Consider the following 112,118-nt stretch of genomic DNA (forward strand, 5'->3'; position numbering starts at 1 on the left):
CAAGCACCTGTTCTTTGGATCTGGATGATTTCACGCTGGATCGGCCGAAAATCTGAATCCGGATCCAAATCAAAAAATCCAACATGATGTCGCCCGAAAAACCGCTCACACTTCTCGGCATCATGCTTTAGCTGAATCAGGCAAAACTCTTGCGCTTGCGCAAGACGGCCTGAGCCTCCTCGACGGCCGGCAGGCTCTGGAGCACGCGCTTGGCAGGCAGGATGGCGATGACCTCGGTGCCCTCGCGCAGCTTCGATTTCAGCAGGAACTGCCCATCATGCTTGGCAAGGATCGCCTGGACGATCGGCAGGCCGAGGCCGGTACCCTGTTCGGCGCTCTTGATGGCGATTGAGCCCTGGCCAAAGGCCGACAGGACGACGGGAATCTCTTCTTCCGGAATGCCGGGGCCGTTGTCCTTGATCGAGATGTACTGTCCGCCACCAGCTGTCCAGCCGACCTTGACGTGGATCTCGCCGCCCTGCGGCGTGAACTTGACGGCATTGGAGAGAAGGTTGAGCACCACCTGGCGCATCGACTTCTCGTCGGCCCAGATGGCCGGCAGCTGCCGCTCGAACTGGTCCGAAATGGCAATGTTCTTGGCGCGGGCGCGCAACTGGACCATGCCGATGCAATCTTCGGTGATATCGAGCAGCGAAATCGCCTCCTCGCTCAGCTCGTATTTGCCGGCCTCGATGCGTGACAGGTCGAGGATCTCGTTGATGAGATCGAGCAGATGCTGGCCGGAGCGGTGGATATCGCCGGCGTATTCCTTGTAGGTCGGATTGGCGAGCGGCCCCATGACTTCGGCCGACATCACCTCAGAAAAGCCGAGGATGGCGTTGAGCGGGGTTCTGAGCTCATGCGACATGGAGGCAAGGAAGCGGGACTTGGCGAGGTTTGCCTCTTCGGCGCGGCGGCGAGCTTCGTCCGACATCGATTTCGCCACTTCCAACTCGGCGATCAGGTCGTCCTTCTCCGACTGGTATGAGAGAATTCTGAGGTTCGACTTGAAGAGCCGGTCGCTGATATAATTGAAGAAGACCAGGGTGGTGGTGAAGGCCCCCGTCAGGCTGATTTCGAGGAGGTCCCGCGACAGGCCGCTCTTGGCGGCGAGCGCCAGGACCGCGGGCGAGAAGGCGGTGAGCACGGCGGGCGTCAGCATGAAGTTCGACATCGCCGTGACGGAGAGCGCGATCAGCAGCGTCGCGCCCTTATAGAGAATGAAGCTCGACGGCTCGCAGGTGTCGCAGCCTTGCAGCGCGAAGACGGCCCAGCAGCAGCCGAGCAGGAACTGGCCGAGCAGCAGCAGGCGGCGCCATTTGCGGGCGCTCTCGGAGGTGATTTCCTGCCGGCGCGCGCGCCGCGCCAGCAGGATATTGCCGGTGTGACAGGTGAGTGTCAGCAGCGCCCAGAAGAGCAATTGCGTATTCTGGGTGAAATAAACGCCAAGCGCGGTGATGATGACGACGAAGAGCGGCATGATCGTCGCGCCCTGCAGCACCGATGCCACATACATGTTGAGCACGTCACGATCGAAGGAGGAATTTGACGCATGACCGGACTGAAGACGTTCGCGCGTCTGCCGCACGGCCTTGGAAACGGCCTTGTTGCGGTGGCTGCGCGACCTGTCGACGATGATCTTGTCGGTCGATGTGCTTACGCCGGTACTCATGTGCACGTTGAAACTTCATCCCAGGGTGGATAAGAGCTTAATCGACAATTCTTAAGAAGATGTTTGCCATCTTTGCCAAGGATTTGTTTTTTAAGGAGGCGAAAGCGTGACACGGGGCCTGCGCCTGATTCGCGACGGCGTGACCGCTTTTGCCCTGCTGGCGCTCGTGGCGCTGATCGCCGCCAAGCTCAATGATGCGGCAAAAATCGAGCATATGGGTGCTTTCCATGCCGCCGACGGCGACAGTCTGACATTGGGAGCCGAACGTTTGCGCCTCGAAGGCATCGATGCGCCGGAGCTCAACCAGAGCTGCGAGCGGGAAGGGAAGGCCTGGGCCTGTGGCCGCGCGGCGCGCGAGGCGCTGCAGGGCATGGTGCTGGCATCTGGAACACTTTGTCAGGGCAGCCGGCACGACCGCTACGACAGGCTGCTCGTCATCTGCCGGAGCGGGGCGGGCGGCGACATCAATGCCGCCATGGTGCGCCAGGGCATGGCCATCTCCTATGGCGGTTATGCCAAGGAGGAGGCCGACGCGAAGGCTCAAAAGGCGGGCCTCTGGGCCGGGACTTTCGAGCGGCCACGCGATGTGCGCGACCATGCGCGCCAGAGTTCCGGTTTCGACGGCGCCCTGCACTTCATCGGGCGGATCGTCGGATGGGAGTAAAGTCATGACCGACGAAGCCATGCTGGAGACGCTGCGGCGGGAGATCGCCTCCTGCCGCATCTGTCGCGACGCGCCGGCAAAAGGCATCGAGCACCGGCTGCCGCACGAGCCGCGCCCGGTGGCCGTGATCTCGTCGAGCGCACGCATCCTGATCGCCGGGCAGGCGCCCGGGCTTCGGGTGCATGAGAGCGGGCTGCCTTTCGACGATGCCTCAGGCGACCGGCTGCGGTCATGGCTTGGCGTTGACAGGGCAAGCTTCTACGACCGCGACCGATTCGCCATTGTCCCGATGGGCTTCTGCTTTCCTGGCTACGACGGCAAGGGCGCGGATCTGCCGCCGCGGCGCGAATGCGCGCCCCTCTGGCGGCAAAGGGTGATCTCGGCCATGCCACAGATCGAACTGGTACTGGTCATCGGCCAATATGCGCAGGCCTGGCATATGGCCGGTGAAAGGCGGGGCAATATGACCGAGACGGTGCGGGCATGGCGTGACTGTCTTCTGTCCAACCGATCGCCGGCGGTGCTGCCGCTGCCGCATCCGAGCTGGCGCAATAGCGGCTGGCTGAAGCGCAATCCCTGGTTCGAGAAAGAATTGCTCCCGGTCTTGCAGGAACGGACGAAAATGCTGCTTTCCTGAAACAAAATTCTTTTAGTTGCGCGGAATCGAGTTATACAAAGAAAATAATTCGAAAGGACTGTTGTGCGCATGGACCGCCTCGACCGAAAAATACTGCGTCTTCTGCAAGAAGATTCGACGCTTGCCGTTGCCGATCTCGCCAAGAAAGTGGGGCTCTCGACGACGCCGTGCTGGCGGCGCATCCAGAAGATGGAAGAAGACGGCGTCATCAAGCGCCGAGTCGCCATCCTCGATCCGGAGAAGGTCAACACCAAGGTCACCGTCTTCGTGTCGATTCGCACTGCCACTCATTCGATCGAATGGCTGCGCCGCTTTTCCGAGGTGGTCGCCGAATTCCCCGAAGTGGTCGAATTCTACCGGATGAGCGGGGATGTCGATTATCTCCTGCGAGTCGTCGTGCCCGATATTGCCGCCTATGACGCCTTTTATAAGCGGATGATCGCCAAGATCGAGATTCGCGACGTTTCCTCCGCCTTTGCGATGGAGCAGATCAAGTATTCGACGCAGTTGCCGCTCGACTACATGATTCTCGACAATGCCAAATCAAACGAGGATTGAGGTCAAGCGTGCGGCCGTGACCGCACGCGATAATGCAAAATCCAATGAGGACTGAGACCGGGCGTGAGTCTGCGACCTCAGATATGCCCTTAGGAGGCGGCGTGTGCACTCCGGCTGCACGTGGGATTGCCGGTTCGGCAAAGGCCGGGTTTAAGTATGTGCGATCTGCTATTGCAAAAAAAAGCCTCAAAAATAGCGAAAAAACGCTCAAATCGACCGAATTTCCTGGAAAAGTGAATAGCCTGGTAAGGATTCCCGGGTTATGTTCGATGAAACCAGTGGGCGATATGTCATAATTTTGTCTCATTGGTATCGAATTCAGGACACTATGTTCTAAACCGCCACCTTGTTTGTGCTCATTAGCCGGCGGTAGAATTTATGCGCTTCACCAGTATGTTCGACGGGGGTCGGACGGTGGAGAATTTGACAAAGGGGTTTAGGGTTTGCGGCTTGCGATGGAAGATTTCCGTCGCGGAGCCGTTTGGCGTGTCTTTCGTATAAATATTTGAAATTGTTGTATAAAAATCACGTTGTCGGGGAAAGTTGCCCGTGAGAACCCATCTGGCGTGTATCGAGAATTGCTTGATAGGGCCTTGTATGTGATGACGGTTTGGCGGTTCGATCGATCCGCACGCCGAGATGGCTGTTCAAACTGGGCCGGCTTCAAATCGACTACCCGATCTGAAGCCAGCCCCGATCGACAAAGGAATGGATTGGTAAATGAACATCAGAATGGTTTTGCTTGCATCAGCAGCAGCATTTGCTGCATCGACGCCGGTTCTTGCAGCTGACGCTATTGTTGCTGCTGAGCCGGAACCGGTTGAATATGTTCGCGTCTGCGACGCTTACGGCACCGGCTACTTCTACATCCCGGGCACCGAAACCTGCCTCAAGATCGAAGGCTACATCCGTTTCCAGGTTAACGTTGGCGAAGACGTCGGCGGCGATTCGGACTGGGATGCCGTCACCCGCGGTCAGGTTCAGTTCACGGCCAAGAGCGACACCGAATATGGTCCGCTGACCGGCGTCATCGTCATGCAGTTCAATGCTGACAACGCCACGGCTCAGGACGCCATTCTCGATTCCGCTTACCTCGACATCGCGGGCTTCCGCGCTGGTCTGTTCTACAGCTGGTGGGACGATGGTCTCTCTGGCGAAACCGACGACATCGGCTCGGTCGTAACGCTGCACAACTCCATCCGCTATCAGTATGAAAGCGGCACCTTCTACGCTGGTATCAGCGTCGATGAACTGGAAGACGGCGTTTATCAGGGTGACGTGGATCCCGTCACCGGCCTCCTTGTTCCGAACGATGGTCCGAACAATGTCGGCGTTGCCTTCGGCATCGGCGGCACTGCCGGCGCGTTCAGCTACCAGGTCACTGGCGGCTGGGACGTCGACAACGAAGACGGCGCTGTCCGTGCAATGGGTACGGTTGACATCGGTCCCGGTACGCTCGGCCTCGCTGCTGTGTACTCTTCCGGCCCGAACTCCTACTACTCGACGGCTGAATGGGCAGTTGCTGCCGAATACGCCATCAAGGCAACCGACAAGCTGAAAATCACCCCGGGTGTTCAGTACTACGGCAACTACATCGGCGGTGCCAGCGCGTTTGACACCGTTCCTAGCGATTACGACGGTGCCGGTGATGCATGGAAGGTCGGTCTGACCGTTGATTACCAGATCGTCGACAACTTCTACGCCAAGGCTTCGGTTCAGTACCTCGATCCGGATGATGGCGACGACTCCACGACGGGCTACTTCCGTCTGCAGCGTTCGTTCTAATCCACTTGGTGGATATGCTCCCGGTCTTCGGACCGGGAGCACTTAAATCAGTTTCTGATCCGAGTGACCTCCGATCAGCTACGGGGACGGGTCCGGTCTTCCCTGCCGGACCGTCCTTGCAGCATTTTTGACGCATAGTCTTCAAGGCAGTCTTTCAGGATCGTCTTTTCAGGTGAGCCGAACAGGTACGTTGCGTATCGCACGTCGGCATCTGCCCGCCTCGTTTCTTGAGGCACCCCGTTTTCAATCTTTCAAACGAGCTGGATCCACCGATCGATTTATCGCGCGGACGGCTGTTGGTCTGTCTTCCTATGCGGTGTTGGCTGGCTTTGTCGCAACAGGTCGCGAAAAGAAAATCCAATGCCGACAATGTGATCACCGCTTTTTGGGAGAGAGGATACAACCCTTGCTGGGGGCCGGCATTCATTCCTACTCGCGGATAGCTTGTTCTTATGGACGATCTCAACGACTACTATTATTTCGCCGCTGTCGTCTCCAGCGGCGGTTTCGCTTCTGCAAGTCGCGATCTCAAAATACCACGTTCGAAACTCAGCAGGCGGGTCAGCCGGCTTGAGGAAGGGCTTGGTGCAAGGCTCATAGAACGCTCGACCCGTCACTTCCGGGTGACTGAGATCGGCCAAGCTTTCTACGAAAGATGCCAGACCATCCTGCAGGAGGCCGATCGCGCCAAGTCGATCGTCAGCGAGGCTCAGTCCGACCCGCAAGGTGTGGTGCGCATGGGCTGCCCGCTTGGCCTCGTCGACATCTCGGTCGGGGGAATCCTGCCCGAATTCCTGGAACGTTATCCGAAGATCAAGCTGCAGATCATCGGCTCCGACCGGCGCGCCGACCTCATCAACGAACGAATCGACCTTGAAGTGAGAGCGACCAACGAGCCGGAGACGCAGACGAGTCTGACGATGCGCAAGCTCGACCGTATCAGGCGTATCCTGGTTGCAAGTCCATCGCTCGTCGAGCGCACTGGCACCTTGAGTTGCGTGGACGAACTCGCCGACCTGCCGACGCTGGCAATGACGTCATGGGTATCGTTCCATACCTGGGAACTGGTCGGTCCGAATGACGCCAAGCGGGTGATTCGGCATCAGCCACGGCTCACGTGCCGCAGCATGACCGCTATCCTCGACGCGGCCCGTGCCGGCCTCGGCTTCGGGCTTTTGCTCGAAAGTGCCTGCGAGGCCGATCTCCAGGCCGGCAAGCTGGTGCGGGTGCTGCCAGAATGGCAGTCGGAGGAGAGCCAGTTCTATATCGTCTTCACGACAGCCAAGGGCATGCCGCCGGCGGTGCGGGTCCTGATCGATTTCCTGGTCGAAAAATCCAAACAGCATTGACCTACAGCGCCACGCGAGCCGGCATTCGCCTTATATCAACCGTGCCAATAGCTTTTCGCCGGCCAACTCCCTGACGGCATCCTTGCCGATCCAGCGGGCAGTTTTGTCAGGGCTTTCCGCCAGGGCCTTTGCGAGCGTCAGTGCCGGCGCATGGCAGGTGAGATTGCGCTTACCGATGCTGCGCAGCGCCCAGTTGACCGCCTTGCGCACGAAGTTTCGCGGGTCGCCGGCATGGGCCTCGATCAGCGGCAACCAGGCAAGGATGGTCGCATCAGGTTCCTTTTTTAAGTGAACCGCGGCACCGGCAATCATGGCGAAGGCGGTGCGCCTGATAAATTCACGCTCGTCTGCGGCGAAGTCTGAGATGAGCTCGTCCAGCTGGGCTTCAACGAAGAGATCGGCGGCGCAATCGACGATCTCCCACGAGTTGAAATCATTGGCCCAACTTCGAGCCTCTTCCATGGTCAACCGCTTCGGCTCGGCGGTGTAGAGGGCGAGCAGGCGGGCTTCGCGGATATCGCTTCGCCAGAGCTGCATTGCCCTGGCGTGATCCTTCTTCGCCAGTCCGGCGGCCGCCCTGATATCGGGATTGGAGATACCGAGGGCGCGATCGGTGACGATGCCAAAGCGCGCCATGCCGGCAACATTCTCCTCCGAGCGCAGCGTTTCGAGATGCGCGATCAATTCGGCCGCATCGGAGGAGGGGCCGATCATTTTTCGAGGCGGGCGAGCAGCGAGGATGTGTCCCAGCGATTGCCGCCCATTGCCTGCACGTCGCCATAGAACTGGTCGACGACGGCGGTGACCGGCAGCTTGGCGCCGTTGCGGCGGGCTTCGGTGAGCACGATGCCGAGATCCTTGCGCATCCAGTCGACCGCGAAGCCGAAATCATACTTGCCTGCGTTCATGGTCTTGTGGCGGTTTTCCATCTGCCAGGAGCCGGCTGCCCCCTTGGAGATCACCTCGACCACCTTTTCGATATCGAGGCCAGCACGCTTGCCGAAATGCAGCGCTTCGGCAAGTCCCTGGACGAGGCCGGCAATGCAGATCTGGTTGACCATCTTGGTCAACTGGCCCGAGCCTGCCGGTCCCATCAAACCAACCATGCGGGCATAGGCGTCGATGACAGGTCTGGCGCGTTCGAAGACGGCCTCGTCGCCGCCGCACATGACGGTCAGGACAGCGTTTTCAGCGCCGGCCTGGCCGCCGGAGACAGGAGCGTCGATGAAATCGACACCTTTTTCCTTTGCCGCGGCATAAAGTTCGCGGGCGACTTCAGCGCTGGCGGTGGTGTTGTCTATCAGCACCGAACCTGGCTTCATGCCGTGCAGGGCGCCGTTCTCGCCCAATGTCACCGACCGGAGATCTTCGTCATTGCCGACGCAGACGAAGACGAAATCGGCACCGGCGGCGGCCTCGGCCGGGGCGGAGGCGGATTTGCCGGAGAATTTCTCGGCCCAGGCGGCGGCTTTTTCGGCGGTACGGTTGTAGACGGTAACATCGTGGCCGCCCTTCGTCTTCAGATGGCCCGCCATGGGGAAACCCATGACGCCGAGACCGATGAACGCGACTTTAGCCATATGTCCTATCCTTTTCCTCAAGTGCGGGTCCGAGGATTAACCGAAACGGCGGGAGCAGAAAAGCCCGTGAAGACGGACTTCCTTCCGATTGACGCACATGGGGCTGGCCACCGTTCGGAGCAGCCCTAGATCGGGGAGAGAGGGCACAATGTTTCCGGAGGGTGACATGAGCGAAATTCCGACGATCAAGCCGCGGCGCAAAGGCCGCAGCGGAATACAGGCTATGCTCATTCCATCGCTGCAGATGGTCGCAGAGCAGATTCGATCAGCACCGGAAGGTGTCCTTACCGACGTCGGCGTTCTCCGCCGTCGTCTCGCTGACCAATATCGGGCGGATGCCTGTTGCCCGGTAACCGTGCAGCGGCATTTGCGCGCGATCGCCGAACTGTCCTTCGGCGCATTGGAGAAGGGTGAGCCGGTTTCGACGGTCACGCCCTATTGGCGCGTCGTCGATCCCGCAAGCCTGCTTGCGAACCGTCTTGCCGGCGGCCCCACCTTTATCCGGGAGCGTCTGGCCGCCGAAGGTTGGGAAGGAATCGGAATAGTAGCCGGCATAGCGGACGCGCGAAAAAAATCCGCTTAAGGGCGATTTCCGGGCCGCAAAATTTCAGCAAAGGCCGAATCTCGCAAATAAAATTGTCGATATAAATTATAGATTTCATCATCATGGCATTCATCACTGACAGGTCGACCAGCCGAAAACAGGCTTGGCACCATGAAAAAGGGGAAAGTCATGATTTCACGTCGACAAACGCTCGGGCTTTTCGCAGCGACCGCGGCTACGGCAATCCTGCCGGCTGTCAGGCCGGCACGCGCTGCTGCCAGCGAGTTCCGTATCGGTTGGCAGAAGAACGGCGTGCTGGCGCTCGCCAAACGTCGCAGCGCACTTGAGAAGCGGCTTGCCGATCGCGGCATTACCGTCAGCTGGTCGGAATTCACCTCCGGCCCGCCGCTTCTCGAAGCATTGGGCGCCGGCGCTCTCGATTTCGGCGCGACCGGCGATGTGCCGCCGCTCTTTGCCCAGGCGGCCGGCGGGCAGCTCTATTATGTCGGTCTCTACAAGGGTAGCCCGGCAGCCTCGGCCATCCTCGTGCGCAAGGATTCGCCCATCAAGACGCTTGAAGACCTCAAAGGTAAAAAGGTCGCTTTCAAGCGCGGCTCCAGCGCGCATAATGTAACCGTCAAGGTTCTGCGCAAGGCAGGCCTGAAGCCCGAAGATGTCGAGCAGGTCGATCTTTCGCCGCCGGATGCTGCCGCCGCGTTCAAGAATGGCAGCATCGACGCCTGGTCGATCTGGGATCCTTATCTGGCGATTGCCGAAGCTGATCCGGAGACACGTATCCTGACGACCGCCGAAGGCATCGTCGACTCCTACAGTTTCTTCCTCGCCAACCGTGATTTCACCGATGCCAACGGGCAAGTGGTCGTCGACGTGATCGATGAGCTTGCCAAGGTCGGAAAGTCGGCACAGAGCAATCTCGACGAAACGGTGAAGGAGCTTTCCGAAATCACCGGCGTGCCGGCTGACGTGACGCGCGTGACATTGACGCGCAAGGGCGCCGATCTCGGCAGCGTCTCGACGATCACCGATGCCGCCGCCGCCTATCAGCAGGCGCTCGCAGACGAGTTCTATGGACTCGGTATCCTGCCGAAGAAGCTTACGACCGGCGACATCGTCTGGCGTCCCAAGGCGAGCTGATTTTTCGACCAGGGCTGAGATTTCCGCGAGGCGGCATGGAGAGGGTCTTCATGCCGCCGAACCGGAAAAATATTCTCCAAAACGGATTATAATAGCAAATTGATATTGTCGATCTAATTAGTGGTCTATGTCAATATCCTGACGATCGACGCGGACACTGAAAGGCGTCGGCCCAGCCACCATCCGATCGACAGGGATATTTCAGATGCTCACGCATAGATGGACAGCCGGCCTTACTACAGCCTCCGCCGCCACCGCGATCCTCCCAAGCATTCGCGCGGCGGCGGCGCCGAGTGGGCAGACAGTCTGCTTGTTGCCGCTTGCCAGCGGCCATCTCCACCGCGCGAGTTGATTTTCGAATTTCGCAGCTAAAGGACCGTCTTCCATGACCACCACCTCCCATACAGGTACATCCAAACCTATCAATTTCCTCTGGTTCATCCCGACATCGGGCGACGGCACCTATCTCGGCTCCTCCGAGCTCAACCGTGCGCCAGAGATTGGTTATCTCACGCAAATCGCCCAGGCTGTCGACCGGCTCGGCTATTCCGGCGTACTGCTGCCGACCGGGGTTGCCTGCGAGGAATCCTTCGTGACCGCCGCCGCCCTTGCCGCAAAGACCGAGAAGCTGCAGTTCCTGGTGGCGATCCGCCCCGGCACGGCATCGCCTGCATATTACGCGCGTCTTGCGACGACGCTCGACCGCATCTCCAACGGCCGGCTGCTGCTCAACATCGTCGTCGGCGGCAGCCCGGCGGAGCTTGCCGGCGATGGCATCCATCTCGAGCATGACGAGCGCTACGCCCATGCCGAGGAGTTCTTCACCGTCTTTGAGGAACTGCTGGAAAAGGGAACGGCAAGCTTCGACGGCAAATATATCAAGGCGACCAATGCGCGCCTTGGCTTCCCCTCGGTGCAGAACCCGCGCCCGCCGCTCTATTTCGGCGGCTCGTCGGATGCCGGTATCGATTTCTCCGTCGGCCGCGTCGACAAGTACCTGACCTGGGGCGAGCCGCCGGCACAGGTTGCCGAGAAGATCACCAAGGTGCGCAAGGCCGCCGGCGAACGCGGCCGCGAGGTGAGCTTCGGCATTCGTCTGCACTTCATTGTGCGCGAAACCGATGATGAGGCGTGGGAGGCAGCCGAGCGGCTGATCCGTCATCTCGACGACGATACGATCCGCGAGGCGCAGGAGCGCTTTGTCCACGAGTCCGACTCGGTCGGCCAGAAGCGCATGGCCGCCCTTCATGGCGGACGCCGCGACAAGCTCGAAGTCTCTCCGAACCTCTGGGCCGGCGTCGGCCTGGTGCGCGCCGGTGCGGGCACGGCGCTGGTTGGCTCGCCGAAGACGGTGGCCGCGCGCCTTCGCGAATATCAGGAGATCGGCATCGATACGGTGATCGGCTCCGGCTATCCGCATCTCGAAGAGGCCTATCGCGTCGCCGAGCTGCTTTTCCCCGAGCTTGGCATCACTCGCGAGCAGCAGCGCCTGGGCTTCAACAACGAGTTCGGCCGCAAGCAGATCTTCGCAGGCGGCAGCCATGGCGGCAATCTGAAAGTCGTCTCCGGCTCCTGAGTTCGAACGAAGACGCAGAGCGTGACACCGCCGCAAGCCGCTTACGGCTTGCGGCATCCTGCTTTCGATAAGCGCGAGGACAATGCATGTCGACTTTCGATACTCCGTTCGTACGGTCGGTCGCTTCCGAAAAGGTTGGAAAGGCGGGTTTGCGCCTGCCGCTGCCCGGCCTGGACAAGCTGACGCCCTATCTGGTGCCGGTGGCGATTGTGGCGTTCTGGCAGCTTGCCTCCTCGGCCGGCTGGATCTCATCGCGCATCATGCCGTCGCCAGCCGATGTCGGCCTGGCCTTCTGGTCGACGACGGTTTCCGGCCAGTTGCCGAATGACGTGCTGGTGAGCGCCGGCCGCGCCTTTGCCGGCCTTCTCGTCGGCGGCTCGATCGGTTTCCTGCTCGGCATCGCCAACGGTGTATCGCGCATTTCGGAACAACTGACCGATACGACGCTGCAGATGCTGCGCACCATTCCGCATCTGGCGATGATCCCGCTCGTCATCCTGTGGTTCGGGATCGGGGAGGAATCGAAGCTGTTTCTCACCTCGCTCGGCGTGCTCTTCCCCGTTTATCTCAACACCTATCACGGGGTGCGCAATGTCGATCGCGATCTGATCGAGATGGGCAAGGTCTATGGCATGGGCAACTGGACGCTGTTCCGCAAGGTGATCTTTCCAGGCGCGCTGCCGTCGATCTTCGTCGGCCTCAGATATGCACTCGGCATCATGTGGCTGACGCTGATCGTATCGGAATCGATCGCCGCATCCTCGGGCATCGGCCATATGGCCAACAATGCCCGCGAATTCATGATGACCGACGTCGTCGTGCTCGCCCTCGTCATCTATGCCGTGCTCGGCAAACTTGCCGATGTCATCGCCCGAGTGCTGGAGAGGCGGCTGCTCGCCTGGAACCCGGTCTATCAGAAATAGGAGAGACGCCATGACATCGATCGCGCATGAGCGTTTTCACGCCGTCGCCGAAGAGCCAGCCTATACACCTGCGCCGGAGCGCAATGCGCCTGCGGGGGCAGCGGCGATCAGCCTGACGGGGCTTGAAAAGAGTTTCGGGGCCAACCGCGTACTGCGCGGCATCAATCTGCATATTCCGGCCGGCCAGTTCGTTGCCGTGATCGGAAAGAGCGGCTGCGGCAAGAGCACGCTGCTGCGCATCCTGATGGGCCTTGACGCGCCGAGTGCCGGCGAGCTGCATTTCGAGGATGCCGACGGCGTACAGGCCAGCCCCAATGCGCGCATCGTCTTTCAGGAGCCAAGGCTGCTCCCCTGGCTCAGTGTCGCCGACAATGTCGTCGTCGGGCTCGGCGACGGCATCGATAGACGGGCGGCGCTGAAGGCGGCCGACGCCGTGCTTGCCGAAGTCCAGCTTGGCGAGAAGGCCGGAGAATGGCCGGCGCGCCTTTCCGGCGGTCAGCGGCAGCGCGTGGCACTGGCGCGGGCGCTGGTGAGCCGGCCGGGCGTGCTGGCGCTTGATGAACCGCTCGGCGCTCTCGATGCGCTGACGCGGATCAGCATGCAGGAACTCATCAACCGCGTCTGGCGCGAACTCGGTTTCACCGCCGTGCTCGTCACCCATGATGTCAGCGAGGCGGTGCATCTCGCCGACCGGGTCATCGTGCTCGACGAGGGGCGGATCGCGCTCGATCTTCCCATTCCTTATCCACATCCGCGCCGGCACGGCCATCCCGGCCTCGCCGAGCTCGAAGGCCGGCTGCTTGCCGCGATCCTCGGCACCGACGGCGGGCATTGATCCCAGCGCCGTTTGCGAAGCTGCATGATCAATGGCGGAAATGCATAGGCGCCTGGGTATGAGACATTCACCCGTCTCTGCCGAGGCGCGCTCGTGCGCTAAAATCAGCAACAACAGTTTCCCTAAGTCGTCTCACGTCCAGCTTGACTCACCTATACCTCTATGGCTATACGTTAATCCATAGTCAGTGGGGTATGGATTGTAGATGTCAAACGCTCAAGACTTGCTCTTCAGAACGCTCGCCGATCCGACGCGGCGGGCTCTTTTCGAACGGCTGTGCCGCGAAGGAGAGAAGACGGTCGGGGCTTTGACGGCACGCGCTGGGGTCTCGCAACCGGTCGTCTCGAAACATCTCGGAATCCTGAAGCAGGCCGGATTGGTGCGTGACCGTCACGAAGGTCGCCAGACGCACTATAGCGCGCAGCTCGGTGCGCTGGCGCCGCTGGTCGACTGGACAAGTGAGATGGCTGGTTTTTGGCAAAATCGGTTCGACCAGCTGGAAGATCTACTGAAAAGGATGGACCAATGACCGAAACATCGACTGAAACCCGTTCCGTCGTCGTCGAGCGAGAGATCCCTTTTCCGCCGGAAAAGATCTGGCGCGCGCTCACCCAGCCGCATCTGATCGCGGACTGGCTGATGAAGAATGACTTCGTGCCGGTCGTGGATCACCGTTTTAAGCTCAGCGCGGATTGGGGATCCGTCGATTGCCAGGTCCTGGAAGTCGAGCCGAACAAAACCCTGTCTTACACGTGGGCTGCCTATGATCTGGCAAGCGTCGTCACCTGGACTCTCACGCCTACGGGCGCGGGCACGCACCTGCGTATGGAGCAATCGGGCTTCCGGCCGGATCAGCGGCAGGCTTACGGGGGCGCCAGGAGCGGCTGGCAACAATTCTTCGCAAAGCTGGAGCAGGTGCTGGCGCGGATCGAGTGAGACAGATGCCAACGGATACGCCATCCGCTTCGGCTCGTTTTCGCAGGAGGTTCCCGTGAATTGGAATAACTGGTGTCGGCAGATCCACCGTTGGCTGTCCATTGCCTTTACGCTGGCCGTCATAATTAATATCATCGCCATGGTGCAGGAGAGATCCTCCGTCGGGGTGGGGCTTTTGGCGCTTCTTCCGCTCGCCTTGCTCCTGCTCACCGGTCTGTACTTGTTCGTCCTGCCTCATGCCACCAGATGGCGCAGCGCGAGGCGCAGCAGCGGATGGGGGTGAACAGAATGGCCGGCAAGACGTCCAAGACCGCAGCGAAGGTCACGAGGAAGACAGCCGCCAAGCCTGAGAGCGCGGGTCCGACCCTTCTTTCGGGGGGCAACCCTCAGATTGCCAAGGGTTACGGTGACGCTCCCGTGCAAGCCTACATCGCCGCCATGCCCGGCTGGAAAAGCGATGTCGGGCATCGCCTCGATGCGCTCATCACGCACACGGTGCCTGGGGTGTACAAGGCCGTGAAATGGAACTCGCCCCTCTATGGCATCGAAGGGCAGGGCTGGTTCCTCGGTGTCCATTGCTTCGCGAACTACATCAAACTCGCTTTCTTCCGCGGCATGTCGCTCAGTCCCATCCCGCCCGGCGAGTCCAAACAAAAGGAAGTGCGTTACTTCCACATCCATGAGGCAGACCAACTCGACGAGGCTCAGCTCGCCGCCTGGGTGGAGCAAGCCAGCAAATTGCCCGGTGAACGAATGTGAGCGGACGCCAGGTCATCAGCACTTAAGGGATGGAGGAGCGATATCGATGAAGAAAGCCACGGCAACCATGAAGAAGAGCGGCTCGAGCGAAGAGAAGGACGGAGACTCTCCTTCTCGTTTGATCGATGCGAGAATCGAGGAGTTGAGCGATTGGCGAGGCCAGACGCTCGCTCGGGTCCGAACTCTGATCAGGCAGGCCGAGCCCGATGTGGTCGAGGAATGGAAGTGGAGAGGGGTTCCCGTGTGGGAGCGCGCCGGCATCATCTGCACCGGCGAAACCTACAAGAGCGTGGTGAAGCTGACCTTCGCCAAAGGCGCTTCGCTGGAGGACCCTTCAGGCCTTTTCAACTCCAGCCTTGACGGCAATACCAGGCGCGCCATCGATTTCCACGAAGGCGATGAAATTGACGAGCAGGCGTTGAAGACGCTCGTTCGCGCCGCCGCAGCACTCAACACGTCAACGCGAGCTGCTGCTCGCCCCGCCAGCTCCCGACAAAAACCAAGCAGCGCTTGATGCTTGGCAACATCGCCTGAAACGCGTCGCATCGAACTTGATTTGGCGACATGTGTCAGTGAATGGGGCTTTCCTCGCGCTCGAGGAAGAGCTCCAGATTGTCGAGGCCGATTTCGGTACCCTGGAGGCGGGCGCCGTTGTCGGCGTAGCCGTCGAGGAAGACCACCTGTTCGGTGAAAACCATTTTGGTCCCGCCGGGTTCGGCTTCGAAGGCGACGGTTGTGAGGGAGGCGGAGATGCGGGTTTCGCCGAGCTTCATCTCATAGGCATAGATGATGCGGGCATTGGGCACGATATCGATGTAGTGGGCATCATAGGCGTGCAGAAGGCCGTCGGTATCGGCGACGTAGTTCCTCTCCGTGCCGCCGGGGCGGAAATCGAGACCATAGTCCAGCGCCTGCCACTCGCCGTGGCAGGCGAACCATTGGCGTTTGGCCTCCGGTGCCGACCAGGCGCGGAAGACGCGAGCGACTGGCGCCTTCAGGTGACGCTCGATGACGAGAGTGGCGTGTTCGGCGGATGGCGTCGTCATTCGGGAAGGCTCTCCGTTTCATTGCCGAGAAATTGATCCAGCCTGTCGAAGGTGCTCGTCCAGCGGATCTTTCGCTGTTCTACCCAGCGCTCGACGGCAGCAAGCGCATCCTGTTGCAGGCGGTAGGTTCGCACCCGGCCGGTTTTTTCGGAGAGCACGAGGCCGCTCTCCTCCAACACTTGCAGATGTTTCATCACCGTCGGCAAGGCAACGGCGAGCGGCGCGGCCAGTTCGGTGACGGAGGCCGGGCCGCGGCCGAGACGATCGATCATGCCGCGGCGGCTGCGATCGGAAAGCGCATGAAACATGCGGTCGAGATCCGCTTGGCTTTCGATCATCCCGCCGCATCCCGGAAGCGGGCGGGCAGCCTCTCTTTGTAGGGATAGAACTTGAAGTAGGGGCGGGCCTCGTCCAGCGCCCTTGCAAAGGACGGGCGCGCCAGCAGCCGATCGTAATAGGTGCGAAGGTTCGGCTGTTCCGGAGTGAAGGGGATCAGCGTCTCGGCATAGAAGAGCGCGGGGGCGGCGGCGCAATCGGCCATGGTGAAGCTGTCACCGGATATCCAGGGTTTGTCGGCGAGCTGCTTTTCGATCATCGAGTAAGCGGTGGCAAGCGTCGCCTTGGCGGCCGTGACCTCGATTTCGTCCGCCGTGCCCTCAGGACGCCGGTGATTGCTAACCAGCGTCTGCATCGGCGCCTGGACATAATGATCGAAGAAGCGATCCCAAAGGCGGACTTGCAGCGCCCGGTCGATCTCCAGCGGCAGCAGCCGAAGAGGCCCCGGATAATATTGCTCAAGATATTCGATGATGATCGATGTCTCGGGAATGGTGCTGTCGCGCGCCTCGTCCCGCAGCAGTGGCATCTTGCCGATCGGCCAGAAGCGGAAGAGATCGGCGCACGAGCTTTCGTCGGAAAGATCGACGATGCGATTTTCGAAAGGGGTACCGTTTTCATAAAGCGCGATCAGCACTTTGTGGCAGAAGGAGGCGAGCGGATGCCCATAAAGCACGAGCGACATGCGGCGACCTTTCCTATCGTTGCGGTAAACTTTACCGATCGACTAACTATCAGGTCATGGCGCATCATGCAACAGATACTTCGCCAACTGCGAAACTATTCCGTCAGGCGAATATCAGGTGCATTAGCTTCAGCCGATATATCGGGCGATCACCAGATGGCCTGGTGTCGGCTGGCCGTCTTCCATGCGCACATTGATATCCGATATCTCGACGAGTTCGAAACCGGTGGCCGTCAGGCGTTCTCTCACATAGGCGTCGGCATGGGCGAAGCGCTGGTGCGGGCCGACCATATAGGCACGGCCGGCGAGTATTTCCTCGGGCAGGGTTTCCGAGGAGAAGATGAACAGGCCGCCCGGTGTCAGGTTCTCGGCGGCGCCGAAGAATAGCGGTTCGAGCGCGCCGAGATAGGGCAGCACGTCGGTGGCGGAGATGATGTCGAAGGCTTCCTCGTCGTTGTCGTCGAGAAAATCCTCGACCTCGGCGACGAAGAGCGTTTCGTAGAGGTCCTTCTCATGGGCGATCTCGACCATCTTCTCCGATATGTCGATGCCGGTCATATCGGCGCAGAGGTCGCGCAGCGCGCCGCCGGTGAGGCCTGTGCCACAGCCGAGATCGAGCAGCCGCTTGAACGGTCCGAGCTTCAGCGCCTGCAGGCGCTGGCGCACCAGCATCGGCACGTGATAGCCGAGCTGCTCGACGAGCACGTCCTCGAAAACCTCGGCATGCTGGTCGAACAAGGTCTCGACATAGGCGTCGGGCGCCTTGACCGGCGTTTCGCCGCGGCCCATCGCGGCAATGCGCACGGCCGCACCGCCGTGATCGTCGGGATCGATTGCCAGGACTTCCTGATAGGCTGCAACGGCCGCGTCGACATCACCGGCCTTTTCCAGCGCCAGCGCGCGGTTATAGGCCTCGCCAAGGGCTTCTTCGTCGATCTTCTTTGCCATCGCAGTCCATCGTCCTTTTGTTTCAGGCATGCGTCTAAGGCGGCTTTCGATGTTTTGCAATGGTGCGCTTGCGGGCGCAGAATGGCCGAAAAGAAGACGAAGGGAGGAACGAGCCATGAAAATGCAGGAAGACAGGACGTCATTGGTACGGGAAGGAGAGGACGCACGGCCTTTGCTGCCAAGTACTCCAAGCGAGGTTACCAACACGCTCATTCATTATTACCGCGGTGAACTCGGACGGATGACAAGTTGGCGCGACCGCATCGACCGGACCTCCAACTGGGCGATCACCGTGGTCGCAGCACTGCTTTCGGTCTCGCTGTCGACGCCGACTTCGCATCACGGAGTGCTGCTGTTCGGGATGATGCTGGTGACGCTGCTGCTGATGATCGAGGCGCGGCGCTACCGCTTCTTCGATATCTACCGCGCCCGCATTCGCCAGATCGAGCGCTGCTATTTCGCCGAGATTCTGGCGCCGGAGGCCGGGGCCGGCGGCGAATGGGCGATGGTGGTCGCCCGCAGCCTGCGCAAACCGCGCTTCCTGCTCAGCTATCAGGAGGCGATGCACCGCCGGCTCAAACGCAATTACGGCTGGATGTATTTCATCCTGTTGCTCGCCTGGTGCCTGAAGATCTCGACGCCGAAACTGCAGACGGAGGGCATGCCGGCGCTGCAGGCGCAGTCATGGGCCTATGTCATCGACAATGCCGTGCTCGGGCCGGTTCCCGGCCTTGCGGTCATTGCCATTGTCGTCGCCTTCTATCTCGGCATGCTCGGTTTCGCGCTTCGCCCGGATCGCGACGAAGGCGAATTCGGCCATGGCGAGGCGCATGTCTGACGCGGTCAGAACATGCCGCCCGAACCGCTCACACTTTTCGGCATCCTGCTGCAGAGCCGATCAGTGCAGGATGAACTCGCCCTTCAGCGCCCGCCACTCGGTTGCCGAGATCAGCTTGCGGTGGATGTAGCGCACCGAATGCAGCGGCCCGTCGAGCTTCTCTTCCCAGAATTTCAGGAAGCCGCGCATTTCGGGAAAATCGGGGGCGAGGTCGTAGTCCTGCCAGACATAGGTCTGCAGGATCGCCGGGTGGTCCGGCAGGTGGTAGAGGATCTGGGCGGTCGTCAGACCGTAGCCCTGCAATTGTTTTTCCATGTCCTTGTGCATCGCATTCCACTTCTTCTTGTTCCCACTCGCGCGCTTATTAGCGCTACGTGATATGGAAACATGCGAGTGGTTAATGAAATCTTTACAGATACTTTATAAAAGGACAATTTATTTTTTATATCAATGACTTGGCAGCATCGTGCCGAGAGTGCTGCCAAGTCGGCTTTGTCTCATGCATGCCGTTATCCCAAAGCTGCGACACGCGTTTCGTCGTCACGCATCAGCGCTTGAGATGCCGGGTCAGGCGGCGTTCGATCCAGGCCCAGAGATGGCGTAAGGCCTCGACGATGACGAGATAAAAGATCGCCGCCCAGAGATAGGTCTGGTAGTCGAAGGTGCGGGAGAAGGCGTAGCGGGTCTCGCCCATCAGGTCGAGCACAGTGATGATGGCGACGACCGCCGAGCCCTTGATCAGAAGGATGATCTCGTTGCCATAAGGACGAAGCGCGACGATGAGAGCCTGTGGCAGGATGATTTTGCGGAAAGCGATAAACTTGTGGATGCCGAGTGCGGCGGCCGCCTCGTGCTGGCCATGCGACACGCTTTCGATCGCGCCGCGCAGAATTTCGGCCTGATAGGCCGCGGTATTGATGGTCATGGCAAAGAGGCCGCAATACCAGGCATCGCGGAAGAACCACCAGATGCCGACGGCCTCAAGCTGCGGCCGGAATATGCCGAGGCCGTAATAGACCAGGAACAGTTGGGCAAGCAGCGGCGTGCCGCGGAAGAAATAGATGTAGCCGTAGGCCAGCGCATTCAGTATCCGGTTCTTCGACATGCGCGCCACGGCAAGCGGCAGCGACAGGATGGCGCCGCAGATGACGGAAATGAAAACGAGGCTCAGCGTTATCCAGAGACCATGGAGGTAGCGCGGCCCGTAACGGGTGAATTTTTCCGGATCCCAGCCATTGACGACGGAAAAGACAAGAAGCGCTGCGAGCAGAGCCCAGACGGCGACGAAGATATAGCCGGCCATGCGCGCCGGCGTCATCGGCTTCATCACCTCGCGGGGCGCGGGCTGCGGTGGGATCAGCGTTTCGGCATAGCTCATCGACTGATCTCCGAACGCTTGGCCCAACGCTCGACATAGACGAGCAGGAAGGAAGAGAGGATGGCGAGCACCAGATAGAGGCAACAGGCCAGGCCATAGAAGAAGAAGGGTTCCTTGGTCACGCGCACGGCGACACTCGTCTGGCGAAGGATATCGGCAAGGCTGATGATCGAGACGTAGGAGGTGTCTTTCAGCAGCACCATCCAGAGGTTCGTCAGGCCCGGCAGCGCGATGCGCACGAGTTGCGGCAGGATGACCAAGCGCAGCGTGCGGCCGCGATGCAGGCCAAGCGCGTCTCCCGCCTCATATTGTCCCTTGGGGATGGCGCGGAAGGCCGAGAGCAGCACTTCCGAACAGTAGGCCGAGAAGACGACCGAAAGCGCGATGACACCGGCGAGGAAGGCATTGATCTCGACCGGCGGCCCGTCATAACCGACGAAGGTCAGCAGAGACTGAATGAGCATCTGCATGCCGTAATAGATGATGAAGAGCGTCAGAAGCTCCGGCAGACCGCGGAAGATCGTCGTGTAGATGCCGGCCGCCAGCCGCAGCGACTTCTCCTCCGACTGCTGACCGAGCGCCACCAGGAAACCGATGGCAAGGCCAATCGGCAGGGTGACGATCGCCACCGAAACGGTGATCTGCAGGCCAAGCGCGATCTCGTCGCCCCAACCGGTATCGCCACAGCTAAGAATCGTCGACGGCGCCAGCCAAGTGAAGATGCCAACGGGTCCGCACAGCGGATCGAAGATGTGCACAATCCAGCTCCAGAAGGAGCCCAGCGCGGAAAATAATCCGCCCATGCGAGAATTCCCCTCACGGCTTTTGCCGTTTTAATCTTGCCATCTTTGTCAAACAAAAATGGCGGAAGAGCAAGCCTTCCGCCATTACCTTCATCGGCCAGATAACGAATTTCTTATTCGCCGTAAACGTCGAAGTCGAAGTACTTGTCCTGGATCTTCTTGTATTCGCCGCTGGCACGGATCGCAGCGATCGCCGTGTTCAGCTTTTCCTTCAGCGGGTCGCCCTTGCGGATGGCAATGCCTGCGCCGTTGCCGTTGATTTCCTTGTCGACCGGCAGGGTCGTCAGAATCTTGCAGCAGGCGCCAGCGTCGGACTTCACCCATTCGGAGAGAACGACGACGTCGTCGATGACGGCGTCGACGCGGCCGCTGGCAACGTCAAGCTTGTATTCGTCAGCGGTCGGATAGAGCTTCAGCTCAGTGTCGGCGAGATGTTTCTCCGCATAGTTGGCATGCGTCGTGGAGGTCTGCGCGCCGATCACCTTGCCCTTGAGGCCGGCGACATCCGTGATCGTCGAATCCTTCGGCACGGCAATGGCCGGCGGGGTGTTGTAATACTTGTTGGAGAAGTCGACGAGCTTCAGGCGCTCCGGCGTGATCGACATGGAGGAAACGATCATGTCGAATTTCTTGGCGTTGAGCGCCGGGATGATGCCGTCCCAGTCGGTGCTGACGAAGGAGCATTCGGCCTTCATTTCAGCGCAGAGCGCCTTGGTGATGTCGATGTCGAAGCCCTGGATTGTGCCACTGGCATCAACGAATTCGAAGGGCGGATAGGTCGAATCGGTGCCGATCACATATTTCTCGCCATCGGCCATGGCCGAGCCGGCAAAAAGGGACATCGCCGCGATCGAGGCTGCCGCGAAAATACGGGTAGGATTAAGCATGAGGATCCTCTCTGTTGGTAGCCGCCGCTCCTTTTTCTCTTGGGCTGACGGCCGCAGTTCAACGGTGCTGAGACCGCCTTGCGGCGATAATCAGACTTTTTTTGATAGAATTGCAACACAAATCCCACCGCAATTGGGCGGTGCAAATAGCGGGCGAGATGAACGTCGGCAGACTGCAACATTCACGCGAGGTTAATCCCGACCTCCCTAGAACCGGAACAAATCGGCGGCTCGGCGATTGCCATTCCGCCGTTTCGCCTCAATGCGAAGCTAGGGGCGGAACCAGGGCCTTGCGGCCTTCAAGAAGCTCAAACAGGATCGAGGAAACCCGATGGGCATGAAATCAAGATTGTTCGCGAGCGCGACTTTTCCGCTGCTTTCTCTTTCGCTGGCGCTGCAGCCGGCATCGGCGATGGCGGCCGTACGCGACGTTGCGACGCAGGCTGCGGCCGTGCGGCAGGTCGAGCCGGGCAGCTTCGAGGTGGCGCAGGATGCGCCTTCCGAGGAGGAGTTGCTGAAGAAGAAAAAGCACAAGGAACAGGGGGAAGCCCCGGCCGAACAGGCGCCGGCCGCCGAGAAGCCGGCGCAGCAGGAAGCGCCTGCCGAAAAGCCGAAGGCCGAGCGGAAGGAAGCGCCTGAACCCAAGGCAGAGCCGGAAGCGCCGAAGGCGGAGGCACCGAAGGAGGTGCCCGCGGAGCAGCCTGAAAGCAAGCCCGAGCGGAAAGCCAAACAGCAGGCCCAGCCGGAGGCCGCGCCGCAGCAGGAAGAGCAGCCGGTAACGCAGGAAAAGCCGAAGAAGCCGAAGAAGCAGGAGACGCAGCAGGCCGAGCCGGAGGCTCAGCCGCAGCCCGAACAGCAGCCGGCAGCAAAGGAAGCTCAGCCGGAAACGGAACAGGCACAACCTGAAGCCAAGCCGGAAGGCGGCAAGCGGGAGAAGGGGCAGGATAAGGCCCAAGGCAAAGATAAAGGCAAGGGCAAGGGCAAGGCTGAGACTGCCGCTCCCGAGGCGGTGACACCGACCGAAGAACAGGCCAAGCCCGAAGCCAAGCCAGAGGTGAAACCCGCAGCCGAGGCGCCTGCCAAGCAGAAGCCAAAGGGTGAGACTGCAGCACCTGCAGAAAATGCCCCTGCGGCTAAGACGACCGAAGATAAGGCAGCGGCCCCGGAAGCTGCGCCGGCCGAAAAGCCCAAGGATGGTACGGCGGCAAAGCCCGCCGGTGAACAGCCCGCCGGCGCACAGCCAGCCGCGCCCGCCACTGACACTGCTCAGCCGCAACCGGATGCCAGCGGCGGCCAGCAGGTGGAGCAGGCCATTCCAGCACCGGAAAAGGCTTCTCCCGAGGAGCTGGAGCGCCGGAAGAAGATCGCCGCAGATCCGGCCAAGAGCAACGAAACCGTCGTGCTGCCGGTCGAGAACGGCGCAGCCGTGCTCGACAGCGACAAGGATGCCGACCGCAGCAAGGGCCGCGAAGGCCGCCGCGACCGCGACAGGCAGCGCGCCGACAGCCAGGAAGTGAAGGTGCCGACCTCAGATGCCGATGCGCAGGCTGCCACCGGCGGCCAGGCGACGGCGCCGGTAAAGCTCGAGGCGGTGACCCGCGAGAAGGGCAGGAAGCTCGATGAGCGGCCGCAATTCGTCCGTCCCGATGGCGCGCGCTTCGACGACCGTGGCGACGACAGCCGTGTGATCATCCAGTACGACAACAGGACGATCGTGCGCGGCGACGACGACAGGCGCTTCTTGCGCGACGGCGAGCGGCCGAGCTACGAGGAGCTTTCGGGTGACCGCTACCGCGAGACGATCACGCGGCCGGAAGGCTATCGCATCGTGACGATCCGCAACCGCTATGGCGACATCATCCAGCGGTCGCGTGTCGATGCCCGCGGGCGCGAGGACGTGCTCTATTATTCGCAGGACCTCTATGACGATCCGGACCGCGACTATTTCGAGGATCCGGGCGCCGACCTGCCGCCGATGCGGCTGCGCGTACCGCTCAGCGACTACATCATCGACACCCGCAGCGACCCGAACCGGGACTATTACGAGTTCCTGAGCGAGCCTCCGGTCGAGCCGGTGGAACGCGTCTATTCGCTGGATGAGGTGAAGTATTCGGCTCGTATCCGCGACAAGGTGCGCCGCATCGACCTCGACACGATCACCTTCGCGACTGGTAGCGCGGACATTCCGATGACCCAGGCGCGCACGTTGCGCAAGGTCGCCGATGCGATCAGCCAGGTGCTCGAGAAGGATCCGAGCGAGACCTTCCTGATCGAGGGTCATACGGATGCTGTCGGCTCAGACCAGAGTAACCTCATCCTCTCCGACCAGCGGGCGGAATCCGTCGCCAACGTGCTCACCGACGTCTACGGCATCGCGCCGGAGAACCTTGCGACGCAGGGTTATGGTGAGCACTACCTCAAGGTCAACACGTCGGCCCCTGAGCAGGAAAACCGCCGCGTCACCATCCGCCGCGTCACGGCACTGGTCCGCCCGGTCGCTGCCAACAAGTGATGCTATGGGTGCCCCTCTCCATTCTTGGGGAGGGGCATTCCGGATCCCTTATTCTCCGTAGGGGATCCAGATATTCTTCACATCCACAGCGCGGCGAAGATATTGCGCGCCTTCGGCAGCGGCTCTGTCCATCCAGTCCGTCGCCTTGCCGTTGTCCACGAAGGTTCGCTTGAGATTGCCCGAAGACAGCTTCTCCACCGTCGTCGAAAGTTCCGCGGAGCCGAAGGCCCACAACGCATCAACGTCATTATGCGCGGCAAGGATCTTTGCCAATTCGATCGCCGACCCGGTGACGATATTGACGACACCGGCAGGCACATCCGACGTTTCCAGAACGGAATAGAAATCCGTGGCCGAAAGCGGGAAGGGCTCGCTCGGCACCGCGACGACACGATTACCGGTGGCAATCAACGGCGCAACCAGACTGATAAAGCCGAGCAGCGGCGCTTCCGGCGGGCATATGACGCCAACGACGCCGATGGCTTCCGGCACGGCCAGAGCTACGCCGCGAAGCGGCGGCTGGTGAATGCTGCCTTCATATTTGTCCGCCCAGGCTGCGTAGGTGAAGAGACGCGAAATCGCGGCGTCGACCTCGGCGTTTGCATTGGCGGCGGAAGCTCCGGTCATCGCTGTTATCCGCGAGGCGAACTCGTCGGCGCGACCACTGAGGTTCTCGGCGATGTAGTAGAGAATCTGGGCGCGGTTATGCGTGGTCGCATTCGACCAGGCGGAGGCGGCCTGTGCGGCAACCACTGCATTGCGGATGTCCTTGCGGTTGCCTTCGCCGACCTCACCGATCGCCTTGCCCTTGGGGGAGGTGATGACACGGGAATAATTGCCGTCCGGGCGCGCCTGCTTGCCACCGATGAAGAGCTTTGCCGTCCGGTCGATACTGGGCAGGGCAAAATCGCCGGCAACCGGCTTCACCTGCGAAAGGGCGGGCATTGCTGCTCGCGCCTTGCGGCCGACCCAAGCCTTCGGCTTCAGATATTCGTAGCAACCTTCCCGTCCGCCTTCGCGGCCGAATCCGGATTCGCGCTTGCCGCCAAAACCGACGGCGGCATCGAAAAGATTGGTGGCATTCACCCAGACCACGCCGGCTGCGAGCTTTGCCGCAACGTTCAACGCCAAGCCGATCGTCTCGCTCCAGACGCTGGCGGCGAGGCCGTAGCGGGTGTGATTGGCAAGCTGGATAGCCTCTTCCGGTGTGCGGAAAGTCATGGAGACCGCAACCGGCCCGAAGATTTCCTCGGTCGCGACGATTGATGTCGGCTGCACGCCGCTGAGAAGCGTCGGCGGGTAGAAGCTGCCGCCCTTCGGCAGGTCGATCTTAGCCTGATGCAGTGTCGCGCCTTCTGAAACTCCCTTTTTCACCAGCGCTTCAATACGCGTCAACTGCACGGGCGCGATGATCGCACCCATATCGATGCACTTGTCCAAAGGCTGACCGACCCGCAATGTCTGCATGCGGCGCTTCAGCCGCTCATGGAAAAGATCGGCAATGCCTTCCTGGACCAGTAGCCGCGAGCCGGCGCAGCAGACCTGTCCCTGGTTGAACCAGATCGCATCGACGACGCCTTCCACGGCGCCGTCGATATCGGCGTCGTCAAAAACGACGAAAGGTGACTTGCCGCCGAGTTCCAGCGTCAACGATTTGCCGCTACCCGCGGTACGCTCGCGAATAACGCGCCCGACTTCGGTCGATCCGGTAAAGGCAATTTTGTCGATATCCTCATGCCCGACGAGCAGCGCGCCTGTTTCGCCTTCTCCCGTCACGATATTGAGCACACCCTGCGGAAGGCCCGCTGCGGATGCCAGTTCGGCAAAGAGAAGCGCCGTCAGCGACGTGTATTCGGCAGGCTTCAGGATGACGGCGTTGCCGAGCGCCAAAGCCGGCGCCACTTTCCAGGCCAGCATCAGGAATGGGAAATTCCACGGGATGATCTGGCCGATGACGCCCACCGGCACATGATCGGCAAATTCCGTGTCCTGGATTTGCGCCCATCCGGCGTGATGATAGAAATGACGAGCTGCCAGCGGCACGTCGAGATCGCGGGTCTCGCGGATCGGCTTGCCGTTGTCGATAGCCTCGACCACAGCAATCAGACGCGCATGGCGCTGGATCATCCGGGCAAGCGCATAGAGATGGCGCGCCCGCGCGTGGCCCGGCAGGCGCGCCCATGACGCCTGTGCCTTGCGGGCCGCAGCAACCGCATTGTCTACATCCGCCGCGCCGCCGATCGCGAGCTTCGCCAGGACCTTGCCGGTGGCCGGCTCGAACGTGTCGAAGTTCTTGCCCGACGCGGAGGCCACGAACGCGCCATTGATGAAGTGACCGAAACCGGAAGCGTGGCGCGCTAGCCAGTCGCGAGCTTCGATATCGGATTCAGGGGCAGGGCCGTAGGACATTTCGTCGAAATACTTTGCAACAGTCATCTGGATCATCCAATCGGGTGTCTGTTGAGGGCCGAATAGGCACCGGTGACGTGATGCTCCAGCTGCCGCTCGATATCCGCAAGCAAGCTCGATGCACCGATGCGGAAGAGATCAGACTCCAGCCATTCGCGCCCCAGTTCGTCCTTCATCAGGAACTGGTAGTTCAACACGTCCTTCGCCGCGGAAATGCCACCGGCCGGCTTGTAGCCGATCTTGATGCCGGTGCGCTCCTGATAGGCGCGGATCGCCCGCAGCATGGTCAATGTCACGGCCAGCGTCGCATTGACGCCTTCCTTGCCGGTTGAGGTCTTGATGAAATCGGCTCCCGCCATCATGCAGACCAGCGAGGCCTTGGCGACATTGCGGAGCGTCTTCAGGTCGCCGGTCGCTAGAATGGCCTTGACATGCGCATTACCGCAGGCGGCGCGATATTCTTGCATTTCCTCGTAGAGTGCTGTCCAGTTGCCGGTCAGCACATGCTCGCGGGTGATGACGATGTCGATTTCTTTCGCGCCATCGGCAACCGACGCCTCGATTTCCTTGACCTTGAGGTGGTGCGGGCTGAGACCGGCAGGGAACCCGGTCGAAACCGCGGCGACCGGAATGCCGGAATCTCCAAGCGCCTCGACGGCCGTTGCGACAAAACGATGGTAGACGCAGATGGCGCCGGTGGTGATCGAACGGCCGCTCATGCCAAGCAAATCCAGAATGTCGGCGCGTATCGGATTCATCGCCTTCGCGCACAACCGTTTGACGCGCTCGGGGGTATCGTCGCCGTTCAATGTCGTCAGATCGATGCAGGTCACCGCCTTCAGGAGCCAAGCTGCCTGTGCGTCCTTTTTGACGGTGCGGCGTCCGGGAAGCGAGGCTATGCGGCGCTCGGTGGCAGACAGGTTGACCCGGGTGTCAAGCACCCACGACAGATCGAGTTCCATACCGGTATTGCGCGGCCGGTTATGGGTGCCGTCCGGCGATCGCGAAGGGGCTCCATGATGCGTCGCGTTTGCCGCATTGTGAACAGCAACGGTTTCCAAATAGAATCCTCCCGGTCAGAGCGTGAAGGTCTTGTTGCATCCGTGCAGATGCACGCAGCGGAAGCTTCACAACTGGCTCTAATGTGATTTTCTTTTCATTGTTTGTTAGGTTTGCATCACTGTGCTACCGCGTCAAGTTTAGATTTCGACAGACGCCGAAAAAATGCGGATTTCTCAGTCGAAGTCGTTCATACCGTTTTCGGTGATGACCACATCGAACGACTTCATGTCGCTGAAAAAGGCTGGTTTCAACTTGCCGATTTTGCTGCTGTCGGCGAGAAGAATATTCTTTCGTGCCCGAGACATCGCCTTTTTCTTGATTTCCGCTTCGTGAAAATGCGCGCAGGTCGCGCCACGCCGGGCATCGACACCGGCTGCAGAAAGAAATGCCACGTTGATCACAAGCTGGTCGAGCATTTCCAGCCCCGAGGCACCGGAAAAGCTCGCCGAAGCGGGGTGGTAAAGACCACCGAGCATAACAAGGCGAACGTTAGGTTTTCGCGTTAGACGATCGGCGACATTCATGGCGTAGCAGATCGCCGTTATGTGAATCCGGTCTGGGAGAAGATCGACCAGATAGGGTAAGGTGGTGCCACAATCGAAAAAGACCGTGTCATCATGGTGAATGTAATCAATGGCTTGTGTGCAAATTTGTCGTTTTGCAGCGGCATGACGGTCGGCGGCCCTGGAAATTTCATAGGGATCGTTTTCCGCTTCGACAGCCGGAACGATATGGCCGCCGAGAAACGCGAATTGGCCTGCATTGGCGCTGACATCACGCCGAACCGTCATCTCCGAGACGCCCAGTATCTCGGCAGCATTCTTGATGTGCAGAATGCGATGTCGTGAAAGGGCCTCGGATAAGACTGCGATGCGCCGGCCCCTGCGACTATCCATATCGCATGTCTCCCTTATCGTTCACACTGCAATAGTGTTCTGATGAAAATTTAACAAGGGACTGCCATTCCCATCTGGTTTCTCCCTTGATCTACGATCCGGCATTTGCGCCGAGATACAGCTTCTGCACCGGGCGCTTGCGCGCGACATGGAATATCGTTGCAATTTTATAGGGAAAGCCGTCAATTTGAAATGGGAATTCGTGACTTATTTTTCATTTTTTGATGGAATGGTCACAAAGTTGTATAGATGGTGCCGACTTCTGTTGCGGGGAGCGGGGTGACGACGAGAGCGACATTCTCGGCCGGCAGGGTCAACGGGGCGACTTCGTCACGCCTCTGGTCGGGTACCCTTCCGACCAGAGGCTTCATCCGCGCGACTGCTTAGGAACATTCCTGGCTGCGCGGGCTAATCGGCGGCTTTCCTTGCTGCCGTTTCGATCGCATCGGCAACCTTTTCCGGTTGGGAGGCGAAGACGGCGTGGCTGGCCTTGATCTCGGTCACGTCGCTTCCGGCACGTTTTGCCATGTCACGCTCGAGCTCGGGGTTGATGGAGCGATCCTCGGTAGCGACGATCGACCAGCTTTTCTTGGTCCGCCATGCCGGTTGGGTGATCTTGGCGGAGAATGCCTGCTTCGAGGCAAAGACCTGTGACTTTGCCATGAAAGCGGCTTCCGCTTGCGGAAGGTCGGCTGCGAAATCCGCGGCGAAGGCGCCCGGATCGAGATAGAGATATTTGCCGTCCTTCGTTTCCCTTATATCCATGCTGCCGGCAGGCTTCGAGCTGGCGAGGCTGAGCAGACTTTCTCCCTTGTCGGGCTGGAACGCCGCGACATAGACGAGGCCCGCGACATTGGGATCATTGCCGGCTTCGGTGATGACCATGCCGCCATAGCTGTGGCCGACGAGCAGGGTCGGTCCTTCCTGCAGGTCGAGAACGCGCTTGGTCGCCGCCACATCGTCGTCGAGCGAGGTGATGGGCTGCTGGACGATGGTGACGTTGAAGCCGCGCTTTTGGAGAATGTCCGTCGCCTTGCGCCATCCAGAGCCGTCGGCCAGGGCGCCGTGGACGATCACGATGTTCTTGACCTCGGCAGCCTCTGCCGCGAATGCGATGGTGGTGGTGGCGAATGCGAGGGCTGCCGTGAAAGCAAGATGTCTGTTCATGACTATTACTCCTTTGGGTCGTGTTGATGATCGGGATATTGATGCGTCTCAGGTTCAGCCGAAGGTGAAGGCGTAGGCCTGCACACCAGGATCGAGGAAGCTGATCTCGAAGTTGCGGGCGGCGACCGTGCCGGATTGGCGGACGAGCTGGTAAAGCCTGGTCGCGGTCACCGTGCCATTTCCATCGGCATCGATGTCTGAGCCGTGGTCGGGCCCAGGCGCCTTGCCGTCGATCTTGACCTGGAAACGGATCGGCTTGCCTGTGGCACCAGGCCCAAGAACGAGATGCAGATCGCGGGCGCTGAAGCGATAAGTGATGCCGCCGCCCGGCTGATCAAGCGTCGCCTGATCCCGGCCGACGGTCCAGGTTCCGGACAGGCCCCAGCCGTTGAGGCCGGGTTCGGCGATCGAGTAGTTATGCGGCGTGTCTGGCTGCAGCCCTTCCGGAGAGGCGAAGTTCGCCGCCTGTTCGTAGCCGAGATAGGTTTCGCCGGAGCGGATGTTGCCGAGGTCGGGGCCCGCCTCCACGCCCTTGGCATCCGGCACGACCGGCGCACTTTCCGTCGTTTGACTGCCGGCTTCGCGCAGCAGGTCCTGAATGGCCTTTTCGGTCCTGTTGTAATTGCCTTCGCCAAAATGGTGGTAGCGGATCTGGCCTTTGGCATCGATCAGATAGGCGGCAGGCCAGTAGCTGTTTTCGAAGGCGCGCCAGATGCTGTAATCATTGTCGATCGCGACGGGATAGCCGATCTGGAAGTCGCCGATCGCCTTCTTGACGTTGTCGATCTTCTTCTCGAAGGCAAATTCCGGCGCGTGGACGCCGATCACGACGAGACCCTGATCCGCATACTTTTCGGCCCAGGCCCTGACATAGGGGATGGTACGAATGCAGTTGATGCAGGAATAGGTCCAGAAATCGACGAGCACGACCTTGCCGCGCAGTTGTTCCGTGGTGAGAGGCTCAGAGTTCAGCCATTCGACCGCGCCGTCGAGCGAAGGGACGTGGCCTTCGACGGGCAAGTCGCTACGGAAGGGTTTCTTCGCATCAGCTGCGGCGATCATCACCTCGTTGCTCACCAGCTCGGAAGATGCGCCACTGAGCGGCTTTGCATGCAGCCTGTCGAGCACGGCCTGTTCCAACGATGCGGTGCTGGCATAGGAGAGCCGGGCGAGCAGGCTGGTGTCGAGGCCGAGCGCGATGACGGCGACACCCGCCAGAACGGCAGCGCCGAGCACCTGGCGAATCCGATCGCCAAACCCGAGCGAACGCTTCATGGCGGCGAAGAGCTTGCCGCCGACAAGCAGGGCGACGGCAAGCGAACTCGCAGCACCAGCGGCATAAGCGACCAGCAGGAATGTAGTCTGCAGGTTGGCGCCCTGCAATGCAGCCCCCGTCAGAACGAGGCCGAGGATCGGCCCGGCGCAGGGCGCCCAGAGCAGGCCGGTGGCGACGCCAAGTAGAAGCGCGCTCTTCACTGTCGTGGTGCCGCGCCCGCCGCCGGTGGCGTTCACAAGATTGTTGCCAAGATCGACGATCGGTCGGGCAAGCGTGCTTGCGATGCGCGGCGAAAGCAGGCTTGCGCCGAAGAGCGCAAGCAGGACGATGGCGGCAAGGCGGCCATATTCATTGGCGCGAATGGCCCAGCTGCCGCCGACTGCGGCGAGTGTCGCGACCAGCGCGAAGGTGGCGGCCATGCCCGCCAGCATCGGCAGCGTGCTTCTGACGAAGGGCTGTCCGGCACGGGCGAAGACGAAGGGGAGGATGGGCAGGATACACGGGCTGAGGATCGTCAGCGCGCCTCCGAGATAGGCAATGATTAGAAGTGTCATCATCGTTTCCTTTGAAACCGATTGATCGGGCTCTGGGCGGCGATGGGGCCTGAACCAGCAACGGCGGGGATATGGCCGGTGTGAAGTATCCCCGATGTGTCCGGCTTTGCGGGAAAATGTACCGAAGTGTCGGGGTAGGGCGGCGGCGATACAAAGCGATACAAACTGCCGCAGTGGCGAGGAAACGGCTGCGGCCAATGCGACCACTTGCTGAGGCCGCGCGATTGTATCGGAATGTATCCAGGCAGCCGGAAGCTACATCCGCATTCAAAAAACGGTTGCTTACGACATATCGGGGATACAAGTAGAGCGCCTTTTCGCGACCGTGATCCATTCGACAGGAGTGACCGATGTCAGAGCAAATCAACCATAACCGCCGCCGTTTCTTCGGCATGACGGCAGTCGCCCTCGCGGCAGTCGAGTTCGGGGTGGCCGGCACGGCCGCCGCCCAGTCTTCTGCGACTGCCGCATCGGTGCCAGCTATAAAGCCCGGAACCAACACGTCCTTCGAAGCGCTGAAGCAGGTCAAGGCAGGCGTGCTCGACATCGGTTATGCCGAGGCGGGAAAGGCGGATGCCCCTGTTGTATTGCTGCTGCACGGCTGGCCCTATGACATCTATAGTTTCGTCGATGTCGCGCCGCTGCTTGCCTCGGCAGGTTACAGGGTGATCGTGCCTTATCTGCGCGGTTACGGGACGACCCGCTTCCTGGACGACCAGACGCCGCGCAATGGCCAGCCGTCGGCGCTCGCCGCCGATATGATCGCGCTGCTCGATGCGCTCGATATCGAGAAGGCTGTCATTGCCGGCTACGACTGGGGCGGGCGGACCGCCAACATCATGGCGGCGCTCTGGCCCGAGCGCTGCAAGGCGATGGTATCGGTAAGCGGCTACCTGATCGGCAGCCAGGAGGCCAACAAGAAGCCGCTTCCGCCGAAAGCCGAACTTGCCTGGTGGTACCAGTTCTATTTCGCTACCGAACGCGGCCGTCAGGGATACGAGAGCAACACGCATGATTTCGCAAAGCTTATCTGGCAGACGGCATCGCCGAAGTGGAACTTCGACGATGCGACATTCGACAGATCGGCCGCTGCCTTCGACAATCCCGATCACGTCGCGATCGTCATACACAATTATCGCTGGCGCCTGGGGCTTGTCGAAGGCGAGGCCAAGTACGATGCCTACGAGACGACGCTCGCCGCAACGCCTGTCATTTCGGTGCCGACCATCACCATGGAGGGCGATGCAAACGGTGCGCCGCATCCGCAGCCTTCCGCCTATGCCGGAAAATTCTCCGGCAAATACGAGCATCGGACGATCGACGGCGGCATTGGCCACAACCTGCCTCAGGAAGCGCCGCAGGCCTTCGCGCAAGCTGTCATAGATGTCGATCGCTTCTAATATCGGCGCCGCCGGTCGCGGAGCCTCGTTGCTCCGACCGGCGGAATATGCGTAGCTCGCGTCAACCGCCTCGACATCGAGGCGGAGGGCGGGGGCCGCTTCTATCGGTAAGGAATAGGGAAATATGGATCATGTCGATCACATCCTGATCGTCGATGACGATCGCGAAATCCGCGAGCTGGTATCGGGCTACCTGCAGAAGAACGGCCTGCGCACGAGCGTTGCCGCTGACGGGCGCCAGATGCGCAGTTTTCTCGAAGCCAATGCAGTCGACCTGATCGTGCTCGATGTGATGATGCCCGGCGATGACGGGCTGGTGCTGTGCCGTGAACTGCGCGCCGGCCGGCACAAGGCGATCCCGATCCTGATGCTGACCGCCCGTACCGACGAGATGGACAGAATCCTCGGATTGGAGATGGGCGCCGACGACTATCTTCCCAAGCCCTTTGCCGCGCGGGAACTGCTCGCCCGCATCAAGGCGGTGCTGCGGCGCACGCGGATGTTGCCGCCCAACCTGCAGATCAGCGAGGCCGGACAATTGCTGACTTTCGGCGACTGGCGGCTCGATACGGTGGCCCGGCACCTTCTCGACAAGGAAGGGACTGCGATTGCGCTCAGCGGCGCCGAGTACCGTCTGCTTCGCGTGTTCATCGACCATCCGCAGCGGGTGCTCAATCGCGACCAGCTTTTGAGCCTGACGCAGGGCCGCGACGCCGATCTCTTCGATCGCTCGATCGATCTCCTGGTCAGCCGCCTGCGTCAGAGGCTGGGCGACGATGCGCGCGAACCGACCTACATCAAGACGGTGCGTAGCGAAGGCTATGTGTTTTCGGTTCCGGTCGAAATCTTGGAGCTGCGCCAATGAGGGCGGCAATCCGCTTGCGTTCGGGCCTGATGTGGCCGAGCACGTTGCGGTCGCGGATCTTTCTCATCCTGCTGATCGGATTGGCCTTGGCCTACGGGCTGTCGTTCAGTGTGCTCTATATGGAGCGCTACATGTCGGCCAAAGCCGTGATGCTCGGCACGCTGGAGAGCGACGTTGCAACGTCGATTGCCGTTCTCGATCGGCTTCCGCCCGGCGAACGCGGCGATCTGCTCGATCGGCTGAGCCGCGGCAATTATCGTTTCGTGCTTGGGCCCGGCCTTCCCGGCGTGCCTGACACGTCAAGCAAAGGGGCGGAAATCTCAGGAAAGATCGAGGAGGCCATCGGGCACCGCTTTCCGATCCGGATCGAACGAATTCCTGGCGATGTGAACCGGCTGCAGGCGCATCTGACGCTCAGCGACGGAAGCCCGTTGACGATCGACGTCACGCCGAAGGGCGTCATGCCGATTGCCGCATGGCTGCCCTACGTCTTCGTCGTCCAGATGGCGCTGCTCATCCTCTGCACCTGGTTTGCGGTTCGCCAGGCGATCCGGCCGCTCGGCGAGCTTGCCGCCGCCGCCGATGCGCTTGACCCGAACAAGGACGGTCCGGCGATGAGTGAGGCGGGGCCGAGCGAGGTCGCGCATGCGGCAAGAGCATTCAACGCGATGCGGGAGCGGATCGCCCATTACCTCGAAGAGCGCGTCCAGATACTGGCGGCCATCTCGCATGACCTGCAGACGCCGATCACCCGCATGCGGCTGCGCGCCGACATGGCGGAGGATTCGCCGGAGAAAGACAAGCTGGTGCACGATCTCGGCGAGATCCAGCGCCTCGTTCAGGACGGCATTGCCTATGCACGCAGCGCGCATGGCAATGGCGAGAAGAGTGCCCGCATCGATCTCGCCTCGTTCATCGACAGCATAGCCTACGACTACCAGGATACTGGAAAGGCCGTCACCGTGGTCGGCCTGGTTCAGGGTGCTGCCTTCACCAAGCCGCATGCTCTTCGCCGCATCCTGTCGAATTTCATCGACAATGCGCTGAAGTTTGCCGGCGCTGCCGAGATCAGCGTCGCGCGCAGCGCCGAGAACGATATCGTCATATCAGTCATGGACCGCGGGCCGGGAATTCCGGACGATATGCTGGAAGCCGCCATGCAGCCTTTCTTCCGGCTGGAACAATCCCGCAACCGGGAAACCGGCGGCACCGGTCTCGGTCTTGCGATCGCCCAGCAGCTGACGGCCAAGATCGGCGGATCACTCCGGCTCTACAATCGCGCCGGCGGCGGTCTGGCGGCAGAAGTCACCATTCGTTGACGTCGGCAGTCACCGCAAAATTTCGAGATGTTTGTATGTAAAGATGTCCGCGATATCGGATGCTACGTTTTGTGACATTTCGGGCGATTTCGGAAACATGGCGGATATATCCGTCGGTCAAACCACACTCCGTCAACCCGGCCGCGCAGCGCGGCCAGTCGCCTGGAGCGACGCAACACAAGGAGTGTTCCATGACAAAGATCGACAAGGTTCTCTATACCGGCAAGACCCACACGACGGGCGGGCGCGACGGCGCGTCGCACAGTGACGACGGCCAGCTTGATATCAAGCTTTCGCCTCCGGGCAGCAACCGCGCCGGCACCAATCCCGAACAGCTTTTCGCCGCCGGCTGGTCTGCCTGCTTCATCGGCGCGATCGGTTTCGCCGCGGCTAATCAAAAGGTCAAGCTTCCCGCCGATCTTGCCGTTGACACCGAGGTCGATTTGGGAACCGCCGATGGCGGCTATTTCCTACAGGCCCGTCTCAAGGTCAGCCTGCCCGGGATCGAAGCGGATGTGGCACGAGCCCTCATTGAAGAGGCTCACCAGACCTGCCCCTATTCGAAGGCCACGCGCGGCAATATCCATGTCGAATTGACCGTTGCCTGATGGATGGATTTTTCGCCGGCCTTGGCTGCGGAGGGCAGGGAACAGGAGCCGAAAACAAGCAGGTCGAGGCCGATCGGGCCTCGTCGATGGAGGTTTTTATGAGATTGATGATCATCTGCATTCTGGGAGCGGTGGTCTTCGCCGCGCCCTGCATCTACGACGTAAGCTCGCAGGAGCCTTCGCCGCTTGCGGGCCTCGTAACGGCGGCATCCGCAGCTTCGCCTTCGGGGGACCAGAGGCCGTTCGAGCCGATTTCGGCGTCAAGGCAACCCCTCGTCTGACCTCACCAAAGGAGAAAGACCGTGAAGCTCTATCAGAATGAAATTTCCTCGGCGACATCTCGCGTCCGCATCGCGCTCGCCCTCAAGGGACTGACGGCAGAAGCGCTGCCGGTTAGCATCCTCGGTGAGGATGCCGAGAGCCGGCAGGCCGGATATCGCAGCGTCAATCCGCAGGGGCTCGTGCCGGCCTTGCTGACGGATAGCGGTGTCCTCCTTACCCAGTCGCTGGCGATCGTTGAATATCTCGACGAGATCAAGCCCGAACCGCCGCTATTGCCGGACACTGCAGAAGGCCGGGCGCAGGCGCGGTCGATCGCGCTTGCGCTCGCAGCCGAGATCCATGCGCTGCTGCCCCCGCGGATCGGCCTGCATCTCGGCAAGGTCTTCCAGGCGGATGCCGATGCCATTGCTGCCTGGAATCGTCAGTGGGTCGGCGAGGGAATGGCCGCGGTCGAGACGATGATCGCCGGCCGCAGGCAGGGAGCCTTCGCCGTTGGGGATCAGCCTGGTATTGCCGAGATCTTCCTCTTCCCGCAGGCGATCAGCGCCCGGCGCCTCGGCTTCGATCTCGCCAGCTGGCCCAATATCGCGGAGATCGTCGCCAGACTGGAGGGGATACCGGCTTTCCAGGAGAATGCGCCGGCGCCGAGACGATGATCCAATCTATGAAGAATCGGCCGCAAGTGACTGCAGCCGATTCTCTTCTGGTGTTCTAGCCTTGGCGATGAGACGTAGCCTTCATGGCCCGTCGGCCGCTTTTAACGGTTGACCCTTGCCTGCAGATGCGCGGGATAACGATCGCCTTCCACCTTGATCGTGGCGAGCGCGCTTTCGATGCTGGCAAGGTCCTCAGCCGTCAGTTCGACTTCAGCGGCCTGGATGTTCTCCTCGAGGCGATGCAGCTTGGTAGTGCCGGGGATCGGCGCGATCCAGGGCTTCTGCGCCAGCAGCCATGCGAGAGCCACTTGGGCGGAGGTTGCCTTTTTGCGGGCGGCGATTTCTCCGAGACGATCGACGAGCACCTGGTTGGCCTTTCGCGCCTCCTGAGAAAAGCGTGGCACGACGTTGCGGAAATCCTTGCTGTCGAAGGTGGTCGTTTCACTGATCGCGCCCGTCAGGAAGCCCTTACCAAGCGGGCTGAAGGGCACGAAACCGATGCCGAGCTCTTCCAGCGTTGGCAGGATTTCCTGCTCGGGTTCGCGCCACCACAGCGAATATTCGCTTTGTAGTGCTGCCACCGGCTGGACGGGATGGGCGCGGCGGATCGTCTGGGCGCCCGCTTCCGAGAGGCCGAAATGTCTGACCTTGCCCTCCACGATCAGCGCCTTGACCGTGCCGGCGACATCCTCGATCGGAACATCGGGATCGACGCGATGCTGGTAGAAGAGATCGATGACATCGGTCTTCAAACGCTTCAGCGCCTGGTCGGCCACCGCGCGGATCTGTTCCGGCCGGCTGTTCATGCCGCTCTGGCCGCCATTGGCATCGAAGTTGAAACCGAATTTCGTGGCGATCACCACCTCCTCGCGAAAGGGCGCCAAGGCCTCTCCCAGAAGCTCTTCGTTCTTATAGGGGCCATAGGCCTCGGCCGTGTCGAAGAAGGTCACGCCGCGTTCAAATGCCCGCCGGATCAGTGCGGTCGCTTCCTGAATATCTGTCGCTGGGCCATAACCGTAACTCAGCCCCATGCAGCCGAGACCGATGGCTGAGACATGAAGTCCGCTCTTTCCAAGTTCACGTTTCTGCATAGAAGTTTCCTCTTCTAACCTTGGTATTGCGTGTCTGTGACATGCTCCATCCAGTCGACGACCTTGCCGTCGAGCTGTTCCTGGATGGCGATATGGGTCATCGCCGTTGTCGGCGATGCGCCGTGCCAATGGCATTCACCCGGTGCGAAGCAGACGACGTCGCCGGCGCGGATCTCCTCGACCGGGCCGCCTTCGCGCTGCACGCGACCGCAGCCCGATGTGACGATCAGCGTCTGGCCGAGCGGATGGGTGTGCCAGGCGGTGCGGGCTCCGGGCTCGAAGGTGACGCTGGCGCCAGCCGCGCGTGCGGGGCTGGTCACGGCAAACAGTGGGTCGACACGCACGCTGCCGGTAAACCAGTCGGCTGGTCCCTTGGCCGAAGGCTGCGAACCGCTTCGCTTGATATCCATCTTTGTCTTCCTTTCGATGTCGGGGTGGACATGTCCACTCGAGCAGCAAGGTATTTAGCGCGTGTGTTTGGTCGCGATTAGATGGTATAAACGGCAAGAACCCATGAGAAAGTTTCATGAATGCCGCGCCCCGCCGTCAACGACCTCATCGCCTTCCTCGCCGTTGCACGCGCACAGAGCTTCACCAAGGCGGCGGGCAAGCTGGGTGTGTCGCAATCGGCGCTCAGCCACACCATCCGCGGGCTCGAGGAGCGGCTTGGACTGCGATTGCTTACCCGCACGACCCGCAGCGTCGCGCCGACAGAGGCCGGCGAACGCCTGCTCGGCTCCATCGGACCGCGGCTCGACGAGATCGAGAGTGAACTGGCTGCCTTGAGCGCCTTCCGGGAGAAGCCGGCAGGCACCATCCGCATCAATGCCGGCGAGCATGCGGCCGATGCCGTCCTCTGGCCCGCCTTGCAAAAGCTCCTGCCTGAATATCCCGATATCAATGTCGAAATCATCGTCGACTACGGTCTGACCGACATCGTCGCGGAGCGCTACGATGCGGGGGTGCGGCTTGGAGAACAGGTGGCGAAGGACATGATCGCGGTGCGCATCGGCCCCGACATGCGGATGGCCGTGGTCGGCGCTCCCGCCTATTTCGACACCAGGCCGAAGCCGCTGACGCCGCAGAACCTTACGGATCACAATTGCATCAATCTGCGTCTGCCGACCTATGGCAGCGTTTATGCGTGGGAGTTCGAGAAGGACGGGCGCGAGCTCAGGGTTCGGGTCGAAGGACAGTTGATCTTCAACAATATAGCCCTGCGGCTGAACGCGGTGCTGGCTGGTCTTGGGCTGGCCTATATGCCGGAGGACTTGGTCGAGGCGCATCTTGCCGACGGGCGGCTGGTGCGCGTCCTCGAGGATTGGTGTCTGCCGTTTTCCGGCTACCATCTCTACTATCCGAGCCGCCGGCATACGTCGCCGGCATTCGCCCTCGTCGTCGATGCACTTCGCTATCGAGGATAGACGCCCACTATGTCGGGCCGCCCGGACAGGCATATATCCGAACCAGGAGTGATCGGCTCTTGCCGGAAGCGAACTCATGCCTGCCAGTGATTTGACATTCCATCACTCGCCGCTAATTCACACTTGAAATTGAAGGAAACAGTGAATGAATACTGCGGCACCTGCCACGAAAGCTCGGACCGGCGTGTCCGGTTTGGATACAGTTCTGGCGGGGGGCCTCTCGCCGGGGCACGTTTTTCTCCTGGAGGGGAATCCGGGAGCTGGCAAAACGACGATTGCGCTGCAGTTCCTGATCGAAGGTGCGCGGCTCGGCGAGCAGGGGCTCTACATCACCCTTTCGGAAACCGAGAGCGAACTTCGGGCCGGTGCCGCATCGCACGGCATGGTGATCGATGGGAATATCGAGGTCTTCGAGGTCGTGCCTCCGGAAAGCCTGCTGGATGCCGACCAGCAGCAGAGCCTGCTTTATTCGTCGGATCTTGAACTCGGGGAGACGACAAAGGAAATCTTTGCCGCTTTCGAGCGGATCAAGCCACGTCGCGTGGTTCTCGACAGTCTGTCGGAGATAAGGCTGCTCGCGCAAAGCTCGTTGCGCTACCGCCGGCAGATCCTCGCGCTCAAACATTATTTTGCCCGACAAGGCGCGACAGTCCTTCTGCTCGATGATCTGACGTCCGAGGTGCTCGACAAGACAGTGCACAGCGTTGTGCACGGCGTCATCCATCTCGAAGAGATGGCGCCGAGCTACGGCTCCGAACGCCGACGTCTCAGGGTCATAAAATATCGCGGACAGGCCTTCCGCGGCGGCTATCACGATTTCATCATCCAGACTGGCGGGGTTAAAGTCTTTCCGCGGCTCGTCGCCGCCGAACACAGGTCGAGTTACGCACGTGATCAGATTTCCTGCAATATTGCAGAACTGGATCTGCTTCTCGGAGGTGGCCTCGAACGAGGTTCCAGTACACTCATACTTGGTCCCGCCGGCACCGGCAAAAGCACGTTCTCCTTTCAATTCCTGATGGCTGCGGTCGCGCGCGGCGAGAAAGTGGCGGCCTTCATTTTTGACGAGGAGCTGGGCCTGCTCTTCACGCGGCTGAAGGCGCTCGGAATGGATCTCGAAGCCATGCGAAACGCGGGTCATATCCACATCGAACAGCTCGATGCCGCCGAACTGTCGCCGGGCGAATTCGCCCACCGTGTGCGCAATTGCGTCGACAAGTCGGATGCGAAAACCGTCATCATCGATAGTATCAACGGTTATCAGGCTTCGATGCCGGATGAGAATTCGCTGATCCTTCATATGCACGAGCTGCTGCAATATTTGAACAGGCAAGGCGCCAACACCTTTCTCACCGTGGCCCAGCACGGGCTGGTCGGTGACATGAAGGCACCCGTCGACGTTACCTATCTCGCCGATACCGTCATTCTGCTGCGTTACTTCGAGGCGGCCGGAAAGGTGCGGCGGGCAGTCTCGGTGATCAAGAAGAGGACCGGCTTTCACGAGGACACCATCCGGGAGTATCGCATCGACGCTTCCGGCTTGAGGTTCGGCGATCCTCTCGTCGGGTTCCAAGGCGTGCTTCGCGGCGTTCCCGAATTTGTCACGACCTCAACGCCGCTCCTTGCGACCGATGGCGGGGATAGCGGCAATTCCTAATTCCGGCAAACCGAAAGCATTGATTTACACCCCCGTCGGTCGCGATGCCTGGGTGGCGAGATCGTTGGTCGATGAGGCCGGATTAGCATCGATTGCCACCACCGACCTGCCTATGTTCGCGTCATCGCTTAGCGATGACGTCGCGCTTGGCGTCCTGACGGAGGAGGCCGTTCGCTCGAGCGATCTCAAGCCGATCGCCGCCTGGGTTTCGGCCCAGCCGAGCTGGTCTGACCTACCGTTCATCGTGCTCACCACACGTGGTGGCGGACCTGAACGAAATCCGGCCGCTGCCAGGCTTTCCGAGGTTCTTGGCAACGTCACCTTCCTGGAAAGGCCGTTCCATGCGACCTCCTTCATCAGCGTGGCCCGGACCGCATTAAAGGGGCGCCTGCGCCAATATGAAGCGCGAACCCGGCTTGAGGCTCTGGGCGAGGGAGAGCGGCGGTTGCAGACCGCTCTCGCCGCCGGTCGTCTCGGGGCATGGGAGCTGGAACTGTCCTCGATGGCATTGTCGGCCTCGGCCACCTGCAAAGCAATCTTCGGCCGAAGCCCCGATGACGATGTCACACGCGACGATCTGATCGCAAGTATCCACCCCGACGACCGGGATCTTGTGCTGGCACGGTTGGGCCAGACGATCGATACCGGGCGCGACTATTCGATCGAGCACAGGACGATCTGGCCGGATGGATCGCTGCATTGGACCGAGGTCCACGCGCAGCTTTATTCCGACAGATATGGTTCCGCCATGAAACTCGTCGGCGTCTGCTCCGATACCACCGTCCGCAAGACCATTGAGGAAAATCTGAGACGGCTCAATGAAAACCTCGAAGAGCGCGTGAGGGAACGGACCAAAGAGGTCAACGCGGCTCACCAGACCCTGCTCGAGGAAGTGTCCCAGCGCGAAAGAGCCGAGGAGCAGCTTCGCCAATCGCAGAAGATGGAAGCGATCGGCCAACTGACCGGCGGCGTCGCACACGATTTTAACAATCTGCTGATGGTCGTTCTCGGAAATTTGGAGCTGCTCGGCAAGCATGTTGCCGGAGATGCCAAGGCGACGCGTCTGGTCGACGGGGCGGTTCAGGGTGCGCGGCGCGGGGCGGCGCTGACGCAGCGGCTGCTGGCTTTTGCCAGACAGCAGGATCTGCAGGTCAAGCCGATCGATCTGGCCGGGCTGGTCTCCGGCATGAAAGATCTGCTGCGGCGCTCTGTGGGATCCTCGATCAGCATCGAAACCATCCTGCCGGCAACCCTGCCGCCGGCGCTGGTCGATGCGAACCAGCTCGAACTGGCGCTGCTCAACCTTGCGGTCAATGCCCGCGATGCGATGCCGGATGGCGGAACGCTGTCCATATCGCTGCGTGATGCGCAGGTGGCCGGCGATGACGGCACTCTCGACAAGGGCGCCTATCTTGTGTTGGCGGTGGCCGACAGCGGCACCGGCATGGACGCGGAGACGCTGAAGAAGGCGGTCGATCCGTTTTTCTCGACCAAGGAACTCGGAAAGGGCACGGGCCTCGGCTTATCGATGATCCACGGGCTTGCCGTTCAGCTCAATGGCGCACTTCGTCTGACAAGCGAACTTGGGGTCGGGACGACCGCTGAGTTGTGGCTTCCGGCAACCGAACAGCGCCCCGAGCGGGTGATGGAAGCGGAACTGCCCGTTCCGCAAGCTGCATCCAGACTGAAGATCCTGCTGGTCGATGACGATGCCTTGATCGCCATGAGTTCGGTCGACATGCTTGAAGATCTCGGCCACGAGGTCGTCGAAGCAAACTCCGGCGCGCAGGCGCTGGAACTGATCAGCAGCGGTCAGCATTTCGACCTTGTCATAACCGACTATTCGATGCCCGGTATGACCGGCGCACAGCTTGCCCAGGCCGCACGGGAGATTTATCCAGCATTGCCGATCGTGCTGGCGACAGGTTACGCCGATCTTCCTGCCGGCACCGATATCGATCTTCCGAGATTGGCAAAGCCCTATGATCAGGCTCAGCTCGCCAAGGAAATCGCCAAGGCGATGGCAAGCGAAACAATTCAGCTTCTCAGGTCCGGCAGTGGTGCACGGGGCTCAGCGCCCATAGTGCCGCGCGTCCTTTCAGGCGCGCAAAGGACGCTGTAACACTTTTAAGCGCTGCATCATTTTGTCCTTAAATCGATTCCGATTTAAGGAACTATGCCGTCGCCTGTCCAAGGCCGACGATGCCAGCAATGAAATCGGCGATGGCGCCCGTGTCGTCCAGATCGAAGACCGGCAGGGCCGTATCCGTGACGGCATGATCGGCGGCGATAGCGCAGATATGGGGATCGCTCGGCGCCAACGGTTCACGATTTGCCGCCTCCAGGCGGCGGGCCTCGATCTTCGGGATCGGCTCGCGCTTGTAACCTTCGATCAGCACGAGGTCGCAGGGGGCGAGGCGGGCGAGGATCTCCTCGAACTCAGGTTCGGGGGCACCGCGCAGCTCGTGCATGATGGCGTAGCGGGTGCCGGAGACGATGGTGACCTCGTGGGCGCCGGCCTGGCGGTGGCGGTAGCTGTCGGCCCCGACCTTGTCGATGTCGAAATCATGATGGGCGTGCTTGATCGTCGAGATCCTGTAGCCGCGGCGGGTGAACTCCGTCACCAGTCGGACGGCGAGCCCCGTCTTGCCTGAGTTCTTCCAGCCGGCGATGCCGAAGATTTTCGGTGCGGTCATCCGCGAAGGGCCTCCAGCCAGCGTTCCGCCTCGACGAGATCGTCGGGCGTATTGATGTTGAAGAAAGGGTCGAGCAGGCTGGCGCGGGTCGGATGCAGCGGAAACGCCACTTCCGTAACGTCATGCCGTAACAGGAAGTCGCGTACGCGGCGCTTCTCGTCGGTGGTGATCCAGGCTTCGAGATCGGCGGCCAGCGTCACCGGCCAGAGCCCGAAGACGGGATGGCTGCGGCCCTCGGAGGTGGCAATGGCGATCTGCGACGGGTGCTCGATCGCAGCCGCCAGCCGGGCGACGAGATCGGCCGGGAAGAACGGGCAATCCACCGAGACGGTGACGACATGGGTGATCGAGGGCAGGCCGGCGGCATAGACCATGGCTGCATGGATGCCGGCCATCGGCCCGGCCTTACCGCGAAAACGGTCGGGAACGACAGGCACGCCCTCGGCGGCGGCATCGGCATTGACGGCAACGAGCGGGGCCTGCTGCGAGAGGCGGGTCAGCACATGGTGGAGCAGGCTCTCGGCCCCGAGCATCACGCCTGCCTTGTCGCGGCCCATGCGCTGCGAGCGGCCGCCTGCCAATACGACGCCTGCTATATCAGATCTGCCAAGCGAGAATTCATCCATCATCCTTCCTCAGACCGGCGCGCGCGGCGCGGATTCCTGCGCGATCGGCGATACGCGGCGCTTGGCCTCACGATAGAACGTATAGAGGCCGGAGGCGATAACGATCGCAGCTCCGACGAGCGTCCAGCTGTCAGGCACTTCGGCGAAGAAGAGGAAGCCGAGCAGGGAGGAAAAGATCAGGCTGGTATAGCGGAACGGCGCGACGAAGGAGATTTCGCCGGTGCGCATGGCGAGGATGACCGACTGGTAGCCGACGAGGACCAGCACCGAGGCGAGCACGAGATGCCCAAGCGCGCTAGCGCTGACCGGCTGCCAGCCGCCGAGCAGCGGGATGAGCAGCGCGCCGAAGAAGGAGGCTGATATGGCGGTGATGACAGTTATCATCAGCGAGGGAATTTCCGGGCTGATGCTCCGGGTGGCGAGATCGCGGCCGGCCGTCGTCAGCACCGCGGCGACGCAGAGCAGGGCGGCGGCAGTGAATCCTTCCGGGCCAGGGCGAATGATGATCATCACGCCGACGAGGCCGACGAGGATCGCCGACCAGCGCCGCCAGCCGACCGGCTCACCGAAGAACAGCGCAGCACCGAAGGTGACGACCAACGGCAGCGACTGCAGGATCGCCGAGGCATTGGCGATCGGCATCATGCCGAGCGCGGTGATATAGGTGACGGCGGAGAGCGTCTCGCAGATGATCCTGAAGATAATCATCGGCTGCAGCATGACCCGCCAGGAGCGCAGCGCGCCCATTTTCCAGGCGATCAAATAGACGAGCAGGCTGGTGAAGAGACCGCGCAGGAACATGATCTCGCCGGCGTTCATATAGGCGATCACCGATTTGGACAGAGCGTCGCTCGCGGAAAAGCCGGCCATCGCCATGCTCATATAGATGGCGCCCTCAGTATTGCGTGACCGCGGCATGAAGAGATTCCCGTTACCTGTGCGCCCCCTTTTAGTCGCGAAGATGCATGAAGGGAATCGGATGAATGTCACACCAGGCATAAATCGATGATGCGGTGCACAATGGCACTGATGTCAATGCAGGCGTGTGGGCGGAAGTCCGGCAAATGCCTGTTTTATAACGTGAATTCCGATATTTCCGACGCCGCGATCAAGGCGTCGATGAGGACGTCCGTCGCGTTGCCGGTTCGGCCATAGGCGTTTTTCTCGTCCTGCGCGGGAAACGGGTGGCTGCATCGCCTGATGTTTGAGCATCTGAAATCTCGCAACAACCCAGGAGAGACCGATATGACACTTCTCAACGACAAGATCGCAATCATCACCGGCGCAAGCTCCGGCATCGGCCGCGCGGCGGCGAAACTCTTTGCGCGGAACGGCGCCAAGCTCGTGGTCACCGGCCGGCGGCAGGACGCGCTTGATGCCGTCATCGCGGAAATCGAGGCGGAGGGTGGTCAGGCCGTCGCCATATCCGGCGATGTCAGGGACGAGGCTCTGCAGGTAAGGCTCGTCGAGACGGCAGTCTCGCGTTTCGGCCGGCTCGACATCGCCTTCAACAATGCCGGCATCATCGGTGAGATGGGGCCGGTTGCCGGGCTGTCGCTGGAGGGCTGGCGCGAGACGATCGAGACCAATCTCACCGCCGCCTTTCTCGGCGCCAAACACCAGTCGGCGGCGATGGGAAAAGGCGGTGGATCGCTGATTTTCACCTCGACTTTCGTCGGCCACACCGTCGGCATGCCTGGCATGGCCGCCTATGCGGCGAGCAAGGCGGGGCTGATCGGCTTCGTGCAGGTCCTCGCCGCTGAACTCGGAGCGCAGCAGATCCGCGTCAACGCATTGCTTCCCGGCGGCACCGACACGCCCGCCAGCATCACCAACGCTCCTGATGCCACGCCGGAGGTGCTCGCCTTCGTGGAGGGGCTGCATGCGCTGAAACGCATGGCGCAACCCGAAGAGATCGCCAATGCGGCGCTTTTCCTGGCCTCCGACATGTCGAGCTTCGTCACCGGCACGGCGATGCTAGCGGATGGTGGGGTTTCGATCAGCCGGACATAGGGCGGGTCAGGGAGGTGCCGTCAGGATGTCACTGCGGCACGTTCTTTGTTGCGGCGGGCTATGCCGCCGCAACAAAGGCATCGATCAGGCGACTTCGCGTATATCTCTTTCCGCCTGGCGGTCGAGGTAGGCGACCAGATCCTCGATGGTGACGAGGGGTAGGTTGTGGCGTTCGGCGAAGAGCGTGAGTTCGGGCAGACGGGACATGGTTCCGTCGTCGTTGGCGACTTCGCAGATGACGCCCGCGGGGACCCTTCCTGCGAGGCGGGCGAGATCGACGGCGGCTTCGGTATGGCCGGGGCGGCCGAGCACGCCGCGGGGGTTGGCGCGCAGCGGAAAAATGTGGCCGGGGCGGGCGAATTCATCTGGCTTTGCGCGATCGTCGACGAGGGCGCGGACGGTGGCGGCGCGGTCCGCCGCAGAAATGCCCGTCGTCGTGTCCTTGAGATAATCGACCGAGACCGTGAAGGCAGTTTTGTGCGATTCCGTGTTGTTGGGCACCATCAGCGGAATATCGAGCGCATCGAGGCGCTCGCCTTCCATGGCGATGCAAACGAGGCCACGGGCGTGGGTCATCATGAATGCGATTGTTTCCGGGGTGACGGCATCGGCCGCGACCACGATATCGCCTTCGTTTTCCCGGTTCTGGTCGTCGACAACGACGACCATCTGACCGTTGGCAATGGCTGATATGGCATCTTCAATTCTTGCGATAGTCATGCTGTCTGGCCTTTCAAGGGTTATGTCAGCGGGCTGACATGGTCTGCTCGGCTCAATCCGTGAGCGAGCCTTCTGCCCTTGGGCGAACAAACGTCAGCCGACTCCGGGATGGAGTGCGACCGCCCGTGTTGTCCTCTTCCATCCGGACTATACCGTCGGCTCCGGCATCTCACCGGATCTGCTGACCTTCCAGCAATTCAAAGTGCTACAGCGTCGTTTGCGCGTCTGAAAGACGCGCGGCGCTGTGGTGCCGGAAGCGCTCGCGGGCTCCAGGATTGCTCCTGATACCGCCGGTGGGGAATTGCACCCCGCCCTGAGAACATTTCAAAGATAGGATCAAAAATAGGCAGATGGCAAGGTCACTCGACCGGGCAAAAATGCAAAGCTGCCCTGACGCCGATGGACACACTGTTCACATGGAGGCGACGACCGGCTCGCCTTCCGTGCTTCGTTGGTGGTTTGATCCTTCCATGCATGTCGTTGTCCCAAACCACTGCGCACTTTTAGGCGACATGCATCAGGACATGATCAGGCCGCCGTCGACATTGATCGTCTGGCCGGTGATATAGGCGGCGTCATCGCTGGCGAGAAAGGTCACCAGGCCGGCGACATCCTCTCCGGAGCCGGCCCGTTTCATCGGGATGCCCTCGACCCATTCCTTCATCAATTCGCCGGGGGCGTAGTTGCCGAGCAGCTTGCCCCAGGCCTGGTCGTTATAGGCCCACATGTCGGTCTCGATGATGCCGGGGCAGAAGGCGTTGACGGTGATCTTCTCGGTCGCGACTTCCTTGGCCAAGCTCTGGGTGATGCCGACGACGCCCATTTTCGAGGCGGCGTAGTGCGGCGTGTAGATGAAGCCGTCGCGGGCCTGGCCGGAAGCGGTGTTGATGATGCGGCCGCCGCGCTTGTGCTTGCGCATTCTTGATATCGCCTCCTGGGCGCAGAGGAAGACGCCCTTGGTGTTGACGGCCATGACCTTGTCCCACTCGTTTTCGGTCAAGTCCTCGACGCGGGCGATGGTGATGACGCCGGCATTCTGGATCGAGACGTCGACCGCGCCGAATTCCTTCTCGGCGGCATCGTAGAGGGCGGTGACGCTGGCCTTGTCAGTGACGTCGCCGATGAAGGAGACGGCCTTGCCGCCTTCGGCCCGGATCTGTTCGGCAACGCCGTGAACCAGGTCCTCGTTGGCCGAGACGACGAGATTGGCGCCTTCGCGCGCAAAGCGCCTGGCGATGGCAGCGCCGATGCCGCGGCTGCCTCCCGTGATCACGACCGTCTTATCTTCGAAGCGTTTCATGCTCTTTCCTTCCCGGTATCCGTCGGTAAACAGCAAATCTGGGCGTAACCTACCCTGCGATCATTATTGGAGCTCGAGCGGTTGCCGAGATAATCTTGGCGAATTCAGGCAGTCTTGGGCGCCGTCCGTTCGACAGCCCGTTCGATCGGCGTGAAGGGCGGGCAGACGACGATATCACACGCCGTCTTGCCCGTTATTCCCTTCAGCGCCTCGATCTCAGCTAGGGAGGAAGCGAGACCGTTCATTATCCAGTTGCCGGCAATGAGCTTTCGCCTCGCCATCACCAGCAGCAGAAACCGCCGTCGACGAGAAGATCGACGCCGGTCACGAAGCTTGCCGCGTTCGACAGCAAGAACACTGCCGGGCCTACCATCTCGTCCACCGCTGCCATTCGCTGCATTGGCGTTTGCTCTTCGAAGAGCTTGGTCTGATGAACCATCTCGGGACGGGTGTTCATGGGCGTTGCCGTGTATCCGGGGGAGATGGTGTTGACGCGAATGCCGCGGTCGACCCATTCCATCGCCATAGACTTCGACATATGGATCACGCCCGCCTTGGAGGCGTTATAGTGCGCTTGGCTCAGCCCTCGATTTACGATCACACCCGACATGGAAGCGATGTTGACGATGGAGCCGCGTCCATTCTTCAGCATGGCGCGAGCCTCGGCCTGGCAGGAAAGAAAGACGCCTTTGAGGTTGATATCCATCAACGTCTGATATTGATCCTCCTCCATCTCTTCCGCCGGGTTCGCGTTGGCGATGCCCGCCGCGTTGACTGCAAGCGTCAGCGTGCCGAGATCCGCTTCGGTACGTGCTACCGCATCTCCCAGGGAAGATTTGCTCGTGACGTCCGCCGCGATCTGGATCGAACGGCGGCCAGCGGCGCGAATGTGTTCAGCCGTCCTGGCCAGCCCGTCGTCGGTTCGACGGTCGAGCAGCGCCACGTCTGCGCCGCATTGCGCAAGGCCGATGGCAATGCGCTGCCCAATGCCGCTGCCGGCTCCAGTAACGATGGCAACCTGGCCGCTGAGATCGAAAAGCTTCGGGGCGTTCAGAGTGATGTCGGACACCGCTCTTCCTTTCTCTGTCTGTTTAGATGGTGGCTAGCTCCATGACCGAAACGTCATTTGCCTCGTCACGATTGAGAATGCCTGCCTGTTTGCCTTGTGCAAGCACGAGAATGCGATTGGAGACTCCGAGAACTTCCTCGAGGTCCGAGCTTACGACGATGACCGCCACGCCCCGTTTGGCAAGATTGACGATGATGTCGTAGATGCCGGCTCGGGCGCCGACGTCGATGCCTCTCGTCGGTTCGTCGAGCACGACGACCTTAGGATCGCGCATCAGCCATTTCGCGATGACCACCTTCTGCTGGTTGCCGCCGGACAAGTCCGAGGCATATTGCTCCGCACGGCCCTTCACGCCGAACTTGGCAACCGCCTTCTCCGCAAACGAGCGCTTGACGCTCGGGGTAATCCAACGCCCGCCCAGCTTGTCGAGATTGGCGTAGATAATGTTCTCGCTGATCCGGTGCCCGACAACGAGGCCTTGCTCCTTGCGGTCTTCCGGAACCATCACGATGCCCTTGGCGATCGCGTCCGCCGGATCGCGCAGCCTGAGTTCTTCGCCTTCGAGCTTGATCGAACCTGCACTGATTGGGTCCGCGCCCGAAATGGCGCGGACAAGTTCGGTGCGGCCGGCGCCGACCAGTCCGGCGATTCCGAGAATTTCCCCGGCGCGCACATCGAAGGTAACGTCACGGAATGAGTTGTCCGGCGAGCTCAGCCCCGACACCTGGAGTACTGGATGGTCTGTCGGAACCGGCAGGGCAGGGAACAAGCGGTCAAGCGGGCGTCCGACCATGCTCTCGACGATCGTTCGCACCGGTGTCGCGCTGTCGGAGAATTCCTGCACGCGCTCGCCATCGCGAAGAACGACGATCCGGTCGGTTATTCGCTTGATCTCTTCCATGCGGTGGGAAATGTAAACGATGCCGACACCTTGTGAGCGAAGCTTCCGAACCTGTTCGAAAAGAGCTTCCGTCTCCGCGCCGCCAAGGGCGGCTGTCGGCTCATCGAGGATCAGGAGCTTTGCGTTGAGAGCCAGCGCCTTGGCGATCTCGATGAGTTGCTGATTTGCTGTGGAAAGGCCGGCGACCGTCCGCGTTGCGGGTATGTGAAGGTTCAAGCGAGCGAGCTGGTCCTGGGCCCGGCGAACCATTTGGGGACGATCGACGACGCCGTTCTTCATCGGCCAACGTCCGATGAAGACGTTTTCCGCGATCGACAGCTGCGGCAGAAGCTGCAGCTCCTGGTGGATCAGGACAACGCCCTTGTCGATCGCTTCCCTTGGGGTGGCTGGGGCATAAGGCTGCCCCAGCCAGGTCATTGATCCTTCGGACGGTGTGCGGGACCCGGCGATGATGCCCGATAGCGTTGACTTGCCCGCTCCGTTTTCACCGAGAAGTGCAACCACTTCGCCCGGATAGACGTCCAAGCTGACATTCTTCAGAACCTGGAGCGGCCCATACCACTTGGATATGCCCCTCAGGGAAAGAACTGGATCAGTCATGGCACACCTCCTCAAGACCTCAACTTCATTACGGATGGTTGGCGATGAAGCCTGCGACATTTTCCTTGGTTGTCAGCGTGGCATCCATGAGCTGGACCGGCGGCACCTTTTCTCCGGCGACAAGCTTGGCGGCGTTTTCAACCGCGTCGCGGCCCATCTTCTGCGTCTGCTGGGTCGCAGTTACGTTGAAGACGCCTTTGCTGAGCGCTTCGAGAGCTGCGGTGTCACCATCGAAGCCGCCAACCACGATCTTCTGGGAAGGATTGGCGACCTTGATCGCCTGTGCGGCGCCAAGGGCGAGGCCGTCGGCCTGGGCGAACACGATCGAAACGTCCGGATTTGCCTGCAGCATATTCTGCATGATCTGGAATCCTTCGTCCTGGCTCCAGATGTTCGAGAACTGCTCGGCGACAACCTTGACGTCCGGATATGCCTTGAGAGATTCAGCGCAGCCCTTCGAACGATCGACTTCCGGCGTCGTGCCCTTCTGGCCGTGGATGATGACCATCTTCCCCTTGCCGCCGGCTTCCTTCAGGATGTAGTCGCACACGGCCTTGGCAGACGCGACGGAATCCGTTGCAAGGAATGTATCGCCGGGTGCTCCCTCGGCGTTGCGGTCAACGTTCACGACCGGAATACCAGCGTTCTTCGCGAGTTTGACCGGAACGGTCGCAGCGGCCGCACCTGCCGGAATGTAGATCAGCGCGTCGATTTTCTGGGTCAGGAGGTCCTGAATCTGATTGACCTGTGTCGGCCCGTCGCCCTTTGCGTCGACCGTGATGACTTCGATGCCGCGCTTCTTGGCTTCGGCTTCGACCGATTGCTTGATCTGGTTGAAGAAGTTTGCCTGAAGGTTGGCAACGGCCAAGCCGAGCTTCTTCAGTTCCGCCGCGTGTACGGGGCCGAGCATGAGACCCAGCAGTGCAGCAGACGCGAGCATGGTGCGCGCTATTTTCATTGTATTTCCTCCGTTGTTTGATGGAACCCTCGGGTATGTCCTCCCCCTCGGGGTATTGATCCGCCCCAAACCCTTGGAGCGGAATTCCAGGCCCGCCGACGCGGCGGACCCCGTTCGTCAGGCGCGACGCCGACGAATAGTCTCCGCGCCGACCGCAAGCACGATGACGATGCCGATGATCACTTGCTGCAGGAACGGCGAGACGTTGAGAAGATTGAGCCCGTTGCGAAGGACGCCGATGATAAGAACACCGATCAGTGTTCCTCCGATACCGCCCGCGCCCCCCGAGAGTGAAGTCCCGCCGATGACGACCGCAGCGATGGTGTCCAACTCATAGCCCAGACCGCTGGACGGCTGGACGGAATCCAGCCGGGCGGCGAGTACGATGCCCGCGAGCCCCGCAAGGACTGAACTTGCGACGTAGACGCCAATCGTCACGAGCGGGACGTTGATACCCGCCAGCCGAGCGACTTCCGGATTTCCTCCCACCGCGTAGAGCATGCGGCCTTCGGACCGGAAGTGCAGGAAAAGCCACGCCGCAAGAACAACCGCAAGCATGAGAAACACCGTGGCTGTCAACACACCGAAATGGCGATCGATTGCCAGCATCATGAACCAGTCGGGGAATCCGACGATCTGCTGGCCGTCCGTGATCATATTTGCGACGCCGCGAGCCGCGGACATCATCGCAAGAGTGGCAATAAACGCTGGAACCCTGAACTGCGTCACCAGAAGTCCGACGATCAGCCCCGAAACGCCCGATGCGACCAGAGCAAGAGCGATCCCGACCGGCAGCGGTAGGCCGGCGACATTCGCAGTCCAGCCCATGACCATCATCGCAAGAGCGAGTGCCGAGCCGACGGAGAGATCGATGCCGCCGATCAGAATGACAAAGGTCATTCCGACGGCCATGATGCCGAGAACCGTGATCTGATCGAGGATGTTGAGGCCGTTCCGAACCGACAGAAACGTGTCGGTGCTGACGCTCAGAAAGACGCAAAGCGCGAGCAGCCCCACGAGTGGGCCGGTGGCGCCCTTGAGCTTGCTCAACCAGGCGCCGGACGAAAGCCTGTGTTCATTGATATCAAGCGCCACCATTGTTCCTCCCTATGCGTAGGCTGATCGCTAATTCGTTCGAAGAATAAATATTCACTTATGCTGGAAAATTCATTAACAAGTTGCCTTTCGGCTGTCAATAGGATTTTCTGGGCTTGCAACTGCCGGTGTACCGCTTAAGGGGCTTGACTAATCGGCGTCTTGTGCAAAAATATTGATAACTGAATATTTATGCATGAGAGGAACCCATGAATACGACAGAACTCGAGCGGGTCGCTCGCGAGATCCGATTGCGCGATCTCCAGGCGGTCTTTGAAGCGGGCGCCGGCCATATTGGCGGGGAGATGTCGGTCATCGACATTTTGACTGCCCTCTATTTTCGTGTGCTGAATGTTTGGCCCGATCAGCCGAAGCACCCCGACCGCGACAGGTTCGTTCTTTCGAAGGGACATACTGCATGCGCTCTGTATGTGACGCTCGCAAAACGCGGTTTCATCCCGGAGGAAGAGATTTCCACCTTCTTGCAGCCGCATTCGAGGCTGAACGGGCATCCAAATTGCAACAAGGTTCCTGGCGTCGAAACGAATACCGGGCCGCTCGGCCACGGTCTTCCAGTCGCAATAGGAATGGCAAAAGCCGCCAAGCTCTCAGGCGCGAAATATCACACCTATGTCGTCACCGGCGATGGTGAGATGCAGGAGGGCTCCAACTGGGAAGCGATCATGGCGGCCGCGCAGTTCAAGCTCGACAACTTGACGCTGGTCATCGACCACAACAGGTTCCAACAGGGCGCGGCCCTGGCGGAAACCAACGATCTCGCCCCGCTTCGTCCGAAGCTTGAAGCTTTCGATTGGGAAGTCAGCGAGATCAACGGGAACAATATGAGCGAAGTCGTTTCAGCCCTCGAATACCGGGGATCGAGACCGCATTGCATCGTGGCCCACACCAACAAGGGGCATGGAATCTCGTTCATGCAAGACCGAGTCGACTGGCACCACAAGGTACCGAGCAAGGAACAATACGAAATCGCATTGGCAGAATTGTCGGAGGCATTGTAATGAACGCGCCAATAAACGCACCCAAGCTCTACGATTGCCGCGACGCATTCGCCACTACGCTTGAGCGGCTGGCAGCCGAAAACGAAACGATCGTTGCCGTCTGCAACGACTCCGTGGGTTCCTCCAAGCTCGGCGGCTTCAAGGCTAAGTTTGCAGAGCGCCTCGTCAATGTCGGTATCGCTGAGCAGAACATGGTGGGGGTTGGAGCAGGCCTCGCCAATGGCGGACGCCTTCCGTTTGTGTGCGCCGCCGCTCCGTTTCTAACGGGACGGTCGCTGGAGCAGATCAAGGCCGATATTTCGTATTCGAATGCCAACGTCAAGCTGGTCGGCATTTCTTCTGGAATGGCGTATGGCGAACTCGGCCCGACCCATCACTCGATCGAGGACTTCGCCTGGACGCGCGTTCTGCCTAATCTTCCGGTCATTGCGCCTTGTGACCGCATCGAAACAGCTGCTGCGGTTGAGTGGGCCGCGGCCTACAACGGCCCCTGTTTCCTGCGCCTGTCTCGCGTAGGTGTGCCTGATCTCCTTCCGGAGGGTCACAAGTTCGAACTTGGCAAGGCAAATCTCCTTCGCCAGGGTTATGACGTCACCCTTATCGCAAACGGCACTTTGACTCATCGAATCTTAAAGGCTGCCGAGATTCTCGCAGAACGCGGTATCAACGCCAGAGTGCTCAACCTTGCAACGGTTCGTCCGATCGACGAGGACGCCATCATCGCGGCGGCGAAGGAAACCGGAGCGATCGTCACAGCCGAAGAGCATTCGATCTTTGGCGGGCTCGGTTCCGCGGTCGCCGAAGTGGTGGTCGACAATGCTCCAGTCCCGATGAAACGTCTCGGAGTTCCCGGCGTCTACGCTCCGACCGGTTCGGCAGAGTTCCTGCTCGACGAATTCGGGATGGCGCCGTCCGCAATCGCCGACGCGGCGCAGTCGCTGATCAGGCGCAAGTAACTGGGATCACGTGATCAGCCCGGATGCCTTTTGTCGTCTCGGCTGCCGTCTGATCTGGGGAGGATAGAATGCGGGCAATTCTGGCAATTGACCAGGGCACCACCAATTCAAAGGCAGTTCTCGTTTCCGAAAAGGGAGAAATTGTTGGCAGAGGTTCGGCTCCAGTCGGCATCACCTATCCGAAACCAGGCTGGGTCGAACAAGACCCACGGCGGCTCTACGCATCCGTCTGCGAGGCGATCGACGCCTGCCTGAAGGCCGCCCCCGACGTCATTGTCGAGGCCGTGGCGATTTCCAATCAGCGCGAATCAGTCACGGCCTGGGACGCCGAAACGGGAGAAGCACTTGGACCGGTGGTAAGCTGGCAGTGCCGTCGAACGGCACAGGATTGCGAACGTCTCATTGTCGAAGGCCACCTTGACCGTGTGCAGGCGCTCACAGGCCTGCCACTGGATCCGATGTTCCCGGGTTCGAAATTCCGATGGCTGCTCGACCGTATGCCGGCCGGGCGATCGGTGCGGCTGGGAACGGTCGACAGTTGGCTCGTCCACTGCCTGACGGGTGGGCGCCGGCATGTCTGCGATGCTTCCAATGCCGCCAGGAGCCAGTTGTTCGATCTCCAGGAGCAGAGATGGAGCAAGGAACTTGGCGAGATTTTCGGCGTGGATATCGCGCTTCTCCCCGAGGTACTCGACAGCTCTGCCGACTTCGGCAGGACGCAAGGGTTGCCAGGCGTGCCGGATGGAACTCCGATAATGGCCGCGATCGGAGACAGCCATGCTGCGCTGTTCGGCCATGGCGCATTCAAGCCGGGTGATGGCAAGGTAACCTTTGGAACCGGCTCTTCTATCATGACGACGCTTCCGCGATTCATTCCCCCACGCAACGGCGTCACAACGACCGTCGCATGGCGTCTCGGGGGAAAGCCGACTTTCGCTTTCGAAGGCAATATTCTCGTTTGCGCCGCCAGTCTCCCCTGGATGGCAGGCATTCTCGGCCTTTCAGACGTGGCGGCCCTTGTCGAACTTGCGGCGAGCGCCGAACCGGGCGGACCGGGCTTCGTGCCAGCATTCGTGGGACTGGGCGCACCCTATTGGAACTCGGACGCCCGTGCCCTGTTCTCCCAGATCAACTTCAATACGACACGTGCGCAAATGGCGCGGTCGGTAACCGACTCGATCGCCTTCCAGGTGCACGACGTGATCGCCGCCATGCGAGCACAAAGCGGCGGCGAGCTCGGGGCGCTCTATGTAGACGGCGGACCGAGCCAAAACCGGTTCCTTATGCAGTGTGTCTCGAACCTCATCGAACATCCCGTGATCCAATGCGAAGCACCCGAGGCGTCGGCTTTGGGAGCTGCATATCTCGCGGGTCTCTCACTTGGCTTGTGGAGCGATCTTCATGTTATCGCAGAGCTGCCCCGGAGCTCGCATATTATTGACCCGGAACCCGTGGATCGAGCGGTGCTTCTGAATACATGGAGTGATGCACTTGCCCGCTCGACGTCCCGCGAAACAACGGCTAATGATGAATAAAAATTCACCCTAGGATTAGCGATGACTCGCCTCAATGAACTCCGCCTCATCTCAAGGGTCGCCCAGATGTACCATTTGGAGGGACGGCGACAGGCGGAGATCGCAGAGCACCTTCGCCTGTCGCAGGCGACGGTGTCGCGCATGCTCAAGCGTGCAGAGGCTGAAGATATTGTCCGAACCAGCGTGACGCCCCCTGTTGGCACCTACAGCGAGCTCGAGGGCGCGCTTCGCGAGAAATATGATTTGCCGGAGGCGATCGTCGTGGAGTGCACGGAAGATCGGGACGGAGCCATCATGGCCCGTATCGGAGAGGCAGCGGCTCATCTCTTGGAGGTGACGCTTGCGCCAGGGGAGATCATCGGCGTTTCGAGTTGGAGCCAGACCATCTCCAAGATGGTCGAGAACATTCATCCGCTGAAGAGCGCTCAGGCGAAATACGTCGTCCAAACCCTTGGAGGCATGGGCGATCCTTCAGTGCAGACGCATGCGACGCAGCTTACCACGCGGCTTGCTCGCCTGACCGGCGCTGAGCCAAAACTGCTCGCTGTGCAGGGCGTTACGACGTCCAGAGAGGCAAAATTTCTTATGCAGGCCGATCCATACGTTCGGGAGACGATGGACTTGTTCGGCAGCATAACGCTTGCGATTGTCGGAATCGGAGCAGTCGAACCGTCCGAACTTCTCGCACGGTCCGGCAACATCTTTTCGTCTCGCGAACTCTCTGATCTCGCGGAAGCGGGAGCCGTCGGCGATATCTCACTTCGCTTCTTCGATAAAAACGGCAAGCCGGTCAAGACACCCCTGGACGACCGGGTCATAGGGCTTCCACTCGAGGATCTCGAACGGGTGGACCGGGTCATTGCTCTTGCCGGCGGGTCCAAAAAGACTGACGCTATCGCAGGGGCGCTCCGTGTGGGGGTTATCGACATGCTTGTTACCGACAAGTTTACCGCGCAGCGATTGATCGACTGATGAGGCAGACTGATTTTGCCAACCTCAATGCGCTGTCCCATCCACAATCACATGGTCATGGTCCATCGAGCATTTCTCCACCCGGGCCTCGACCCTGTAGATCTCCCGCAACATCTCGGCAGTGACGACGTCGCGGGGGGTGCCGCAGGCGTGCATGCGGCCGTTGGCGATGACCAGGACCTTGTCGGCGAAGCGTAGCGCCTGGTTGAGGTCGTGAATGGCGATCAGGACGATCATGCCCTTGGCGCGGGCCTGGCGGCGCATGAAGTCGAGGACTTCGACCTGGCGGTGAAGGTCGAGCGCGCTTGTTGGTTCGTCCATCAGCATGATCTCAGGCTCGCGGACCAGGGCCTGGGCGATCGAGACCAGCTGGCGCTGGCCGCCGGAAAGCGCGCCGAGATCGCGGAAGGCGATGGCGGTGATATCAAGCGCCTTCATGATCTCGTCGATGAAGCGCAGATCGCCGTCGCTGACAGCCCAGGACTGGCCCTGCTTGCGGGCAAGCAGGATGGATTCGTAGACCGTCAGCACCGCGTTTGCCGAGGTATCCTGCGGCATGTAGCTGATGGCGTCTTTTGTCTTCGAGCCTTCGACGACGACATGGCCAGGCCCTTTGAGCAGGCCGGTGATGCGCTTGAAAAGCGTCGACTTGCCGGCGGCGTTCGGGCCGATCACCGCCACGACCTCGCCTGATTTCATCACCGGCGTCGTCACGTCTTCGATGAAGAGTTTGCGGCCGTGATAGGCGCCGACCGCCTGCAATTGAAGCGCTACCACGATCGGCTCCTGTTCGAGAGGATGAGCGAGAAAAAGAAGGGTACGCCAACCAGCGCGGTGATGATGCCGATCGGGAAGACGACGCCTGGTATGATCGACTTCGAGACGATCGAGGTCAGCGAGAGCAGCAGCGCGCCCGACAAGATCGATCCCGGCAGGAAGAAGCGCTGATCCTCGCCGAGGATCATGCGCGCGATATGCGGCCCGACGAGGCCGACGAAGCCGATCGTCCCGACGAAGCTCACAGGCACTGCGGCAAGCAGCGAGACCACAAGCATGGTTTCGAGCCGGATGCGGCGGACATTGACGCCGAAGCTTGCAGCCTTGTCCTCGCCGAGGCGGATGGCGGTCAGCGCCCAGGCGTTGCGGGCAAAGAGCGGAAGTGCTGCCAACAGGACGGCAAGCGTCACCCAGATCTTCGGCCAGGTGGCCTTGGTGAGGCTGCCCATCGTCCAGAAGACGACGGCCGACAGCGCCTGTTCGGAGGCCAGATATTGCAGGAAGGCGAGAGCCGCATTGAAGGTGAAGACCAGCGCGATGCCGAGCAGCACCACCGTCTGCACCGAGACGCCACGGGCTTGCGAGATGAAATGGATGAAGAGCGTGGCGATCAGCGCCATGATGAAGGCATTGACCGGCACCAGCAGCCCGGCCGCTACAGGCAGAAGCGGAACGCTGGTGACGATGGCAAGTGCGGCACCGAAACTTGCTGCTGCCGAAATGCCGAGCGTGAAGGGGCTGGCGAGCGGATTGGCGAGGATCGTCTGCATCTGCGCACCGGCGACGGAGAGCGATGCACCGACGACGATCGCCATCACGGCAACCGGCATGCGGATGCCCCAGACGACGGCGCGCACCTGATCCGAAACCGAGGAGGGGTCGAGAAGGGCAGCGACGACTTCACTGAGACCATAGCGGGCCGGCCCCCAGGCGAGATCGACGGCAAAGGACAGGCAGAGCGCTGCCGTCATGGCGGCAAGGATCAGAAGCTTGCGCCGGGCGAGGGCGCGGTAGCGCTCCTTCCCGGCTTCGGCTTCGATCGATATGGCGGCGATCTCGGCCATGTCGGGTTACTGACCCGCCTTGGCGTCGACCCAGTAACCCGGCTGGTAAGCGACCAGCAGGAATTTTTCGTGGAATTCCTTGAAGGTGGCGTCGGGATCGAGATCGGCAAAGAGGTTCGGATGGAACCACTTGGCCAGCTGCTGGACGGCGACGAACTGGTAGGGGCTGGTATAGAACTGATGCCAGATCGCATGGACATTGCCGCCGGCAACCGCCCTGGAGCCGGTGAAGGCAGGGTTTTCCATCAGCATGTTCAGCGCTTTGCGGCTGTCGTCGAAGGTGGCGGCAGCATTGGGACCGACATTCACATAATCCTTGGCATTCTTGGTCTGGCTCCAGTTGGAGCCGGTGACGACGATGACGTCAGGATTGGAGGCGACGACCTGCTCGGCATTGATCGAGCCGGTATAGCCCGGCAGGAAATCGGAGCCGAGATTGTGGCCGCCGGCCCAATCGACCATCAGGCCGAAATTGTCGGGACCGAAGGTGCCGCAGCATTCGACCAGGCCTGCGGCGCGATACATGAAGACATTTGGCTTCGGCGGATTGGCGGCCTTCAGCTTGTCGGTGACGCGGGCCATCTGCTCTTTCCAGAAGCTGGCGACGGCTTCGGCGCGATCCTCATGGCCGAAGATCTGGCCGAGGATCTTCAGGCTCGGCTCGGTGTTGGCGAGGATATGCTCGCGGAAATCGATGTAGACGATCTTCACGCCGATGCCGTTCAGCATGTCTTCGAGCTTCACCTCGTCAGCGGCCGCCTTGTTGCCGATCGGCAGCAGCAGCACATCGGGATGAAGCTTGACGACCGTCTCGGTCTGCAGCGTGCCGTCTGTGAGGTTACCGAGGAAGGGCAGGTCCTTGCCCTTCGGAAACTTCTCGACATAGGCGTTGAAGCCGTCCTTGTCGGTTGTCCAGAGATCGTTGCGCCAGCCGACGATCTTGGCGAAGGGATCTTCCTTCTCGATGGGTGCTACGGCGTAGAGCATGCGGCCTTCCCCAAGGATCACACGTTCGACCGGCTTGTCGAAGGTCACTTCGCGGCCCGCGACATCCTTGACGGTGAAGGATTGCGCCCAGGCCGAAAGCGGCATCAGGCTCGCAATCGCCGCTGCGGAGACTGCGAGTATTTTCACGAAATTCATCTGGAAATTCCCCCGAGGTCTGAATAATGTCCGCAGGCATAAGAAATATGACTTTATGAATCAAGTTATATGTTTTAGAGCGTTTCCAAACTGATCCGATGCCGGGGTGCCTCAGATGAATTCCATGAACACGAACTACTCCATCCGCGATGAAATCCGCGACTTCTGGTCGGAACGGGCGGCGACCTTCGATCAGAGCGTCGGCCATGAAATCTTTTCGGAAGCGGAGCGGAAAGGCTGGCAGCGGCTGATCAGAAAGCATCTGGGTGAGGGCCAAGGTCGCGCGGCACTCGATCTTGCCTGCGGCACCGCCGTCATCTCGCATCTGATGCATGGTGCCGGCTTTGCAGTCACCGGCCTCGACTGGTCGGATGCAATGCTGGCGCAGGCGCGCGCCAAGGCGAAGAAACGCGGCACCGATATCCGCTTCGTGTCCGGCGACGCCGAAAACACGATGGAACCACGGGGAAGCTACGACGTCATCACCAACCGGCATCTCGTCTGGACGCTGGTGGACCCGGCTGCTGCCTTCAAGGAATGGTTCGCGGTACTAAAGCCGGGCGGTAAGGTGCTGATCCTCGACGGCAATATGGGTAGGGAAACCTGGGTCAAGGGCCTGCAGAAGCTCTGGACGAAGGTGACCGGCAAGCCGGCGGCGAGCCACATGACGCCGGAGATGATGGCGCGGCACCAGAAGATCCGCTCACGCGTCCATTTCTCCAGCCAGATGCCGGCCGAAGCGGTCGTCGATCTTCTGCGTCAAGCCGGATTTTCAGACATCGTCGTCGACCGCAAGCTTGGGGATATCCATTGGGCTCAGGCCCGCAAAATGCCGTTCCTGCGCGGACTCGAGCGCATGGTGCAGGAGCGGTTTGCGATTTGTGCGCGTAAGCCTGGGTGATGGGGTTGGTGCCGGCGCTGCGGCTTGCTCCCTCTTCTCCCCTCGGGGAGAAGGTGGCCCGCAGGGTCGGATGAGGGGCCGCACGACACACCATTCATTGCCCTTCGCTTGGCAGTGCATGCGCTCCTGTCGTCGCTTACCCCCTCATCGCCTCGCTATCGCTCCGGCACTTCTCCCCGCTCGGGAGAAGCGGGATGTGGCACCGACGCGCGTCCTCTTTTGGGTCTTGGTGCGGCGGCTATGGTTAGGGGAGTTTGCCGTACCGTATGCCGGCCCTTCGCGGGGCTCAGGGCGTTCGGCGCTGCGATCGATTCACTGGATCGATCGCTCCCGCTTTGCGGGACCGCGCCTCACCCACCGGTGACACTCATATGCCGCGCCACGGCAGGGCGGTTATGCGTGCGGTCGATGATGAAGTCGTGGCCTTTGGGTTTGCGAGTGATGGCCTCGTCGATGGCGGCGTGGAGGAGGGCATCGTCTTCAGTGGCGCGGAGTGCCGCGCGGAGATCGGCGGCGTCGTTCTGGCCGAGGCACATGTAGAGCGTGCCGGTGCAGGTGAGGCGCACGCGGTTGCAGCTCTCACAGAAATTATGGGTCATCGGAGTGATGAAGCCGAGGCGGCCGCCGGTTTCCTCGACCCTGACGTAACGCGCCGGGCCGCCAGTCTGGTAATCGATGTCGACAAGGGTGAACTGGTCTTCGAGATCGGCGCGCAGTTTCGAAAGCGGCAGATACTGGTCGGTGCGGTCTTCTTCGATCTCACCCATCGGCATGGTTTCGATGACGGTCAAATCCATGCCGCGGCCGTGGGCGAAGCGCAGAAGCTCCGGCATCTCGGCATCGTTGAAATCCTTCAGCGCCACGGCGTTGAGCTTGACCTTCAGCCCGGCTTTCTGAGCGGCATCGATGCCTTCCATGACCTTTGCGAAATCGCCCCAGCGGGTGATCTTGCGGAACTTGTCGGGATCGAGCGTGTCGAGTGAAACATTGATGCGGCGTACGCCACAATCATAAAGCTCCTCGGCATGGCGGGAAAGCTGCGAACCGTTGGTCGTCAGCGTCAGCTCATCGAGGCCGGAGCCGATCTTCTGGCCGAGCTGGCGCACCAGATACATGATATTCTTGCGCACCAGCGGCTCGCCGCCGGTCAGCCTGATCTTGCTGACACCCTTGGCGATGAAGGCGGAACAGAGCCGGTCGAGCTCTTCCAGCGTCAAGAGATCCTTCTTCGGCAGGAAGGTCATGTTCTCCGCCATGCAATAGGTGCAGCGGAAATCGCAGCGGTCGGTGACGGAGACGCGGAGATAGGTGACCGCCCGCCCGAAGGGGTCGATCATCGGGTCCGCACCTGCCACCAGCGGCGATGCATTGCCTATCGTTCCAACTCTGCTGTTCACCTGTATCTCCGTACTCTCGTCAATGTGGGCATATGCTATTGTCGCGTCAAGGGAAACAGCCCGCGCGAGCATGCCAATTTCAGCTTGCGCTGAAAAAGATCAGCGCCTACTCCTCGCATGAGAAGAGGACAAAATGATGAGCGATATCTGGCCGAGCGAACTTCGCGTCTCGAAAGACAGGCAGCGGCTGGTGGTGACCTTCAACGACGGCCAGAGCTTCGACCTGTCGGCAGAGCTCTTGCGTGTGCTGTCGCCCTCGGCCGAGGTGCAGGGCCACGGGCCAGGGCAGAAGGTGACGGTGCCAGGCAAACGCAATGTCGCGATCATCTCGATGATGCCGACCGGCAATTACGCCGTTCGGATCGGCTTCGACGACATGCACGATACCGGCATCTACACCTGGACCTATCTGCGCGAGCTCGGCGAACGCGGCGCTGAGCTGTTTTCCGCCTACGAGGACGAGCTCAGCGAAAAGGGCATGAACCGCGACACGGCGGAGAAGCCGCGCTGAGGGCCACGAGGGTGCCGCTATCGCTTTCAATCCACACATAATTCCAGCCATCGGGGGGCCATATGGCGAAAACGAACGGAAAGAACTGGCTGCGCGCCAAGGGCAGCGCCAGCGGCAGCAAGGTGACCTTCCTCGAACTGTTCTTCGACCTGGTCTTCGTCTTTTCGATCTCGCAGCTCTCGCATGCGCTCGCCGCCCACTATACGCCGCTTGGTGCTGCCGAAGCGGCGCTGATGACCTTCGCCGTCTGGTGGGTGTGGATCTTTACCGCCTGGGTGACGAACTGGCTCGATCCCGAGAAAATGCCGGTGCGCGGCATGCTGGTGGCGCTGATGATGCTCGGGTTGCTGCTGTCTGCCTCCATCCCCGAGGCCTTTGGCGACAAGGGGCTGCTGTTTGCCGGCGCCTATGTGGCGATGCAGGTCGGGCGCTCGCTGTTTACGACCTATGCGATGACGCGCGTCGACCGCCCCAACACGCTGAATTTCGTCCGCATCACCACCTGGCTCGTGGCAGCAGGGGTCTTCTGGATTGCCGGCGGGCTGCTCGAGCATGAAGCCCGGCTGATCGCCTGGGTGATTGCGCTTGCGATCGAATATGCCGGGCCGGCCGCGGGCTTTGCCGTGCCGGGGCTCGGCCGCTCGACGGCGCGGGACTGGGACGTTTCCGGCGCGCATATGGCCGAGCGCTGCGCGCTCTTCGTCATCATCTGCCTCGGTGAAGCGATCCTCGTTTCCGGCCGCACCTTTTCGGAGCTGCCGTTCTCCGGGCTGACCAGCGTCGTCTTCGTCACCGGCTTCATCGGCACGGTCGCCATGTGGTGGCTCTATTTCCGCTTCGGCCACGGGCGCGCTGCCCACCGCATCGAGCATGAAGAGACGCCGGGCAGCTTGGCGCGGCAGGCCTTCACCTATGGGCATATTCCGATTCTTGCCGGCATCATCGTCCATGCGGTGGCGGTCGAGTTCATGTTCTCGCATCCGCATGAGACCGGCAATCTCGGCATCGCTGCGGCCGTGCTCGGCGGTTCCGGCCTGTTCCTGATCGGCAATCTCTGGTTCAAGGGCGCGACCAGCGGCCAGCTGCCGCTATCACATCTGGCCGGCCTCGTGTTTCTGATCCTGCTCGCCTTCGCAGCACCCTTCATCGAGGTCTATTTGATGGGCATTCTGGCGACGCTGGTGCTGATCATCGTCGCCGCCTGGGAATATCGCTCGCTGACCGGCACGACGGCGGCGCCGACGCTGCATTGAGCATCAGTCCTCGTCGCGCAGATCTTTCATCAGCACCGTGATGATCCGCTCCATCGAATCGGCGGTCGCCATGCATTGCTCGATCGGCTCGTCCGATAGCACGCGGTCGATGAGGCCGGTCTGGATGGCCATGGCTTCCTCACTGAGCTTCCGACCCTCTGGTGTCAAATAGAGGCGCAGCACGCGCTTGTCTCGCTCGTCATCGCGGCGAAGGAGCAGACCGCGCTTCTCCATCTGCGGCAAGAGCATGCTCATATTGGAGCGGCCGACCAGCAGCTTGCGCGCCAGCTCCTGCTGCGAAATGCCTTCGAAACGGTAGAGATTGACCAGGATATCGAGGTGCGGCGGCTTGATGTCGAGATCGGCAAGCGAGCGGGCCAATGACTGCTGCATCAGCTGGCAGGCGCGAGCCACCGCGATCCAACTGCGAAAACGCGGATGATCCCAGGGAAGGGATTGATTTTTGTTCATCGTTGTACTTTATTGTTCAGTGTTGAACAGTCTTTTGGAATCCCACTATGACAAACTTTGCGCTTGACGTCACCCGCCTCGGGTTTTCGGCTCTTCAGGCGGTTTCGCCTGATCTGGCAGGCAGAGCGGCGTTCCAGCTGTTCTGCCGGACGCCGTCGACAAAGCCGAAGGGAGCAAAGGCGAAGGCGGCGCATGCAGCGGGTGCGGCCCGGCTTGCCGGCGCCGAACGCTTCACCCTCAGGCTTGCCGGCGGGCGCCAAGCGCATGCCTATCGGCTGAACGGCGGGGCGAGGGGCAAACGCAAGCGCTACCTGGTGACGCATGGCTGGGGCTCTAGCGCCGCATATATGGCCGAACTCGTCTCGATGCTTTCGGCAACGGGAGCGGAGGTCGTGGCGCTCGATTTTCCCGGCCACGGCCGTTCCGGGGGGCGCTTCCTGCATATGGGGCTTGCGGTCGAGACGATTGCGGCGGCCGAAGCGCGGTTTGGCGCATTCGATGCGGCGATCGGTCATTCCTTCGGCGGTGCGGCGCTGATGGTCTCGGCAGCGGGGCTGCTGCCTGGCGTGGCGCCTGTCACCGGCGAGAGACTGGTGCTGATCGGCGCGCCGAGCGAGATGGGCTGGCTGTTTACCGATTTCGGCGGGATGATCGGCCTTCTCCCTGCAGCGCAAGCGGCGTTGGAGAATGAGGTTCATCGCGTCACTGGACGGAGACTGGAGGACTTCGACGCCGGCGAGGCGGCGGGCGAGATCGGCCGCCCCGTGCTCGTCATCCATGCCGAGGACGACAAGGAGGTGTCGTCTCTCCATGCCAGGCGCTACGGCGCGGCGGGAAAGGGCGTTCGGCTTCTCTGGGCGAACGGCTTCGGCCACCGTCGCATCATCGGCGCCGCACCGGTTCTTGCCGCGATCGCGGCATTTCTCGAAGGCGATCGGGGCGTGGGTGAAGCTCTTGATGAAAGCATCAAAAAAGATGCGGAGATCATTCCGTTTTTTGAGCTTCCGGCAAGGCGCGCGGCATTGTAGCGTCCGTCGCGAAGATCAAGCCGCGGCGGGACGCCTCATGAAAATCATCAGCAGCATCGAAGAGCTCAACACGATCTATGGCGCCGGACTTTCGCCGGCCTCCGTTACCAAGGTGACGAAGCAATTCACCCCGCTCTATCGTGAGATGATTGAGATCTCACCGTTTGCCGCGCTTGCGACCGTCGGGCCGGAAGGACTCGACTGTTCGCCGCGCGGCGATCTCGGTGGCGTGGTGCGTGTCATCGACGACGAGACGCTGCATCTGCCGGACTGGCGCGGCAACAACCGGGTCGATTCGCTCTCCAACATCGTGCGCGATCCGCGCTTGGCGCTTATGTTCCTGATCCCCGGCTCGAACACGACGATGCGCATCAACGGCCGGGGCGTCGTTTCCGACGATGAGGCGCTGCTTTCAAGCTTCGAGATGGACGGCAAACATCCGCGCACCGTCGTCGTCATTTCTATCGACGAGGTCTATTTCCAATGCGCGCGGGCCGTGATGCGGGCCGAGCTCTGGAATGGAGAACACTTCGCCGATCCGGCGACGTTGCCGACGCCAGGACAGATGCTGAAGGCCGCGACCGGCGATTTCGACCAGGAAACCTACGACCGGGAATGGCCGGGGCGGGCGGCAAAGACGATGTGGTAAAGCATCGTCACCGGCGGCTCAGACTACTGACAAAGTCGGCCAACTTCTCTTTCATCCTCGGCCCTGCGCCGAGGATGATGCCGAGTAACAACGAGGTTTGTCGACAACACTAAACCGTCACCTGCCAGTGACAGCGTGCGTGCGGCGCGGGACTGCCGTCAGGTCTTGTAGATCAGCCAGCTCTTGGTGAAATCCTTCTGCATGCCGTCTTGATAGAGGATGGTGCAGTTGCGGCCGGCATTTTTGGCGCCGTAAAGGGCGATGTCGGTTTTGCTATAGAGTTCGCCGGCATCCCCGGCGCTGGATGCCATGCAGATGCCGATCGAGACGGTGACCGGACCGTAATTCACCCGCGTACGGGAGTTCTTGAAGGGCGTCGTCTCCAGCGTGCGACGAATGCGCTCGGCGATCGCGGTCACTTCCTCGGGCGTGTTGCCATCGATGATAAGGGCGAATTCCTCGCCGCCGGTGCGGGCAACGAAGATGTCACGGCGGACATTGCTGCGGATGACGGAGGCGACGGTGGCGAGCACCTTGTCGCCGACCGGATGGCCGTAGGTGTCGTTGATCTTCTTGAAATTGTCGATGTCGCAGAGCAGCAGTGCCGTCACCGGCCGCATGCTCGAATTGTCGAAAATGGCGGCGAGGCGGTCGTCGAAGGCGCGGCGGTTGGAAAGGCGCGTCAGCGAGTCGGTGTTGGCGATGCGCTTGTATTCGTCGAGTTCCTTGCGGACCTGATCCATCTCCTGCGAGCGCTGGACAACGTCCTCGACCGTGCGTTCGCCATGCGCCATGGTGTCGCCGGTCGCCTGGCTCAGGAGATCGATGGCGTTTTCGATCAGTTCGACGCTGGCGTTGCTCTTGGAGGTGATGCGCTTGTGGGTCTCGCCGAGCAGTCTGGTGTAGCTTTCCAGCGAGCTCTGCTCCTGCCTGAGAATGCGCAGCAGGCCATCGAGTTCGCCGGCAATGCGCGTATGGGCATCGTCGAAGACACGGGCCGGGCTGTGGGTGAAGTGCTGTGCGCCGAGCGCATCGAGTTCGGCCTGGGTCACCTGGCCGCCGAGGGCCGCCAGCTCGCGGGTGAGGGCTGGATTGGAGCCGATATAGGCCTCGTAGAAGAGTTGGTAATTGCGCGGTATCGGCGCGACGCCCATGGAGCGCATGGCATAGGTGATCTGACCCGCAACGTCGGGAACCGGCACCTTGGGCGCGACAGCCGTATTCATCCGGCGAACTCCTCATATATTCAAAGGCAATATTCTATTTGTTAGCTTAAATTTCTTGGGAAAAGATTAAAGCGATATATACCAAAGATTACATACGACAAATGGCCCATGAGCTAATACTTCGATCAGGCCTATGATTCTCAATGGAAAAACGTATCTTTACTGACGCAGTGCATACTCGCTGAGCGGGTACAGTGTCTGAAAAACTTACAGTTCTTCTCTGCCGGAGACCGTATTCATCTTGTCGACAGTTGGTTTTGGCCGTTTCGTATTGCAGTCTCGACATCTTTGGGATCGTATTTTCTGCAACGGACCCGATCGTAGCCCGCAAATCAGGGCGTGAGATCATGGAAACCTCCCGTCATATTTCTTTCGCCATCCTGACCTTCACCGTCGTCGCCGCCGGCGTCTTGCTGCTGGAGCACACCGGCTTCTTCGCCGGCGCTTTCCGCACGGAGATCCTGGCAAGGGTCGATGCCGGGGATGTGGTGAGCGTGGGCGAGGCGGTCACAGCGCAGAACACAAGCGCCTCGGATAAGGCGTCGCCGCGGTAGAGCTGGCGGCAACGCAGCCCGCCCACTCACCCCAAATTTAGTTCCTGGAAAAAATCATTCCCCTTGTCGTCGATGACGATGAAGGCGGGGAAGTCTTCGACTTCGATCTTCCAAACCGCTTCCATGCCGAGTTCGGGATATTCGAATACTTCAACCTTGCGGATACAGTCCTGGGCAAGACGGGCGGCGGGGCCGCCGATCGAGCCGAGATAGAAGCCGCCGTGCTTCTTGCAGGCCTCGCGCACGGCGCGTGAGCGGTTGCCCTTGGCAAGCATCACCATCGAGCCGCCGAAGGACTGGAATTGGTCGACGTAACTGTCCATGCGCCCGGCCGTCGTCGGGCCGAAGGAGCCGGAGGCGTAGCCGACAGGCGTCTTGGCGGGGCCGGCGTAATAGACCGGGTGGTTTTTCAGGTAATCGGGCATGCCTTCGCCCTTTTCCAGCCGTTCGCGGATCTTGGCATGGGCGAGGTCGCGGGCAACGATGATGGTGCCGGTCAAGGACAGGCGGGTCTTGACGGGATGCCGGGAGAGTTCGGCGAGCACCTCGGCCATTGGCCGGTTGAGATCAATGCGCACCGTCGATTCCGACAGTTTCGCCTCGTCGATCTCGGGCATGTATTTCGACGGATCGGTTTCGAGCTGTTCGAGGAAGATGCCGTCGCGGGTGATGCGGCCCTTGGCCTGACGGTCGGCGGAACAGGAGACGCCGAGGCCGATCGGCAGCGAGGCGCCGTGGCGGGGCAGGCGGATGACACGCACGTCATGACAGAAATACTTGCCGCCGAACTGAGCGCCGACGCCCATCTGCTGGGTCAGTTTGTGGATTTCCTTCTCCATCTCGATGTCGCGAAAAGCGTGGCCGCTCTCGGACCCTTCGGTCGGCAGCTCGTCGAGATAGCGGGTGGAGGCGAGCTTGACGGTTTTCAGGTTCATCTCGGCCGAGGTGCCGCCGATGACTATCGCCAGATGGTAGGGAGGACAGGCTGCCGTCCCTAACGTCAGGATCTTCTCCTTGAGGAAGTCGATCATCCGGTCATGGGTCAAGAGCGAGGGCGTGCCCTGGTAGAGAAAGGTCTTGTTGGCGGAGCCGCCGCCCTTGGCGACGAAGAGGAATTCGTAAGCGTCGGTGCCTTCCTCGTAGATGTCGATCTGGGCCGGCAGGTTGTTCCTGGTATTCTTCTCCTCGAACATTTTGACCGGCGCGAGCTGCGAGTAACGCAGGTTCTTCTTCTCGTAGGCATCCATGACGCCGCGGGCGAGCGCCGCCGTATCCTCGCCCTCGGTCCAGACCCTGCGGCCCTTCTTGCCCATGATAATCGCCGTGCCGGTATCCTGGCACATGGGCAGCACGCCGCCGGCGGCGATATTGGCGTTCTTCAGAAGATCGTAGGCAACGAAACGGTCATTGTCCGTGGCCTCGGGGTCGTCGAGGATCGAGGCGAGCTGCCTGAGATGGCCAGGGCGCAGCAGGTGGTTGATGTCGGCGAAGGCGGTTTCGGCCAGCAAGCGGATGCCTTCCGGCTCGACGGTCAGGATCTCCTGGCCCTTGAACGTATCGACCGAGACATGGTCGCCACTGATCTTGCGGTAGGGGGTGGCATCCTTGCCGAGCGGGAAGAGATCGTCAGCCATCGAAGTGACCTTTCTGGTAGGGCGTCGCTAGATTGGAACCGGTCTAAATCCGCCGCGGGGCAAAAGCAATCAGGATGCGGCGGACTCTGGAGTGGGGCATGTCGTGCCGCGTTTTGCAGTCGGCAGGCCACTCGCGGTAAGCGAGTGAAAGAACAGGCAAAATCGACATTTTTCGCGAAACAGACGACTTCAGGTTGCCTTCTGTTCGAGGCCAGTTCATATTCCCGGCAGCGTTAACCTGCCGGGGCTTCGAATGACAAATGCAAAGCCAACTGCTGTCGACGACCTTCTCGTTTTTTTCGAAGACAATTGGATCCGCGGGAATCTGCTGCGCCTCTCCAGCGATCCCGAGGGAGCGGACATGTATGTTCGCTTCGTCAATGGCGTGCGCATCGACGCCAAACATGGGCCTGACCACGAAACGATCATAAGGGGCGAATACGGAACCTTCAGACTGAAACCTGACGGTCACTTCGAGTACGAGTTGGACTACACACTCGACGTCGTGAAAAATTTAACGAAATACGATCAGCTCATCGAGAAGCTGAGCTTCAAGATGTCCGATGGCTCCGGGGGCACGGACCTCGGCGTGTTGACGCTCGCGATCGACGGCGTCAACGAAGGCGATAAATACCACGAGGTCCTGGATTTCGACGATATGGGCGTCTTGTCGAGGGCCGATAATTTCTCTCTGCCTGACTATCGCAACTTTGCACTTTCGGTGAATGGCAGCCACGACCTGACGCTTCTGAACGGGTATGTCTATGATACCATCCCGGGTGTCGACGCCATTACCGAGGACGGTTTCAGCGATACCGTTCTATCGCCGGGTTCTGCGCCCGTAAGCCTGAAAATGCTCGATGGCGGGGAGTTCACCTTTCAGAGCGTTTCGATCGCCGAATTGTCGGCATCGCCCTTTCACCTGACGCTGACTGCGCTGAACGACGGTCAGATCGTCTATCAGCAGGAGCTCGAGGTCACCGGCCCCACTCTCGAGGTCAATCTCGAAGACATCGAAGAAATCCGTTTCGACTTCATGGGCAATTCTGTCGTGATGGACAATTTTTCGCTGTTTGCCTTGCTATAGGCTGGAGGGAGTCGAGGCGTTGCGGCATATCCCCTTCTCCCCGCGAGCGGGGAGAAGGTGTCGGCAGGCGGGTGAGGGGCTGTGGCCTATGCGACCTTCCTACTTCGGCCCGATCATCGTTTCCGGGCGCACGATCTCGTCGTACTCTTCCGATGTCACCAAGCCGCTGGCGAGGGCCTCTTCCTTTAGCGTCGTGCCGTTCTTATGCGCTGTTTTGGCAATCTTGGCGGCTGCGTCGTAGCCGATCTTCGGGGCAAGTGCCGTTACCAGCATCAGCGAGCGTTCGAGGCCGGCCTTGATATTGTCCTCGCGCGCCTCGATGCCGACGACGCAATTGTCGGTGAAGGAGACGGCGGCGTCGGCGAGCAACTGCACCGACTGCAGGAAATTATAGGCCATCATCGGATTGTAGACGTTGAGTTCGAAATGGCCCTGGCTGTCGGCGAAGGTCAGAGCCGCGTTGTTGCCGAAGATATGGATGCAGACCTGCGTCAGCGCCTCGCACTGGGTCGGATTGACCTTGCCGGGCATGATCGAGGAGCCGGGCTCGTTTTCCGGCAGCGCCAGCTCGCCCAAGCCGGCGCGCGGGCCGGAGCCGAGCAGGCGGATGTCGTTGGCGATCTTGAAGAGGGCGGCGGCGGCGGCATTGATGGCGCCATGGGAAAAGACCATGCTGTCATGCGAGGCGAGCGCCTCGAACTTGTTCGGCGCGGTAACGAAGGGCATGCCTGTTATGGCAGCGATCTCTTCGGCGACCTTTTCGGCAAAGCCCACCGGCGCATTGAGGCCGGTGCCGACGGCAGTACCGCCCTGGGCGAGCTCGCAAAGGCCGGGCAGGGTGATTTCGATGCGCTTGATGGCGGAGCCGACCTGGGCGGCATAACCCGAAAATTCCTGGCCGAGCGTCAGCGGCGTCGCATCCTGGGTGTGGGTGCGGCCGATCTTGATGATGTGGCTGAATTCGGTGACCTTCATGTCAAGGGCGGCATGCAGGTGCTTGAGGGCCGGGAGCAGGTGATGGGCGATTTGCTCTGCGCAGGCGATGTGCATGGCCGTCGGATAGGTGTCGTTCGACGACTGGCTCATATTGACGTGATCGTTCGGATGCACCGGCTTCTTGGAACCCATGACGCCGCCGAGCATTTCTATTGCACGATTGGAGATCACCTCGTTGGCATTCATATTGGACTGCGTGCCCGAACCGGTCTGCCAGACCACCAGCGGAAAGTGGTCGTTCAGCTTGCCCTCGATCACCTCCTGGGCGGCGTCGACGATGGCTTTGCCGAGGCCAGGATCGAGCTGGTCGAGCGACATGTTGGCGCGGGCGGCCGCCTGCTTGACGATGCCGAGCGCGCGCACGATCGATAGCGGTTGCTTTTCCCAGCCGATCTTGAAATTGCCGAGCGAACGCTCGGCCTGGGCGCCCCAATATCGGTCGGCGGCGACGTCGATCGGGCCAAAAGTATCGGTTTCGGTGCGGGTTGCGGTCATCAGCCTTGCCTTCCCTTTACATGCTGTTTTCGGGCATTTTCGAAAGATGAGGTCTTATAGGTTGGAAAGCCCGACAAGAAAACTGGACGCCGTGCGAAATATTGAAATCGGAAGTCATGTTTGCGCAGGCTTTTCGGCGTGCCTTTTAGGCCACTTTGGAAATTTTATGCATCCGGGCGTTTTCACCCCACTGGTCTGCCGGAGAAAATTCGGTAAAAAATTAACTAATAATTTCATAATTTTGTGTGAACTGCTGGGCGGCGCCATGCAGGATCTCCGTCACATAAAATTGAGTCCGCCGGCGCTGGCGGCGCAGGCCGGTTTCTGATCAATGAGGCCCTACGCTGCTTGAGTTTCGCGGGATTTGAGCTTGGGCCTTGCGCTCGTGACAAGAACAGCATGACACCGGGACTGGAAGATATATGACGTTCGTTTTGAAAAGCGCGGCATCCGCATTGGCAATTTCCTGCGGCGTGGCAGTGATGAGTGCCGCACCCGCGCATGCCTATACACTGATGGATATGCTGCGCGGCGACAGGCAGCGGTCCCAGAGCACCATCTTCATGGACCAGATGCCGCCCGGCCGTGTGGGCCAGCGCGGCGGCATTGGCGGATCGCTCGGCGGGCTCGACCCTGAAGCGCCGCTGCCGAAGGTGAGCGGTCCGCGTTATTACACCTACAAAACCGAGACGCTGCAATTCGTCGATACCGGCAAGTTTGCCGATCCCGTCGTCACCGGCGCAGTCGCCGATGTTTCGGGCAGCGGCGATGCCAGCGCCGAACCCGCCGTGCAGCGCCGCTTCCTGGCGCAGGCCAAGGTGCGCGCAAATGTTGACGTTGCAAAGGCGCTCGAAGCCTATTACGGCGACAGCCGCAATCCGCTCGTCTGGGTCGATGGCAACCAGATCAACGACCGTGCCAAGTCGGCGATGTTGGTGCTTGCCGATGCGGGCTTCGTCGGCCTCGACCCGGCGGATTACGTCGTCCAGACGCCTGATATCGACCCGGCCAATCCCGATCCCGCCTTCCGCGACCGTGCGCTGACGCAGTTCGAACTCGAACTCTCTGCCAAAGTGCTGGCTTTCGTGCAGGACACGGTGCGGGGCCGCATCGATCCGAACAAGATCTCCGGCTATCACGATTTCCAGCGCAAGGTGGTCAATCTGGCCCCGGTGCTGAAGCTTGCTCGCATGAGCCCCGACGTCGGCGCCTATATCGCCAGCCGCTCGCCCGATAGCCCGCAATTCCTGGCGCTGAAGGCAGAGCTTGCAAAGCTTCGTGCCGCCGACGGTGGGAACGAAGAGCGAATCGTCGTTTCGCTCGACAAGCTGCTGAGACCTGGCGAGAGCTCGCCCGAGATCGCCAATATCGTCAAGGCAATCGGCAAGCACGGTTCCGAAACGCTGAGGACCGATCATGCGGCAACGATTGCCGCCTATGCCGGCAGCAGCGACTATTCGCCTGACATCGTTTCGCTGGTCGAGGACTTCCAGAAGGAGCGCGGGCTGAAGGCCGATGGCGTCATCGGCCAGGCGACGGTGCGCGCCATGACCGGCGGCGACACCAATGCTTCGAAGATCGACAAGCTCGTCGTCGCCATGGAACAGGCGCGCTGGCTGCCGGAGGATCTCGGTTCACGCTACGTTATGATCAACCAGCCCGCTTACATGGTCTACTACCACAATGACGGCAAGGAACAGCTGTCGATGCGCGTGGTGGTCGGCGGCAAGAACAACCAGACCTATTTCTTCGATGACGAGATCGAGACGGTGGAGTTCAACCCTTTCTGGGGCGTGCCGCAGTCGATCATCATCAACGAGATGCTGCCGAAGCTGCGCTCGGATCCGAACTATCTCGACCAGCTCGGCTATGAAGTCGAGGTGAACGGCCATGCCGTCGCCTCATCGAGCGTCGATTGGTATGGCTCGACGGACAACGTCTCGGTGCGCCAGCCGCCGAGCAGCGACAATGCGCTCGGCGAACTGAAGATCCTGTTCCCGAACAGCCACGCGATCTACATGCACGACACGCCGTCGAAGAGCTTCTTCAAGCGCGACATGCGGGCGCTGAGCCACGGTTGCGTGCGCCTTGCCGATCCGCGTGCGATGGCGGCTGCCGTGCTTGGCACGACGGTTGACGATGTCGCCAAGCAGATCGCCAGTGGGCAGAACCATGCCGTACGCGTGCCGCAGAAGATCCCGGTCTACGTCTCCTACTTCACTGCCTGGCCGAACAAGGACGGCGTGGTGGAATATTTTGACGACGTCTACGGCCGCGACGCCTATGTCGACAAGGCCTTCGATGCGACGACGAAGGCGCGTGGGGCGCAGATCTGATAATCGGATTTGATAGTGATGCTGGCGGGCGGTCTTTGGACCGCCCGTTTTTTGTTTTGGCAGCGAGCGCGGAATGGGAACAAGGTGGAGAGGGCGTACCGTGTGGCACCCCAGCAGAAAGCGGGGGACGGCTCCGGCCTCAGACGGCAACCTTCTCCGCATATTCCTGTAGCAGCCTTTCTACCAGCTGCGGCGTCAGCTCATCGAAATGGGTAATGATAACATCCGGATCGAGGCTCGAAACCGGTACGTCGGAATAGCCGAACGGCACGGCAATCGAGGGCACGCCGGCATTCTTGGCAACGGCGATGTCGTTGATGCTGTCGCCAATCATTACCGTGCGGGCGATGTCGCCGCCGGCGCGTTCGATAGTGCCGGTGAGGTGGCGGGCGTCGGGCTTGCGCACGGGGAAGGTGTCGCCGCCAGTGATGGCATCGAAATATCGGACGAGGTTGAGCTTGTCGAGCAGGCCGAGTGCCAGGCTTTCCATCTTGTTGGTGCAGACTGCGAGGCGGTAACCTTCGGATCTGAGCCGGTCCATGGCGGTGACCAGGCCAGGATAGGGCTCGGTACGGCCGGGCATGTTGCCGGCATAATGGGCAACGAAACGCTCGACCAGCAGCGGCAGGGCGTCGCCTTCGAGCGGATGGCCGCGCAGCCGGCAGGCGCGCTCGATCATCACGCGCGCACCCTGGCCGACGAGATGGGTGAGGTCGTCGTAGCTGACCGGTTCGAGGTCAAGGACCGCGATCGTATGGTTCAGGCTCTCGACCAGGTCCACATGGGTATCGAGAAGGGTGCCGTCGAGATCGAAGACGACGAGCGCCGGGCGAGCGGGGGCAGGGGTCAAGGGCATGTCTCTTTGAGCGATGGTCGTCTTGCGGAGCGATGGATCGTCCTGAGGTAGGCGATCGCGCGGCGGAAAGCAACGTCCGGCGATGGCCGGGAAGGCCGCAGGCCTCTGTTTCGGCTTTTCATTTTCCGTGATGATTTTGACTTTCGTTTGCCAGGCGAGCCGTGTAAACAGCACATCCAACGCAATAATCGGAGCTGGCGGCGCATGGATGCCCGCGAAATGAAGATCAAGGCCGCCGAGGCCGCGCTCGCCCATGTCGAAAGCGGGATGCGTCTCGGAATCGGCACCGGCAGCACGGCGGAAGAATTCGTTCGCCTGCTGGCAGAGCAGGTCGCGGGCGGCTTCAGGGTCGAAGGCGTCCCGACCTCCGAAAGAACCGCGCGGCTCTGCGTCGAACTCGGCGTGCCGCTGAAGTCGCTCGACGAACTGCCGGCACTCGACCTGACCATCGATGGCGCCGACGAGGTCGATACGGGGCTTAGGCTGATCAAGGGCGGCGGCGGTGCGCTGCTGCGCGAAAAGATCGTCGCAGCCGCCTCCGAGCGAATGATCGTCATTGCCGACGAGAGCAAGCTGGTCGAAACGCTCGGCGCCTTCGCGCTGCCGATCGAGGTCAATCCATTCGGGCTCGTCTCAACGCGCATCGCGATCGAAAAGGTCGCGGCCCGGCTCGGCCTCTCGGGTGAACTCGCTCTGCGCCAGTCGGGTGACGGAGAGTTTACCACAGATGGCGGCCATCACATCATCGATGCATCTTTTGGCCGCATTCCTGATGCAGACGCGCTTTCGAGCGAGCTGAATTCCATACCCGGCGTCGTCGAACACGGGCTCTTTATCAATATGGCGGCACTTGCGATCATTGCCGGTCCTGCGGGTGTGCGCACACTGCAGGCAAACAGATAACAGGAGCGTATACTCATGATGAACATTGCAGGTCTTGGCCGTCTCGCCGCTGCGACCGTCCTTCTTTCCGGGCTTGCCTTCGGCTCCGCCGTCAACGCGCAGGAAGTCTCCGAGGAGCAGCTGAAGGCGTCTCGCGCGGCGATCGACGCCATCGGCGCCACTGCCCAGTTCGACAACATCCTGCCTGGTCTCGCCGAGCGCCTGAAGGCCGGCCTGATCCAGGATTCGCCGAACTACCAGGACATCATTTCGTCGACGGTCGACGCGCAGGCGCTGGCGTTGGCGCCGCGCCGCGGTGATCTGGAGAAGGAGGCGGCACTCACCTATGCCAAGACCTTCACCGTCGATGAGCTGAAGGCGATCGCCGACTTCTACAATTCCGACGTCGGCAAGAAGCTACTGCGTGACGGCCCGGTCGCCTCGCGCGAGACGGCGAAGGCTGCCGACATCTGGGCGCAGGGCATTTCCCGCGACCTGGAAAAGCAGAGCAACGCCGAGCTTTCCAAGGTCATCAAGGCGCCGCCGCCGGCAACCGACAGCCCGGCCGCTCCGGCTCCCGCACCGGCTGCACAGCAGTAAAGCTTGCCCATAAATTTGCGAAAGCCCGGCATCGTCCGGGCTTTTTTGCTATGATGTGGCCAATGCCGCTGGCGAGGCTTCAGGTGAATGCAGATGTCCGATCATGACAAGGCTGTCCGAGTGCGGATATCCGGCAAGGTCCAGGGTGTCGGTTTTCGCTATTGGGCGCGCGATGAGGCCGTACGGCTCGGTTTGACGGGCTGGGTTCGCAATGAAGAGGACGGGGCCGTCGTCGCTGTGATCGCAGGACCCGACATCGCCATTTCGGCGATGATCGAGCGTTTCAGGCGCGGGCCTTCGGGGGCGTCGGTTTCGCGCGTCGAGACGGAAGCAGCCCAGATTGAGAAAAACCCGACGGATTTCCGCATTACCCGATGACAGCAACAATCGCTCGGCAGATGCAATTGGCATCGCATATGCGCCGGAACCCAGTCCTTATGGGTTCGGGTTCTTTGCAAGTTGCCACACACCGTCCTCATCCGGCTCCACGCGCTTGTTGCCGCGGTAGAAGATCGGCAGTCTCGTCTTTTTGTCGATCGAGAAGCGGCTCGGGGTGTATTTTTCGTCCTCATGGCCCTGAATGGCGAGGCCGAGCGCTTCCTTGAATTTGCCAGCCCGGCACAGATTGGCGAAGAGAGTTTGATCCATCTTTTGCTCCGGCATTCTTTTCCATCCTATGGATTGCCTGCCAGCCTTCGGCGACCGGGTCAATCGCAGCCGTTTACAATGAAGATTCGGCGATGGGAACGGGATGACGCAGGAGCGGGCTTTTGTTTTCGTGATGATCGCCCCTATATCAGGAATATCCTTCCTGCGATTCCCTTCCGGAGCTCCTCATGTCTTCCTACGACTACGACCTCTTCGTCATCGGTGGCGGTTCCGGAGGCGTGCGCGGCGCACGTGTCGCCGCCTCGCTCGGCAAGAAGGTGGCGATCGCCGAGGAATACCGCTACGGCGGCACCTGCGTGATCCGCGGCTGCGTGCCGAAGAAGCTCTTCGTCTACGCCTCGCAGTTCCATGAGCATTTCGAGGATGCAGCGGGCTTCGGCTGGACGGTCGGCGAAAGCAGCTTCGACTGGAAAAAGCTGGTGGCGGCCAAGGATGCCGAAATCGCCCGGCTGGAAGGTCTCTACAAGAAAGGTCTTGCCGGCGCCAATGCCGAGATCCTGGAAACGCGCGCAGAGCTCGTCGATGCCCATACGGTGCGGCTGCTGAAGACTGGACAGACGGTGACGGCCAAGACGATCGTGATCGCCACCGGCGGACGGCCGAACCCGCATGCAGCCCTTCCCGGTCACGAACTCTGCATCTCCTCCAACGAGGCCTTTCATCTTGAAGAGCTGCCGAAATCGATCGTCATCGCCGGCGGCGGCTATATCGCCGTCGAATTCGCCAATATCTTCCATGGCCTCGGCGTCGAGACGACGCTGATCTATCGCGGCGCCGAGATCCTGTCGCGCTTCGACGAGGATCTGAGACGCGGGCTGCACGAGGCAATGGTCGCCAAGGGCATCCGCATCCTCTGCCACGACACGCTGCAGAAGGTTTCCAAGGGTGAGGACGGCCTCATTCTGGAGACGCTGAACAACGGCACGCTGCAGGCCGGCGTTGTCATGCTGGCGCTCGGGCGCGATCCGAACACCGAAGGCCTCGGCCTCGAGGCGGCCGGCGTCGCGGTCGACGAGCGCGGCGCCGTTATCGTCGATGAATATTCCCGCACCAATGTCGAAAACATCTATGCGCTCGGCGATGTCACCAACCGGGTACAGCTGACGCCGGTGGCGATTCACGAGGCGATGTGTTTCATCGAGACTGAATACAAGAACAATCCGACCCGGCCGGATTACGAGCTCATCCCGACCGCCGTCTTCTCACAGCCGGAGATCGGCACTGTCGGCCTCTCGGAAGAGGATGCGGGCAAACGTTACGGCGAGCTCGAGGTTTACCGCGCCCAGTTCCGACCGCTGAAGGCTACGCTTTCCGGCCGGGCCGAGCGGATGATCATGAAACTGATCGTCGATGCGGCGAGCCGCAAGGTGGTGGGCGCCCATATCCTCGGCCACGATGCCGGCGAGATGGCGCAGTTGCTCGGCATCACGCTGAAGGCCGGCTGCACCAAGGACGATTTCGACCGGACGATGGCGCTGCATCCGACGGCCGCCGAAGAGCTCGTCACCATGTATGCGCCGAGCTATCGGATCCGCGACGGCAAGCGGCTTTAAGCCGCGACGGGCTTTAGCTTTTTGTTTTATGCATGTCGTTGACCCGGAACCGCTGCACACTTCCGGGCGATTAGAGCGCCGTGCGTCCTTGCGGACGCACAAAGGACGCTCTAACACTTGAACTTACGCATCGTGCTTTCCGAAAGCGATTCCGATATTCGAGGCGATGCATTAGCTGGTGATGCGCGGCGCCCGGATGACCTTGAGGAAAAGCGCTTTCATCGCATCGGCGATACCTTGGGTCGGCGTCACCTCGAAATAGAGGCCGGGCGAAGCGCATGCCTGCATCTTCGTCGGAATCTCGCTCTGGAAGGGGCTGATCCATTTGTTGTACCAATCGTTGCTGGGCAACGGCAGGTAGGTGGTGTAGAGCACGGCGATCTTGACACCGCGATCCTTCAGCGGCTTGCAGAAGGAGGTGTCGATCGGTTCCTGACAGCGGCCGCCGGTCGTCTTCTTGGTGCATGTCGACGGCTTGTAGCTGTCGCCGACGCCATCGGAAACGAAGAACAGGATCTTTTCGGGGCTGATATTCGACGTGCCGTCACCGGCCGGATCGATGATGGTATTCATCTGGGTCAGGGCGCTGTCGAAGCTCGTGAGCTGGTCCTGATTGTAGTTTTGGTAGGGAATGGTCATCAGGTCGACGGCGTCGGTGTAATTCTTCACCTTCGTCAGGTCGGAGGTGGGGCTGGAGATCGTCGTCAGCTTGGCGTCTTCGGCTTTGGTGCCGAAAGTATAGACGCCCATGCGAAACTGATCGCTGCTGACGCGTTCGATCTTGGCCGTATCGGTCAACGCCTGGGTTGCCTGGCGCACGACGTCGATGCGCATGGCGACGCCGAGACTCTTGGCGATGGTGTAATTGTTGGTGCTCTGGTCCATCTGATGGCAGGCGAAAGCGCAGCCTGTTTTGGCCTGCAGTTTCGAAACATCGGTCGCGGTTGCGCCGACGCCCATGGAAGGCGTGTTGTCGAGCAGGATGTAGAAATCCATGAAAGCGGCGGTTTGATATTCGGCCGTCGCCGAGCCCGAGATCGTGATCGAGTCCCGGCCGAGGATGCGCATGAAGGTGGTGGGCACCGTCGCGCTGAAGGAAACCAGCGAATTCAGCTTGTTGGCGGTCTTGGTGACATCGATGCCGAGGTCGACATGAACGTCGGTCAGCTCCCCGGACATCTGAGACATGAAGATACTGCGGGCGTCGTCCTTGCCGAGTGAGATCGTGCCGTTGCCGCTCATGGTCATCGCGGCTGCGACTGCGCCGGATTTTTCGGCGATCGAACCGACGGCGGCGGCATCGGCAGCGGCGTAAAGCTGTGTCCTCAGGCTGAGCGCATGGGCGAGATCCACGGCCATGCCGGCCGCACCGAAGAGCGGCACCACCAGCAGTGCCGTCATGACGCCGAAATTGCCCGAGCGATCCGATATGAAACCGGACGGAAGGATCGCCATGCCATGTCCCCGATGTTGAACTCTTTGCGGTTCTACATTGAAAGTCTAAAATATGGGGAAATCGACATGGTATATGCGGATTTAATCAGAGAATGCCGGGCGGCGCCGGTGAGGCGACAACTGTCGGCGATTGGTCTTTGCAAGCCTGACCTAAAGGTCTATAAGCCGCCGCATATTGAGGCATCCTAAGGTATGGATGTGAGAACGGGTGAGTGAGATGGCAGACAATTGGACCCCGAGCAGCTGGCGGCAAAAACCGATCCTGCAGGTTCCCGAATATCCCGACGCAGCCGCTTTGGCGGCAACGGAGGCCACGCTCGCCAGCTATCCGCCGCTCGTCTTCGCGGGCGAGGCGCGCCGCCTGAAGAAGCATCTTGCCAACGTCGCCGAAGGCAACGGCTTCCTGCTGCAGGGCGGCGACTGCGCCGAGAGCTTTGCCGAACACGGCGCCGACAATATTCGCGACTTCTTCCGCGCCTTCCTGCAGATGGCGGTCGTGCTGACCTTCGGCGCTCAGCTTCCAGTCGTCAAGGTGGGCCGCATCGCCGGCCAGTTCGCCAAGCCGCGTTCGTCGAATGTCGAGAAGCAGGGCGACGTGACGCTGCCCGCCTATCGCGGCGACATCATCAACGGTATCGAATTCACCGAGGAGTCGCGCATTCCGAACCCGGAGCGCCAAGCCATGGCCTATCGCCAGTCGGCCGCGACGCTGAACCTTCTGCGCGCCTTTGCGATGGGCGGCTACGCCAATCTCGAAAACGTCCATCAGTGGATGCTCGGCTTCGTCAAGGACAGCCCGCAGGGCGAGCGCTACCGCAAGCTTGCCGACCGCATCAGCGAAACCATGGATTTCATGAAGGCGATCGGCATCACCTCGGAAAACCATCCGAGCCTGCGCGAGACCGATTTCTTCACCAGCCACGAAGCACTGCTGCTCGGCTACGAGGAGGCGCTGACCCGCGTCGATTCCACGTCGGGCGACTGGTATGCCACGTCAGGCCACATGATCTGGATCGGCGACCGCACGCGCCAGGCCGACCATGCGCATGTCGAATATTGCCGCGGCATCAAGAACCCGATCGGCCTGAAATGCGGCCCGTCGCTGCAGGCAGACGATCTGCTGCAGCTGATCGACATCCTGAATCCGGCCAATGAAGCCGGGCGCCTGACGCTGATCTGCCGCTTTGGCCATGAGAAGGTCGCCGACAACCTGCCGCGCCTCATCCGCGCCGTCGAGCGCGAGGGCCGTAAGGTCGTCTGGTCCTGCGATCCGATGCACGGCAACACGATTACGCTCAACAATTACAAGACCCGTCCCTTCGAGCGGATCCTGTCGGAAGTCGAAAGCTTCTTCCAGATCCACCGCGCCGAGGGCACGCATCCGGGCGGCATTCATGTCGAAATGACCGGCAAGGATGTGACGGAGTGCACGGGCGGCGCCCGCGCGGTTTCCGCAGACGACCTGCAGGACCGCTACCACACCCATTGCGATCCGCGCCTCAACTCCGACCAGGCGCTCGAGCTAGCCTTCCTGCTTGCCGAGCGCATGAAGGGCGGCCGCGACGAAAAGCGCATGGTCGCGAACGGCTGAGACTACAGCGCCGGGCGTCTGAAAAGACGCGTAAGGGACGCTGTAGCACTTTGGATTGCTGCATAATTTTACCCTTAAATCGATTCCGATTTGAGGAATTATGCGGTAGCCCCAATTGGATGAAGAAAAGCCCGGCGATGCCGGGCTTTTTTATGCTGCGAAGGTGGAACTGGCAGTCAGATGCTGGCCTGGACGCTGTGCAGGTTGGCGTAGACGCCGTCTTGCGCCATGAGCTCATCATGGGTGCCCTGTTCGACGATGCCATCAGCCGTCAGAACCAGGATGCGGTCGGCGTGGCGGACGGTCGACAGGCGGTGGGCGATGACCAGGGTGGTTCGGCCGTTCGCCAGGCTGAGCAGTGCCTGCTGTACCGCCCGTTCACTCTCGTTGTCGAGCGCGCTGGTCGCTTCGTCGAAGATCAGGATCTCCGGATTTTTGAGGAAGGCCCGGGCGATGGTGATGCGCTGGCGCTGGCCGCCCGATAGCTTGACGCCGCGTTGGCCGATATCGGTGTCATAGCCATGGGGCAGGGCAATGATGAAGTCGTGCGCATTGGCGGCGCGCGCGGCCGCTTCCAGCTCGGCATCGCTGGCGTCGGGCCGGCCGTAGCGCAGGTTTTCCGCCACTGTGCCGGCAAAGAGGTAGACATCCTGCTGTACCACCCCGACATGGCGCCGGAGCGAGGCCAACGTCACCTCCCGGATATCGGTGCCATCGATGCGGATCACCCCTGCTTCGATATCGTAGAAACGCGGGATCAGCGCGCAAAGCGTGCTTTTGCCGACGCCCGATGGGCCGACCAGAGCGACGAACTCACCGGGCGCGATGGTGAGCGACAGCTGCTCGAGCACCCGCGGGCCATCGGCCTCGTAGCCGAAGGCGACATCGGAAAAACTGATCTCTCCCCTAGGTGCCGGCATCGGACGCGCGACCGGTCGATCGGTGATATCGGGGGCAATCTCCAGGATCTCCATGGCCCTGATGAAGCCGGTGTAGCCCTCCTGCCAAAGGCGCACGAAATTGGCGAGCCGCTGCACCGGATCGACCAGCACAGCGACGCAGAGCAGAAAGGTCAGCATATCGGGGACGGTCAGTTCTGCCGTCAGGATGCGCAGGCCACCGATGACGATAACAATTATCGTGATGAGCTGGGCGAAGGTTTCGGTACCGACCGAAAACCAGGCTTCGCTGCGGTAGCCCTCGGCGCGGCTTTGCAGGAAGCGTCGGTTCTGCTCGGCGAAACGTTCCTTCTCCAGCGCCTCGTTGGCAAAGGACTGGACGACGCGGATGCCGGCAAGAGCATCTTCGACGCGCTCGTTGACGGCGGCGATCTGCCGTTTGCTGGCTTCGAGCGCGCGGTTCATACGCCGGTTGAAATAGAGCGCATAGGCCACCGCCACCGGGGTGAGCATCAGGATCAGGGCTGCCAAGGGCGGATCGATGAAGAACAGCACCAGCATGGCGCCGCCATATTTCAGCACCGCGATGGAAAGATCCTCGGGGCCGTGGTGAAAGAGCTCACCCAGCCACAGGCTGTCATTGGTGATGCGGCTCATCAGCTGGCCTGTGCGCTGGCGGTCATAGAAGCTGAACGAGAGCTTCTGGCAGTGCTCGAATAGTTCCTGCCGCACCGTGGCCTCGATGCGGGCGCCCATGACGTGGCCGCGGTAGTCGACGAAGAAGATGGCGATAATCTGGACGGCCAGAACGGCGAGCATGATGCTGCCCATGGCAAGGATTTGTCCGAAGGCCTGCGGCGCATCGGGTAGAGCCAGAAGCCGGCTCGTGACGACATTGGCGCAGAGCGGCAGGGCGACCGCCGTGCCAGCGACGAGGATGGCACAAAGCAGATCCGCCAGCAGCAGAGGCATATGCGGGCGATAGTAGGAGAGGAATTTGTGCATGCGCGACCAGCGCCGCCCACGGTCGGCGGAAATCGGATGATCGCGAAGGAAGTTTACGAAGGGGTTATGGCGTCGCGAGTTTTTCCTCGCACGGGAGAACCGAATGTTCATGAAGCTGAGTGTCCTTGTGGGGGATGTTTCCTTTCTGTTTGGACAGGTTCGCTCTCATGTCAGTCTCCTGAGGTTGATTGAACCCTCAGTATCGCCGACAACCGCCGCCGATTCAATGCAGCGATGGGACGAGGTTGGCGGGTGTTGTCGACAGGCAACAGATTCCCGCTGCAATTTCGACAAGGTACGGGCGATGGAAGGGGTCTTATTGCACCAGCACCGATTGCTGGCAGCGTACGTCAGTGACGCGCACGTCGGCTTCGCCGACCTTGATGCCGAGCAGCGTCAGGAGGTTGAAGAGCAGCTCGTCGAGCGGCTTGGTCAACCCCGTGAGTGTATCGGCGACGGCGCTTTGCACCACTGTTTTCGATAGGCCGATGCCGAGGCCGAGAATACTGACCTGGATATCGGTCTCCTTCACCAGCGACGCCATGGCAGAGGTCAGCGTGTCCTTGGTCGAAACGTTCTTGATGGTCTTTGCCGCGATGTCGGCCGGCTGGAAGGTCAGCTTGGTCTTGCTGAGATTGGTCAGGTTGACATGGGCGAGTCCGGAGACGCTGAGCAGCGGCGCGTTCATCATCGTGGCGCGGCTGACACGCGGCGCGCTGCCGAAATTGACGAAGGCGTTGGGATCGACGTCGCCGAGGGACAGTTCCGCGACGCCGGGCACGACATCGACGCCGACGCTGGCGTTTCTGGCGCCGCCGCCAAGACAGGAGATGCTCGCAAGCTTGGCCTCGGCATGGGCGACTTCGAGATAAAGGGGCACGCGCACCTTCAGCCCGGCAAGCGAATTGGCGCCGAGCGCCGAAACATCGAGAGCCAGGCGCACCTGTGCGGTGCGGACGGTGGCGCCGGTGGCGCCGATCCCGCTCGAAGCGGCGCCCTTCGGCATCTCGCCGATCGCAAGCGTCAGCTTGACCGTGGCAAGTCCAGGCACGGAGCTGTTGAGATTGGCTGCGACCTGCTTCTCCTGGTTTGCCGCAACGGCTGCCGCCGAAACAATATCCATCACGCTCGCCTCGGCCGAGAGGTGAGAACCGCTGCCGATGAGGCGCTCGCCGGTCGGGCCGAGGTTGAAGAGATCCTCGAGCCTGATCTTGACCTGCGATGTGCCGGGCGCCTTTTCGATCGCGTCGAGCGCCTTGGTGACGGTGAGTGTCAGGCCGCCAGTCTTGCCGAGCGTTTTCAGCAGGCGCGGATAGGAGATGTCGGTTGCCAGCAGCTCGTCATAGGTGCCGGCGGTGAGGTTGAGATCGGTCGCCAGCATATCTAGGAAGGGGAGCAGCTTGATATCGGCTGAGGTGAGCGCCTCGTAATCGGCGACCTTCAGCGAGAGACTGGTGCCGAGCAGGCTGCCGAGCAGCGTGTTCAGCACGCCGCCATTGAGGCTTGCCAGCCGCGAGCCGATCGAGAAGGCAGCGAGTTTGGAGGCCGAGGCGGTGCCGACCGCCCTGAGGTTGGGAGCGGCGGCGAAGGCGGTGGCGAAGATCAGCTCCGCCTTCTGGGTGATGCCGACCTTGACGGCGTCATAGGGCTGGATGCCGGCGGCAAAACGGCTGCCGAGCGGCACCGAGGCATCGGCGAGATAGGTGCCGGGAGTGAATTCGGCGACGGCGTCGAATTGCTTGAGATCAGCCGTTGCCGGCAGCGAGCCCGTCTTCGTCGCATAACCCGTGTTGGTGCGGACGGCGATGTCGAGGCCGTTCTGATCGAAATTGGCGACGAGGTTGTCGGCGGCGTGGCTGATGTCGGCGGCGGCGACGATGGCGCCGATATCGCTCAGCTGCTGCAGGCGGCGCTGCTGCAGCGTCATCATGCCGTAATCGACGCCCAAGCCGAGCGAATAGAGGATGAGCGGGGCTGAGATCGCTGCCATGATGGCGATATTGCCTGATGCATCGGTGGCGAAGCGACTCAGGCGGGCCCTGAACATCGGCATCTCACAGGCCCCCCATCCGGATGGTCGCGAAGCGCCGGATCATGTGGTCGGGCAGGGGAAAGGTGTAGAGGTTCCAGATCGGCAGATTGACGGTGTCATATTCCGCCGTCACGGTGAACTGGTTGGCATTGCCGGGATCGGTGGTAACGGTGACATGCAGCTTGCTCTTTTCGAGCAGCGGATGGTCGATGGTCGACTGGCTGATGAAATCATTGACCAGCTGCGATCGCTCCTGGCTGGTCATGCCAGCAACGGCGGTGCGCGCGGCATCGGCGGTCAGCTGCTGCACTGCATGGGATGCGCTCAGATAGATGCCGTAGGCGATCATCGTCAGTACCACCAGAAGGAAGAGCGGCGCGACGATGGCGAATTCGATTGCTGCGGCGCCACGTTCGTTCGAAGGGAAACGTTGGAAAATTCTCATTTTTCACCTCGCAGGCTGACCGTGCAGAGTATCGATCAACGGTTGTGACTCTAGAGCCGCGGAGGTTAATTTTGGATTATCTAATAAACGTTTTGGATGTATTAGATTATCATGAAGTGCCTTTGTTTTGTTAGAAAAATAGCATTTTATTGAGGAATTTTCCTTATTATACAACCTGCGGTGTGTTTCCGTGTTGGCTGGGGAGGTGCGCGCATAAGGAAATGCTACTTCCTGCTCCGCGCCGAAGTGTTGGCGTGATTGGCACAGGGCCGGCGGCCTTCAAGATTCCTGATGGTTCGTTCAGGGAAATGGATTTGACGCCGGAGCAGATCGGCGGCAACGTTCCCTTGGAAACAGCGGGGCGACGATGACCGAACAGCATACAGGCGGCTGCCTTTGCGGCGCCGTGCGATTTTCAAGTGCGGCAAAGCCCGGGCCTGTCGTCGGCTGCCATTGCTCGCAATGCCGCCGGCAGACGGGACTTTATTACGCTGCGGTCAACGTAGCCCGCGCGGCTCTTTCGGTGGAAGGCACTGAAGCGGTCCGCTGGTACCGGTCTAGCGAGGAGGCGCAGCGCGGCTTCTGCTCGAATTGCGGCTCCGCGCTGTTCTGGCAGGCGGACGGATCGGCGGAGATTTCGGTCATGGCTGGCGCCTTTGACACGCCGAGCGGCCTTGCCTTCGGCCACCATATCTACTGCGCCGACAAGGGCGATTTCTACGAGATATCGGACGGCTTGCCGCAATATGCGGTGAATCCGACTTAAAGGGCGTCGCATTGGATTCATGCGACGCCCTTTAGGTCTTTATGTGATGCATGTCGTTATCCCCACCGCTGCACACTTTTGGGAGACATGCATTAACCCTTGGCGGCAAGCGCGGCGCTGAGGCGGGCCACGTCCTCGCGTAGCCCCGTCAACTCGGTCAGTACATGCATGTCGATCTTCTGATGCAGGGAGAGCACTTCGAGCTCGGCCTTGAGATTGACCTCGTAATCCTTGGCGGCCTCGAAGCGGTCGCGCTCGGCCTGACGGTTCTGCGACATCATGATGATCGGCGCCTGGATGGCGGCGAGCATCGACAGGATCAGGTTCAGGAAGACGAAGGGATAGGGGTCGAAGGCGCCGCTCACCAGAATGATAGTGTTGATGACAGTCCAGGCGACGAGGAAGACAAAAAAGGCGATGATGAAGGACCAGGAGCCGCCGATGCGGGCGATGCTGTCGGCGATGCGCTCGCCGAAGGAGGCGTCGGCTGAGAAGGCGGCGTTGACGTCGGTCGAGATGACCTTGCGTTCGTGCGCTTTCGCCAGCACGCGCTTTTCGACGTCGCCGAGTTCGTCGGCCGGCTTGTCGAAATGATGGTGCACGAAGTCCGAAAGATTAGACATTGCCTGTTTCCGATGCCGGTTGTCGATACGGTCGCTTTCGGCGCCAGTATTCCGCTCCGCTAACAAATTGCAATGCGTATCGATGCCGCGCTGCGCCATGCGCGATCCGTTCATAAAAATTTGGTCGTCGCGAAGTGTCGCTTTCGACGCGAACGTGTTGCGGTCGCGAAAGGTGCAGGCTAAATAAATGACATGACACAGGAAAACGCTCTTTCTGATATCTTCCGTATCGCCATCGGCCAGCTCAACCCGACGGTCGGCGATGTCGCAGCCAATCTCGCCAAGGCGCGCGAGGCACGCGCCGATGCGAGCCGGGAGGGCGCGCATCTGCTCGTCCTGACCGAGCTTTTCATCTCCGGCTATCCGCCGGAGGACCTAGTGCTGAAGCCCGCCTTCATCCGTGCCTGCTGGAAGGCGGTCGAGAGCCTGGCTGCCGACACTGCCGATGGCGGAGCCGGCGTCATCATCGGTTTTCCCCGGCAGGACGAGACCGGGCGCTACAATTCCGTCGCCGTGCTCGACGGCGGTAAGGTGATTGCGGTGCGCGACAAGATCGACCTGCCGAATTACGGTGAGTTCGACGAGAAGCGGGTCTTCGACCAGGGTGCCATGCCGGGGCCGGTGAATTTCCGCGGCGTGCGCATCGGCATTCCGATCTGCGAGGATATCTGGGGCGATCTCGGCGTCTGCGAGACGCTGGCCGAAAGCGGGGCTGAAATCCTGCTGTCGCCGAACGGTTCGCCCTATTATCGCGGCAAGGTCGATATCCGCCATCAGGTGGTGCTGAAGCAGGTGATCGAGACCGGGCTGCCGCTGATCTATGCCGCCCAGCTCGGTGGCCAGGATGAACTCGTCTTCGACGGCGCGAGCTTCGCCTTCAATGCCGACAAGTCGCTCGCCTTCCAGATGAGCCAGTTCGAAACCGCGCTGGCGGTGACGACATGGAAGCGCGGCGACAGCGGCTGGCACTGTGCCGAAGGGCCGATGGCGCATATTCCAGAGCGCGAGGAAGCCGATTACCGCGCCTGCCTGCTGGGCTTCCGCGACTACGTCAACAAGAACGGCTTCAAAACCGTCGTGCTCGGCCTTTCCGGCGGCATCGACTCGGCGATCTGCGCCGCGATCGCCGTCGATGCACTTGGCGAAGAGCGGGTGCGCACCGTCATGCTGCCTTACCGCTACACCTCCGAGGATTCGCTGAAGGACGCGGCCGATTGCGCCAAGGCGCTCGGCTGCCGTTACGATATCGTGCCGATCGAACAGCCGGTGACGGGTTTCAGCAGCGCGCTCGCCAGCCTTTTCGAAGGCACGGACAGTGGCATTACCGAAGAGAACCTGCAAAGCCGGGCGCGGGGCGTCATCCTGATGGCAATCTCTAACAAGTTCGGCTCGATGGTGGTGACGACGGGCAACAAGTCGGAGATGTCGGTCGGCTACGCCACGCTCTACGGCGACATGAACGGCGGCTTCAACCCGATCAAGGATCTCTATAAGATGCAGGTCTATGCGCTTTCCCGCTGGCGCAACGAAAACGTACCGCCGGGTGCGCTAGGGCCGTCTGGCGAGGTGATCCCGCAGAATATCATCGACAAGGCGCCTTCGGCCGAGCTTCGTCCCGACCAGAAGGACCAGGATTCGCTGCCGCCCTATCCCGTTCTCGACGATATTCTCGAATGCCTGGTGGAGAAGGAAATGGCGGTCGAGGAGATCGTCGCGCGCGGCCATGATGTTGCGACCGTCCACCGGGTCGAGCATCTGCTCTATCTCGCCGAATACAAGCGGCGGCAATCGGCGCCGGGGGTAAAGATCACCAAGAAGAATTTCGGTCGCGACCGGCGCTATCCCATCACCAATCGGTTCCGGGACCGCTGAGACCATAGAAATATCGGGAGGAAACATGCGCAGCTCGGTCGAGATCTACAACGTCAAGACGGGCAGGGCCCGCGAGGTCTGGCAGACGGAGAAACTGGTCGAGGCGCCAAATTTCTCGCCCGATGGTTCCTACCTGCTCTTGAACGGCGACGGGTTGCTCTACCGGTTGCCGCTCGATGGCGGCGAGATGGTCAGGGTCGATACCGGCTTTGCCGTCAACTGCAACAATGATCACGGCATTTCGCCCGACGGGACGAAGATTGTCATCTCCGACAAGACCGAATTCGGCAAGTCGGCGATCTATACCTTGCCGATCGAAGGCGGCACGCCGCGGCTTATCACTCAGAACCTGCCGTCCTACTGGCATGGCTGGTCGCCGGATGGACGCCAGCTTGCCTATTGCGGCATCCGCAACGACGTCTTCGATATCTACACCATCTCCGTCGACGGCGGTGCCGAGACGCGGCTGACGCATGGCGAGGGCCGCAATGACGGGCCGGATTATTCCGCCGACGGGCAATGGATCTATTTCAATTCCAGCCGCACCGGGCTGATGCAGATCTGGCGCATCCACCCCGACGGCACCGGGCTCGAGCAGGTGACCTCCGACAATCAGGGCAACTGGTTCGCTCATCCGTCGCCTTCGAATGACAAGGTGTTGATCCTCTCCTACGACCCCTCGGTTTTCGATCATCCGCGCGATCTCGACGTGCGGCTGCGGCTGATGGACATGGGCGGCGGCAATCTGAAGACGCTGTTCGAGCTCTTCGGGGGGCAGGGCACAATCAACGTGCCCTGCTGGTCTCCTGATGGCGAAGAATTCGCCTATGTCCGCTATTTTCCAGTGGCTTAACTGCGCGTCCGACGGCGCTCCTGGGCGGATTTCGCCAGATCCTCCAGAACCGCGACCGACATATCCCAGTCGATGCAGCCATCGGTGATGGACTGGCCGTAGACCAGCGGCTTGCCGGGAACGAGATCCTGGCGGCCGGCGACGAGGTTGCTTTCGATCATCATGCCCTTGATGTCGCTGTTGCCGGCGGCAATCTGCGCGGCGACGTTCCTGACGACGAGCGGCTGGTTCATCGGATCCTTGCCGCTATTGGCATGGCTGGCATCGATGAGGATGCGCGGGGCGACGCTGAGCCTGACGGCTTCGCCGGTGACCGCTTCGACATCGGCCGCTTCATAGTTCGGCCGCTTGCCGCCGCGTAAGATTATGTGGCAGTCGTCATTGCCAGTGGTCGAGGCAATTGCTGCCTGGCCGTCCTTGGTCACCGCGGGGAAGTGATGCGGCTGTGAGGCTGCGAGGATGGCATCCAGCGCGACGCGAACGCCGCCATCGGTGCCGTTCTTGAAGCCTATCGGGCAGGAAAGGCCGGAGGCAAGCTGACGATGGACCTGGCTTTCGGTCGTGCGCGCGCCGATCGCACCCCAACTGACGAGATCGGCAATATATTGCGGCGTGATCGTGTCGAGGAATTCGACGCCGGCGGCAAGACCCATCGCGTTGATATCGAGTAGCAGGCGTCTCGCAATCCTCAACCCTTCCTCGATCCGGTAGCTGCCGTCGAGATGCGGGTCGTTCATCAGGCCCTTCCAGCCGACGGTCGTGCGAGGCTTTTCGAAATAGACGCGCATGACAATCTCGAGATCGTCGGCGAAGCGGCGTCGCTGTTCCTCCAGCCGTGCGGCATATTCCCGAGCCGCAACGGGGTCATGGATCGAGCAGGGGCCGATGACGACGATCAGGCGATCGTCTTCGCCCTGGAGGATCTTATGGATCGCATCACGGTTGCTGGTCACGGTGTCCGTGACAGTAGCATTGCGGTGAATTTCCGCGATGATATCGGCAGGTTTGGTGAGTGGGGTGATCTCGACGATACGCAGATCATCAATGGTATCAGACACGGTATGGCTCCTGTTTGGTCATACCGTGCGGAACAAAAAAGCCGCCAGGTAGACTAGCGGCTGTTCGGGTTGTCGTCGCGTCGAATTCAGTTACGCATGGACCCGCATCCGCTGAGAGCAGCGGTACCAATAAAATCCCAAGGCGTTGATTGATGTGATCGACATGGGGCGTATGTAGCGCCACGCCTGCGTGATGTCACGTAGAATTTTCTGTCTGAAAATCCAGCGCTCCGGGGGACGGCAACGGCTTCTACGGAGGGACACCCCGGCGAGGCAAGAAGCGCGTCGCACTCGATCTCGTGCATGCGACGCGCTCTAAGCTTTGTTTAAACCTGTCGCTCTAAAGATGCTCTCGGGCGACGGTCATTCGCACTGTTCTAGAAAACGCAGTTCCTGAGATCACAGGGCGTCGACGTTCACGCCGACGGTGATGGCGCCGATCGGCGTTCCCGCGTCGTCTGATATCGTGACGCTTGCCTGCGACTGGAGCGTCTGGGTCGATTCATCCTTTTCGATCTCATCGACGAAGACGGCGTCCTTGCCGGCTCCGAAGGACTTCTGGAACTTGCCCTCATCGCCCTGCCAGTAATCGGATGTAGTGTCGCTTTGACCGACATTCAGCCCCTTTGCGTCCATGACGAAGATCTCGGTGATCTTGCCGCCAGAAGCTTCCTTCTTGCCCTGAAGGAATTTCGACAGCGCATTGTTGAGCACGCCGTCGATCATGGCGTGGTCGGAGCCATCGACTTCGGCACGCCACTTCTTGTCGAGGGCGTCGATATCGGCAGCGCTGAGATTGGCGTTGGCAGCATTCTGCGCCTTGACGGCCTCGATGATGGCAGGGTCGTTCAGCCAGGGCTTTACGTCGCTCGTCACGTAGTCGGAGATCGGGGCAAGCTTGGCGTCCTGTGCCAGGGATACGCCCATCGGCGTGGCAAATGCGGTGCAGGCCAAAAGAAATGCGGGCACGAGTTTCTTCATAACTGTTTCCTTCCTGATTATAGGTTGTTGAGAACTAAGGCTTATCGGGCGAAGACGACGTCAGAACTCCTCCCAGGCCCCGGGAGCAGCGGCAACGGCGGCATTTCCTGCATGCCGCTGCACGAAGGCTCTCGGCTCGGGACGAGATTGGCGGGTGGGTTGAACGGCTTTGGGCTGGCTTGCCGCAGACGCGCCGACGATGAACCTGCCGGCCGAGTCCTGCAGCAGGCGTCCTTGCGACAGCAGTTCGTGGCAGGCTGCGTTGGTTTCCTCGACCATTGCCGCGTTCTGCTGTGTCGTCTGATCCATCTGGTTGATCGCGCTGTTGATTTCCTGCAGGCCCGTCGCCTGTTCGCGATAGGATTGGACGATGGAAGCGATGCTGTCGCTGATGCGGTTGATCTGCTCCTCAATCTTCAGGAGGGCATCGCCGGTCTGGTTCACCAGCCCGACGCCCGCAGCAACTTCGTCGCCCGACACATTGATCAGGTTCTTGATTTCCTTGGCTGCATTTGCAGACCGCTGGGCGAGCTCACGCACTTCCTGCGCGACAACCGCAAAACCCTTGCCGGCTTCGCCGGCGCGCGCCGCCTCGACGCCGGCGTTCAGCGCAAGCAGGTTCGTCTGGAAGGCGATTTCGTCGATGACGCCAATAATGCGGCCGATCTGACTCGACGAGGTTTGAATCCGGTCCATCGCCCCGATCGCATCACGCACCACCGTCGCAGAGACATGGGCGCTCCGCTTTGTCTCCTCGACCAACTGCCCGGCATTTTCAGCCCGTTGCGACGATGTTCTGACCGTCGTGGTCACCTCATCCAGTGCGGCGGCGGTCTGTTCCAATGCTGCTGCCTGTTGCTCGGTCCGCCTGGCGAGTTGATCTGCGGAGGTCGCCAGCTCGCTCGAGCCGGTTTCAACCGCCACGGAAGCGGTCTTGATCTCTGTCAGAGCGGCCGCGACCGCATCGACCATGTTGTTGAAATCCTGCCGCAATTTATCGAATTCGGGACCGACATCGGCCAGGTGTATCGAGAAGTCGCCGGCGGCGAGCCCTTCCAATGCATTCGCGAGAGCGTTCATGACCAGCCGTTGCGTGTTGCTGGCCTCTTCGGTCAACAATGCGTTGCGCGCCCGTTCGGCGTCGAGCGAAGCACTCTGCTCGGCAGCGGCTTGCTCTCTCTCGACCTTCGCAATCGCCTCGTGACGGAAAACTTCCAATGCACGCGCCAGAAAGCCGATCTCGTCGCCATTTTCCCTGTAGGTGACGGGAGAGACCAGATCGCCTTTCTGCAACGCGCTAATTCGTTCGCTGATCACCCTGATGGGCCGGCCGACCAGGCTGCGCATAGCGAGAAGGAAGGCAACGACGGCCATGGCGGTGATCGCGGACTGCGTGAGCAGCGAAATGAGAACTTTCTGCCTGACTTCGGAAGCGATTTTTTCGACAGACCAGTTCGTGACGATGTAGCCGGTGGCCTTGCCTGCCTTATCCAGCGGAAGCGGCGCGATGATCGTGACCACGCCGGCGGAGGTTCCGCTATCATCGACAGTCGTCTTTTCCGGTTTCGCGCTGAGACGCTTCGCCAGATCGGCGGGTGCAGGCAAACCGTTGATGCCGTCGCGTGTCCACGTATCGACGGAGGCCGGTTCCGCGTTGAATGCGGCAAACTGTACAAGATCGAGCGAGGGGTCGTCGCGGTAGAGCGAATAAGCCTCGCGAACGGCGTTCGCCTTCCCCCATTTCACGCCGCCGGCGGCCAGAGATGCAAACTGCTCCGCATCCTTGGACCAGTTCGCCTTGGCGCCATCGATCAACGCCCGGGTTTCGTACATCCAGGTATAGGTGGCGAAAGCGGAAATGCCGCAGAGGTTTACGGCAACGATAATCGCCGCCAGCTTGGCTGTCAGAGGCATCGTTTTCAAAAATTGGAACATTCCGCGGCGGCCTAGAATTGCGGCTCAGTCGGACATGTTCCCGACTGGCGTATCAATACGGGCATCGACGCTGACGGTCGCATCACGAGCGCTCATGCCCATGTCCAGATAGCAACCCAAAACGCGCAAACGCAGTGTGTATTTGATGTGTGAATAAATCATAAAGTAGAAAGGAATGCTGAGCACACGCGTGCCATTCGCGCCTGCTGCCGCCGGCGCGGAGCCTTGCGAACCGGTGGGTGCAGGAATGCTTCCGTGGCGTCAGGGAGATCAGCTATTTTCAGCCACGGCCTCTTCGGGTTCGGCGTGCCGGCGCTTGCGGCCGCGCGCCGTCAGTTCAGCGCCGGCATCTTGGGGCAGGCGCAGGAAGGTGATGCAGGCCAGCGCCGAAATCGCCGAGACGCTGAAGAAGGCGATGTGGAAATCCGAGACCAGCAGCCTGCCGTCGTGGAAGCTGCTGGAAATTTCGAGGATGCCGCCGGCGATCGCCACACCCATCGCCATGGAGATACGTTGGGCAACGGCATTGATTGCGGTTGCCTGGCTGCTGTCGGCATCATCGACGTCGCCGAAGGCCATGGCGTTGACGCCCGAGAAAGCCATGGAGCGGAACAGGCCGCCGATCAGCAGGCAGGCCATGATCAGGAACAGTGGCGTTTCGGCGGTGAAAAGGCCGTTGATGCCGAGGAAGATCGCCGCCAGCAAGGTGGTGAGGGAGATCACCGTGCGGAAGCCGAAGGCGTTGAAGGTGCGCGAGGCGGCGAATTTCGAACCCATGGAGCCGAGCGCGCTGACGAAGGTGACCGAGCCCGATTGCAGCGGTGTCAGGCCAAAGCCGAGCTGGAGCATCAGCGGCATCAGGAAAGGCAGGGCGCCAAGTCCCATGCGGAAATTCGAGGCGCCGAGGATCGCCGCCCGAAACATCGGGTAACGGAACATCTTCGGATCGAGAAGCGGATAAGGCACGCGGCGGGCATGCAGGAGGTAGAGGAGGCCGGCAAGGATGCCGATCGCAACCGTGACATAACCGTAGATAACGGGCACGGCCGGCAGGCTGATCACCGACAGGCCGAAGACGAAGCCGGAGAAGCCTAGGCCGCAAAGGAAGAAGCCGGGGAAGTCCATCGGCCGCAGAGTGCGCGGCTCGACCGCCGGCAGGAAACGGGTGACGAGGATGATGCCGAGCACGCCGATCGGGACGTTGATCCAGAAGATCCAGTGCCAGGTGAGGTAGGTTGTGAGGAAGCCGCCGATCGGCGGACCCATGATCGGACCGATCAACGCTGGAATGGTGAGCCAGGCCATGGCATCGACGAGTTCGTGACGCGGCGTTCCCCGGACCAGCAGCAGGCGGCTGACCGGCGTCATCATCGAGCCGCCGGCGCCCTGGATCAGGCGTGAGATCACGAAGGCCGTGATCGAATTGGAAAAGGCGCAGGCGATCGAGCCGATCATGAAAACGAAGATCGCCATGCGGAAGATGTTGCGCGCGCCGAAACGATCGGACATCCAGCCGCTGATCGGGATGAAGATCGCCAGCGCCACGAGATAGCTGGTAACGGCGAGCTTCAGCGCGATCGGCGAGGTGCCGATATCGGCTGCGATCGCCGGTAGGCTGGTGGCGATCACGGTCGAATCCATCTGTTCCATGAACAGGGCGACCGCAAGGATCATGGGCGTGAGGCGGGGCACGGGCAACCAAAGTGCAAAGAGAAAAAGTGCGGCGCCATGGGCGTCGGTCAGGATGGGTTTGTTTCTAAGGCAGCGATGCGCCTCTGTCCATGAAGTCGATGTCGCATGCAACGTGTCGGCGGTATGAGGGCCGGCTTGCCGCCGCCGCGCTTTCCTGAAATAGATGCGCCGTCAGGTGCCCGCCGTCCAGGCGGGAGAATCGGGAATCCGGTGCAAAGCCGGAACGTGCCCAACGCTGTAAGGCCGACGCTTGCCGCTTCATCACGCCACTGGCTTCTCGCCGGGAAGGCTGCGGCAGGCGGATGACGCCGAGTCAGAAGACCGGCCTGGCTAGATAGACCGATCCGCGCGGACGGCGGGGCGGTTGCGTTGTTGGGGATTTGACGATGCGACCCTTTGATGAGGATGCCCTTTCGGCGGCGTCCGGTTTTTCCTTGGCCGAACGCGAGGCCGTCTATCATGCGATCATGACGCGGCGCGACGTTCGCAGCGAGTTCCTGCCCGATCCCTTGCCGGATGACGTTGTGCAGCGGCTGCTGACGGCTGCCCATCATGCACCCTCCGTCGGCTTTATGCAGCCGTGGAATTTCATTCTGGTGAAAAGCGCAACCGTGCGGGCGCGCGTCCGGGATGCTTTTGCGAGGGCCAACGAGGAGGCGGCGCTGATGTTCGAAGGTGAACGACGGCAGGCCTACCGCTCGCTCAAGCTCGAAGGCATTGTCGAGGCGCCGCTCGGCATATGCGTGACCTGCGATCCTACCCGCAGCGGCAGCGTCGTGCTGGGGCGCACGCACAATCCCAGGATGGATAGCTATTCCACAGTTTGCGCCATCCAGAATCTCTGGCTTGCGGCGCGGGCGGAAGGGGTTGGGATCGGCTGGGTCAGCATCTTTCATGAAGGCGAGCTGAAGAGCATTCTCGGCATACCCCAGCATATCGAGGTGGTCGCCTGGCTCTGTGCCGGTTTCGTCGACCGGCTCTATGACGAGCCGGAACTGTCCGTCAAAGGCTGGCGGCAGCGGCTGCCGCTCGAGGAACTCGTCTTCCATGATGGATGGGGACTGAACACCTAGAGGTCGTCTTCTTCGGCACCGACAAAGGCGAGGTCACGATTCGCGACATCAAGATGCAACAGAACTTCGCTCGCAGCATGTCGCTCGCAGACGCGATGAACCCCGACAATCTGCTCTGCTACGAAATGAACGGAGCGACCCTGCCTGCCCCCAACGGTTTCCCGCTGCGGCTGATAACTCTGGGCTGGTACGGGATCGCCAACGTCAAGTGGCTGAAGGGCATCGAGGTTCGCGACACCCGCTTCATGAGCCTGCTGATGGGCCGCGACTATGTCACCATCCGGGAGGAAGAGCACAAAGGCGAGACCGTGCGGGCCGAGACCTCGGTCGGCCGGGCCTTGCTGAAATCCGCGCCCGCCAAGGTCACGCGCAACGACTCGGGTCACCGGGTCGTCGGCGCAGCCTGGGGTGCACCGATCGACCGGGTCGAACTGAAAATTGATCAAGGGCCCTGGATGCCGGCAGTCATCGATCACAGCGAGGAGGCCGAATACGCCTGGAAGATTTGGTCACTGGATTGGCCAAATCCCTCGCCTGGAGAACACACGGTGACCTCGCGCGCGATCAGTACCGCAGGGCAAATTCAACCGGCGATGGACGATCCCTTGATCGCCAAAAAGCACACATACTGGGAAAGCAATGGCCAGGTGACGCGCCGCATCCGCATCGTTTGAGAAACGTTGCTGCCTCGCACGTCGGCTGCTGAGTGAACGGAACGTTCCACCGAGAACCCTTTGCTTAGGATTGCGACATTTCGGGAGAAAGGCGCTAGCGGCCCTTCCGCTAGTCTGCCCCGTCTTTTTTTGCCCGCTCGATGAATTTCCCGGCGACTGCTTTGCCAAGTGCGGCACCGGCCCGGTTGTCCATTTCATAGTGGATGCCGGCCCAGATGCGGGAATCGCCCGCTTCCTTGCCGACCGTTCGGATGAACTCCGCCTGGTCGGGGAACAGATAGGCAAGCACCTCGCATCGGGCAGTCGACAACGTGGAGTGATTCGACGGATAACTGGGATGGGCCGGCACTGCGAACAGGGGAGTGATGCTCGGGTCAAGCATGTTGGGCCGCAGGTACCAATAAGCGTATTTCCCGTCGTTGCTTGCAATGTAGGCGTCGTAGTAGACCGTTGCGAGCATCGCGTAAGCCCGTGCGGCGCGCGGCGGGTTCGAATCCGTCTTGTCCTCGAACATCCACTTGCTGGCATAGTCATACCAGTCTGTGAACAGGCCGGATGGACTTTGCCAGTAGAACGCCTTGTAGCTGTTGGGGAATTTTCGCTCAAACTGGCGGACTGCATCCGTCTCGGCCTTCACGGCCGCAGACTTGCAGTCGGGCGGAGTCGGTGGCCTGAATTCATCGGCTGTCTCGAGCAGGATCGGCTTCCAGTTTGGCATGGTTGCATTGGCGGGTTTGTCTCCGACCCACATGCACGGCCCGGTCGGCACGGTGCCGGTCCAGACGGCATCGGAGCCGTCGGCCTTTGCCCGCGCAATCACTTGCTCTGCCACGCGTCGCCCCAGTTCCAGGCCGGCGGATGAATCGCTTGGGAACTGGACACCGGCAAGGACACGCGACTGTGCGGCTTCTTCGGCCATCGCCTGGAACGACGACGCCTCGTCGGGAAAGAAATAGGCAAGAACGGTCGCGGCGGCGGCGGCGGCGGCCGCGTGTTCGGATGGATAAGCGGGACTCCGAGGCGTAGGCAGCGCAGTCGGCAGTGTCGTATCCACCTCGCTCGGGCGGGGGCGATTGTAGAAGTATTTCGACTCCCAAGCCGCGATGGTGGCGTCGTAGACCGCCATCGTCAAATAGGTGTAGACGCGATGCGCATTGGGGATCGTCTGGTTTGCGAGAAGACGGTTGTTGACCAGGTCGATCCATCGATAGCCGGGCGAACCGGCGTCCCAGAATGTGATCTTGGCGGCGACCTGCGCATCGTTCTTTGCGACAAGTTCGCGAACCTGCTCCAACTCGGTTGCGGAAGTATCCGGTGGGGGCGGGACTCGGAAGTCTTTGCCCGACGTGATTACCCACGTCTTCCACATTCCAGCGTTTGGCTCTATCTGATCCGATTGGGCGAAAGCGAAGTTCCCTGACAAAAGGATTAGCGCGCAGGCCCTGCTAAAGCCGCTAAGCATTTTCGACCCCCATAGTTGATCCCCGGCCCAAAGACGGAAGGTTTTCTGTTTTGACGGCCGTCCCATTTTCTATTTTAGCCCGCTCTAATTATACCGCGAAGCGCTGCCAAGTGAAAGGATCAATGAGAGCAGGATCAAGGAGGCCGCTCTAGCCAAGATCGATCCGTATAATGGACAATCGCCTGGCCGGTTCAGGGCTGGCGACAAGCTATTGGCGTTTTTAGACAAACTCTGATCCCTGCCGGAGCTAGGGACATCGCGGTGAGGGCCGCGACGTCCATGCCGACCCCACCAATTATCGAGGAACTTTCAGTAGGCAGGAAAGCGCCAATTGCAGTCATCGGCCTCAGGTCGATGACTGTCTTAGAGGATAGCTTTTCCGTTTATGCAGGTAACGACATTGCCGCCAACCCAAATATCTTCAGATTCGAGCCGGACATGTACCCGCCCTGACCTGCCCAAGACCGTCCCTTGCGCAGCTATGTATGAAGGCGGCGCGAGATTTGCGGAAATGAGCCATTTTGCCAAACCCGCATTTAGGCTACCAGTGACTGGGTCTTCGTAACCAGCGGCGGTGAAGGCGCGGACCTCGAAATCCACACCATCGACGTCCCCCAAACATGGTGCAATCAGGCCTACCCTTAGTCCGGAAATACTCTGGTAGTTCGGACGGACGCGTAGGACATCCTCTCTGCTTTTCAGGAGCAAGGCCATCCAACCGGGACCGTTGTCTACCCAACTCGCATCGACTATCATCTCAGGTGACAGACTTAGACCGCTCATAACTCGTTTCATTAGATCGTTATCGATATGTCCAGTCCTGATCAAATCTGGAGCCAGAAATGAGAGGATATCGCCGTCTCTTCTGATCCGGATCAAACCCGCCTGACATTCCTGGATGACAACTGGCTGCTTTGGCTTTCCGCCCAAGGTCAGCCATGCGTGGCAGCTACCCAAAGTCGGGTGTCCGGCAAAGGGTAGCTCCTGATGCGGCGTGAAAATTCTGACGCGATAATCAGCATCCGGGACCGTCGGCTTTAGGAGGAAGGTCGTCTCGCTTAGATTGGTCCAGTTGGCAAACTTGGCCATCGTTGATGTATCAAGATCGTCCGCATCCACTACCACCGCAAGTGGATTTCCACCCATTCGCTCCGAGGAAAAAACATCAACCTGTTGAAACGATAGCTCTTTAAGATTGCTGTTCATAGCATCTCCTACTGTTCGAATAGCGTGCGCCAATGTCTATACACAAGGGGGCTGCAGAATGCCTTTCGGAGTAACGGATGCAGACAAAGATTTCCGCTTCGGGCATACCCGGTCTTCCAAAGCGTTCAAATTATGCCGAGCTTTTAATCCTTGATTACCGGAAATCTCGGGCTTTAGGGAATGGGCTCGGCATAGTTTCGGACTCGGGATAAATTCCTGACCTTCATATCGATACGCTGAAGGCGAAATCCCGGAATTTCCAATAGATATTCGGCTATCGGTGGCTCACTCGGAGGATAACGGCCCAATGAACATGATCGACTTGAAGGAACGGATCATCGTGATCACAGGCGGTGCGCGCGGCATCGGCTACGCTATCGCAGAGCGCGTCATCCAGTCCGGTGGCAAGGTGGCCATCTGGGACCTGAACGAAAACATGGCGAAGGACAGCGCTTCCGCTCTCGGATCTGGCACGGTCGCTTTCGGCGTCAACGTCGCAGATCCCGTATCAGTGAAAAATGCGGCGGCGGCGACCGAGGAGATTTTTGGCCGTATCGACGGCCTCGTCAATTCCGCCGGGATTACCGGTCCGGTCAAGCCCACGATCGAATACGATTTCGGTGAATGGAAAGACGTCGTCGATGTCTGCCTCACGGGAACCTTCAATTGTTGCCGGCACGTCGTTCCGGTCATGTTAAAGCGCGACTACGGGCGGATTGTGAACATCTCTTCGGTTGCGGGCAAGGAAGGAAATCCGAACATCGCCGCCTACAGCGCAGCGAAAGCTGGTGTGCTGGGCTTCACCAAGTCTCTTGGCAAGGAACTCGCAAAGACAGGAATCGCCGTGAACGCGGTAACGCCAACCACAGCAAAGACACCTATATTGGACGGGCTGACATCCGAGTTTATCGAATATATGCGCGTCCGCATTCCGCGCGACCGTTTTGTTGAACTTCACGAGATCGCTTCGATGGTCGTCTGGCTGCTCTCCGAGGAGAACTCCTTCACGACCGCATCGACGTTCGACCTGAGCGGCGGTCGTACGACCTACTGACCATGCTCAAGCGACCCGCATTCACATCCCGCCGCACGTTCACGTGACATCGCCGTCATCTCATGCGGCCTGGCACAACGCCGCTATTGCTCCGCCACCGCAGTTCCAGCTGTTCAATCACTGCTGCTGTTGTGGCTGCGGGCCTGGCGTTGCCGGATTGGCGAGGTCGATCGAGCCCTGATCGCCGGCCAGAAACTGCGGGCCGACCTGACGGACGCGGTTCTGTGTGGGATCGTAGGGGCGCTCGGGAACGGATGGTTGCGGCGCGGCGGCTGCGGCATCCTTCGCCGGGGGATTGGTGCGGATGGTGGTGATCGAGCCCTGCTGCGGCGGTTCGCTCACCGCCTGCTTGCCGCGCATCTCCTCATAATAGGCTGTGAGATTGCAGGCGCAGGAGGACTTTTCCCCGGGCGTGCGGTTCTTGTAGGCAAAGGCATTTTTCATGGCGCTGTAGGGCGTGCCCGTTGCGACCGAGATCATATTCGAGGCTTCGGTGCTCGTCACGTCACGATAGAACAGTTCAGTCTCGATGCCCGGGCACATCTTGGCGCAGGTCTGAGCATCGCGGCCGAAATCGACCGACGTGGCGTTCGAGCTGATCGGGAAGAAGCCGCCGTCGCAGCTGCGCACGCACATGGTGCTGACCGGCGAGAGCATCTCGGCCCGGGGCAGGCCGTAACGCGGATCGACCTCTTCGCCGCCGCCGAGCGGAATGAAGGTATCGGTGCGTAGCGCCTGTTCCTCGACGCTTGGCGCGGGGTCGGCGGCGCTGCGATCGCTCGGGGCATAGAAGTTTTCGCTGTTGCAGCCATTGCGGTCGAGAGCCGCGACCAGTTCGCGGCGCGCGTCGTCATCGGCGCTGTTCTGGTCGGCCAGTTCGTTGCGGCGGTCCTGGAGATAGTGGATATTGTCGATCATGCGCGCTTCGGACTGCGAAAGTTCGGCGCAATAATCGTCATTCTCGCCGCCGATCACCACCATGCTGCCCGAGGTGCAGCCATTGCTGCGCAGCTCGTTGCGAACCTTGCGCAGCTCGAGGTTCTGCTCGGCCATGGCGCTGGAATATTGGCGGGCTTCCGGGCCGTTGCCATTGCCGATCGATCGCGGCAAGTCGGCAAGGCGACCGTGCAGGTCCTCACAGACGGCGCTGTTTTGCGCGGCGGCAGGCGCCGCAAAGGCAAGGAGAAGGGCAAGAGACAGGTTTCGGCGTTTCACGGCGTCGTCCCGGAATGAGCAAAGAATCGATCGGTCGATTGCGGCCTCGATCGCCGCGCGTTGTCTCTTAACGTGTTTCTCTTAATAAGCTTGGAGAAAATCCTAGCGCATTTTCGCGATCTTATCCAGCAAATGCGGGCGACCCATCTGTTGGGGGGAATTTGTTGTGCCGCCAAAAGCGGGACTTTCTTCTTTCAGTTTTCCGGGACTCGATTCTTCTTCTCGCTCGCCAGATCAGCTTTCATAGCTACCTCCGCCACTACCCCCCAACGAGGGATGGGGAGAATTCCGGTCGCTGCAATGCCGCTTGGCGCCGGGTAGGTTTACAGACGGTGCATTCTTTATGATACCGCACTTACCACGCCTCGATCACGGCCAGTGCTTCGATGTTGACGCCGCCGCGGGAGGTGATCAAGACGTGGGATATGGGGGCAGGTCGCCGCAAGCCGCAGCGGTCTTGCGGTGGGCACGGCGAAGGCGAGAAGGACGGCGAAAATGTCAGGTATTTCCAACGAACTTCGCTCCCCTGCTGCGACAGTCGGGATACCCGAAGCCCAACACGGCCTCCACGTCTTCGTGGACGGTTGTCATGAACCCGGTTCCGGGCACGGGGGCTGGGCATTTGTCGCCTATCGTGATGCCGCAGAAATCGCCTCCGGCTTCGGTGGCGTCGAGGATTCCGCCAATAATTCGATGGAATTGACCGCCGTCCTCAGGGCGGCAATCTGGATCAACAGCGGAGCAAGCGGCGAGCCCGCGACTATCTGGTCCGATTCCGTCTATGCCGTCAAAGGCTGCAACAGCCGGCGACATATCTGGAAGAACAACGGCTGGAAGAAAAGCAATCCGAACGGGAATGCCCGAAGCCGAACGATCGCCAATGCGGAATTGTGGAAAGCGGTCGATCTTCAACTATCCCAGAATGGTCTGGTGACCATTGCCTGGTGCAAGGGCCATTCCGGCATTGGCGGCAACGAGCGCGCGGATGCGCTTGCGGATAAAGGGCGTCTGTCGTTACGAGGTGCCTGATATGGCATCAGGACATGTATCGGAGCGGCTTCAAGGGCCGCTCGCACCAGAGGATTTTATCCCAGGCCCCGGCCTGATATCTGCTGCATATCAACCGGCTGCAGATGCTCGGGACAAGCCCGAGCATGACGAAAGGGTGGCCGACTTTGTCAGCAGTCTGAGCCGGCTCAGGCCGGTTGCGATGCCTCGACGACGGCGAGTGCCGCCATGTTGACGACGCCGCGGGAGGTGACCGAGGGGGCGAGGATATGGGCGGGCAGGGCGGTGCCGAGCAGGATCGGGCCGACATGCAGGCCGTCCGTCATCGACTTCACCACACCGAGCGTGATGTTGGCGGCATCGAGGTTCGGGAATACCAGGAGGTTCGCCTCGTCGTGCAGCGTCGTGTCCGGCATGACGCGCTTGCGCAACGCTTCAGTGATGGCGCTTTCGCCGTGCATCTCACCGTCGACCTCGAGGTCGGGTGCGGCTTCGCGCACGAGCTGCAGGGCGTTGCGCATCTTCGTGGCGCTTTCGGATTCACGCGAGCCGAAGTTGGAATGCGAGACCAGAGCGGCGCGCGGGGTGATGCCGAAACGGCGGATTTCCTCGGCCGCGAGCACCGTCGCCTCGGCGATCTCTTCGGCGTTCGGATTAAAGGTGACGTAGGTGTCGGTGAAGAAAGTGGCGCCGCGCTGCGAGATCATCAGGCTGAGGGCTGAGAAGTCGCGGACATCCTTGCGTTTGCCGATGATCAGGCGGACGTCGCGCAGATGCTTCTCGTAACGGCCTTCCAGGCCGCAGATCAGCGCATCGGCCTCACCGCGTCTCAGCGCCAGCGCGCCGATGACGGTGGTGTTGGTGCGTACGATGGTGCGGGCGGCTTCCGGGATGACGCCGCGGCGGCCGACGAGGGAGAAATAGAGATCGACATATTCGCGGAAGCGCGGATCGTCTTCCGGGTTGATGACCTCGAAATCCTGCAGCGGCCGGATGCGCAGGCCGTAGCGCTTCAGGCGTGTCTCGATCACTTGCGGGCGGCCGATCAGGATCGGTTCGGCAAGGCCTTCCTCGAGCAGCACCTGGGCGGCGCGCAATACGCGTTCGTCCTCGCCTTCGGAGAAGATGACGCGCTTGCGCTCGGCGGCCTTGGCGGCGGTGAAGATCGGTTTCATGACGAAGCCGGAGCGGAAGACGAAGCGGTTCAGCTGGTCGAGATAGGCGTCGAAATCCTGGATCGGGCGGCGCGCGACGCCGCTCTGTTCGGCGGCCTTGGCGACCGCAGGCGCGATGCGCAGGATCAGGCGCGGATCGAAGGGCGAGGGGATCAGATAATCGGGGCCGAAAACCGGGGTCTCGCCGGAATAGGCGCGGGCGGCGACATCCGACGGCTCTTCGCGGGCAAGGGCGGCGATGGCGCGCACGGCCGCCATCTTCATTTCCTCATTGATCGTCTCGGCGCCGCAATCGAGCGCGCCGCGGAAGATATAGGGGAAGCAGAGGACGTTGTTGACCTGATTGGCGAAATCCGAGCGGCCGGTGCAGATCATCGCATCGGGGCGGGCAGCACGGGCGAGATCCGGCATGATCTCCGGCGTCGGATTGGCAAGCGCCATGATCAACGGCTTGTCGGCCATCTGCGCCAGCAATTCCGGCTTCAGCACGCCGGCCGCCGACAGGCCGAGGAAGACGTCGGCGCCGCCGATATTTTCCGCCAGCGTACGCGTGTCGCTCTTCTGGGCATAGATGGATTTCCATTCGTCCATCAGCTCGATGCGGCCCTCATAGACGAGGCCTTCGAGATCGTGGACCCAGATGTTTTCGCGTTTTGCCCCGAGAATGACAAGCAGGTTGAGGCAGGCAAGGGCGGCGGCACCCGCGCCGGAGGCGACGATCTTGATGTCGGCGATGTTCTTACCGGCGAGTTCCAGCCCGTTCAGGATCGCGGCGGCGACGATGATCGCCGTACCGTGCTGATCGTCGTGGAAAACGGGGATCTTCATCTTCTCGCGCAGGCGCCGCTCGACCTCGAAACATTCCGGCGCCTTGATGTCCTCGAGGTTGATGCCGCCGAAGGTCGGCTCCAGCGAGGCGATGGTCGAAACCATCTGGTCGACGCCTGCCGCGTCGATCTCGATATCGAAGACGTCGATGCCGGCGAATTTCTTGAAGAGCACCGCCTTGCCCTCCATAACAGGCTTGGAGGCAAGCGGGCCGATATTGCCGAGGCCAAGCACGGCGGTGCCGTTGGAGATGACGGCAACGAGATTGGCGCGCGAGGTATATTCGGCCGCCATTTCGGGATTGTCGCGGATGGCAAGGCAAGGGGCGGCAACGCCGGGCGAATAGGCAAGCGCCAGGTCGCGCTGGTTGCCGAGCGGCTTTGTCGCCTGGATCTCCAGCTTGCCGGGGCGGGGATAGCGGTGGAAGAAAAGCGCCTGTTCGTCGAGATCGCCGCTCGTCAGATTCTTTTCCGTCTTCGATTTTTCCGGGTGATCCATCGCCGCCTCCGTGCACGTCTTTTGGGGAGTTCCCTCCATACATCAATCGGATACGGGCGACAGTATGGAAATGAGGGATGGGAGAAGTTTTCGTGAGATGGGCGGGGGACCCGCGGGACGACCATTCGACCCTGATGCCAATGGCTAATCCTTTTGGAAAACTTGTTTGACGACCTCAACAGGCGCAGGATGCCGGACGCGACGGTGCGGGGCGCCGGTCGCATGGAGGAAATCATGGACAATTTGAACCTCACGACCCTGCAAAGGGGGCAGACGATGGTCAATGACGTGGCCATCGATGCTTTTGCCGCCGGATTTCGCGGCAGTCTCCTGACCAGTAAAGACATGGATTACAACGAAGCGCGGACGATCTGGAATGCGATGATCGACCGCCGGCCCGGGCTTATCGCGCGCTGCGCCGGTGCTGCCGATGTGGTGCGGGCGGTGCGGTTTGCACGCGACAATAATCTGCTCGTTTCGGTGCGTGGCGGCGGCCACGGCATCGCCGGCAATGCTGTCTGCGAGGGCGGTATCGTCATCGACCTGTCGGCGATGAAATCGGTGCGGGTCGATCCGCAGACGCAGCGTGCCAGGATCGAGCCGGGCGCGACACTCGCCGACGTCGACAAGGAAACGCTGGCCTTCGGGCTGGTGCTGCCGACCGGCATCAATTCCACCACCGGCATCGCCGGCCTGACACTCGGCGGCGGTTTCGGCTGGCTGACCCGCAAATTCGGGCTGACGCTCGATAATCTGCTTTCGGTTGATGTGGTGACGGCCGATGGCGAGCTGGTCAAGGCGAGCGAAAAAGAAATGCCGGATCTCTTCTGGGCGCTGCGTGGCGGCGGCGGCAATTTCGGCGTCGTGACTTCTTTCGAATTCCAGCTCAACCCACTCAACACAGAGGTTCTCGCTGGGCTCGTCGTGCATCCCTTCGCCGATGCTGAAAAGGTGCTCAAGGAGTACCGGCAGGCGCTGGAGGCGGCCCCTGACGAACTGACCTGTTGGGTGGTGATGCGTCAGGCGCCGCCGCTGCCGTTCCTTCCGGCCGAATGGCACGGCAAGGAGATCGTGGTGCTGGCCATGTGCTATTGCGGAGACATTGCGGCGGGCGAAAAGGCAACGGCCAGATTGCGCGCGATCGGAAATCCGATTGCCGACGTCGTCGGCCCAGTGCCGTTCACCGGCTGGCAACAGGCATTCGACCCGCTGCTCACGCCCGGTGCGCGCAATTATTGGAAGAGCCAGGATTTCGCCTCTCTCTCGGATGCGGCGATCGACGTCCTGCTCAACGCCGTGCGCAAGCTGCCCGGACCGGAGTGCGAGATCTTCATCGGCCATGTCGGTGGTGCCGCTGGCCGCGTACCCACCGAGGCGACTGCATTTCCGCAACGAAGCTCGCATTTCGTCATGAATGTGCATGCGCGCTGGCGGGAAGCCGGGATGGATGGAAGCTGTATCGGTTGGGCGCGGGAGCTCTTCGAGGCAACCAAGCCGCATTCGGTCGGCACCGCCTACATCAACTTCATGCCGGAGGACGAGGTCGATCGGGTCGAAAGCGCTTACGGCGCCAACTACGGTCGCCTTGCCGAAATCAAGCGGCGTTACGATCCGAACAATCTGTTCCGGATGAATCAGAACGTGAAACCGATGGCGGCGGTGCGAGCTGCCTGACGGGACTGGCGTGGAATCAAGGCGTTGGAGCCTCCGCCGCGCGTTTGCTTAACGCGCGGCGGACCTGCCCAAGGCGAGCCGCAACCGCGCGGTGATGTCGCTCCAATGCATTGAGGCGATCCTCATGATAGAGTCGGTTTGTGGCCAACGTCCTCGCCATCAAGGGGCTCTAGTTTCGGGGCAAGGCCACATGACGCATTGATGTTCGCTGCGCTTGAGGATTGGGCCGAATACGGCGCTGGCAATTTGGTGAGCGTGACCCGCCACTGGTTCTGTAGCGGCGCTCTGCAAGGCGTCGCTAACCGCCGGGCATCGGCGTAAGCGTCACGTCTGCGCCATAGGCATCGCGCAGTTCGCCTTCCTGTCCCGGCTGCCGGTCGGCGGCCTGATGCAGCAGGATCGACTCGTATCCTTGCGAGCGCGTCCCCTCGATCAGCGTGATATCGGCGTTTCCAGGATTGTCGGAGCGCTCGAACCACTCGACAGGGCGGTGCAGGAAATTCATTTCGACCGCCCGGTTGGTGACGCCATGACCGACGATCACAACGTCGCGGTCGCTATTTTCGGCATCGTGCATAACGGTCTGCAGGAACAGGCGCACCCGCTGGGCCACATCCGCCCGGCTTTCGCCATCCGGCGGCCGCGCGTAGAACTTGCCGCTGTTGCTGCGCAGCCTCGCCCATTTTTCGAACTCCTCGGGAAACTTCTGCTTCTGTTCGGCGTGGTCATAGATTTCGGTGAAGAGACCGAAATCCTGCTCGCGCAGCAGATAATCTTCCCTGATATCGCCGACGACGCTTTCCGGCAGGGCTTCGAGCAGCGCATCCTTGCTCTGCCGCGTCCTCAGAAAGGGCGAGTACCAGATCTGCAGCTTGCCGAAACCCGCGCTCGGCAATGCGTTGAGATAGGAGGCGATCACGCCGCCTGCCTCGAGTGCCTGCCGATGGCCCCACTGCGTCAGCGGCACGTTGTGATCGCCGAATTGGCGGTAGGCCTGTTCGTTGATGTTGCCGAGGGATTCGCCGTGGCGAACGAGAAAAAGACGCATCAGCCATCCCGCATTGTCGGATATGAATCGCCGCCATCATGAACGCCCTGAATGCGCAGGGCAACATGGTAGGCCTGGCGGCGACGGGCATCCTGCCCGCGCGGCGACAGGCATCCTGCCCGCGCGGCGACAGGCATCCTGCCCGCGCGGCGACAGGCATCCTGCCCGCGCGGCGACAGGCATCCTGCCCGCGCGGAATGATCGGGTTTGCAGCGCTTTTCCCGGTCTTGTCATCTTCCTGAAACACGAGTCTGTTTTTGGAAGGCTAGATGAAAGATGGGACATGAGCGGCAGCTCGTGAAAGACATGATGGAACCCAGACATTTCCGCACGCTCTTCATTTCCGATGTCCATCTCGGCTCGAAGGCCGCGAAGGCCGACTTCCTGCTGGATTTCCTGCGCCACCACGAGGCCGATACGATCGTGCTGGTCGGCGACATCGTCGACGGCTGGCGCCTGAAGCGCAGCTGGTACTGGCCGCAGGTCTGCAACGATGTCGTCCAGAAGCTGTTGCGCAAGGCGCGCAAGGGCACGCGCGTCGTCTATATTCCCGGCAATCACGACGAATTCCTTCGGGCCTTCCCGGGCATGCATTTCGGCGGCATCGAGGTCGTCGAGCGCATGATGCATGACGGCGCCGACGGCAGAAAATATCTGATCCTGCACGGCGACGAGTTCGACGTCGTCGTCCGCAATGCCCGACTGCTCGCCTATCTCGGCGACTGGGCCTATGACACGGCGATCCGTATCAATATCATCCTAGCGGCGGTGCGCCGTCGCCTTGGCATGCCCTACTGGTCGTTCTCGGCCTGGGCGAAGCTGCAGGTCAAGCATGCCGTCAATTTCATCGGTGAATTCGAGCGTGTCGTGGCAGAGGAAGCCCGCAAAAATGGCGCCGATGGGGTGATCTGCGGACATATCCATCATGCCATCATCCAGGATATGGACGGTATCCGTTACATCAACACCGGTGATTGGGTGGAAAGTTGCACGGCGGTCGCTGAGCACGAGGATGGTACGTTCGAACTGATCACCTGGCGGGCGCTCGCCAGCAGTGTAACAGCACTTGCCGCCGTCGAGCGGGAAGACGCAGAACTGGCTCCACAAGCCGCCTGATTTTGGCGCCGGCGCATCCGCGCCTGCGCTCCCTCGAATTTAGCCGTTACCGTTAGGCGACAGGCCCTATTTATTTTCTAAAACGTTTCAGGACGGCTATTTCTCGCAATAGTCGCCTCCAGGGTGGTGTGTTAGGACAACGTCCAGTTTCCTTCAGGTCCACCCATGATTCCCGCTCAAAATTCCCCGACGGGTGAGGGAGCGCCGCCGCGCTTCCGGATGCTTAGCGCGCTTTCCTATTGCGCGCCGCTGCTCGTCAACGGCATCGTCCTGCCGTTTTTTCCCGTGTGGCTCGCAACCCACAGCTTCAGCGACCACGAGATCGGCATCATCCTTGCCATACCGATGGTGGTTCGCGTGTTGGTGGCGCCTGTCGTCGCCATGATCGCCGATCGATTGAAGGAGCGCGCCGACGTGCTGCTCTGGTCGGGTTGCCTGTCGCTGCTGACGGCGATCGCGCTGTTCTGGACGACGACCTTCTGGCCCGTGACGATCGTCTATGCGCTGCAGGGCGCCACTTTCGCGCCCTATGTGCCCGTCGTTGAATCGATCGTCATCTCGGGCGTGCGCCGCTGGGGGCTCGATTACGGATCGATGCGCGTGTGGGGCTCGATCGCGTTCATCGTCTCGACGCTGGTCGGGGGCCAGTTGATCAGCCGGTGGGGCGGCGAAATGGTGCTGCCGGTCATGGTGTTCGGCTTTATCATGACCGTTGTCATGGCGATCTTCTGTCCGCGCATCGGACCGACGCGACGGCGCGGCCAGCCGATCAACATTCCGGCAGCCACCGGCAGCGGTCTGCGCGAGCCGCACCTTCTGCTGCTTCTGATCGGCGTCGCCATCCAGCAGTCGAGCCATGCGGTGCTGAACGCCTTTTCCTCGATCTACTGGCATCATCTCGGCTTCTCCGGCACGCAGGTCGGCCTGCTCTGGAGCGCCGGCGTCGCTTCGGAAGTGACTGTGTTCTTCCTGTCGAAGCGTCTCAACCGTCGCTTCGACGCCTGGACGCTGATCCGCTTCGGTTGCGCCATCAGCGTCTGCCGCTGGATACTGTTTCCGATGAATACAGGCTTTGCCGGTTTCTTCCTGCTGCAATGTTTCCATGGCTTTACCTACGCCTTCGTGCATACCGGCGTGCAGCGGCGGATCGTGGCGACCGTGCAGGAAACGCAGGAATCCTCGGCGCAGGGCGCCTATTTCTTCTATGTCGGCATGGCGATGGCGCTGATGACCCTGGCGTCGGGTTATCTCTATGCCTGGCTCGGC

General features: G+C 60.9%; 107 protein-coding genes, 1 pseudogene and 2 riboswitches (2 of these 110 running past the window's edge). Of the genes and pseudogenes, 56 read left to right on the forward strand and 52 right to left on the reverse strand.

Annotated elements, in window-relative coordinates:
• A protein-coding gene (locus BS629_RS28675; RefSeq protein ID WP_003560069.1) for a diacylglycerol kinase crosses the window boundary here: on the forward strand, nucleotides 1-28 show its 3' portion. Its footprint begins 362 nt before the window's first position; the window shows 28 of its 390 coding nt (coding positions 363-390); its start codon lies off the left edge, out of view; it ends in the stop codon at nucleotides 26-28.
• A 108-nt stretch (nucleotides 29-136) separates the two neighbouring features.
• On the opposite strand, the gene BS629_RS28680 is transcribed toward BS629_RS28675, so the two are convergent.
• Nucleotides 137-1,672 (reverse strand): sensor histidine kinase, encoded by a 1,536-nt coding sequence (locus BS629_RS28680; protein WP_018242350.1) that lies wholly within the window; start codon nucleotides 1,670-1,672, stop codon nucleotides 137-139.
• Nucleotides 1,673-1,778: 106 nt separating this feature from the next.
• On the opposite strand from BS629_RS28680, the gene BS629_RS28685 reads away from it, so the two are divergent.
• The 5 genes from BS629_RS28685 (at nucleotide 1,779) to BS629_RS28710 (ending at nucleotide 6,665) form a co-directional block, all read left to right on the forward strand.
• Nucleotides 1,779-2,336: a thermonuclease family protein gene (locus BS629_RS28685; RefSeq protein WP_018242349.1), complete on the forward strand. Its 558-nt coding sequence runs from the start codon at nucleotides 1,779-1,781 to the stop codon at nucleotides 2,334-2,336.
• A 4-nt stretch (nucleotides 2,337-2,340) separates the two neighbouring features.
• Complete coding sequence (locus BS629_RS28690; protein ID WP_018242348.1) at nucleotides 2,341-2,973, forward strand: uracil-DNA glycosylase family protein; 633 nt, start codon at nucleotides 2,341-2,343, stop codon at nucleotides 2,971-2,973.
• Nucleotides 2,974-3,042: 69 nt separating this feature from the next.
• Nucleotides 3,043-3,531: an Lrp/AsnC family transcriptional regulator gene (locus BS629_RS28695; RefSeq protein WP_003540387.1), complete on the forward strand. Its 489-nt coding sequence runs from the start codon at nucleotides 3,043-3,045 to the stop codon at nucleotides 3,529-3,531.
• 720 nt (nucleotides 3,532-4,251) lie between these two features.
• Nucleotides 4,252-5,316: a porin gene (locus BS629_RS28705; protein WP_018242347.1), complete on the forward strand. Its 1,065-nt coding sequence runs from the start codon at nucleotides 4,252-4,254 to the stop codon at nucleotides 5,314-5,316.
• A gap of 452 nt (nucleotides 5,317-5,768) precedes the next feature.
• Nucleotides 5,769-6,665, forward strand: a complete 897-nt coding sequence (locus BS629_RS28710; RefSeq protein WP_018242346.1) for a LysR substrate-binding domain-containing protein — start codon at nucleotides 5,769-5,771, stop codon at nucleotides 6,663-6,665.
• Between the two features lie 30 nt (nucleotides 6,666-6,695).
• Here BS629_RS28710 and BS629_RS28715 read toward each other — a convergent pair whose 3' ends face one another.
• Together BS629_RS28715 and BS629_RS28720 are read right to left on the reverse strand one after the other, a co-directional pair.
• Nucleotides 6,696-7,379, reverse strand: a complete 684-nt coding sequence (locus tag BS629_RS28715; protein ID WP_018242345.1) for a DNA alkylation repair protein — start codon at nucleotides 7,377-7,379, stop codon at nucleotides 6,696-6,698.
• Nucleotides 7,376-8,245 (reverse strand): NAD(P)-dependent oxidoreductase, encoded by an 870-nt coding sequence (locus tag BS629_RS28720; RefSeq protein WP_018242344.1) that lies wholly within the window; start codon nucleotides 8,243-8,245, stop codon nucleotides 7,376-7,378. Before BS629_RS28720 ends, BS629_RS28715 begins: the two co-directional genes overlap by 4 nt.
• A gap of 166 nt (nucleotides 8,246-8,411) precedes the next feature.
• Between BS629_RS28720 and BS629_RS28725 the strand changes: the two genes are divergently transcribed.
• The 10 genes from BS629_RS28725 (at nucleotide 8,412) to BS629_RS28775 (ending at nucleotide 15,487) form a co-directional block, all read left to right on the forward strand.
• Nucleotides 8,412-8,828 (forward strand): hypothetical protein, encoded by a 417-nt coding sequence (locus BS629_RS28725; RefSeq protein WP_050566315.1) that lies wholly within the window; start codon nucleotides 8,412-8,414, stop codon nucleotides 8,826-8,828.
• A 150-nt stretch (nucleotides 8,829-8,978) separates the two neighbouring features.
• Complete coding sequence (locus tag BS629_RS28730) at nucleotides 8,979-9,944, forward strand: aliphatic sulfonate ABC transporter substrate-binding protein (RefSeq protein ID WP_018242342.1); 966 nt, start codon at nucleotides 8,979-8,981, stop codon at nucleotides 9,942-9,944.
• A 385-nt stretch (nucleotides 9,945-10,329) separates the two neighbouring features.
• Complete coding sequence (gene ssuD, locus BS629_RS28740) at nucleotides 10,330-11,520, forward strand: FMNH2-dependent alkanesulfonate monooxygenase (RefSeq protein WP_018242340.1); 1,191 nt, start codon at nucleotides 10,330-10,332, stop codon at nucleotides 11,518-11,520.
• A gap of 86 nt (nucleotides 11,521-11,606) precedes the next feature.
• Nucleotides 11,607-12,443, forward strand: coding sequence for an aliphatic sulfonate ABC transporter permease SsuC (ssuC, locus tag BS629_RS28745; RefSeq protein WP_018242339.1), 837 nt, complete (start codon nucleotides 11,607-11,609; stop codon nucleotides 12,441-12,443).
• A 10-nt stretch (nucleotides 12,444-12,453) separates the two neighbouring features.
• The gene (locus BS629_RS28750; RefSeq protein ID WP_018242338.1) at nucleotides 12,454-13,278 is read left to right on the forward strand and encodes an ABC transporter ATP-binding protein; all 825 of its coding nucleotides are present in this window, start codon (nucleotides 12,454-12,456) and stop codon (nucleotides 13,276-13,278) included.
• Between the two features lie 205 nt (nucleotides 13,279-13,483).
• Entirely contained in the window at nucleotides 13,484-13,807 is a 324-nt protein-coding gene (locus BS629_RS28755) for an ArsR/SmtB family transcription factor (RefSeq protein WP_018242337.1), read from the forward strand.
• Nucleotides 13,804-14,214, forward strand: coding sequence for an SRPBCC family protein (locus BS629_RS28760; protein ID WP_018242336.1), 411 nt, complete (start codon nucleotides 13,804-13,806; stop codon nucleotides 14,212-14,214). Before BS629_RS28755 ends, BS629_RS28760 begins: the two co-directional genes overlap by 4 nt.
• 55 nt (nucleotides 14,215-14,269) lie before the next feature.
• Nucleotides 14,270-14,497: a hypothetical protein gene (locus BS629_RS28765; RefSeq protein ID WP_018242335.1), complete on the forward strand. Its 228-nt coding sequence runs from the start codon at nucleotides 14,270-14,272 to the stop codon at nucleotides 14,495-14,497.
• A 5-nt stretch (nucleotides 14,498-14,502) separates the two neighbouring features.
• Complete coding sequence (locus tag BS629_RS28770; protein ID WP_026188421.1) at nucleotides 14,503-14,973, forward strand: DUF1801 domain-containing protein; 471 nt, start codon at nucleotides 14,503-14,505, stop codon at nucleotides 14,971-14,973.
• Nucleotides 14,974-15,019: 46 nt separating this feature from the next.
• On the forward strand, nucleotides 15,020-15,487 hold the full coding sequence (locus BS629_RS28775; protein WP_018242333.1) for a DUF1801 domain-containing protein: 468 nt from the start codon (nucleotides 15,020-15,022) through the stop codon (nucleotides 15,485-15,487).
• Nucleotides 15,488-15,542: 55 nt separating this feature from the next.
• On the opposite strand, the gene BS629_RS28780 is transcribed toward BS629_RS28775, so the two are convergent.
• The 4 genes from BS629_RS28780 to BS629_RS28795 form a co-directional block, all read right to left on the reverse strand.
• The gene (locus BS629_RS28780; RefSeq protein WP_018242332.1) at nucleotides 15,543-16,019 is read right to left on the reverse strand and encodes an SRPBCC family protein; all 477 of its coding nucleotides are present in this window, start codon (nucleotides 16,017-16,019) and stop codon (nucleotides 15,543-15,545) included.
• Complete coding sequence (locus tag BS629_RS28785) at nucleotides 16,016-16,357, reverse strand: ArsR/SmtB family transcription factor (RefSeq protein WP_018242331.1); 342 nt, start codon at nucleotides 16,355-16,357, stop codon at nucleotides 16,016-16,018. The genes BS629_RS28780 and BS629_RS28785 overlap by 4 nt, the downstream gene beginning before the upstream one ends.
• Nucleotides 16,354-17,040: a glutathione S-transferase family protein gene (locus tag BS629_RS28790; protein WP_018242330.1), complete on the reverse strand. Its 687-nt coding sequence runs from the start codon at nucleotides 17,038-17,040 to the stop codon at nucleotides 16,354-16,356. The genes BS629_RS28785 and BS629_RS28790 overlap by 4 nt, the downstream gene beginning before the upstream one ends.
• A 129-nt stretch (nucleotides 17,041-17,169) precedes the next feature.
• On the reverse strand, nucleotides 17,170-17,988 hold the full coding sequence (locus tag BS629_RS28795) for a class I SAM-dependent DNA methyltransferase (RefSeq protein WP_032980431.1): 819 nt from the start codon (nucleotides 17,986-17,988) through the stop codon (nucleotides 17,170-17,172).
• Between the two features lie 115 nt (nucleotides 17,989-18,103).
• Between BS629_RS28795 and BS629_RS28800 the strand changes: the two genes are divergently transcribed.
• A complete protein-coding gene (locus BS629_RS28800) occupies nucleotides 18,104-18,826 on the forward strand; it encodes a DUF2270 domain-containing protein (RefSeq protein WP_018242328.1) in 723 nt (240 codons plus the stop codon).
• A 60-nt stretch (nucleotides 18,827-18,886) separates the two neighbouring features.
• On the opposite strand, the gene BS629_RS28805 is transcribed toward BS629_RS28800, so the two are convergent.
• The 4 genes from BS629_RS28805 to BS629_RS28820 form a co-directional block, all read right to left on the reverse strand.
• The gene (locus BS629_RS28805) at nucleotides 18,887-19,153 is read right to left on the reverse strand and encodes an usg protein (protein WP_018242327.1); all 267 of its coding nucleotides are present in this window, start codon (nucleotides 19,151-19,153) and stop codon (nucleotides 18,887-18,889) included.
• A gap of 220 nt (nucleotides 19,154-19,373) precedes the next feature.
• Nucleotides 19,374-20,204 (reverse strand): ABC transporter permease, encoded by an 831-nt coding sequence (locus tag BS629_RS28810; protein ID WP_018242326.1) that lies wholly within the window; start codon nucleotides 20,202-20,204, stop codon nucleotides 19,374-19,376.
• Complete coding sequence (locus BS629_RS28815; RefSeq protein ID WP_018242325.1) at nucleotides 20,201-21,007, reverse strand: ABC transporter permease; 807 nt, start codon at nucleotides 21,005-21,007, stop codon at nucleotides 20,201-20,203. Before BS629_RS28815 ends, BS629_RS28810 begins: the two co-directional genes overlap by 4 nt.
• Nucleotides 21,008-21,120: 113 nt before the next feature.
• Nucleotides 21,121-21,894, reverse strand: coding sequence for a transporter substrate-binding domain-containing protein (locus tag BS629_RS28820; protein WP_018242324.1), 774 nt, complete (start codon nucleotides 21,892-21,894; stop codon nucleotides 21,121-21,123).
• Between the two features lie 331 nt (nucleotides 21,895-22,225).
• On the opposite strand from BS629_RS28820, the gene BS629_RS28825 reads away from it, so the two are divergent.
• Complete coding sequence (locus tag BS629_RS28825; protein ID WP_018242323.1) at nucleotides 22,226-24,406, forward strand: OmpA family protein; 2,181 nt, start codon at nucleotides 22,226-22,228, stop codon at nucleotides 24,404-24,406.
• Between the two features lie 48 nt (nucleotides 24,407-24,454).
• Here the strand turns inward: BS629_RS28825 and BS629_RS28830 are convergent, their stop codons facing one another.
• From BS629_RS28830 to BS629_RS28850, 5 genes are all read right to left on the reverse strand, one after another.
• Entirely contained in the window at nucleotides 24,455-26,842 is a 2,388-nt protein-coding gene (locus tag BS629_RS28830) for an aldehyde dehydrogenase family protein (protein ID WP_018242322.1), read from the reverse strand.
• A gap of 5 nt (nucleotides 26,843-26,847) precedes the next feature.
• A complete protein-coding gene (deoC, locus tag BS629_RS28835) occupies nucleotides 26,848-27,876 on the reverse strand; it encodes a deoxyribose-phosphate aldolase (protein WP_018242321.1) in 1,029 nt (342 codons plus the stop codon).
• Nucleotides 27,877-28,050: 174 nt separating this feature from the next.
• Nucleotides 28,051-28,773 (reverse strand): DeoR family transcriptional regulator, encoded by a 723-nt coding sequence (locus tag BS629_RS28840; RefSeq protein WP_018242320.1) that lies wholly within the window; start codon nucleotides 28,771-28,773, stop codon nucleotides 28,051-28,053.
• 408 nt (nucleotides 28,774-29,181) lie between these two features.
• Nucleotides 29,182-29,940 (reverse strand): alpha/beta fold hydrolase, encoded by a 759-nt coding sequence (locus tag BS629_RS28845; RefSeq protein WP_018242318.1) that lies wholly within the window; start codon nucleotides 29,938-29,940, stop codon nucleotides 29,182-29,184.
• A 54-nt stretch (nucleotides 29,941-29,994) separates the two neighbouring features.
• Nucleotides 29,995-31,770 (reverse strand): cytochrome c biogenesis protein DipZ, encoded by a 1,776-nt coding sequence (locus tag BS629_RS28850; protein WP_026188420.1) that lies wholly within the window; start codon nucleotides 31,768-31,770, stop codon nucleotides 29,995-29,997.
• A 350-nt stretch (nucleotides 31,771-32,120) separates the two neighbouring features.
• Here BS629_RS28850 and BS629_RS28855 point away from each other — a divergent pair, with 350 nt between their 5' ends.
• From BS629_RS28855 to maiA, 6 genes are all read left to right on the forward strand, one after another.
• A complete protein-coding gene (locus BS629_RS28855) occupies nucleotides 32,121-33,170 on the forward strand; it encodes an alpha/beta fold hydrolase (protein WP_018242316.1) in 1,050 nt (349 codons plus the stop codon).
• 124 nt (nucleotides 33,171-33,294) lie between these two features.
• Complete coding sequence (locus BS629_RS28860; protein WP_018242315.1) at nucleotides 33,295-34,035, forward strand: response regulator; 741 nt, start codon at nucleotides 33,295-33,297, stop codon at nucleotides 34,033-34,035.
• Entirely contained in the window at nucleotides 34,032-35,354 is a 1,323-nt protein-coding gene (locus tag BS629_RS28865; RefSeq protein WP_018242314.1) for a sensor histidine kinase, read from the forward strand. Before BS629_RS28860 ends, BS629_RS28865 begins: the two co-directional genes overlap by 4 nt.
• 191 nt (nucleotides 35,355-35,545) lie before the next feature.
• Complete coding sequence (locus BS629_RS28870) at nucleotides 35,546-35,962, forward strand: organic hydroperoxide resistance protein (protein ID WP_003559993.1); 417 nt, start codon at nucleotides 35,546-35,548, stop codon at nucleotides 35,960-35,962.
• Nucleotides 35,963-36,060: 98 nt separating this feature from the next.
• Complete coding sequence (locus BS629_RS40100) at nucleotides 36,061-36,243, forward strand: hypothetical protein (protein WP_026188419.1); 183 nt, start codon at nucleotides 36,061-36,063, stop codon at nucleotides 36,241-36,243.
• A 21-nt stretch (nucleotides 36,244-36,264) separates the two neighbouring features.
• On the forward strand, nucleotides 36,265-36,900 hold the full coding sequence (maiA, locus tag BS629_RS28880; protein WP_077988699.1) for a maleylacetoacetate isomerase: 636 nt from the start codon (nucleotides 36,265-36,267) through the stop codon (nucleotides 36,898-36,900).
• Between the two features lie 101 nt (nucleotides 36,901-37,001).
• Here the strand turns inward: maiA and BS629_RS28885 are convergent, their stop codons facing one another.
• Complete coding sequence (locus BS629_RS28885; protein WP_018242311.1) at nucleotides 37,002-37,991, reverse strand: aldo/keto reductase; 990 nt, start codon at nucleotides 37,989-37,991, stop codon at nucleotides 37,002-37,004.
• 14 nt (nucleotides 37,992-38,005) lie between these two features.
• Nucleotides 38,006-38,401, reverse strand: coding sequence for a (R)-mandelonitrile lyase (locus BS629_RS28890; RefSeq protein WP_018242310.1), 396 nt, complete (start codon nucleotides 38,399-38,401; stop codon nucleotides 38,006-38,008).
• Between the two features lie 120 nt (nucleotides 38,402-38,521).
• On the opposite strand from BS629_RS28890, the gene BS629_RS28895 reads away from it, so the two are divergent.
• From BS629_RS28895 to BS629_RS28905, 3 genes are all read left to right on the forward strand, one after another.
• Nucleotides 38,522-39,415, forward strand: a complete 894-nt coding sequence (locus BS629_RS28895) for a LysR family transcriptional regulator (RefSeq protein WP_018242309.1) — start codon at nucleotides 38,522-38,524, stop codon at nucleotides 39,413-39,415.
• A gap of 145 nt (nucleotides 39,416-39,560) precedes the next feature.
• Nucleotides 39,561-41,072: an ATPase domain-containing protein gene (locus BS629_RS28900; RefSeq protein WP_018242308.1), complete on the forward strand. Its 1,512-nt coding sequence runs from the start codon at nucleotides 39,561-39,563 to the stop codon at nucleotides 41,070-41,072.
• Nucleotides 41,047-43,194, forward strand: a complete 2,148-nt coding sequence (locus BS629_RS28905; RefSeq protein ID WP_077988700.1) for a PAS domain-containing hybrid sensor histidine kinase/response regulator — start codon at nucleotides 41,047-41,049, stop codon at nucleotides 43,192-43,194. The genes BS629_RS28900 and BS629_RS28905 overlap by 26 nt, the downstream gene beginning before the upstream one ends.
• Nucleotides 43,195-43,246: 52 nt before the next feature.
• On the opposite strand, the gene mobB is transcribed toward BS629_RS28905, so the two are convergent.
• Genes mobB through BS629_RS28920 form a run of 3 tightly spaced genes read right to left on the reverse strand, consistent with a single transcriptional unit; the run spans nucleotide 43,247 to nucleotide 45,312 of the window.
• Complete coding sequence (gene mobB, locus BS629_RS28910) at nucleotides 43,247-43,768, reverse strand: molybdopterin-guanine dinucleotide biosynthesis protein B (protein WP_018242306.1); 522 nt, start codon at nucleotides 43,766-43,768, stop codon at nucleotides 43,247-43,249.
• A complete protein-coding gene (gene mobA, locus BS629_RS28915) occupies nucleotides 43,765-44,394 on the reverse strand; it encodes a molybdenum cofactor guanylyltransferase MobA (protein ID WP_077988701.1) in 630 nt (209 codons plus the stop codon). The genes mobB and mobA overlap by 4 nt, the downstream gene beginning before the upstream one ends.
• Nucleotides 44,395-44,403: 9 nt before the next feature.
• Nucleotides 44,404-45,312, reverse strand: a complete 909-nt coding sequence (locus BS629_RS28920; protein WP_018242304.1) for a DMT family transporter — start codon at nucleotides 45,310-45,312, stop codon at nucleotides 44,404-44,406.
• 327 nt (nucleotides 45,313-45,639) lie between these two features.
• On the opposite strand from BS629_RS28920, the gene BS629_RS28925 reads away from it, so the two are divergent.
• The gene (locus tag BS629_RS28925; RefSeq protein ID WP_018242303.1) at nucleotides 45,640-46,407 is read left to right on the forward strand and encodes an SDR family oxidoreductase; all 768 of its coding nucleotides are present in this window, start codon (nucleotides 45,640-45,642) and stop codon (nucleotides 46,405-46,407) included.
• An 84-nt stretch (nucleotides 46,408-46,491) separates the two neighbouring features.
• Here BS629_RS28925 and ribB read toward each other — a convergent pair whose 3' ends face one another.
• The 7 genes from ribB to BS629_RS28955 all read right to left on the reverse strand — a co-directional run bounded on the left by ribB (nucleotide 46,492) and on the right by BS629_RS28955 (nucleotide 53,053).
• Complete coding sequence (gene ribB, locus BS629_RS28930) at nucleotides 46,492-47,127, reverse strand: 3,4-dihydroxy-2-butanone-4-phosphate synthase (RefSeq protein WP_018242302.1); 636 nt, start codon at nucleotides 47,125-47,127, stop codon at nucleotides 46,492-46,494.
• A 126-nt stretch (nucleotides 47,128-47,253) separates the two neighbouring features.
• Nucleotides 47,254-47,452, reverse strand: a riboswitch (FMN riboswitch).
• Between the two features lie 192 nt (nucleotides 47,453-47,644).
• Nucleotides 47,645-48,427 (reverse strand): glucose 1-dehydrogenase, encoded by a 783-nt coding sequence (locus BS629_RS28935; RefSeq protein ID WP_018242301.1) that lies wholly within the window; start codon nucleotides 48,425-48,427, stop codon nucleotides 47,645-47,647.
• Between the two features lie 104 nt (nucleotides 48,428-48,531).
• A complete protein-coding gene (locus BS629_RS39400; protein ID WP_162710255.1) occupies nucleotides 48,532-48,672 on the reverse strand; it encodes a hypothetical protein in 141 nt (46 codons plus the stop codon).
• Nucleotides 48,673-48,707: 35 nt separating this feature from the next.
• A complete protein-coding gene (locus BS629_RS28940; protein ID WP_018242299.1) occupies nucleotides 48,708-49,496 on the reverse strand; it encodes an SDR family oxidoreductase in 789 nt (262 codons plus the stop codon).
• Nucleotides 49,497-49,518: 22 nt separating this feature from the next.
• Nucleotides 49,519-50,997 (reverse strand): sugar ABC transporter ATP-binding protein, encoded by a 1,479-nt coding sequence (locus BS629_RS28945; protein WP_020493394.1) that lies wholly within the window; start codon nucleotides 50,995-50,997, stop codon nucleotides 49,519-49,521.
• Nucleotides 50,998-51,025: 28 nt separating this feature from the next.
• Nucleotides 51,026-51,955 (reverse strand): sugar ABC transporter substrate-binding protein, encoded by a 930-nt coding sequence (locus tag BS629_RS28950; RefSeq protein WP_018242297.1) that lies wholly within the window; start codon nucleotides 51,953-51,955, stop codon nucleotides 51,026-51,028.
• 117 nt (nucleotides 51,956-52,072) lie between these two features.
• Nucleotides 52,073-53,053 (reverse strand): ABC transporter permease, encoded by a 981-nt coding sequence (locus BS629_RS28955; protein WP_018242296.1) that lies wholly within the window; start codon nucleotides 53,051-53,053, stop codon nucleotides 52,073-52,075.
• Nucleotides 53,054-53,259: 206 nt separating this feature from the next.
• On the opposite strand from BS629_RS28955, the gene BS629_RS28960 reads away from it, so the two are divergent.
• From BS629_RS28960 to BS629_RS28975, 4 genes are all read left to right on the forward strand, one after another.
• Nucleotides 53,260-54,069: a transketolase gene (locus tag BS629_RS28960; protein ID WP_018242295.1), complete on the forward strand. Its 810-nt coding sequence runs from the start codon at nucleotides 53,260-53,262 to the stop codon at nucleotides 54,067-54,069.
• Nucleotides 54,069-55,025 (forward strand): transketolase family protein, encoded by a 957-nt coding sequence (locus tag BS629_RS28965; protein WP_018242294.1) that lies wholly within the window; start codon nucleotides 54,069-54,071, stop codon nucleotides 55,023-55,025. The genes BS629_RS28960 and BS629_RS28965 overlap by 1 nt, the downstream gene beginning before the upstream one ends.
• Nucleotides 55,026-55,093: 68 nt before the next feature.
• The gene (locus tag BS629_RS28970) at nucleotides 55,094-56,560 is read left to right on the forward strand and encodes an FGGY family carbohydrate kinase (RefSeq protein ID WP_018242293.1); all 1,467 of its coding nucleotides are present in this window, start codon (nucleotides 55,094-55,096) and stop codon (nucleotides 56,558-56,560) included.
• 21 nt (nucleotides 56,561-56,581) lie between these two features.
• Nucleotides 56,582-57,532, forward strand: coding sequence for a sugar-binding transcriptional regulator (locus tag BS629_RS28975; RefSeq protein WP_018242292.1), 951 nt, complete (start codon nucleotides 56,582-56,584; stop codon nucleotides 57,530-57,532).
• Between the two features lie 24 nt (nucleotides 57,533-57,556).
• On the opposite strand, the gene BS629_RS28980 is transcribed toward BS629_RS28975, so the two are convergent.
• The 3 genes from BS629_RS28980 to BS629_RS28990 are packed head-to-tail and all read right to left on the reverse strand — an operon-like array spanning nucleotide 57,557 to nucleotide 60,516.
• Nucleotides 57,557-58,309, reverse strand: a complete 753-nt coding sequence (locus tag BS629_RS28980; protein ID WP_018242291.1) for an ABC transporter ATP-binding protein — start codon at nucleotides 58,307-58,309, stop codon at nucleotides 57,557-57,559.
• Nucleotides 58,303-59,373 (reverse strand): FecCD family ABC transporter permease, encoded by a 1,071-nt coding sequence (locus BS629_RS28985; RefSeq protein WP_018242290.1) that lies wholly within the window; start codon nucleotides 59,371-59,373, stop codon nucleotides 58,303-58,305. Before BS629_RS28985 ends, BS629_RS28980 begins: the two co-directional genes overlap by 7 nt.
• Before the next feature lie 6 nt (nucleotides 59,374-59,379).
• Entirely contained in the window at nucleotides 59,380-60,516 is a 1,137-nt protein-coding gene (locus BS629_RS28990) for an ABC transporter substrate-binding protein (RefSeq protein ID WP_018242289.1), read from the reverse strand.
• A 115-nt stretch (nucleotides 60,517-60,631) separates the two neighbouring features.
• Here BS629_RS28990 and BS629_RS28995 point away from each other — a divergent pair, with 115 nt between their 5' ends.
• Nucleotides 60,632-61,417, forward strand: coding sequence for a class I SAM-dependent methyltransferase (locus tag BS629_RS28995; protein ID WP_020572881.1), 786 nt, complete (start codon nucleotides 60,632-60,634; stop codon nucleotides 61,415-61,417).
• A gap of 350 nt (nucleotides 61,418-61,767) precedes the next feature.
• Here the strand turns inward: BS629_RS28995 and moaA are convergent, their stop codons facing one another.
• Complete coding sequence (gene moaA, locus BS629_RS29000; RefSeq protein WP_018242287.1) at nucleotides 61,768-62,814, reverse strand: GTP 3',8-cyclase MoaA; 1,047 nt, start codon at nucleotides 62,812-62,814, stop codon at nucleotides 61,768-61,770.
• Nucleotides 62,815-62,950: 136 nt separating this feature from the next.
• On the opposite strand from moaA, the gene BS629_RS29005 reads away from it, so the two are divergent.
• Nucleotides 62,951-63,325 (forward strand): gamma-butyrobetaine hydroxylase family protein, encoded by a 375-nt coding sequence (locus BS629_RS29005; RefSeq protein WP_032980674.1) that lies wholly within the window; start codon nucleotides 62,951-62,953, stop codon nucleotides 63,323-63,325.
• A gap of 62 nt (nucleotides 63,326-63,387) precedes the next feature.
• Nucleotides 63,388-64,578: a low temperature requirement protein A gene (locus tag BS629_RS29010; protein ID WP_018242285.1), complete on the forward strand. Its 1,191-nt coding sequence runs from the start codon at nucleotides 63,388-63,390 to the stop codon at nucleotides 64,576-64,578.
• A 3-nt stretch (nucleotides 64,579-64,581) separates the two neighbouring features.
• Here BS629_RS29010 and BS629_RS29015 read toward each other — a convergent pair whose 3' ends face one another.
• Complete coding sequence (locus BS629_RS29015; RefSeq protein WP_018242284.1) at nucleotides 64,582-65,049, reverse strand: MarR family winged helix-turn-helix transcriptional regulator; 468 nt, start codon at nucleotides 65,047-65,049, stop codon at nucleotides 64,582-64,584.
• A gap of 47 nt (nucleotides 65,050-65,096) precedes the next feature.
• Here BS629_RS29015 and BS629_RS29020 point away from each other — a divergent pair, with 47 nt between their 5' ends.
• On the forward strand, nucleotides 65,097-66,077 hold the full coding sequence (locus BS629_RS29020; protein ID WP_018242283.1) for an alpha/beta hydrolase: 981 nt from the start codon (nucleotides 65,097-65,099) through the stop codon (nucleotides 66,075-66,077).
• Between the two features lie 37 nt (nucleotides 66,078-66,114).
• Nucleotides 66,115-66,726 (forward strand): pyridoxamine 5'-phosphate oxidase family protein, encoded by a 612-nt coding sequence (locus BS629_RS29025; protein WP_018242282.1) that lies wholly within the window; start codon nucleotides 66,115-66,117, stop codon nucleotides 66,724-66,726.
• A 158-nt stretch (nucleotides 66,727-66,884) separates the two neighbouring features.
• Here the strand turns inward: BS629_RS29025 and BS629_RS29030 are convergent, their stop codons facing one another.
• Nucleotides 66,885-67,952, reverse strand: a complete 1,068-nt coding sequence (locus BS629_RS29030) for a GGDEF domain-containing protein (protein WP_018242281.1) — start codon at nucleotides 67,950-67,952, stop codon at nucleotides 66,885-66,887.
• Nucleotides 67,953-68,299: 347 nt separating this feature from the next.
• Between BS629_RS29030 and BS629_RS29035 the strand changes: the two genes are divergently transcribed.
• Nucleotides 68,300-68,506 (forward strand): hypothetical protein, encoded by a 207-nt coding sequence (locus BS629_RS29035; protein WP_018242280.1) that lies wholly within the window; start codon nucleotides 68,300-68,302, stop codon nucleotides 68,504-68,506.
• 26 nt (nucleotides 68,507-68,532) lie between these two features.
• On the opposite strand, the gene BS629_RS29040 is transcribed toward BS629_RS29035, so the two are convergent.
• Nucleotides 68,533-70,140, reverse strand: coding sequence for a fumarate hydratase (locus tag BS629_RS29040; RefSeq protein ID WP_018242279.1), 1,608 nt, complete (start codon nucleotides 70,138-70,140; stop codon nucleotides 68,533-68,535).
• Nucleotides 70,141-70,393: 253 nt separating this feature from the next.
• On the opposite strand from BS629_RS29040, the gene BS629_RS29045 reads away from it, so the two are divergent.
• Complete coding sequence (locus tag BS629_RS29045) at nucleotides 70,394-71,227, forward strand: VCBS domain-containing protein (protein ID WP_018242278.1); 834 nt, start codon at nucleotides 70,394-70,396, stop codon at nucleotides 71,225-71,227.
• Nucleotides 71,228-71,326: 99 nt separating this feature from the next.
• Here the strand turns inward: BS629_RS29045 and fumC are convergent, their stop codons facing one another.
• On the reverse strand, nucleotides 71,327-72,718 hold the full coding sequence (gene fumC, locus BS629_RS29050; RefSeq protein ID WP_018242277.1) for a class II fumarate hydratase: 1,392 nt from the start codon (nucleotides 72,716-72,718) through the stop codon (nucleotides 71,327-71,329).
• A 61-nt stretch (nucleotides 72,719-72,779) separates the two neighbouring features.
• Here fumC and BS629_RS38645 point away from each other — a divergent pair, with 61 nt between their 5' ends.
• Together BS629_RS38645 and BS629_RS29055 are read left to right on the forward strand one after the other, a co-directional pair.
• Complete coding sequence (locus tag BS629_RS38645) at nucleotides 72,780-73,046, forward strand: hypothetical protein (RefSeq protein ID WP_130652526.1); 267 nt, start codon at nucleotides 72,780-72,782, stop codon at nucleotides 73,044-73,046.
• Nucleotides 73,047-73,140: 94 nt separating this feature from the next.
• Nucleotides 73,141-75,054, forward strand: a complete 1,914-nt coding sequence (locus BS629_RS29055) for a L,D-transpeptidase family protein (RefSeq protein ID WP_018242275.1) — start codon at nucleotides 73,141-73,143, stop codon at nucleotides 75,052-75,054.
• A 139-nt stretch (nucleotides 75,055-75,193) separates the two neighbouring features.
• Here BS629_RS29055 and BS629_RS29060 read toward each other — a convergent pair whose 3' ends face one another.
• Nucleotides 75,194-75,910 carry an HAD family hydrolase gene (locus tag BS629_RS29060; protein WP_018445130.1) on the reverse strand — a complete coding sequence of 239 codons (717 nt, stop codon included), beginning with the start codon at nucleotides 75,908-75,910 and terminating at the stop codon, nucleotides 75,194-75,196.
• 204 nt (nucleotides 75,911-76,114) lie between these two features.
• On the opposite strand from BS629_RS29060, the gene rpiA reads away from it, so the two are divergent.
• From rpiA to BS629_RS29075, 3 genes are all read left to right on the forward strand, one after another.
• The gene (gene rpiA, locus BS629_RS29065; RefSeq protein WP_018242273.1) at nucleotides 76,115-76,813 is read left to right on the forward strand and encodes a ribose-5-phosphate isomerase RpiA; all 699 of its coding nucleotides are present in this window, start codon (nucleotides 76,115-76,117) and stop codon (nucleotides 76,811-76,813) included.
• A gap of 15 nt (nucleotides 76,814-76,828) precedes the next feature.
• Nucleotides 76,829-77,392 carry a DUF2059 domain-containing protein gene (locus BS629_RS29070; protein WP_018242272.1) on the forward strand — a complete coding sequence of 188 codons (564 nt, stop codon included), beginning with the start codon at nucleotides 76,829-76,831 and terminating at the stop codon, nucleotides 77,390-77,392.
• 93 nt (nucleotides 77,393-77,485) lie between these two features.
• Complete coding sequence (locus tag BS629_RS29075; RefSeq protein ID WP_026188417.1) at nucleotides 77,486-77,770, forward strand: acylphosphatase; 285 nt, start codon at nucleotides 77,486-77,488, stop codon at nucleotides 77,768-77,770.
• 57 nt (nucleotides 77,771-77,827) lie between these two features.
• On the opposite strand, the gene BS629_RS29080 is transcribed toward BS629_RS29075, so the two are convergent.
• A complete protein-coding gene (locus tag BS629_RS29080; protein WP_026188416.1) occupies nucleotides 77,828-78,040 on the reverse strand; it encodes a hypothetical protein in 213 nt (70 codons plus the stop codon).
• A 188-nt stretch (nucleotides 78,041-78,228) separates the two neighbouring features.
• On the opposite strand from BS629_RS29080, the gene gor reads away from it, so the two are divergent.
• Nucleotides 78,229-79,614 carry a glutathione-disulfide reductase gene (gor, locus tag BS629_RS29085; RefSeq protein ID WP_018242269.1) on the forward strand — a complete coding sequence of 462 codons (1,386 nt, stop codon included), beginning with the start codon at nucleotides 78,229-78,231 and terminating at the stop codon, nucleotides 79,612-79,614.
• Between the two features lie 171 nt (nucleotides 79,615-79,785).
• On the opposite strand, the gene BS629_RS29090 is transcribed toward gor, so the two are convergent.
• Nucleotides 79,786-81,069 (reverse strand): pilus assembly protein TadG-related protein, encoded by a 1,284-nt coding sequence (locus BS629_RS29090; protein WP_018242268.1) that lies wholly within the window; start codon nucleotides 81,067-81,069, stop codon nucleotides 79,786-79,788.
• A 217-nt stretch (nucleotides 81,070-81,286) separates the two neighbouring features.
• On the opposite strand from BS629_RS29090, the gene BS629_RS29100 reads away from it, so the two are divergent.
• The gene (locus tag BS629_RS29100; protein WP_018242266.1) at nucleotides 81,287-82,660 is read left to right on the forward strand and encodes a class II 3-deoxy-7-phosphoheptulonate synthase; all 1,374 of its coding nucleotides are present in this window, start codon (nucleotides 81,287-81,289) and stop codon (nucleotides 82,658-82,660) included.
• Nucleotides 82,661-82,836: 176 nt separating this feature from the next.
• Here BS629_RS29100 and BS629_RS29105 read toward each other — a convergent pair whose 3' ends face one another.
• The 3 genes from BS629_RS29105 to BS629_RS29115 all read right to left on the reverse strand — a co-directional run bounded on the left by BS629_RS29105 (nucleotide 82,837) and on the right by BS629_RS29115 (nucleotide 87,041).
• Nucleotides 82,837-84,675 carry an ABC transporter ATP-binding protein gene (locus BS629_RS29105; RefSeq protein WP_018242265.1) on the reverse strand — a complete coding sequence of 613 codons (1,839 nt, stop codon included), beginning with the start codon at nucleotides 84,673-84,675 and terminating at the stop codon, nucleotides 82,837-82,839.
• Nucleotides 84,676-84,880: 205 nt separating this feature from the next.
• Nucleotides 84,881-86,617, reverse strand: a complete 1,737-nt coding sequence (locus BS629_RS29110; protein ID WP_026188415.1) for a pilus assembly protein TadG-related protein — start codon at nucleotides 86,615-86,617, stop codon at nucleotides 84,881-84,883.
• A gap of 1 nt (nucleotide 86,618) precedes the next feature.
• Entirely contained in the window at nucleotides 86,619-87,041 is a 423-nt protein-coding gene (locus tag BS629_RS29115) for a TadE/TadG family type IV pilus assembly protein (protein WP_018242263.1), read from the reverse strand.
• Nucleotides 87,042-87,408: 367 nt separating this feature from the next.
• Here BS629_RS29115 and BS629_RS29120 point away from each other — a divergent pair, with 367 nt between their 5' ends.
• On the forward strand, nucleotides 87,409-87,807 hold the full coding sequence (locus BS629_RS29120; RefSeq protein WP_018242262.1) for a GFA family protein: 399 nt from the start codon (nucleotides 87,409-87,411) through the stop codon (nucleotides 87,805-87,807).
• A 92-nt stretch (nucleotides 87,808-87,899) separates the two neighbouring features.
• On the opposite strand, the gene BS629_RS29125 is transcribed toward BS629_RS29120, so the two are convergent.
• Complete coding sequence (locus tag BS629_RS29125) at nucleotides 87,900-88,430, reverse strand: DUF1003 domain-containing protein (RefSeq protein ID WP_026188414.1); 531 nt, start codon at nucleotides 88,428-88,430, stop codon at nucleotides 87,900-87,902.
• A gap of 192 nt (nucleotides 88,431-88,622) precedes the next feature.
• Here BS629_RS29125 and BS629_RS29130 point away from each other — a divergent pair, with 192 nt between their 5' ends.
• Both BS629_RS29130 and BS629_RS29135 read left to right on the forward strand, forming a co-directional pair.
• Nucleotides 88,623-90,302: an NAD+ synthase gene (locus BS629_RS29130; protein ID WP_018242260.1), complete on the forward strand. Its 1,680-nt coding sequence runs from the start codon at nucleotides 88,623-88,625 to the stop codon at nucleotides 90,300-90,302.
• A gap of 25 nt (nucleotides 90,303-90,327) precedes the next feature.
• A complete protein-coding gene (locus BS629_RS29135; RefSeq protein ID WP_018242259.1) occupies nucleotides 90,328-91,155 on the forward strand; it encodes a TolB family protein in 828 nt (275 codons plus the stop codon).
• Here BS629_RS29135 and BS629_RS29140 read toward each other — a convergent pair.
• The 4 genes from BS629_RS29140 to BS629_RS29160 all read right to left on the reverse strand — a co-directional run bounded on the left by BS629_RS29140 (nucleotide 91,152) and on the right by BS629_RS29160 (nucleotide 96,803).
• The gene (locus tag BS629_RS29140) at nucleotides 91,152-92,213 is read right to left on the reverse strand and encodes a 3-deoxy-7-phosphoheptulonate synthase (RefSeq protein WP_018242258.1); all 1,062 of its coding nucleotides are present in this window, start codon (nucleotides 92,211-92,213) and stop codon (nucleotides 91,152-91,154) included. The genes BS629_RS29135 and BS629_RS29140 overlap by 4 nt on opposite strands.
• 399 nt (nucleotides 92,214-92,612) lie before the next feature.
• The gene (locus BS629_RS29145; RefSeq protein ID WP_018242257.1) at nucleotides 92,613-93,194 is read right to left on the reverse strand and encodes a hypothetical protein; all 582 of its coding nucleotides are present in this window, start codon (nucleotides 93,192-93,194) and stop codon (nucleotides 92,613-92,615) included.
• Between the two features lie 60 nt (nucleotides 93,195-93,254).
• On the reverse strand, nucleotides 93,255-95,129 hold the full coding sequence (locus BS629_RS29150; RefSeq protein ID WP_018242256.1) for a methyl-accepting chemotaxis protein: 1,875 nt from the start codon (nucleotides 95,127-95,129) through the stop codon (nucleotides 93,255-93,257).
• Nucleotides 95,130-95,399: 270 nt separating this feature from the next.
• Complete coding sequence (locus tag BS629_RS29160; protein WP_018242255.1) at nucleotides 95,400-96,803, reverse strand: MFS transporter; 1,404 nt, start codon at nucleotides 96,801-96,803, stop codon at nucleotides 95,400-95,402.
• Nucleotides 96,804-96,977: 174 nt separating this feature from the next.
• Nucleotides 96,978-97,165, forward strand: a riboswitch (cobalamin riboswitch).
• A gap of 42 nt (nucleotides 97,166-97,207) precedes the next feature.
• On the opposite strand from BS629_RS29160, the gene bluB reads away from it, so the two are divergent.
• Together bluB and BS629_RS29170 are read left to right on the forward strand one after the other, a co-directional pair.
• The gene (bluB, locus tag BS629_RS29165; protein WP_018242254.1) at nucleotides 97,208-97,894 is read left to right on the forward strand and encodes a 5,6-dimethylbenzimidazole synthase; all 687 of its coding nucleotides are present in this window, start codon (nucleotides 97,208-97,210) and stop codon (nucleotides 97,892-97,894) included.
• Nucleotides 97,891-98,568, forward strand: a pseudogene (locus BS629_RS29170) (molybdopterin-dependent oxidoreductase); the annotation flags it as partial. The gene bluB and the pseudogene BS629_RS29170, both read left to right, overlap by 4 nt.
• A 109-nt stretch (nucleotides 98,569-98,677) precedes the next feature.
• On the opposite strand, the gene BS629_RS29175 reads toward BS629_RS29170, so the two are convergent.
• Together BS629_RS29175 and BS629_RS29185 are read right to left on the reverse strand one after the other, a co-directional pair.
• Nucleotides 98,678-99,862, reverse strand: coding sequence for a phosphatase PAP2 family protein (locus BS629_RS29175; protein ID WP_018242252.1), 1,185 nt, complete (start codon nucleotides 99,860-99,862; stop codon nucleotides 98,678-98,680).
• 531 nt (nucleotides 99,863-100,393) lie between these two features.
• Nucleotides 100,394-101,236, reverse strand: coding sequence for a PhzF family phenazine biosynthesis protein (locus BS629_RS29185; RefSeq protein WP_018242251.1), 843 nt, complete (start codon nucleotides 101,234-101,236; stop codon nucleotides 100,394-100,396).
• A 307-nt stretch (nucleotides 101,237-101,543) separates the two neighbouring features.
• Here BS629_RS29185 and BS629_RS29190 point away from each other — a divergent pair, with 307 nt between their 5' ends.
• Complete coding sequence (locus BS629_RS29190; RefSeq protein ID WP_018242250.1) at nucleotides 101,544-102,290, forward strand: SDR family NAD(P)-dependent oxidoreductase; 747 nt, start codon at nucleotides 101,544-101,546, stop codon at nucleotides 102,288-102,290.
• Nucleotides 102,291-102,407: 117 nt separating this feature from the next.
• Here BS629_RS29190 and BS629_RS29195 read toward each other — a convergent pair whose 3' ends face one another.
• Entirely contained in the window at nucleotides 102,408-103,505 is a 1,098-nt protein-coding gene (locus tag BS629_RS29195; RefSeq protein WP_018242249.1) for a DUF2865 domain-containing protein, read from the reverse strand.
• Between the two features lie 495 nt (nucleotides 103,506-104,000).
• Between BS629_RS29195 and BS629_RS29200 the strand changes: the two genes are divergently transcribed.
• Nucleotides 104,001-104,534, forward strand: coding sequence for a ribonuclease H family protein (locus tag BS629_RS29200; protein ID WP_018242248.1), 534 nt, complete (start codon nucleotides 104,001-104,003; stop codon nucleotides 104,532-104,534).
• A 167-nt stretch (nucleotides 104,535-104,701) separates the two neighbouring features.
• Here the strand turns inward: BS629_RS29200 and BS629_RS29205 are convergent, their stop codons facing one another.
• Nucleotides 104,702-107,014 (reverse strand): NADP-dependent malic enzyme, encoded by a 2,313-nt coding sequence (locus tag BS629_RS29205; RefSeq protein ID WP_018242247.1) that lies wholly within the window; start codon nucleotides 107,012-107,014, stop codon nucleotides 104,702-104,704.
• Between the two features lie 234 nt (nucleotides 107,015-107,248).
• On the opposite strand from BS629_RS29205, the gene BS629_RS29210 reads away from it, so the two are divergent.
• Entirely contained in the window at nucleotides 107,249-108,688 is a 1,440-nt protein-coding gene (locus BS629_RS29210) for an FAD-binding oxidoreductase (protein ID WP_026188413.1), read from the forward strand.
• A gap of 298 nt (nucleotides 108,689-108,986) precedes the next feature.
• On the opposite strand, the gene BS629_RS29215 is transcribed toward BS629_RS29210, so the two are convergent.
• Nucleotides 108,987-109,736 (reverse strand): histidine phosphatase family protein, encoded by a 750-nt coding sequence (locus tag BS629_RS29215; protein WP_018242245.1) that lies wholly within the window; start codon nucleotides 109,734-109,736, stop codon nucleotides 108,987-108,989.
• Between the two features lie 276 nt (nucleotides 109,737-110,012).
• Here BS629_RS29215 and BS629_RS29225 point away from each other — a divergent pair, with 276 nt between their 5' ends.
• Nucleotides 110,013-110,852, forward strand: a complete 840-nt coding sequence (locus BS629_RS29225; RefSeq protein ID WP_018242243.1) for a UDP-2,3-diacylglucosamine diphosphatase — start codon at nucleotides 110,013-110,015, stop codon at nucleotides 110,850-110,852.
• 165 nt (nucleotides 110,853-111,017) lie between these two features.
• Nucleotides 111,018-112,118, forward strand: partial view of an MFS transporter gene (locus BS629_RS29230; RefSeq protein WP_018242242.1) — the 5' portion only. The gene runs 120 nt beyond the window's last position; 1,101 of the gene's 1,221 nt are visible here — the first part of the coding sequence; the start codon lies at nucleotides 111,018-111,020; the stop codon falls past the right edge of the window.

It is taken from the genome of Rhizobium leguminosarum bv. viciae USDA 2370, from assembly GCF_002008365.1.
Taxonomy (GTDB): domain Bacteria; phylum Pseudomonadota; class Alphaproteobacteria; order Rhizobiales; family Rhizobiaceae; genus Rhizobium; species Rhizobium leguminosarum.

Excerpts from the sequence above, each read along its gene's own strand:
- BS629_RS28895 (WP_018242309.1), top strand. The coding sequence starts at position 38,522 with ATGCCGCGCCCCGCCGTCAACGACCTCATCGCCTTCCTCGCCGTTGCA.
- BS629_RS28785 (WP_018242331.1), bottom strand. The coding sequence starts at position 16,357 with ATGATCGAAAGCCAAGCGGATCTCGACCGCATGTTTCATGCGCTTTCC.
- gor (WP_018242269.1), top strand. The coding sequence starts at position 78,229 with ATGTCTTCCTACGACTACGACCTCTTCGTCATCGGTGGCGGTTCCGGA.
- BS629_RS28955 (WP_018242296.1), bottom strand. The coding sequence starts at position 53,053 with ATGGTGGCGCTTGATATCAATGAACACAGGCTTTCGTCCGGCGCCTGG.
- BS629_RS29110 (WP_026188415.1), bottom strand. The coding sequence starts at position 86,617 with ATGCCGATGTTCAGGGCCCGCCTGAGTCGCTTCGCCACCGATGCATCA.
- BS629_RS29100 (WP_018242266.1), top strand. The coding sequence starts at position 81,287 with ATGGCAGACAATTGGACCCCGAGCAGCTGGCGGCAAAAACCGATCCTG.
- BS629_RS29025 (WP_018242282.1), top strand. The coding sequence starts at position 66,115 with ATGAAAATCATCAGCAGCATCGAAGAGCTCAACACGATCTATGGCGCC.
- BS629_RS28690 (WP_018242348.1), top strand. The coding sequence starts at position 2,341 with ATGACCGACGAAGCCATGCTGGAGACGCTGCGGCGGGAGATCGCCTCC.
- BS629_RS29060 (WP_018445130.1), bottom strand. The coding sequence starts at position 75,910 with ATGCCCTTGACCCCTGCCCCCGCTCGCCCGGCGCTCGTCGTCTTCGAT.
- BS629_RS29160 (WP_018242255.1), bottom strand. The coding sequence starts at position 96,803 with ATGATCCTTGCGGTCGCCCTGTTCATGGAACAGATGGATTCGACCGTG.
- BS629_RS29125 (WP_026188414.1), bottom strand. The coding sequence starts at position 88,430 with ATGTCTAATCTTTCGGACTTCGTGCACCATCATTTCGACAAGCCGGCC.
- BS629_RS28750 (WP_018242338.1), top strand. The coding sequence starts at position 12,454 with ATGACATCGATCGCGCATGAGCGTTTTCACGCCGTCGCCGAAGAGCCA.
- BS629_RS28935 (WP_018242301.1), bottom strand. The coding sequence starts at position 48,427 with ATGAAACGCTTCGAAGATAAGACGGTCGTGATCACGGGAGGCAGCCGC.
- fumC (WP_018242277.1), bottom strand. The coding sequence starts at position 72,718 with ATGACCGCAACCCGCACCGAAACCGATACTTTTGGCCCGATCGACGTC.
- BS629_RS40100 (WP_026188419.1), top strand. The coding sequence starts at position 36,061 with ATGAGATTGATGATCATCTGCATTCTGGGAGCGGTGGTCTTCGCCGCG.
- BS629_RS28960 (WP_018242295.1), top strand. The coding sequence starts at position 53,260 with ATGAATACGACAGAACTCGAGCGGGTCGCTCGCGAGATCCGATTGCGC.
- BS629_RS29020 (WP_018242283.1), top strand. The coding sequence starts at position 65,097 with ATGACAAACTTTGCGCTTGACGTCACCCGCCTCGGGTTTTCGGCTCTT.
- BS629_RS29130 (WP_018242260.1), top strand. The coding sequence starts at position 88,623 with ATGACACAGGAAAACGCTCTTTCTGATATCTTCCGTATCGCCATCGGC.
- BS629_RS28995 (WP_020572881.1), top strand. The coding sequence starts at position 60,632 with ATGAATTCCATGAACACGAACTACTCCATCCGCGATGAAATCCGCGAC.
- BS629_RS29015 (WP_018242284.1), bottom strand. The coding sequence starts at position 65,049 with ATGAACAAAAATCAATCCCTTCCCTGGGATCATCCGCGTTTTCGCAGT.
- BS629_RS28810 (WP_018242326.1), bottom strand. The coding sequence starts at position 20,204 with ATGAGCTATGCCGAAACGCTGATCCCACCGCAGCCCGCGCCCCGCGAG.
- BS629_RS29210 (WP_026188413.1), top strand. The coding sequence starts at position 107,249 with ATGGACAATTTGAACCTCACGACCCTGCAAAGGGGGCAGACGATGGTC.
- ssuD (WP_018242340.1), top strand. The coding sequence starts at position 10,330 with ATGACCACCACCTCCCATACAGGTACATCCAAACCTATCAATTTCCTC.
- BS629_RS29190 (WP_018242250.1), top strand. The coding sequence starts at position 101,544 with ATGAACATGATCGACTTGAAGGAACGGATCATCGTGATCACAGGCGGT.
- BS629_RS29045 (WP_018242278.1), top strand. The coding sequence starts at position 70,394 with ATGACAAATGCAAAGCCAACTGCTGTCGACGACCTTCTCGTTTTTTTC.
- BS629_RS28840 (WP_018242320.1), bottom strand. The coding sequence starts at position 28,773 with ATGGATAGTCGCAGGGGCCGGCGCATCGCAGTCTTATCCGAGGCCCTT.
- BS629_RS28755 (WP_018242337.1), top strand. The coding sequence starts at position 13,484 with ATGTCAAACGCTCAAGACTTGCTCTTCAGAACGCTCGCCGATCCGACG.
- BS629_RS28945 (WP_020493394.1), bottom strand. The coding sequence starts at position 50,997 with ATGACTGATCCAGTTCTTTCCCTGAGGGGCATATCCAAGTGGTATGGG.
- BS629_RS28890 (WP_018242310.1), bottom strand. The coding sequence starts at position 38,401 with ATGGATATCAAGCGAAGCGGTTCGCAGCCTTCGGCCAAGGGACCAGCC.
- BS629_RS28920 (WP_018242304.1), bottom strand. The coding sequence starts at position 45,312 with ATGCCGCGGTCACGCAATACTGAGGGCGCCATCTATATGAGCATGGCG.
- BS629_RS29205 (WP_018242247.1), bottom strand. The coding sequence starts at position 107,014 with ATGGATCACCCGGAAAAATCGAAGACGGAAAAGAATCTGACGAGCGGC.
- BS629_RS28885 (WP_018242311.1), bottom strand. The coding sequence starts at position 37,991 with ATGCAGAAACGTGAACTTGGAAAGAGCGGACTTCATGTCTCAGCCATC.
- BS629_RS29120 (WP_018242262.1), top strand. The coding sequence starts at position 87,409 with ATGACCGAACAGCATACAGGCGGCTGCCTTTGCGGCGCCGTGCGATTT.
- BS629_RS28845 (WP_018242318.1), bottom strand. The coding sequence starts at position 29,940 with ATGAACAGACATCTTGCTTTCACGGCAGCCCTCGCATTCGCCACCACC.
- ssuC (WP_018242339.1), top strand. The coding sequence starts at position 11,607 with ATGTCGACTTTCGATACTCCGTTCGTACGGTCGGTCGCTTCCGAAAAG.
- BS629_RS28815 (WP_018242325.1), bottom strand. The coding sequence starts at position 21,007 with ATGGGCGGATTATTTTCCGCGCTGGGCTCCTTCTGGAGCTGGATTGTG.
- BS629_RS28970 (WP_018242293.1), top strand. The coding sequence starts at position 55,094 with ATGCGGGCAATTCTGGCAATTGACCAGGGCACCACCAATTCAAAGGCA.
- BS629_RS28720 (WP_018242344.1), bottom strand. The coding sequence starts at position 8,245 with ATGGCTAAAGTCGCGTTCATCGGTCTCGGCGTCATGGGTTTCCCCATG.
- BS629_RS28860 (WP_018242315.1), top strand. The coding sequence starts at position 33,295 with ATGGATCATGTCGATCACATCCTGATCGTCGATGACGATCGCGAAATC.
- BS629_RS29200 (WP_018242248.1), top strand. The coding sequence starts at position 104,001 with ATGTCAGGTATTTCCAACGAACTTCGCTCCCCTGCTGCGACAGTCGGG.
- BS629_RS28695 (WP_003540387.1), top strand. The coding sequence starts at position 3,043 with ATGGACCGCCTCGACCGAAAAATACTGCGTCTTCTGCAAGAAGATTCG.
- BS629_RS28975 (WP_018242292.1), top strand. The coding sequence starts at position 56,582 with ATGACTCGCCTCAATGAACTCCGCCTCATCTCAAGGGTCGCCCAGATG.
- BS629_RS28900 (WP_018242308.1), top strand. The coding sequence starts at position 39,561 with ATGAATACTGCGGCACCTGCCACGAAAGCTCGGACCGGCGTGTCCGGT.
- BS629_RS29010 (WP_018242285.1), top strand. The coding sequence starts at position 63,388 with ATGGCGAAAACGAACGGAAAGAACTGGCTGCGCGCCAAGGGCAGCGCC.
- BS629_RS28725 (WP_050566315.1), top strand. The coding sequence starts at position 8,412 with ATGAGCGAAATTCCGACGATCAAGCCGCGGCGCAAAGGCCGCAGCGGA.
- BS629_RS28965 (WP_018242294.1), top strand. The coding sequence starts at position 54,069 with ATGAACGCGCCAATAAACGCACCCAAGCTCTACGATTGCCGCGACGCA.
- BS629_RS28760 (WP_018242336.1), top strand. The coding sequence starts at position 13,804 with ATGACCGAAACATCGACTGAAACCCGTTCCGTCGTCGTCGAGCGAGAG.
- BS629_RS28925 (WP_018242303.1), top strand. The coding sequence starts at position 45,640 with ATGACACTTCTCAACGACAAGATCGCAATCATCACCGGCGCAAGCTCC.
- mobA (WP_077988701.1), bottom strand. The coding sequence starts at position 44,394 with ATGGATGAATTCTCGCTTGGCAGATCTGATATAGCAGGCGTCGTATTG.
- BS629_RS29080 (WP_026188416.1), bottom strand. The coding sequence starts at position 78,040 with ATGGATCAAACTCTCTTCGCCAATCTGTGCCGGGCTGGCAAATTCAAG.
- BS629_RS29185 (WP_018242251.1), bottom strand. The coding sequence starts at position 101,236 with ATGAACAGCAATCTTAAAGAGCTATCGTTTCAACAGGTTGATGTTTTT.
- BS629_RS29040 (WP_018242279.1), bottom strand. The coding sequence starts at position 70,140 with ATGGCTGACGATCTCTTCCCGCTCGGCAAGGATGCCACCCCCTACCGC.
- BS629_RS28950 (WP_018242297.1), bottom strand. The coding sequence starts at position 51,955 with ATGAAAATAGCGCGCACCATGCTCGCGTCTGCTGCACTGCTGGGTCTC.
- BS629_RS28730 (WP_018242342.1), top strand. The coding sequence starts at position 8,979 with ATGATTTCACGTCGACAAACGCTCGGGCTTTTCGCAGCGACCGCGGCT.
- BS629_RS28850 (WP_026188420.1), bottom strand. The coding sequence starts at position 31,770 with ATGACACTTCTAATCATTGCCTATCTCGGAGGCGCGCTGACGATCCTC.
- BS629_RS28780 (WP_018242332.1), bottom strand. The coding sequence starts at position 16,019 with ATGACGACGCCATCCGCCGAACACGCCACTCTCGTCATCGAGCGTCAC.
- BS629_RS28805 (WP_018242327.1), bottom strand. The coding sequence starts at position 19,153 with ATGCACAAGGACATGGAAAAACAATTGCAGGGCTACGGTCTGACGACC.
- BS629_RS28705 (WP_018242347.1), top strand. The coding sequence starts at position 4,252 with ATGAACATCAGAATGGTTTTGCTTGCATCAGCAGCAGCATTTGCTGCA.
- BS629_RS28710 (WP_018242346.1), top strand. The coding sequence starts at position 5,769 with ATGGACGATCTCAACGACTACTATTATTTCGCCGCTGTCGTCTCCAGC.
- mobB (WP_018242306.1), bottom strand. The coding sequence starts at position 43,768 with ATGACCGCACCGAAAATCTTCGGCATCGCCGGCTGGAAGAACTCAGGC.
- bluB (WP_018242254.1), top strand. The coding sequence starts at position 97,208 with ATGCGACCCTTTGATGAGGATGCCCTTTCGGCGGCGTCCGGTTTTTCC.
- BS629_RS29030 (WP_018242281.1), bottom strand. The coding sequence starts at position 67,952 with ATGAATACGGCTGTCGCGCCCAAGGTGCCGGTTCCCGACGTTGCGGGT.
- BS629_RS29225 (WP_018242243.1), top strand. The coding sequence starts at position 110,013 with ATGGGACATGAGCGGCAGCTCGTGAAAGACATGATGGAACCCAGACAT.
- BS629_RS28865 (WP_018242314.1), top strand. The coding sequence starts at position 34,032 with ATGAGGGCGGCAATCCGCTTGCGTTCGGGCCTGATGTGGCCGAGCACG.
- BS629_RS28820 (WP_018242324.1), bottom strand. The coding sequence starts at position 21,894 with ATGCTTAATCCTACCCGTATTTTCGCGGCAGCCTCGATCGCGGCGATG.
- BS629_RS28715 (WP_018242345.1), bottom strand. The coding sequence starts at position 7,379 with ATGATCGGCCCCTCCTCCGATGCGGCCGAATTGATCGCGCATCTCGAA.
- BS629_RS28985 (WP_018242290.1), bottom strand. The coding sequence starts at position 59,373 with ATGGCCGAGATCGCCGCCATATCGATCGAAGCCGAAGCCGGGAAGGAG.
- BS629_RS29090 (WP_018242268.1), bottom strand. The coding sequence starts at position 81,069 with ATGGCGATCCTTCCGTCCGGTTTCATATCGGATCGCTCGGGCAATTTC.
- BS629_RS29070 (WP_018242272.1), top strand. The coding sequence starts at position 76,829 with ATGATGAACATTGCAGGTCTTGGCCGTCTCGCCGCTGCGACCGTCCTT.
- BS629_RS28800 (WP_018242328.1), top strand. The coding sequence starts at position 18,104 with ATGAAAATGCAGGAAGACAGGACGTCATTGGTACGGGAAGGAGAGGAC.
- BS629_RS29075 (WP_026188417.1), top strand. The coding sequence starts at position 77,486 with ATGTCCGATCATGACAAGGCTGTCCGAGTGCGGATATCCGGCAAGGTC.
- BS629_RS29055 (WP_018242275.1), top strand. The coding sequence starts at position 73,141 with ATGACGTTCGTTTTGAAAAGCGCGGCATCCGCATTGGCAATTTCCTGC.
- BS629_RS28905 (WP_077988700.1), top strand. The coding sequence starts at position 41,047 with ATGGCGGGGATAGCGGCAATTCCTAATTCCGGCAAACCGAAAGCATTG.
- BS629_RS28770 (WP_026188421.1), top strand. The coding sequence starts at position 14,503 with ATGGCCGGCAAGACGTCCAAGACCGCAGCGAAGGTCACGAGGAAGACA.
- BS629_RS28830 (WP_018242322.1), bottom strand. The coding sequence starts at position 26,842 with ATGACTGTTGCAAAGTATTTCGACGAAATGTCCTACGGCCCTGCCCCT.
- BS629_RS28855 (WP_018242316.1), top strand. The coding sequence starts at position 32,121 with ATGTCAGAGCAAATCAACCATAACCGCCGCCGTTTCTTCGGCATGACG.
- BS629_RS28795 (WP_032980431.1), bottom strand. The coding sequence starts at position 17,988 with ATGGCAAAGAAGATCGACGAAGAAGCCCTTGGCGAGGCCTATAACCGC.
- BS629_RS28790 (WP_018242330.1), bottom strand. The coding sequence starts at position 17,040 with ATGTCGCTCGTGCTTTATGGGCATCCGCTCGCCTCCTTCTGCCACAAA.
- BS629_RS29005 (WP_032980674.1), top strand. The coding sequence starts at position 62,951 with ATGAGCGATATCTGGCCGAGCGAACTTCGCGTCTCGAAAGACAGGCAG.
- BS629_RS39400 (WP_162710255.1), bottom strand. The coding sequence starts at position 48,672 with ATGAACGGTCTCGCTTCCTCCCTAGCTGAGATCGAGGCGCTGAAGGGA.
- BS629_RS29150 (WP_018242256.1), bottom strand. The coding sequence starts at position 95,129 with ATGTTCCAATTTTTGAAAACGATGCCTCTGACAGCCAAGCTGGCGGCG.
- BS629_RS28680 (WP_018242350.1), bottom strand. The coding sequence starts at position 1,672 with ATGAGTACCGGCGTAAGCACATCGACCGACAAGATCATCGTCGACAGG.
- BS629_RS28870 (WP_003559993.1), top strand. The coding sequence starts at position 35,546 with ATGACAAAGATCGACAAGGTTCTCTATACCGGCAAGACCCACACGACG.
- BS629_RS29135 (WP_018242259.1), top strand. The coding sequence starts at position 90,328 with ATGCGCAGCTCGGTCGAGATCTACAACGTCAAGACGGGCAGGGCCCGC.
- BS629_RS29035 (WP_018242280.1), top strand. The coding sequence starts at position 68,300 with ATGGAAACCTCCCGTCATATTTCTTTCGCCATCCTGACCTTCACCGTC.
- BS629_RS28775 (WP_018242333.1), top strand. The coding sequence starts at position 15,020 with ATGAAGAAAGCCACGGCAACCATGAAGAAGAGCGGCTCGAGCGAAGAG.
- BS629_RS29145 (WP_018242257.1), bottom strand. The coding sequence starts at position 93,194 with ATGAAGAAACTCGTGCCCGCATTTCTTTTGGCCTGCACCGCATTTGCC.
- BS629_RS28825 (WP_018242323.1), top strand. The coding sequence starts at position 22,226 with ATGGGCATGAAATCAAGATTGTTCGCGAGCGCGACTTTTCCGCTGCTT.
- rpiA (WP_018242273.1), top strand. The coding sequence starts at position 76,115 with ATGGATGCCCGCGAAATGAAGATCAAGGCCGCCGAGGCCGCGCTCGCC.
- BS629_RS29115 (WP_018242263.1), bottom strand. The coding sequence starts at position 87,041 with ATGAGAATTTTCCAACGTTTCCCTTCGAACGAACGTGGCGCCGCAGCA.
- ribB (WP_018242302.1), bottom strand. The coding sequence starts at position 47,127 with ATGACTATCGCAAGAATTGAAGATGCCATATCAGCCATTGCCAACGGT.
- BS629_RS29105 (WP_018242265.1), bottom strand. The coding sequence starts at position 84,675 with ATGAACATTCGGTTCTCCCGTGCGAGGAAAAACTCGCGACGCCATAAC.
- BS629_RS29215 (WP_018242245.1), bottom strand. The coding sequence starts at position 109,736 with ATGCGTCTTTTTCTCGTTCGCCACGGCGAATCCCTCGGCAACATCAAC.
- BS629_RS28990 (WP_018242289.1), bottom strand. The coding sequence starts at position 60,516 with ATGAATTTCGTGAAAATACTCGCAGTCTCCGCAGCGGCGATTGCGAGC.